Below are 115,343 nucleotides of genomic sequence, written 5' to 3'. Positions count from 1 at the left end.
TGGGCGTTTCCAATTAACGGATATTCCACCAGCACCAAGAGGAGTTCCTCAAATTGAAGTAACTTTTGATATTGATGCAAACGGAATTATTCACGTAACTGCTTCTGATAAAGCTACTGGAAAATCTCAAAACATTAAAATTGAAGCTTCTTCAGGATTATCTGATGCTGAAATTGAAAAAATGAAAGCGGATGCAGAAGCTAATGCAGATGCAGATAAGGCTGCAAAAGAAACTGCAGAGAAAATTAATGGTGCAGATTCTATGATTTTCCAAACTGAAAAGCAATTAAAAGAATTTGGAGATAAATTATCTGCAGATAAAAAAGGACCAATTGAAGCTGCTTTAGCTGAATTGAAAAAAGCACACGAATCTAAAGATCTTGCGCAAATTGATGCGGCAATGGAAAAGATTAACGAAGCTTGGAAAGTAGCAAGTGAAGAAATGTACAAAGCTCAACAAGAAGGTGAAGCTCAAGGAGCTCCTACAGGAGATGCTGGAGAGCAACCAAAAGGAGAAGGAGACAACGTAGAAGATGTTGACTTTGAAGAGGTAAAAGAAGAGTAATATTCTTTTAATATGTGAAAAAAAGGCTTCCATTTGGGAGCCTTTTTTTGTTTCATTAATTTTTTAGTGTTATGCACGCATAATAATTTATTATATTTGATAAAATCAAAAACATGGATTCACCAAAATTATCTGAACTTTTAAAAATAAACTATCCTATAATTCAAGCGCCAATGTTTTTAGTTTCAAATACCACAATGGTAATTGAAGCAATGAAAAGTGGAATTTCGGGTTGTATTCCTGCGCTAAATTATAGAACTTTAGATGAATTGAGAGTAGCAATTAGTGAGTTGAAAGCTGCTAAAGTTAAAGGAGGAGCTTTTGGATTTAATTTAATCGTAAACAAATCTAATATTAAATATAAAGAGCAGTTAAGAGTTATTTGTGAAGAGGGAGCTGACTTTATTATTACTTCTTTAGGTAGTCCGGAAGAAACAATTAATCAAGCACATAAAGTTGGAATAAAAGTTTTTTGTGATGTGGTAGATTTAAAATTTGCCAAGAAAGTTGAATCACTTGGAGCTGATGCAATTATAGCTGTTAATAACGAAGCCGGAGGTCATAGAGGTGCAATATCAGCAAAAGTTTTAATTGATGATTTAGTTAAAAATTGTGGCATTCCAATAATTTCAGCAGGAGGTGTTGGTTGTAAAGATGATATTGATAAAATGTTAAGTTTTGGTGCAGCAGGAGTTTCTATTGGAAGCCCATTTATTGCATCAATAGAAGCTGGAGTGACCGAAGAATATAAACAAGCCTGTGTAGATTATGGTGCGCAAGATATTGTTTTAACCGAACGTATTTCGGGAACTCCATGTACTGTAATTAATACACCTTATGTTCAAAAAATAGGAACAAAACAAACTTGGTTAGAGTCTTTTTTAAATAAAAATAGAAGTTTAAAAAAATGGGTTAAACTCATTAGGTTTATGATAGGTACAAATGCCGTAACAAATGCAGCAACAAAAGCTACTTATAAAACTGTTTGGGTTGCTGGACCAAGTATTGAGCATACAAAAGAAATATTACCAGTAAAAGATATCGTAACAAAGCTTGTAAATTAATATTTTTGTTAATATTATTAAAAACCAAGAAAAAACTTTGAGTAAGTATCATCAATTCAATTTTTTTAAACACACTTTCTGTGAATTTAAAAGTTTTCCAGAAGAATTTTTTAAAGAAAAATCTATTCATTTTAAAAGTAAATCAGGAAGTAAGTATTTTTATACTGAGCAAGGAGTTTATAGATATTCTAATCATTGGGGAAGAGTAGCAAATTGTCGCTGGAAAATTAAAGGAATTCAAAATTATAAAAATCAGAATTATTATTATGGTTATGCAAATTGGAAAGATTTTTACTCTTTAAATTCTTCTAAAAAAGAGTTTTATTTAGATGTAGATTATAGCCAAGAAAGGGTAACTATTTGTAAATCCGAATTAAATACGACTAAATTTTTAATGACCTTGAATTTTTCGCTTAAACGAATAAAAGAAATTAAAAACATTTTTAAAGAAAATAAATGGGCTTCATATATTAATGAAGACGTAGATGAGGTTAAAACTGTATTAATAAAAAAAATGGTAAGTTCGGATAGGCCGTTGCAAGAATTAAAACAAAGTTTAAGAGATATTTTTTAAAGATTTAGTTAATTAAACTATTCTATTTGTAAATTTGCTTTCTACTAAAAAAATATAATGAACATACCACAAACTAGTTTTAAAAGAGTTGTTATAATTGGAGGAGGTTTTGCCGGTTTAGCGGCGGCAAAAGGATTAGAAGATAAAGAATTACAAGTTGTTTTAATAGATAAACACAATTACCATACATTTCAACCATTATTATACCAAGTTGCCACCGGTGGCTTGGAGCCAGATAGTATTGCTTTTCCTTTAAGAAAACGGTTTAATGATATAGAGAATTTTTACTTTAGGCTTGCAGAAGTTAAAAATATAAATGCCAACAAAAATTGTATTGAGACAAATATTGGTAGTTTAAATTACGACGAATTAATTATTGCTACGGGTTCAAAAACAAATTTTTTTGGCAATAAAACTATAGAAAAATATGCTATGGAAATGAAATCTGTTCCGCAGGCATTAAATATTCGTAGTTTGGTTTTAGAAAATTTTGAGGAAGCTTTATTAGAACGAAATTTAGAAAAGCGTTTGGCACTTATGAATTTTGTAATTGTTGGTGGTGGACCAACAGGAGTCGAGTTAGCGGGAGCATTGGCTGAAATGAAAAAGGGGATTTTACCAAAAGATTATCCAGATTTAGATATTCGTCAAATGAAAATTAACCTTATTCAAAGTTCAGACGAACTTTTAAAAGGAATGAGCAATAAAGCTTCCGAAAAAGCAGAAGATTACCTTATAAAATTAAATGTTGATGTTTGGAAAAATTTAAGAGTTGTTAATTACGATGGCGAAACAGTAACAACAAATGGTGAAGATCATTTTAAAGCACAAACTTTAATTTGGGCAGCGGGAGTAAAAGGTGAATCTATTAATGGATTAGAGCAAGAATGCTTAGTTGAAAGAGCTAACCGTTTTAAGGTTAATGAGTATAATAAAGTTGATGGCTATAATAATGTTTATGCAATAGGAGATGTTGCTTGTATGCCATCAGAAAATTATAAATATGGCCATCCAATGATGGCGCAACCTGCCATTCAGCAAGGAAAACTGTTGGCTAAAAATATATTGGCTAAGTTAGAAGGTAAAAAACTGAAGCCATTTAAATATAACGATAAAGGTTCAATGGCAACTATAGGAAGAAACAAGGCTGTTGTAGATTTACCAAATTGGAAATTTCAAGGTGTTTTTGCTTGGTTTGTTTGGATGTTTGTTCACTTGTTTTCATTAATTGGATTTAGAAATAAAGCCGTTGTTTTTTTTAATTGGCTGTATAACTATATTCGATTTGATAGAGAAACAAGGTTAATAATTCGTCCGTATAAAAATAAAAATAGGCAATCTTTTTAATTAAAATAGTTGACTAAAAAAGCTATTTAGTGTTGAATGTTTAAATTTAAATCCTGTATTTTCTATTTTTCTACTGGATACACGGCTACCTTCAAGTAAGATTATAGAAAGTTCTCCTAATACTATTTTTAAAACAAAAGAAGGAATATTTGGTAACCATAATGGTTTTTTTACAAATTTTGCAATCGTTTTTGTAAAACCTTTATTTGTAATATGTTCTGGTGCAACTGCATTGTAAATGCCATTAATAGTTTTATTTTCAATTGCTTCTACATACATATTGCATAAATCTTCTATTGAAATCCAAGGCATAAATTGTTTTCCACTTCCAATCGCCGCCCCAACACCTAATTTTATTGGTTTCATTATTTTATCCAATGCACCGCCTTTTTTGGATAGCACAATACCAGTTCTCAAAATAACAGTTCTAATGTTTTCATTTTGAAACGATAATGATTCTTTTTCCCATAGTTTACAAATTGTTGCCAAAAAGTCATTTCCCGAGTTATCATTTTCTGAAAAAACTTTTTCTGAAGTTAATGATCCATAATAACCTATTCCTGAAGCGGCAATAAATCCTTTTAATGTTGGGTTTAGTTCTTTGACTTTCCTAAATAATAAATTTGTAGAATCAACTCTACTGTTGATAAGAATTTTTTTTCTAGCCGAAGTCCAGCGTTTATCCGCAATTCCTGCCCCAGCTAAATGAATAATATAATCAGTATTGGTAATAGCTTCATTATCAATATAATTTTCGTTAATATTCCAATAAAAGCTTAATGGGTTTTCTGTTCTGCTTCTGCTTAAAACAGTTACAAAATGTCCTCTATTTTTTAATAATTTACAAAGATGTTTACCTATTAAACCAGTTCCACCGGTTACCAAAATTTTAGCCATAAAAAAATCGATTATTTTGCAGATGAAGTTACTACAAAATAATCGATATTGAAATGGTTAACTATTGTTATTAATTTGAATATTCGTGTTTTTTAGAGATATAAGCTTTTGTAGCTTCCATTCCTTTAGTAATTGCTTCTTCATTTAAAGGAATTAAATGGTGGTAACGTTCAGGTAATGATTTTTTTAAACCTTCAATCACGTTTTTTAGATTTACAATAGGTTTAAGTTTTAAATAAGCTCCTAAAACTACCATATTAAAAATTTTTTTATTTCCCATTTCTGTGGAAATCTTGTTTCCTTCAATTTGATAAATATTTATATCAGTTCGTGTAGGATGTTTATGAATGCCATTAGGTTCATACAATAATAATCCTCCCGGTTTTACAGATTTTTCAAATTTATCCATGCTTTGTTGGTTTAGGATAATAGCAGTATCAAATAATTGTAAATAAGGAGAACTTATTCTTTCGTCGCTTAAAATTACGGTTACATTTGCAGTTCCACCTCTCATTTCTGGACCGTAAGAAGGCATCCAACTAACTTCTTGATCTTGCATAATTCCTGAGTACGCAAGTATTTTACCCATTGAAAGTACTCCTTGACCACCAAAACCAGCAATAATAATTTCTTCTGTCATAACTAATTATTTTAATTTTCCGTTTACTTTAATATCGCCAAGAGGGAAGTATGGGAACATATGTTCTTCCATCCAAATATTCGACTCGTTAGGATTCATTTTCCAACCAGAATTACAATTTGAAACAATTTCAATAAAAGAAAGTCCTTTTTTTAATCGGGTATTTTCAAATGCTTTTTTGATAGCTTTTTTTGCTTTTCTTGCATGCTTATGCGTATGTACAGATTGGCGCGTAGCATAATATACTCCTGGTAAATTGGCTACTAATTCAGTCATTTTTATGGGCATTCCCATTGTTTTGGCTTCTCTTCCGTATGGAGAGGTTGAAGACCGCATTCCTTCTAAAGTGGTTGGTGCCATTTGTCCCCCAGTCATTCCATAAATACCATTATTCACAAAAATAATAACAATATTTTCTCCTCTATTGCAAGTGTGAATAGTTTCTGCAGTTCCAATTGCAGCTAAATCTCCGTCACCTTGATAGGTAAAAACGTACTTTTCTGGCCAGCATCTTGCTATTGCGGTTGCAACTGCCGGAGCACGCCCATGTGCTGCTTGTGTCATATCAATATTCATAAAATCATATGCTAAAACAGAGCAACCTACAGGAGCAACACCTATGGTGTTTTCAACTATTCCCATTTCGTCAATTACTTCCATGGTAAGGTTGTGAGCCGTTCCATGACCACATCCTGGACAGTACGACAATGTGGTGTCTGTCATTAATTTTGACTTACAGAATACTTGATTCTCGGGTTTTATGATGTCTAATACTTCCATTTTTAATAATTTTTTGTTCTAAAGCCTCTAATACTTCTTCTGGTGTGTGAATAATTCCTCCTGTTCTTCCAAAATGTGCTACTGGAACTTTATGTTCAACTGAAAGAAGTACATCTTCAATCATTTGGCCAGCATTTAGTTCAACGCTTAAAATTCCTTTGACTTGATTGGCTAGTTTGAATAATACTTTTTTGGGATACGGAAATAAAGTAATTGGTCTAACAAGTCCAGCTTTTATTCCTTTTTTTCGTGCCAATTTAACGGCTTTTTGAGCAATTCGAGAACTGGAGCCATAAGCAACAAATAAATACTCGGCATCTTCGGTTTGAAATTCTTCATACCTTGTATCTTCAAGCTCCATTTGTTCGTATTTTTTCATTAATCTATGTACACGGGCTTCCATTTTTTCAGACTGTAAATCTAAAGATGTAATAATGTTTCGTTCTCTATTTGTTTTTCCTGTTGTAGCCCAACTATCATATTTTTTTATTACTTCTTCATCCGTAAGTCTTTCTTGTTGGTCTTTTAAAACAACTTTTTCCATCATTTGTCCAATTAAACCATCAGAAAGAATTAAAACTGGCGCTCTATATTTAAATGCTATATCAAATGCGTCTTCCACAAAATCAGACATTTCCTGAACAGAAGCCGGAGCTAAAACATATAATTTATAATCTCCATGTCCGCCACCTTTTACCGATTGAAAATAATCTGCTTGTGATGGCTGAATGGTTCCTAAACCAGGTCCTCCTCGTACAACATTTACAATAACTGCAGGCAATTCGGCACCCGCTATATAAGATATTCCTTCTAATTTTAATGAAATTCCCGGACTTGAAGAGGAAGTCATTACTTTTTTTCCAGTACTTGCAGCTCCATATACCATATTTATAGCTGCAATTTCACTTTCGGCTTGAAGAACAACCATTCCTGTACGTTTTTCGGGTTGTTCTGTCATTAGGTATTCTATAACTTCTGATTGTGGCGTTATGGGATAACCAAAATAAGCATCAACTCCAGCTCTTATCGCTGCTTCGGCCAATGCTTCATTTCCCTTCATTAATTTTAATTCTGACATATGTATAATTTTAAAGCATTATGCTGAAACTTTTACTCGATAAACTGAAATTGCCCTATCAGGACAAACAATTGCACAGTTTGTGCAACCAGTGCAGGCCTGAGGGTTTTTCATGTAGGCGTAGTGATACCCTTTCATATTAACTTCAGCTGTCATACCTATTACATCTTCTGGGCAAACAGGTATACAAACTTCACAACCTTTACAAACTTCTGTGTTTACTACAATTGCACCTTTTACTTTTGCCATTTTAATAATATTTATAGTGTTTATTAACTCGGAATTCTATTATTCATAAAGTTAAGGTGTTTTTATTGAATAAAATATGATATATATCAATTTATGACAATTATCATAATATTTTTGGATGTTTTGTAATAAAAAAAACGCCTGATAAGACGTTTTTGTTAGTGTTTAAGCGTTATGTAACATATGTTTTCTAATATAGTTTTTTATATTTAGAAGGGTTTGTTTCATGCATAACACTATAAATTGTTTCAAAAATATCTTCGGAGTTTGGTTTGGAGAAGTAATCACCATCAGTTCCATAAGCAGGTCTGTGTGCTTTTGCAGTTAAAGTAATAGGTTTACTATCTAAATATTGGTATGCATTCTGGTTTTCTAAAATTTCATTTAACAAATAAGCAGCTGCACCACCTGGAACATCTTCATCTATAATAATTAATCTATTTGTTTTTTGAATACTCTTTACAGTATCATGGTTAATATCAAACGGAAGTAAACATTGTACATCAATAATTTCAATATTAATATCAACCTGATTTAGCTCTTTTACCACGTCTTCAACAATTTTTAACGTAGATCCATATGAAACCACTGTTATATCTGTACCTGTTTTAATAGTTTCAACTACACCTATTGGCGTTCTAAATTCGCCCAAATTATTAGGTAGTTTTTCTTTTAATCGGTAACCATTTAGGTTTTCTATAATTAAAGCAGGCTCATCACTTTCTAAAAGGGTATTATAAAAACCGGCTGCCTTTGTCATGTTTCGTGGAACCAATATATTCATTCCTCTTAATAGATGAATTATTCCACCCATAGGTGAACCTGAATGCCAAATACCTTCTAAGCGATGCCCTCTTGTACGAACAATTAACGGTGCTTTTTGTGTACCAACGGTTCGGTAATATAGCGAAGCTAAATCATCGCTTAAAATTTGTAAGGCATACAATACATAATCTAAATATTGTATTTCAGCAATTGGACGAAGGCCTCTTAAAGCCATTCCAATTCCTTGTCCAATTATTGTGGCTTCTCTAATTCCAGTATCTGAAACACGTAGTTTGCCATATTTTTCTTGTAACCCTACTAAACCTTGATTAACGTCTCCAATATTTCCTGCATCTTCACCAAAAATAAATAGATTGTTATATTTTGAAAACAATGTATCAAAGTTGTCTTTTATAATTATTCGAGCATCAACTAGCTCAGCATCGTGATCGTATGTTGGTAATATTTCTTCTACATGTGATACTTTTTTATTTGTTTCACTGTATAAATGTGAACTAAATTTGGGTTGTTCGGATTGTAAATAGCTTTTTATCCAATTTTGTAATTGGATTTTTTCGGTAGAAGATTCATCTCTAACATATACCACTGCTTTTCTAGCTGTAGATAACAGATCTTTTCTTGAAGGTTCTCTTATAATATCAAGTTGAGCAGCTAAATTATTTATAAAAACTTTATTTGAGCTCTTGGTCGAAAGTTTATCTAAAATATTTTTTAACCTAATTTTTTGATCGTTTATAGGAGTTAAAAACGCATTCCAAGCTTCTCTTCTTGCAGCAGATACTAATTTTTTTGCTTCTTTTTCAATTTTAATTAATTCTGATTCAGACTCAACAAATTTTAATATATTATTGTTAGAATCTTCTAACTCAAATTCGAAAATCCAATCACGCATTTTTGAAATACAATCGTATTGTTTTTCCCAAACTAAACGTTCTTTAGTTTTGTATCTTTCATGCGACCCAGAGGTAGAATGTCCTTGAGGTTGCGTTAAATCTTTAACATGTATAAGAACAGGTATGTGTTTTTCTCGTGCAATTGTGGCAGCACGACTATAGGTGTCAATAAGTTTAGGATAATCCCAACCTTCAACAACTATAATTTCATAACCTTTTCCTTTTTCGTCTTGTTGAAATCCTTTTAAAATTTCTGAAATATTTTCTTTAGTAGTTTGAAATTTAGCAGGAACTGAAATACCATATTCATCATCCCAAACACTAATTATCATAGGAACTTGCAGAACACCTGCAGCATTTATGGTTTCGAAAAATACACCTTCAGATGTACTTGCATTTCCAATGGTTCCCCAGGATATTTCGTTTCCATTATTAGAAAATTTTGGATTCTTAATTTCGGGTAAAGCTCTAAATAGTTTTGATGCGTAGGCAACACCTAACATTCTTGGCATTTGAGCTGCTGTTGGCGAAATGTCACTAGTAGAATTGTACTGCTCGGTTAAATTTTTAAATTCACCATTTTTATCAAGACTATGAGTTAAAAAATGACCACCCATTTGTCTACCACCCGACATTGGATCGGCCTTTAAACTTGGATGCGCATATAATGCCGCAAAAAACTGCTGAGGTGTAAGCTCTCCTAAAGCCATCATAAAAGTTTGGTCTCTATAATAACCCGATCTAAAATCACCTTTTTTAAAGGCTTTAGCCATTGCAATTTGTGGAACCTCTTTTCCATCACCAAAAATACCAAATTTAGCTTTTCCAGTTAAAACTTCTCGCCTTCCTAATAAGCTACATTCTCTGCTAATTACAGCTAATTTATAATCGTTTAACACTTCCTGTTTGAATTCTGAAAACGACAAATTATTTTTTGTTGAAGCTGAAGTTTTTAATGTCATGGATTGATGTTTTTTGGCGCTGCAAATTACAAATTTTAAGTGGTTTTTAAAAATGTACCGTATTTATATGGATATAAGATTTTCTATAATGGATGTGTAAAGTAATTGATAGGTGTGGTTAATACTTTTAAAACAAAATATGTTTGCTTAAAAAGTATATCTATTCTTTAGAGTGAAAGTTGTATTAGGTTTTCTTTTTAAATCTAATAAAACCCTCTTTTTACAAAATTGTAAATTCGTTTGGGTTTTATAACTAATACAAATCTTATTTTGGAACTATATTGAGGAGCTGATACTTCCCAACCTAAATTTGAATAAAAAGGGAAATACACTTCTAAAATATCTTGAATAAAGTTTAGTCTTATGCCGTTTTCGTGAGCAAAATATACACTTTCATTCTTGTTTTTAACAAAACCAACATCATTGTAAACTTCTAACCATCTCCAAATACCAACACTTGTATTAAAAGTTGACAACCATTGATTAGCGTATGCAACAGGTAATTTAGATTTAAATCCTCCTTCGTTAATAATAACTTGTTGGCTAAAAAAACCTGATGTTTCCGACCTTCCTAAATAATCATATTGAAATAAATAATCAGTTGGTCTATCCAAAGCGAAATTAAAATAATTTGTTTCAGTTTTATTAGTTAAAAAGGCACCAGCAAAAAATCGAAAATCAAATTGCCTGTTTGTATTTGTTAATTTTCTATATCGAGCAGTTAATGATAGTTTGCTAAATTTATTAGATACTTCAAGACCTGTTGAAAATCTTACATCATCAATAATTGCAGGTTTTGAATATCCGTACCTCAAATTTAAAACATTATATTTATAAGTTTCTGGGTTTTCTGTGCTTGTAGGTGAAACTTCTTTGTTTACAGATGTAAATGTTGTCATTAATACTTTGCTGCTAACATCTCGTAAGCTTTTTCTTTTAAATTGAATCAATGCATATGGATTAATAGCCGTGTAAGATAGGTTAGGGGCGTAATGATAATTACTTGCAACAATTCCAATTCCAAATTTGTCAACTTTTTTGTTTTCTGGAAGATATTCATATTGAAATACTGCCGAACCAGATAATGTATTACTTTTTGTACTATAGGAAGGCGAAATTTTATAATTTATATTTTTATTTAAAATAGTTTTATTAGAAAAGGCCATTCCTAAAACTAAACCATCGTAATAATTAAATTTATAAATAGGTGTATAAAATAACTGATTATAGTAAGTGTCTTCAATGTCTTTAAAAAACTTTAATTGAAGTGGTCTATTAAAAAGAGGTTTGTCAATATCTTTCCAATTGTTTCTTAAGTTTATTTCGGGTAATTCCGAATTATAATTAAGAGATAATTTATCAAATCCATTTTTTGGAATTGTAATTTTAGTTATTGAATCTATTCCAGTTAACCATTTTGTAAATTTAATTTCCTTGTCTTTAACGCCAAATAGTTGTATTGGAGCGGTAAAATTCCTTCTATTTTGGACACTGATTTCTAACGAATCGTTTTTTTCGGTTATACGTTTAATTGTATAATCTATCTTTTTATTTGTTAAAAGGAAATCATTTTCAAACCAAGATAAATCTTTTGAAGTTTTTGATTTTAACTGATCTAAAAAATAACTGCTTTTTGTTTTTTTTCCTGAATATGAAAAACAATATTTGAAAATTTCCGACTGAACAGAGCAGTCTGTCAAATAACTTTCAAGATACTTTATTCCTAAACCAGCTTTATAATTACTGGCAATTTTTCTATTAAAATTAGATAATGAATCGGCTCTAGTGGTAAGTGCTTGATCTAAGTTTTTACGAGCTGCAAACTGATAAACAAAATGATATTTTTCATTGAAATCGATTTTTGCAATACTAAAGTTTTTAATACCCCATAGTTTTGAAATATTCCCAATTGCTTTTATTTCTGGATAGTATTTCTCTACATACTTAATCATTAAATAATTGTGTAAACCATTTGCCAACCAATAATCTTCTCTTTTATTTACTAAAAATAATTGATCTATATATTTTTTTGAAAGAACTTTAAATACTTTAATATCCCATTCAAAAGCATTATTATATGCGGCTAAAAAAGATGGAAGTTGATTAAAACCATAAACAGGATTTTTGTCATATTCAATTTGATTTAATAATATTTTATCATTTGAATATTTCCCTAAATATAATTGTATAAAATAAAACTCGCGTTTTAAAATACTCAATTGAACTTCTTGGCTTAAATCTGGTGAAATAATATTTGTACTAATTGTTTTTCCATCAAATTCAAAGTCATAAAAATCATTTATTTTAACAATATTTAATTCGATGTCAAATCGGTTTTCGCCTTTTAAACTATAGGTTTTAATATTATTATCAGTTTTATAAGAACTGCTTAAATCGGTATTTAATTGAAATTCATCTGGGATTTTAAGTTCGATAGAATAATTTGTATAATCCATGTGTAAATCATCCAGGTCTAAATTATTGTATACCTGCCATTTAGTGTCGAAAACAGCAGGAGTCATGTACCAATATCTTAAATTATAACCGAATAGATCACCTCCATATTTAGTAAATTTGTTACTAGGAATCTTTACCAAATAGGTCATCGATATTTTTACAGAATCATTGGGTTGTAATGGAAAACCAAGATCAACTTTTAAAATATCAGGATTTTCTTCAGTTATCTGATATGTAGAGGAATTGAAATTTACCGAAACCCCATTAATTATTGTACTTCCTCTAAGTTTTTCATTAGCAAAATGAAACGTTTTAGAATAATTTTCTACAAACCTTTTTGCTAAAGGAGTTTGCTTGTCTTTATATGCATTTGGCCAATTATGAAAATAAACTTCTTTTAAAATACTATCAGATTTGTTATAGAATGTAGTTTCTTGAAGAATTTTAATTTCATTAGTTTCAGAATTTAAGCTAGCGCGTATATCTATGTTATTTGTTTGACAGTAAATTTTGTTCAAACAAATAACAAATAAAATAAGGGTATTAAAAGCTAACTTATTCAAAAAAATAAAATTAAAAATTAGGGCTCAAGCTATATTTTTTGTAGAATTTATCAATTACTGCAACTACTTCTTCTTCATTATCTACTAATGAAATTAAGTCTAAATCTTCGGGGCTAATTGTTCCTTCAATAACCAAAGTGTTTTTTATCCATTCAAATAGTCCGTTCCAAAATTTTCTTCCAACTAAAATAATAGGGAATTTACCTATTTTTTTTGTTTGAATTAAGGTAATTGCTTCAAATAATTCATCCATAGTGCCAAATCCACCAGGCATAACAACAAAACCTTGAGAATATTTTATAAACATAACCTTTCTAACAAAAAAGTAATCAAAATCTAAACTTTTATCAGAATCAATATATGGATTGTCATGTTGCTCAAAAGGTAATTCAATATTTAAACCTACCGAAGTTCCTTTACCTCTGTGAGCTCCGCGATTCCCTGCTTCCATAATTCCAGGTCCACCACCAGTTACAACTCCGTAACCATGTGTAGTAAGTTTATATGCAATATTTTCTGCTAATTTATAATATGCGTGATCTTCTTTTGTTCTTGCAGAACCAAAAATACTAACACAAGGTCCTATTTTACTTAAACGTTCAAAACCTTCAACAAACTCGGCCATTATTTTAAAAATTGCCCAAGAATCGTTTGTTTTAACTTCGTTCCAAGTTTTTTGTTTAAATTTTTCTCTTATTTTTCTATCTTCGTTTGGAGACATAATGTATTATTTATCTTTTTATAACGTTAATTTACATATTATTGTGAGGCCTAATTTAATTCTTTTTTTAAGAATTTGGCAGTAAAGCTTTTTTTATGTTTTGAAACCTCCTCTGGTGTACCAAAACAAACTAATTTACCTCCGTTTTTACCACCTTCCATTCCAATATCTATAATATGATCGGCAAGTTTAATTACATCCATGTTATGCTCTATTACCAATATTGTATTTCCTTTATTTGCTAGTTTATTTAAAACTTCCATTAAGACCCTAATATCTTCAAAGTGAAGCCCAGTTGTGGGTTCGTCTAAAATATAAAAAGTATTACCAGTATCTCTTTTTGAAAGTTCTGCAGCTAATTTAATGCGTTGAGCTTCACCTCCCGAAAGAGTAGTGGATTGCTGTCCTAGTTTTATATAACCCAATCCAACATCATTTATTGTTTTTAATTTTCTATATATTTTTGGAATATTTTCGAAGAAAACCACTGCTTCTTCGATAGTCATATTTAATACATCAGAAATTGATTTTCCTTTGTATCTAATTTCTAAGGTTTCTCTATTAAATCGTTTGCCTTGACAAGATTCGCATTCAACATGTACATCGGGTAAAAAATTCATTTCAATAACACGTATTCCACCACCTTGGCAGGTTTCACATCTTCCGCCTTTTACATTAAATGAAAACCGTCCAGGCTTATAACCTCTTATTGAAGCTTCACTTGTTTTTGAGTATAAGCTCCTTATTTCTCCAAAAACTCCAGTGTATGTAGCCGGATTTGATCTAGGTGTTCTTCCAATTGGTGATTGATCAATATCAATTACTTTGTCAATATGTTCAAGACCTGAAATTGATTTAAATGGCATCGGTTTTTTAACACCACGATAAATGTGCTTATTTAAAATAGGATAAAGCGTTTCGTTAATTAAGGTGGATTTTCCACTTCCAGAAACTCCAGTAACACAAATTAATTTTCCTAATGGAAAATCGACAGAAATATTTTTTAAATTATTTCCTATAGCACCTTTTAATGTAATTTTTTTTCCATTTCCCTTTCTTCTTTTTTTAGGAATGGCAATTTCTTTAGTTCCATTTAAATAATCAGCAGTTAATGTACCATGGGTTTTAAGTTCGTTAAAAGTGCCTTCACTTACTATTTCTCCACCGTGTACACCCGCTCCGGGTCCAATATCCAAAACAAAATCGGCGTGTTCAATCATATCCTTGTCGTGTTCTACAACAATTACAGAATTTCCAACATCGCGTAAATTAATGAGCGATTTTATTAGTTTTTCATTATCTCTTTGATGTAAACCAATGCTTGGTTCGTCTAAAATATAAAGAACTCCTACAAGTTGAGATCCAATTTGTGTGGCAAGTCTAATACGTTGCGCTTCACCACCCGAAAGTGATTTTGATGTTCTATCAAGAGATAAGTAATCGAGTCCTACATCTAAAAGAAATTGAATTCTTGTTCGTATTTCTTTTAAAATTTCAGAAGCAATTTTTAGTTGTTTAGAGGAAAGTTGTTTTTCAATATTTGAAAACCAATTAGCAAGTTCCGAAACATCCAATTGCGCCAATTCTGAAATGTTTTTTTTATTTATTTTAAAGTAAAGGGCTTCTTTTCTTAATCTATTTCCGTGACAAGATTCACAGTCAATTTCATCCATAAAATCTTTAGCCCATCTTTTTATTGAAGTTGATTCGCTAGATTTGTATTGATTTTCAATAAATTTAATTATTCCCTCAAAATCAATTTCATAATTTCTAGTAACTCCAACTGTTTTCGATGTAATTTTAAATTTTTCATTGCCGCCATTTAAAATAATATCTAAAGCTTGTTCTGGTATTTTTGAAATAGGATCAGTTAATTCAAATTTATAACGATCAGCGATTAATTGAATTTGTTTAAAAATCCAACTACTTTTTTGCTCTCCTAAAGGAACAATTCCACCACTTTTTATTGATGTATTCTTATTTGGAATTATTTTCTGAATATTTACTTTATTGTTTTTTCCTAATCCGTTGCAAGTTGGGCAAGCTCCTTTTGGAGAATTAAAAGAAAATGTATTTGGCTCTGGATTTGGATATGAAATTCCAGTTTCAGGGCACATTAAATCTCTACTGAAATATCGTGGAATATTACTTTCATGCTCTAAAACCATTAATATATTTTCCCCAGAATACATTGCTGTGGTTATTGTTTCTTCTAATCTTTTTTCTGAAGATGCGTTTACAGCAATTCTGTCAATTACAATTTCAATGTCATGTGTTTTGTAGCGATCTAATCGCATTCCTTTTTCAATATCAATAATTTCACCATCTACACGAACTTTTACAAATCCTTGTTTGGCAATTTGCTCAAAAAGTTCTCTATAGTGTCCTTTTCGCGATTTTATTATTGGGGCTAAGACAACAATTTTTTTTCCGTCGAATTCTTTTAATATTAGTTCTTTTATTTGCTCATCGCTATAACTAACCATTTTTTTATTGGTGTTATAAGAATATGCATCAGCAGCTCTCGCATATAATAATCTTAAAAAATCATAAATTTCTGTTATTGTTCCAACAGTAGAACGTGGACTTTTGTTTGTTGTTTTTTGTTCAATAGAAATAACAGGTGAAAGCCCATCAATTTTGTCTACATCGGGACGTTCTAAACCACCCAAAAATTGACGTGCATATGCAGAAAATGTTTCAATATAACGTCTTTGACCTTCGGCATATATGGTGTCAAATGCCAATGATGATTTTCCACTTCCACTTAAGCCAGTGATAACTACAAGCTTTTCTCGTGGAATTTTAACGTCTATGTTTTTTAAGTTATGGACTCTAGCGCCTAAAACTTCAATATACTCTTGCTCTTTTAACATAAAATTATTTGAAAAAAGCAAATATAATTAAATGCAACTGAAATTTAGAGATGTAGTTAAACTTACTTACTTATTTGAATATTGAAATTGAGTTTGCAAAGGAACACCAAAATTAGATTCTAATTCTTCTTTAATTTTTTTGAAATATTTTGTTTCAGGAGGTAAATTAAAACTATTCCAAAATTCTTCGTGATATGGTATTTCAAGCAATGCCATATCATTGGTCTCTGCTTCGAAGTTATGACGAACTTTTGCTTTTTTCTTGTTTGTTTCAATATCTAAAATAAAAACTTCGTGTTTATAAGTTGCCGAAATTTTATTTGAATCTTTTCTTAATCGTTTTTGTAAACTTTCATCTATTGTTTCATCCGAAGTCCATTGTCTACTATGATAGCTCAAATAAAGTTTACCATCTTTATTCTTTTTGTAAATGTATAATGAGTTATTTGCGTAGTTTTCAATCTTGTATATAGAAAAAGTGTCAACACCAATATATAATTTAAATTTGGCTTGCCCTTTAGGTTTAGCTTCAATAATTACAACATCTTCGTTTTCGTAAGAAGAGTCTCCAATTTTTTTCCATTTAGTGTTTTTAATTGATATAGGATGCCTTACCGGATTTCTTATAGTCATAGGAATTACGGAATGACGAAATTCTTTTTTCTTGAAAAATCTGTAATCAGCTGATTTTCGGCTTTCAAGAATTTCAATACGGCTCATTCTAGTAACAGACGGGCCACGATCAAGAATTTTCATGTATTGTTCAATAAAAAAACGAGCTTTTCCTTCTTCACTTGACGCACGTCTATAAAGCAATGTTAATTGATGTTGGTCGCTAACAGTTGTTCGTTTTAAATTTTTAAGAGCATTAATAACATAGTACTCAGGCTTTACAATTTTAACTTCAGCTAATGAAATGGTACTTTCTTTTAAATTAATTATTTTCTCTTGTTTGTTTAAATAATCCTTTACCATTATTTTAAAAGGCTTAAATCCTAAGCTATTTACAACTAAAGTATCGGTTAAATCATTCTCTGAAACCATTAAAATGAACTCGCCATCTTCTGTACTCGAGGTTCCTTTTGCTTTTTTTTGTAAAACAATTGCAGCGTAAGGAATTGTTATTTTAGTGTCGTCAATAATTAAACCTTCCACAGTTATATTGGCTTGTTGAGAGTAACCAAAAAAACAAGTTACAATTAATGAGGTTAAAATAAAAAAGAACTTATTTTTTATAGCGTAAGCATTTATTTTTTGCATTTTATTATGAGGTTTGCATTAAAAGAGCAATTTAGTTAAAGTTTTGCAATATAAAAATGGATATTAAAGATAAGGAAAGAACCACTAAAAATGTTTGTAAAAAATAGATATCTAAAAAGTTAAAATTATTATCTTGCGTTAAAATACTAAAGTTTGAGTTGGATTGATTCTTTAAGACATTTTTTTGAAAAACACGGATTCGCCGTTTCATCTCGATTTGCAGATAGATTAGGAATAAACGTATCAAATGTACGTCTCTTTTTTATTTACATTTCATTTGTAACATTGGGGTTTTCATTTGGAATTTATTTAACATTAGCATTTTTGTTGCGTTTAAAGGATTTAATTTACACAAAAAGAAGTTCAGTTTTCGATTTATAAATGAAGTTAATTATACCCTCAAAGTTATATAAAGCAATTGCACTACTTTTTTTAGTGATTAGTATTGGGGTTTTTGGGTATGTTTTTATTTCTGGAGATACCGTAATTGATGCATTATATATGACAATAATTACCATGACCACCGTAGGTTTTGGTGAATTACATCCCTTAAATCAAACTGAAAAATTATTTACAATATTTCTAATTTTAATAAGCATTACAGCTTATGGTTATACAGTATCAATTTTAACAGAGTATTTAGCAAATGGTCGTTTTTTTGAAAAATTAAAAAGAAAAAAAGTGCAAGAACAAATTGGTTTATTAAAAAATCACACAATAGTATGTGGTTACGGTAGAAACGGAAAGCAAGCGGTTAATAAGCTTAAACAATTTAATCAACCGTGTGTAATTGTTGAAAAAAGACAAAATGAGTTGACCGATTTGGAAAGAGATGAGGTTTTATATATTGAAGGAGATGCAACAAATGATGATGATCTAATTCTCGCAGGAATAAAAAATGCCAGAAGTTTAATTACAGCATTGCCTTCGGACGCTGACAATTTATTTGTAGTGTTAACCGCAAGACAATACAATAAAGAATGCACTATTATAAGTAGAGCAAGTAATGAATCTTCTTATAGTAAATTAAAGTTTGCAGGAGCAACAAATGTTATAATGCCAGACAAATTGGGCGGAGCTCACATGGCTTCTTTAGTTGTTACACCAGATTTAGTTGAATTTGTTGATAGATTAACAATAGCTGGTCAAATAGAAGCGAATTTGGAGGAGATTTCAGTAAATGATTTGCCTACAGAGTTTATTTCAAAAACAATTTTAGATCTTGATTTACGGAAAAAGACAGGTTGTAATGTTATCGGATTTAAAACAGAAGATAATGAGTATATTATAAATCCTGAGGCTTCAACAATACTTAAAAGAGATACTTATCTAATTGTTTTAGGAAACAAAGGACAAATTAAACAATTAAGGGAAGTTTTCTAGTGATTTTTTTATTTTCATTTTTTTATTTAGAATGGTAACAGATTTCTGTATTATTTGTTAAAAACTTGTGGTAACATCATTTTTTTGCCATATTGCAGGGATTTTTAAAAATAAACAGCGATTATGAGAAATAAAATTTTCTTATTAATAACCTTAATTCTCCCATACTTAACTTTCGGACAAAAAATTGTAAAAAAAGGATTAGATGAACAAATTGATGAAGCCTTTGGAGATGCAACAGGTTGGTTTGTTAATTTTATTTTTTATCAAATACCTTTTTCAGAAAATATAAAGGTATTTTGGGTTCTTTTCCCTCTAATTTTGGGAGCGTTATATTTTACGATATATTTTAAATTTATTAATATAAGAGGTTTTTTTACATCTTTAAAAATTGTAGGAGGGCACTATGATGATTTAGAAGGTCGTACAGATCATAAAGTTGAAGTTTCTGATTCTGTTTTTACAGATGATGGAGATAATCCAGATACAATTAGAGTAGAAGGTCATGTAGGTGAGGTTTCTCATTTTCAAGCATTAACAGCCGCATTATCTGCAACAGTTGGTTTAGGTAATATTGCTGGAGTGGCAATTGCAGTATCTATTGGAGGTGCGGGTGCTACTTTTTGGATGATTATTGCAGGTTTTTTAGGAATGGCATCTAAATTTGTGGAATGTACACTGGGCGTAAAATATAGAGATATTGAATCAGACGGAACCGTATATGGTGGGCCAATGTATTATTTAACCAAAGGGCTTGATTCAAAAGGCTTAGGTAAATTAGGGAAAGTTTTAGCGGCTTTATTTGCGGTATTTGTAATTGGAGGTTCATTTGGAGGGGGAAATATGTTTCAAGCAAACCAAGCTTTTCAATTAGTTGAAAATATTACTGGAGGAGACGCTTCGTTTTTACATGAAAAAGGTTGGCTTTTTGGATTGGTTATGGCTATTTTGGTAGGTGTAGTAATTATTGGAGGTATTAAAAAAATAGCTAAAGTTACCGATAAGATTGTACCATTTATGGTAGTTATATATGTTGCTGCTTCAATTTTTGTGTTGATAGTAAAATATGATATGATTGGAGATGCATTTATTCAAATATTTAACGGGGCTTTTAGTCCACAAGGTGTTGCCGGTGGTTTTGTTGGTGTTTTAGTGCAAGGATTTAGAAGAGCAGCTTTTTCAAATGAAGCAGGTATTGGTTCAGCATCAATTGCACATGCTGCTGTAAAAACAGAATATGCAGCTTCAGAAGGAATGGTAGCGTTATTAGAGCCTTTTATAGATACGGTTGTTGTTTGCACCATGACAGCGCTGGTTTTGGTGATAACAGGAAATGTTGCTGCTGAAAATGCTAGTTTAAATGATGCTCAGGCAATTTTGTTAACGTCTGGGGCGTTTGCATCTGTAATTTCTTGGTTTCCTTACGTACTAACAGTTGCAGTTGTGCTATTTGCATTTTCTACCATGATTTCTTGGTCGTATTATGGTTTTCAAGGTTGGGCATATTTGTTTGGAAGATCTAAAAAAATGGAATATACTTATAAGTTACTATTTCTTGTATTTGTAGTGGTAGGTTCGGCAGCAAGCCTTGGATCGGTAATTGGTTTTTCTGATGCTATGATTTTTGCAATGATGGTACCAAATATGGTAGGTTTAGTAATTTTAGCGCCAAAGGTTAAAGAAGAATTAAACAAGTATTTGACGGCTATTAAAAATTTAAATAAAGAATAGAATTAGTAGAGAAAAAAGTGATATGATATGAATAATTTTAGATCCAATTTCGATTTAAATAAACGACAACGAAATGGGGTATTCTTTTTATTATTCATTATTTTAACTTTACAAATAGTATTTTGGTTTGTAGATTTTTCCTCAAAAGATGTTGCGGACGTTTCGGAATTTAAACGGCTAGCTTTTCAAAATGAAATGGATTCATTGGTGAAAATTCAATTAGAAGAATCTAAACCAAAATTATATCCATTTAATCCAAATTATATTACAGATTTTAAAGGTTATCAACTCGGAATGAGTATTGACGAAATCGATCGCTTATTAAATTATAGACAGTCGGGGAAGTTTGTTAATTCTGTAAATGAATTTCAATTGATAACTAAAATTAGTGATAGTTTATTAAATGCTATTAGTCCATTTTTTAAATTCCCCGAATGGGTCACTTCTAAAAAGAAAAATACCAAATTAAAAGCTGTAGAATCAACTAAAATTGTAATTAACGAAAAAGATATTAATAGAGTTAATGCTGAAGATTTAATAAAAATAAGAGGTATTGGGGATAAATTAGCAAAAAGAATTCTCGATTACAGAAAAAAGCTGCAAGGCTACTCATATAATAGCCAACTATATGAAGTTTGGAATTTAGATAAAAAAGTTGCTGATGAAGTTCTTAAATACTTTAAGGTTTTGGAGTTGCCAAGAATTAAAAAGCTTAATGTAAACACTGCTTCTTTTAAAGAGATATTATCTATTGTTTATGTAGACTATGAATTAACAAAAAAAATACTTGATTATAAAACCGAGGTTGCAGAAATTCAATCTATAAATGAGCTAAAAAAAATAGATGGATTTCCACTAGATAAATTTGAGAGAATAACCTTATATTTGATGGCTGAATAAATTTTCAAGAACTTAATAATTGTTAGCCATTAAAAATAGTATGTATTTTACTGAAGAGCACGAGGCGTTTCGTCAAAGTTTCCAAGATTTTTTAAAGAAAGAAATAATTCCCTTTGTAGATAAATGGGAGGAAAATGGATTTGTAGATAAAGAAGTTTTCAAAAAGTTTGGTGAAATGGGATATTTTGGTTTGAATTATCCTGAAAAATATGAAGGCTTAGAACTAGATTTATTTTATACTGTAATATTTTTAGAAGAGTTGCAAAAGATTAATTCAGGAGGAACCGCAGCTGCAATATGGGCTCATACATATTTAGCAATGACTCATTTGAATGCAGAGGGAAGTGAAGAAATTAAACAAAAATATTTAATTCCAAGCATAAGAGGAGAAAAAGTTGGGTGTTTATGTATATCCGAGCCTTTTGGCGGTTCAGATGTTGCAGGTATAAGAACTACCGCAATAAAAGATGGAGATGATTATATTATAAATGGCTCTAAAATTTTCATTACAAATGGTGTTTATTCAGATTATTTAGTAGTTGCAGTAAAGACAAATCCTAGTTTAAAACACAAGGGGATGAGTTTATTTGTGCTTGATAGAGAAATGGAAGGTATTTCAGCTACAGACCTTAAAAAGTTAGGGTGGAAGGCTTCAGATACAGCTGAGATAGGATTTAATAATGTGAGAGTACCTGCGAGTAACATGTTAGGTAAAGAAGGGAAAGGATTTTCGTATATTATGCAGCATTTTGCATCCGAAAGGGTAATTATGGCTGTTAATGCTCACGCAAGAGCGGAATATGCGTTAGATTATGCTATCAAATATATGTCTGAAAGACAGGCTTTTGGAAAGAAAATAGATCAATATCAAGCTTTGCGTCATAAAGTGGCAGATATGGCTAGTGAAATTGAAATGATTAAAGAATTTAACTATTCCGTAATTCATAGATTAGATAAAGGAGATTACGTGGTTAAAGAAGCAAGTATGTCTAAACTAATGGCAACAAAAATTGCCGATGAAGTAATTTATAATTGTTTACAGATGTTAGGCGGTTATGGATATATGGAAGAATACCCAATGGCGCGCTTATTAAGAGATAGTAGGTTAGGTCCAATAGGTGGTGGAACTTCAGAAATACTAAGGGAAATTATTTCCAAAATGATTATAGATAAGAAGGAATATAGGCCTGCAACATAGTTTTTTAATTATTTATTGTTTTAGTATTGCTTGTGTAATAATAAGTTGTATCTTTGCAATCCAAAAATTAAAAGAGAACGATTTGAAAGGAGGTGCCAAAATATGTTAATCATTCCAGTAAAAGACGGAGAAAATATCGATAGAGCGTTAAAACGTTACAAACGAAAATTTGATCGTACAAAGACTATGAAAAATTTACGTAATCGTAAACAATTCAATAAGCCTTCCGTAACAAAGCGTGCGCAAAATATAAAAGCTCAATATGTTCAAAGATTAAGAACGGCAGAAGAGCAAGGTTAATTATTAGCCAAATAAATTAAACCGTTAGTAAAAACAATTTACAATTTGTATGTTTGTTTTTACTAACGGTTTTTTTATGCATGTAAAATCTTTTATAAACTACTTGTTGATAGAGAAGAAATACTCTGTTCATACTTTAACCGCGTATAAGAAAGATTTGGACGATTTCATTAAATTTTGCAGTAATGAATATGATGTGGACTCTATAATAGATGTAAATTATTCTCAAATTAGAAGTTGGATTGTTTACTTGGTTAATTCAAATATTAGCAATAGATCAATAAATAGGAAAATTTCTTCCCTAAAGACATTTTATAAATTTCTGCAGAAAACAAAGCAAATTGAAATAAATCCGCTTTCAAAGCATAAGGCTCTTAAAACATCTAAAAGAATTCAAGTACCATTTTCTAAAAATGAAATCTCTCTAGTCTTAAATTCACCAGAGGAATTAAATTTTGAATATGTTAGAAATAAATTAATTGTTGAACTTTTTTATTCAACTGGTATTAGAAGAAGTGAGCTTATAAATATTAAAATTAATGATATTGATCTTAATAATGGGGTTGTTAAAGTTTTAGGTAAGAGAAATAAAGAGCGTTATATTCCGTTAATTAATACAGTTCAAAATTCAATAAAAAAATATATTGAATTTAGAAACGAAATAAATTCAAGTGAGAGCTCTTTTTTTATTACTAAAAAAGGCAAAAAAATATACGATACACTTGTTTATCGAATAATTAATAATTATTTTAGTACTGTGTCATCAAAAGAGAAAAAGAGCCCGCATATTTTAAGGCACTCATTTGCTACACACTTATTAAATGAAGGTGCGGACTTGAACTCCATAAAAGAATTATTGGGACATTCAAGTTTAGTGTCAACACAAGTATATACCCACAATAGTTTGGGTAAATTGAAAGAAGTTTATAACCAAGCTCATCCAAGGAGCGTAAAAAAACATGATTTATGAAAGTATATGTACAATCTGTAAATTTTAATGCAGACAAAGATTTAGTTAGTTTTATTGAGAAAAAAGTAACCGGATTAGAACGATATTACGATAAAATTGTAGATTCTGAAGTATTTTTAAAAGTTCAGCAAACAAGTGAAAAGGAAAATAAATCTGTTGATATTAAATTAAATATTCCGGGTGCTGATATTGTTGTAAAAAAACAATGCAAAACTTTTGAAGAAGGAACAAGTTTAGCTGTAGATTCCTTGAAAAGAAAACTTACTCAAAAGAAAGAAAAAGTTAGAGCTAAATAATTTATTAAAAATAATTTAAAAAAGTTTTGTTTAAGATTAAAACTTTAATACATTTGCAGTCCGTTAGAAATAACGGGCTTCTTTTATGGAGTAAAATGCCGATGTAGCTCAGCTGGCTAGAGCAGCTGATTTGTAATCAGCAGGTCGTGGGTTCGAGTCCCTCCATCGGCTCAAAATAAAAGAGAAAGTTCTTTAGATAACTTTAATGGTGAGATACTCAAGTGGCCAACGAGGGCAGACTGTAAATCTGCTGCGCAAGCTTCGAAGGTTCGAATCCTTCTCTCACCACTAAAAAAGGATGTAATAAGGAATTATTACTAAAATGATGATTTGAAAAAAAATTATTGCGAGAGTAGCTCAGTTGGTAGAGCTTCAGCCTTCCAAGCTGACTGTCGCCGGTTCGAGCCCGGTCTCTCGCTCAATTTTTTTTGGCCGGTGTAGCTCAGGGGTAGAGCGTTTCCTTGGTAAGGAAGAGGTCACGGGTTCAATTCCCGTCATTGGCTCAAATAAAAATATAAGAATAGAAATAAACACTATATATAACTAAGATTTAAAAATTAATAATTATGGCTAAAGAAACCTTCGATCGTTCAAAACCACATTTAAACATTGGTACTATTGGACACGTTGATCACGGTAAAACAACCTTAACAGCTGCTATTACTGTTGTATTAGCAGAGAAAGGACTTTCTGAAGTAAAAGATTTCGATCAAATCGATAACGCTCCTGAGGAAAAAGAGAGAGGTATTACAATTAATACTGCTCACGTTGAGTATCAAACTGCTAATCGTCACTACGCTCACGTTGACTGTCCAGGTCACGCGGATTATGTGAAGAATATGGTAACTGGTGCTGCGCAAATGGATGGTGCTATCATTGTTGTTGCGGCAACAGATGGACCAATGCCTCAAACAAGAGAGCATATCTTATTAGGTCGTCAGGTAGGTATTCCTAGATTAGTTGTATTCATGAATAAAGTGGATATGGTTGATGATGAAGAACTATTAGAATTGGTAGAGATGGAAATTAGAGATCTATTATCTTTCTACGAATATGATGGTGATAATACTCCAGTAATTGCAGGTTCTGCATTAGGAGGATTGAACAAGGAAGAGAAATGGATGGATAAGATTATGGAATTAATGGATGCTGTGGATACTTGGATTGAGTTACCAAAGCGTGATGTTGATAAAGATTTCTTAATGCCTGTAGAGGATGTATTCTCAATTACTGGTCGTGGAACTGTTGCAACAGGTCGTATCGAAACAGGAGTTGCTAATACAGGAGATGCTGTAGATATTATTGGTATGGGAGCTGAAAAATTAACTTCTACTATTACTGGAGTTGAGATGTTCCGTAAAATATTAGATAGAGGTGAAGCAGGGGATAATGTTGGTATCTTATTAAGAGGTATTGCTAAAGAAGATATTAAAAGAGGTATGGTAATCTGTAAACCAGGTTCTGTAACTCCTCACGATAAATTCAAAGCTGAGGTTTATATCCTTAAAAAAGAAGAAGGTGGTCGTCATACACCATTCCACAACAACTACCGTCCACAGTTTTACGTACGTACAACTGATGTAACAGGTACTATTAATTTACCTGATGGAGTTGAAATGGTAATGCCAGGTGATAACTTAACAATTACTGTAGATTTACACCAACCAATTGCAATGAATGTTGGTTTACGTTTTGCAATCCGTGAGGGAGGTAGAACTGTAGGTGCAGGTCAGGTAACTGAAATTCTTTAATAAAAAGAAAATCACACACAATAAAAATTTTCCGAGGTGCTTCGTTTTAAGTGGAGCACCTCGTATTTACGGGCGTAGCTCAGTTGGTAGAGCACTGGTCTCCAAAACCAGGTGTCGGGAGTTCGAGCCTCTCCGCCCGTGCAAAATTAAAAAAAATGAATTTAGTTAAATATATAAAAGACTCATTTGAAGAGTTACGTAATAAAGTTTCATGGATTTCTTGGGCTGAAGCTCAGAAGTCTACAGTTGTTGTTGCGATATTTACAGTTTTATTTGCGCTAGCAGTATTTCTAGTAGATAAATTCTTTCAAACAGGTTTAACTGAGTATTTTAAATTATTTTAATTAGTATGACTGATTCTGTAAAAAAATGGTACGTTGTTAGGGCTATTGGCGGTCAAGAGAATAAGGTAAAATCGTATATCGAAACTGAAATTGCACGTCTAGGGATGACTGATTATGTGGATAGAGTTTTAGTGCCTACAGAAAAAGTAATACAAGTGCGTAATGGGAAAAAAATTCAGAAAGAACGAGTGTATTTTCCTGGTTATGTTATGATTGAAGCTAACCTAAGTGGGGAGCTTCCTCATATTATTAAGTCAATAACTGGTGTTATTGGTTTTTTAGGAGAAGTTAAAGGAGGAGATCCTGTACCAATGCGTAAATCTGAAATTAACCGTATGTTAGGTAAAGTAGATGAATTATCAGTTCAAAGTGATAATATTGCTATACCTTATATTATTGGTGAAACAGTAAAAGTAATAGATGGACCTTTTAATGGTTTTGACGGAACTATTGAAAATATAAATGAAGAGAAAAGAAAACTTGAAGTTATGGTCAAAATTTTCGGAAGAAAAACACCATTAGAGTTGAGTTATATGCAAGTTGAAAAAATTTCATAATTGTTACATAAATAATACGGTTTTGCATAATGCTTCCAAAAAAGTGTAAAATCTAATTTAAGATTAAAAAATGGCAAAAGAAGTTAGTAAAGTAGTAAAATTACAAGTTCGAGGAGGTGCGGCAAACCCGTCACCACCAGTTGGACCAGCTTTAGGTGCTGCCGGAGTAAATATAATGGAGTTCTGTAAGCAATTTAATGCTAGAACTCAAGACAAACAAGGGAAGGTTTTACCAGTAGCAATTACTGTTTATAAGGATAAATCTTTTGAGTTTGTTGTGAAAACTCCACCAGCGGCAGTTCAAATACTTGAAGCATCAAAAGTTAAGAAAGGTTCAGCAGAACCTAATCGTATCAAGGTTGCAACTGTAACTTGGGATCAATTGAAAACTATTGCAGAAGACAAAATGGTAGATTTAAATGCATTTACTGTAGAATCTGCTATGTTAATGATGGCAGGAACTGCACGTTCAATGGGAATCAGAGTTAAAGGAGAAGCTCCAATTAAAAAATAAACAGTTAGAAAATGGCAAAATTAGCTAGAAAACAAAAAGAAGCGCAAGCAAAGGTTGATAATAATCAAACTTATTCTTTATCAGACGCTTCTGCATTAGTAAAAGAAATTACTAATGTGAATTTTGATGCTTCCGTAGATATAGCTGTTAGATTAGGAGTAGATCCTCGTAAAGCAAATCAAATGGTTAGAGGGGTTGTAACATTACCTCACGGAACAGGAAAAGATATTAAAGTTTTAGCATTAGTAACTCCAGATAAAGAAGCGGATGCTACGGCGGCTGGAGCAGACTATGTTGGATTGGATGAATATCTTCAGAAAATTAAAGATGGTTGGACTGATGTTGATGTAATAATCACTATGCCTAGTGTTATGGGTAAATTAGGTCCTTTAGGTCGTATTTTAGGACCAAGAGGTTTAATGCCGAATCCAAAAACAGGAACTGTTACTATGGATGTTGCGAAAGCAGTAACCGAGGTAAAAGCTGGTAAAATTGATTTTAAAGTTGAAAAAACTGGGATTGTTCATGCAGCAATAGGAAAAGTATCTTTTTCTGCTGAGAAAATTGCGGAGAATGCTGGTGAATTAATTCAAACTTTAGTTAAATTAAAACCAACAGCTTCTAAAGGAACATATGTTAAAAGTATTTATATGTCTAGTACAATGAGTCCTAGTATTAATATAGATACCAAATCTGTTAATAGTTAAACTTAGAAATTATGACGAGAGAAGAAAAATCACAAGTAATAGAGGCTTTAACAGATAAGTTAACTGAAGGAAACATAATTTATTTAGCTGATATATCTGGTTTAAATGCTTTAGATACATCTAATTTACGTAGAGCCTGTTTTAAAGCGAACATAAAACTTTCAGTAGTAAAAAACACATTACTTGAAAAAGCAATGGAAAAGTCTGATAAAGACTTTGGTGAATTACCTACAACATTAAAAGGTAATACATCTTTAATGATTTCTGATACGGGTAATGCACCTGCTAAGTTAATCAAAGATTTTCAAAAGAAATCAAAAACCAATAAACCTGTATTAAAAGGGGCATATGTTGAAGAGGCTATATTTGTTGGTGAGAACCAATTAGATGCCTTAGTAAGCATTAAGTCTAAAGAAGAGGTAATTGGAGAAATTATAACAATATTACAATCACCAGCTAAGAATGTTATATCAGCATTACAATCTGGAGGTAATAAGTTATCTGGTATTATCAAAACATTATCAGAAAAAGAATAAGCGCACTAATAAACTAATAAATAAAAATTAAACAAAGAGAAATGGCAGATTTAAAAGATTTCGCAGAACAACTTGTTAACTTAACAGTAAAAGAAGTAAACGAGTTAGCTAATATTTTAAAAGACGAATATGGTATTGAGCCAGCTGCAGCAGCAGTAGCAGTAGCAGGTCCAGCAGCAGCTGGAGAAGCAGCAGCAGAAGAGCAAACTGAATTCGACGTAATTTTAAAAGCGGCTGGAGGTTCTAAATTAGCAGTTGTAAAATTAGTTAAAGAATTAACTGGTTTAGGATTGAAAGAAGCTAAAGGTGTAGTAGATAGCGCACCAGCACCTGTAAAAGAAGGTGTTACAAAAGAAGAAGCTGAAGCATTAAAAGCATCTTTAGAAGAAGCTGGAGCTGAGGTTGAGCTTAAGTAAGCTTACAATAGCTAAAACAAATTAAGGTTTAGGTCTAGGAGTTCCCTTTGACCTAAACCATTTTTGCGTATATATTCGTTCTTATAATTAATAGTTTTTTAACTTAAAGTTTTTGTCCATTGGCATCAAAAAATTTCACCGAAAGAATAAACTTTGCATCAGCTAAATTGGTAACTGAATATCCAGATTTTTTAGATATTCAGGTTAAATCGTTTCAAGATTTTTTCCAATTAAAAACTAAAGCTGACGAACGAAGTACCGAAGGATTATACAAGACCTTCCTTGACAACTTCCCAATTACTGATACTCGTAACCAATTTGTGTTAGAGTTTATAGATTATTTTGTTGACCCTCCTAGATATTCAATTCAAGAATGTATTGAAAGAGGTTTAACTTATTGTGTTCCATTAAAAGCACGATTAAAATTATATTGTACAGATCCTGAACATGAAGATTTTGAAACAATTGTTCAAGATGTTTATTTAGGAACAATTCCATACATGACCAATAGTGGTACCTTTGTTATTAATGGTGCAGAACGTGTTGTGGTATCTCAGTTACATAGATCACCTGGTGTGTTCTTTGGACAGTCGTTCCATGCTAATGGAACAAAATTATATTCTGCTAGGGTAATTCCTTTTAAAGGTTCTTGGATTGAATTCGCAACAGATATCAATCAAGTAATGTATGCTTATATTGATAGAAAGAAAAAATTACCTGTAACTACATTGTTTAGAGCAATTGGTTATGAAAGAGATAAAGATATCTTAGAAATTTTTGATCTTGCTGAAGAAATTAAAGTATCAAAAAGTGGACTGAAAAAATATTTAGGTAGAAAATTAGCTGCGCGTGTTTTAAAAACTTGGTTTGAGGATTTCGTAGACGAAGATACAGGAGAGGTAGTTTCTATAGAAAGAAACGAGATAGTATTAGATAGGGATACAATTCTTGATAAAGATCAAATAGAAGAAATTGTAGAATCAGGAGCCAAAACCATTTTACTTCATAAAGAAGATAATGAAATGGCTGATTATGCAATTATTCATAATACTTTACAAAAAGACCCAACAAACTCAGAAAAAGAGGCTGTTGAACATATATATAGACAATTACGTAATGCTGAACCGCCAGATTTTGAAACGGCTAAAGGTATTATTGATAAATTATTCTTCTCTGAACAACGTTACAATTTAGGTGAAGTTGGTCGTTATAGAATGAATAAGAAACTTGGTTTAAACGAGGATATGGATCAAAAAGTATTAACGAAAGTTGATATTATTACCATTATAAAAAACTTGATTAAGCTTGTAAACTCAAAGGCTGAAGTAGATGATATTGACCATTTATCTAACCGTCGTGTTAGAACGGTTGGTGAGCAATTAGCAAGTCAATTTGGAGTGGGGTTATCTCGTATGGCACGTACAATTCGTGAACGTATGAATGTTCGTGATAACGAAGTATTTACACCAATTGATTTAATTAATGCTAAAACTTTATCTTCGGTAATTAACTCTTTCTTTGGAACAAACCAGCTATCTCAATTTATGGATCAAACAAATCCATTAGCAGAGATTACACATAAGCGTCGTTTATCGGCACTTGGACCTGGAGGTTTATCAAGAGAAAGAGCTGGATTCGAGGTTCGTGATGTTCACTACACACATTACGGTCGTTTATGTCCAATTGAAACTCCTGAGGGACCAAATATTGGTTTAATTTCTTCTTTAGCTGTATTTGCAAAAGTAAATAACCTTGGGTTTATTGAAACTCCGTACAGAGAAGTAAAAGAAGGTAATGTAAATATTACGGAAGAGCCTAGATATTTAAGTGCAGAAGAGGAGGAAGGAATGAAATTTGCTCAATCTAATCTTCCATTAACGGAAGAAGGTAAGTTTGTTGCAGAAAAAGTAATTGTTAGAGAAGAAGCTGATTATCCGGTAGTAGAACCTACAATGGTTAACTTTATGGATGTGGCACCAAATCAAATTGCTTCAATTTCTGCATCTTTAATTCCATTCTTGGAACATGATGATGCAAACCGTGCATTGATGGGATCTAATATGATGCGTCAAGCAGTGCCTTTATTAAAACCAGAATCTCCAATTGTTGGTACTGGTTTAGAATTTAGGGTTGCAAAAGATTCACGTATTTTAATGAATGCAGAAGGTGCAGGGGTTGTAGAATATGTGGATGCTAATAATATTGAAATTAAGTACGATAAAACTGATGAAGAGAGAATGGTAAGTTTTGATGGAGATTCAAAAACTTATAATTTAATTAAATTCAGAAAAACCAATCAAGGAACTTCAATAAATCTAAAACCTATTGTTAAAAAAGGTGATAGAGTTGAAGAAGGACAAGTACTTTGTGAGGGTTATGCAACACAGCAAGGTGAGTTGGCTTTAGGAAGAAATATGAAAGTAGCCTTTATGCCTTGGAAAGGGTATAACTTTGAGGATGCAATTGTAATTTCTGAAAAAGTTGTGAAAGAGGATATCTTTACTTCTATTCATATTGATGAATATTCAATGGATGTTAGGGATACAAAATTAGGAGCTGAAGAACTTACCAACGATATTCCTAATGTTTCTGAAGAAGCTACAAAAGATTTGGATGAAAATGGAATGATTCGTATTGGTGCAGAAGTAAAACCAGGAGATATTTTAATTGGTAAGATAACACCAAAAGGAGAATCTGATCCTACACCTGAAGAGAAATTACTAAGAGCAATTTTTGGTGATAAAGCGGGTGATGTTAAAGATGCATCATTAAAAGCTTCGCCTTCATTAAGAGGTGTTGTAATAGATAAAAAATTATTTGAACGTGCAGTTAAAGATAAATCTAAACGCGCACAAGATAAAGTAAGTATTGCAAATTTAGAGAGTAAATACACTGCTAAACTTGAGGATTTAAGAACTATTCTTGTTGATAAGTTATTTCATTTAATTAATGGTAAAACATCTCAAGGTGTTCAAAATGATTTAGGTGAAGAAATTCTTCAAAAAGGTAAGAAATTTACTTTGAAAATGTTAAATGCAGTACCGGACTTTGTTTATTTAACTAAGGGAGTTTGGACTACTGACTCTCATATTAATATGCTTGTTAATGAGTTAATACATAATTATAAAATTAAGGTTAACGATTTACAAGGTTCATTACGACGTGAGAAATTTACAGTTTCTGTTGGAGATGAATTGCCAGCTGGAATTTTAAAGCTAGCAAAGATTTATATAGCTAAAAAACGTAAATTAAAAGTAGGAGATAAAATGGCAGGACGTCACGGTAACAAAGGTATTGTTGCAAGAATCGTTCGTCAGGAAGATATGCCATTCTTAGAAGACGGAACTCCAGTAGATATTGTTTTAAATCCACTTGGTGTACCTTCTCGTATGAACATCGGACAGATTTATGAAACAGTTCTTGGATGGGCAGGTCAAAATTTAGGAACCAAATATGCAACTCCTATATTTGATGGAGCTTCAATCGATCAAATAAATAAAATTACAGAAGAAGCAGGCGTTCCTCAATATGGACATACATATTTATATGATGGAGGAACTGGAATGCGTTTTGATCAGCCAGCAACAGTAGGTGTTATTTATATGATTAAGTTAGGTCATATGATTGATGACAAAATGCACGCACGTTCTATAGGACCGTACTCTTTGATTACGCAACAACCTTTAGGTGGTAAAGCACAATTTGGGGGTCAGCGTTTTGGAGAGATGGAAGTTTGGGCACTTGAAGCATATGGTGCGTCAAGTACATTGCGAGAAATCTTAACAGTAAAATCGGATGATGTTTTAGGAAGAGCTAAAACATATGAAGCTATTGTTAAAGGAGATCCAATGCCTGAACCAGGTCTACCAGAATCATTTAACGTATTAATGCACGAGCTTAGAGGTCTTGGATTAGACGTTAGGTTAGAGGAATAACAACAAACGACAGTTAGAAGCATAATAACTTCTAACTGTTATATATTTTTACATTTTTAAAATTCGAATCCATCAATATTATTATGGCAAGAAAAAACGATAAATACACTGTAAAAAAATTTAATAAAATTTCAATTGGTTTATCATCTCCAGAAGCAATTCTTGAGAAATCAAACGGAGAAGTATTAAAGCCAGAAACTATAAATTACCGTACACATAAACCTGAAAGAGATGGATTGTTTTGTGAGCGTATTTTTGGACCAATAAAAGATTATGAATGTGCTTGTGGTAAATACAAGAGAATTCGTTATAAAGGAATTGTTTGTGACCGATGTGGTGTTGAAGTAACTGAGAAAAAAGTACGTAGGGATAGAGTAGGTCACATTAATTTGGTTGTACCAGTTGCTCATATTTGGTATTTTAAATCATTACCTAACAAAATGGGGTATCTTTTAGGTTTACCATCTAAAAAGTTAGATATGATTATTTACTACGAACGTTACGTAGTAATTCAGCCTGCTGGTGCTAAAAACACAGATGGAGATCCATTACAAAAAATGGATTTCTTAACAGAGGAAGAGTATTTAGATATTCTTGAAACATTCCCTGTAGAAAATCAATATTTAGATGATAATGATCCAGACAAGTTTATTGCTAAAATGGGAGCAGCTTGTTTAATTGATTTATTTAATCGAATAGATTTAGATGAATTGTCTTATGAATTACGTCATAAAGCAAATACAGAAACATCTAAACAACGTAAAACTGAAGCATTAAAGAGATTAAACGTAGTTGAATCTTTTAGAGATGCAAATAAGAATAGAGAAAATCGTCCCGAATGGATGATAATGAAGGTAATTCCAGTGACTCCACCAGAATTGCGTCCATTAGTACCATTAGATGGAGGTCGTTTCGCTACTTCAGATTTAAATGATTTATACCGAAGAGTAATTATTCGTAACAATCGTTTAAAGCGTTTGGTTGAAATTAAAGCACCTGAAGTTATTTTACGTAACGAAAAACGTATGTTGCAAGAATCTGTAGATTCATTATTTGATAACACGCGTAAATCTTCAGCTGTAAAAACAGAATCTAATCGTCCACTAAAATCATTATCAGATTCATTAAAAGGAAAACAAGGACGTTTTCGTCAAAACCTTTTAGGAAAACGTGTCGATTATTCTGCGCGTTCTGTAATTGTTGTAGGACCAGAATTAAAATTACACGAATGCGGACTGCCAAAAGATATGGCAGCTGAGCTATACAAGCCTTTTGTAATTAGAAAATTAATTGAAAGAGGAATTGTAAAAACAGTAAAATCTGCAAAAAAAATTATAGATAAAAGAGAGCCAGTTGTTTGGGATATTTTAGAGAATGTTTTAAAAGGACATCCTGTAATGTTAAACCGTGCCCCTACTTTGCACCGTTTGGGTATTCAAGCTTTTCAACCAAAATTAATTGAAGGAAAAGCTATACAGTTACACCCATTAGCGTGTACGGCATTTAATGCCGATTTTGATGGGGATCAAATGGCTGTACATTTACCATTGGGACCTGAAGCTATTTTAGAGTGTCAATTACTTTTATTAGGTTCACATAATATATTGAATCCAGCAAATGGAGCGCCAATTACTGTACCTTCTCAGGATATGGTTCTTGGATTATATTATATGACAAAAGAACGTAAATCTACACCTGATCATCCAATTAAGGGAGAAGGTTTAACTTTTTACTCGGCAGAGGAAGTTACTATTGCTTTTAATGAGAAAGCTGTAGACTTAAATGCGAGTATTAAAGTTAGAACAAAAGATTTTAATGAAGAAGGAGAATTAGTAAATCAAATTATATCTACAACTGTAGGTAGAGTTTTATTTAATGAAGTGGTTCCTGAAGCTGCTGGTTTTGTAAATGAAGTATTGAATAAAAAATCATTAAGAGATATTATTGGAAAAGTATTAAAACTTACCGATGTTCCTACTACAGGAAAATTCTTAGATGATATGAAAGGAATGGGATATATGTTCGCATTCCGTGGTGGTTTATCATTTAGTTTAGGTGATATTATTATTCCGCCAGAAAAACATACGATGATTGCTGATGCAAATTCTCAAGTTGACAATATTATGGCTAATTATAATATGGGTATGTTAACTAATAAAGAGCGTTACAATCAGGTAATTGATATTTGGGGTTCTACAAACAATCGTTTGACAGAACTTTCAATGAAACGTTTACGTGAAGATCAACAAGGATTTAACTCTGTATTTATGATGCTTGATTCTGGTGCAAGGGGTTCTAAGGAGCAAATTCGTCAGTTAACAGGTATGCGTGGATTAATGGCAAAACCTAAGAAATCTACAGCAGGTGGTGGTGAAATTATTGAAAATCCAATTCTGTCTAACTTTAAAGAAGGATTGTCTATTTTAGAATACTTTATTTCTACTCACGGTGCTCGTAAAGGTTTAGCGGATACGGCTTTAAAAACAGCAGATGCTGGTTATTTAACACGTCGTTTAGTTGATGTATCTCAAGATGTTATTGTAAACGAATTTGATTGTGGAACTTTAAGAGGATTAAATGTACAACCACTTAAAAAGAATGATGAGATAGTAGAATCTTTAAGTGAAAGAATTGCTGGACGTGTATCATTGCATGATGTTTTAGATCCAATAACTAACGAGTTATTAGTAAAATCGGGAGTGGAAATTTCTTCAGAAATAGCACAAGCAATTGAAAATTCGGCTATAGATGGTGTTGAAGTACGTTCTGCTTTAACTTGTGAGGCCAAAAAAGGTATTTGTTCACAATGTTATGGACGTAGTTTATCTACTAATAAAATGGTGCAAATTGGTGAAGCGGTTGGTGTTGTTGCAGCACAATCAATTGGAGAACCAGGTACACAGTTAACGTTAAGAACATTCCACGTTGGTGGGGTTGCAGGAAATATTTCAGAAAATAACTCTTTAACTACTAAACATCCAGGTAAAGCAATTATTGATGATTTAAGAACCGTAAAAGGAACTGACGGAGATGGTGAAGAAGTTGATATTGTAATTTCAAGAACATCTGAAATTAAAGTTATTGATGAAAAATCTGGGTTAACATTAAGTACAAACAATATTCCATATGGATCATATATATATGTTGCAGATGGTCAAAAGCTTAAAAAAGGAGATGTAGTTTGTAAATGGGATCCATTTAATGGAGTTATTGTTTCTGAATTTGGTGGAACTATTCATTTTGAAAATATTGAAAGAGGTATTAATTACTTAGTTGAAATTGATGAACAAACAGGTTTCCAAGAAAAAGTAATTATTGAATCTAAGAATAAAAAGACGATTCCAACATTATTATTGAAAGATGATAATGATAATGTAATTAGATCATATAACCTTCCGGTAGGTGCGCATTTAATAATTGAAGATGGAGATAAAATACCTTCAGGTATGACAATTGTTAAAATTCCTCGTAAATCTGGAAGATCTGGAGATATAACAGGAGGTTTACCACGTGTAACAGAGTTATTTGAGGCACGTAATCCTTCTAATCCAGCTGTGGTTTCTGAAATTGATGGAGTTGTTTCATTTGGAAAAATTAAACGTGGTAATAGAGAAATTATTGTTGAATCAAAATTAGGTGAAGTTAAAAAGTATTTAGTAAAACTTGCAAATCAAATTTTAGTTCAAGAAAATGACTTTATTAAAGCGGGTATGCCACTTTCTGAGGGAGCTGTAACGCCTAATGATATTTTAAATATTCAAGGACCTTCAGCTGTACAAGAGTACTTAGTAAATGAGATTCAAGAGGTATATCGTTTACAAGGGGTGAAAATTAATGACAAGCACTTTGAAGTTGTAGTTCGTCAAATGATGCGTAAAGTTAGGATTATTGATTCTGGAGATACATTGTTCCTAGAGAATCAATTGGTTCATAAAAATGACTTTATTGAGCAAAATGATAATATTTACGGAATGAAGGTAGTTGAAAATGCTGGAGATTCTGTTAATCTAAAAGAAGGACAAATTGTAACAGCACGTCAATTAAGAGATGAAAATTCTGTACTAAGACGAGAAGATAAATCATTAGTTGTAGCTAGAGAAGCTCAACCGGCAACGGCTGAACAAATACTTCAAGGTATTACAAGAGCTTCTTTACAAACTAAATCATTTATTTCTGCTGCATCTTTCCAAGAAACAACTAAAGTGTTGAATGAAGCTGCGGTTAGCGGTAAAGTTGATGATTTAGAAGGATTGAAAGAAAATGTAATTGTTGGTAAGAGAATTCCAGCCGGTACAGGTATGAGAATTTATGATAATATTATTGTAGGTTCTAAGGAAGAAATGGATTCAAGCTTTTAATTATGAGTGACGGAAAATCGAACAAAGAGGGGCAATTAAATATTGAATTAGATGATAAAACTGCTGAAGGAACATATTCTAATTTAGCAATTATTAATCATTCAGTTTCAGAGTTTATAGTTGATTTTATTAGCGTAATGCCTGGGCAACCAAAAGCTAAGGTTAAGTCGCGAATAATATTAACACCTCAACATGCAAAAAGACTTGTAAAGGCTTTAGCAGATAATGTGAATAGGTTTGAAAAAAGTCACGGAGAGATAAAAGATTATGAACAACCTCCAATACCAATGAATTTTGGTCCCACTGGAGAGGCATAGATTAAAATAAAAAAGTCGGACAATTGTCCGACTTTTTTATTTTAGAATTACTTTATTATAAGCTGTTTTTAATATTTTAATAACAGGTTTTATTTCGTCTTCATTTAGATGTCCAAATCCAAAACGAATTGCACAAATGTTTTTATTTTGATATAGAATTGTTTTTGGTAGGAATAAATTATTTTTTTCGGCTTCATTAGCAAGTTTTAATAACGATACTTTAGGATCGAACCGTAACCATATAGCTAATCCTCCAGAAGGGATTTCCCATTGAGCAAATTCTGAAAAATAGATTGTTAAAAGATTGCATATATAATCTCGTCTTTTTTTATAAATTACTATATTCTTTTTCATTAAGCGATAAATTTCACCTTCATTAATTAATTCTGAAAGCATTTGTTCTTGTATTAAATCACCTTGTTTATCAATTAATTCTAAATAATTTTTAGCCTCAGAAATTAAATTTTCTGGAGCAACTACAAATCCTGTTTGAAAACTTGGAAATAAGGACTGTCCAAGTTTTCCTAAATAAATAACCATACCATTTGCATCTGCGCTAGCCATAGGTAACATTGCAGAACCTTCATACTGAAAATCGTAATCATAATCATCCTCTATTATAGCGAAACCGTATTCTGTAGCTAGTTTTAATAGTTCTAATCTACGTTCAGCACTTAATGTAACAACTGTAGGATAATCTCTGTGAGCGCATATATAAACACATCTTATGCTGTTCTTTACAAAATGTTTTTTTATATACTGAATATCTAAACCATTACTATCACTAGGAATTGTTTTTATGTTTGCACCTATTTCTTGAAAAATCATATTAGATGCATAATTACTTAAGTGTCCTACTAATACAACATCGTTTTGTTTTAATAAAAGTTGCGAAACAATGTACAAACTCATTTCGGTACTACGCGTATTTATTAGATTTTTTGGACTAATATGGAAACCTCTGGTTGCATTTAAGTAATTACATAATTGAGTTTTAAATAAAGAATTGAAAAACTCGTCTGATTTGTTCCATTTATTTATTAATGTTTTTCGTTTCATTGCTGTACTGTACCATCTTGTAAATTGATGTACAGGATGTAAGCGCAAATCGGGTTTTCCATCGTTAATGATATATTTTGCATTTGTAAATTGAACTGTTGACGCTAAATGAAATGACTTTTGAAAAGGAAACCCTGTTGTTTTAGCGTAGGAATAGGCGTCATTTATTTTTTGAGAGGTTGCTTTTATTTTTGCTGTTTTTTTTTCTGGTTCTAAAACAAATGTGCCTTTATTTGGGATAATTTCTACCCAACCTTGTGAGGCTAATTCATCATATATTGCAACTGCAGTATTTCTGTGAATTTTTAATAATTTACTTAATATACGCGTACCGGGAAGAATTGTACCTTTGGTTAAATAATTACGTTGTATAGCATTTATAATTTGCCCTGAAGCTTGTATATATAAAGGTTGTGGTAAAGATTTGTCTAATCTTATTAATTGTTTAAAAAGAGTATTAACCGGACTATCTAACATTTTAAAACTGGACTATTTTAATCGTCCGGAAAGTTAGTACTTTTGCAGCGTTTTTAAATCACTATTTATGAAAATTAAAGTTTCGATAATAATTTTTGCGTTTTTTTATGTTATTCAGACTAATGCACAAGAGGAATCTAAGAAAAGAGACACCTTAAAAGAGATTACAATAACATCGAATAGGATAACAATGCCTTTTTCGAAAACATCTAGAACAATAACCTTATTAACTTCAGATGAAATAATTAAAAGTGCAGCGACAAATGTAGCTGATTTACTACAAAATATTGCTGGTATAGATATTAGAAAGAGAGGTACCGATGGAATGCAATCAGATTTATATATTAGAGGTGGAAATTTTGATCAAACATTGGTTTTAATTGATGGTGTTAAAATGGATGATGTACAAACAGGACATCATAGTATGAACGCCATTATTTCGTTAGATAATATTGAAAGAATTGAAGTTATAAAAGGTCCTGCAGCAAGAATTTATGGGCAAAATGCTTTTACTGGAGCAATTAATATTGTGACTAAAAATGTAATTGAAAATGGATTAAATATAAATGCTCATTATGGTTCTTATGAAAACATAAAAACAGAGGCAGCATTTAGTCAAAAATTTGATAATTCAAGTTTATTTGCCTCAATTGGTTATCAAGAGTCCGAAGGATATCGTTTTAATACCGATTTTGAAAATGTTTCGGCATTTTTTAAAGCAAATATTAAAAAATACAGCTTAGTATCTTCTTTTACACAAAGAAAATTTGGTGCAAATGGATTTTATGCAAGTCCGGATTATAAAGATCAATACGAAGAAACCCAAACAAGTTTAGTTTCTTTGGGTACTACTTTTAATGCAAATAGTGTCACCATAAAACCTCGTGTTTATTGGAGAAGAAATCAAGATATGTATTTGTTTTTAAGACACAATCCACCTGCATTTAGAAATTTACATATTTCAAATAAAATAGGTGCCGAAACCAACCTTGTCTTAAATTCAAAATTAGGGAAAACAGGAGTAGGTATTGATGTTGCACGGGTTTTCTTAGTTAGTAATAATTTGGGAGATCATAATAGAACGGCAATAACTGGATTTTTGGAACATCGTTTTGAATTACTAGACGAAAAACTAGATATTACTCCTGGAATTGCAATTAGTTATTATTCGGATTTTGATTCACAGGCATTTCCGGGAATTGATGCTGGTTATCGTTTTTCTGATTCGTTTAAATTATATGGAAATATTGGTTATACTTATAGAGTACCAACTTTTACTGATTTATATTATGTAGGCCCAACTACATTAGGAAATGCAGATTTACAACCAGAATCGGCATTGGCGGAAGAATTAGGAATTAAATTTACTAATAATGGCTTTAATATTGATATTGCATTTTTTAATAGAAAATCAGATGATTTAATTGATTGGACTAAAGATAATGAAGAAGATAAATGGCAAACTAGAAACTTTAGCAAAGTAATAACTCAAGGATTTGAAACAAATATTCAACACAACTTTAATGTTGGAGGTTTAAACCAATCATTTAAAATTGGATACAGTTTTATTGATGATGATATAAAAGATGAAAATGTTCAGTATACAAGATATTCACTTAATAGTATTAAGCATCAATTTACGTCAGGATTAAACGCTAAAATAAGTAAAACATTCAATCAAAATATATCTTATAGGTATGTTGAAAGAACAGATGGAACAAGTTACAATGTTGTAGATGCTAAATTATTAGCTACGTTAAACACAGGCTTACAATTATCATTAGCAGCCAACAATATTTTTAATGCAATTTATACTGAAACTAATTTAGTTCCTATGCCAAAAGGAAACATGATGCTTGGTTTAAAATATAGTGTCTATTAAATAAAAAATGTATATTTTAAAGAGCCAAATAATTTTATTTGGCTCTTTTTTATTCTAATAGTTTTTATTTATAGAGTAATAATTTTTTAAGATTAAGTTGTTAGTTAAATATCTTTTATTAGGGTGTAATTTTGCAGCCTAAATAAATGAAAAATGAAGATAGCAAAGAAAAACAAAAATCAGGATAATAGGAGAAAAGGAGTTGCAGTAGACTTCAGAAATTCAAAAGGTTCAGTTTGGAATAATAAAAGAAGATTTGGATTTTAATAACAATTAAAATTAATTAAAAAGCCGAACAAATTTGTTCGGCTTTTTTTATATCTCAATTTTAGTAACTTTTTTGTGAAAATCGTTTAGTAACATTAAAGCAGCAGAACCATACCATTCTTTTAACTCCATTGTTAGTGTTCCAGCTTTAATAGCCGGGTCTGTTTCTGTTAATTGTTTAGCCTCTTCTATTGTTGAAGTATTAAAAATGTAAATTCCTCTTAAGTCATCATTTCCAAAAAAAGGACCTGCTAATACAAGTTTTCCTTCTTTTGCCAATTTAGAAATATTATCCATGTGCGCCCTTTGTAAATTTGATGCGGTTGTGGAATCTTGACTTTTATTTGGACCTCTTTTTAAAAATGCGATTACATATTTTTTCATTCCATAGTCATCTGCACCAATTTCTTTGGCTAATTCTTCATCAAATGTATTACTATTAATATTTGTTTTTTTTAAATCATTGTTACAGGCCATCACTAGCACGCACGCTATCCAAAGAAATATTATTTTTTTCATTTTATATAATTTTATAATTACCAACTAAAATATTACAATTTTTGGAATTGTTATTTTAATTCAAAATAAATAAATCACTAATTATTAATTCACTATTTTAGTAACTGTGAAATTTATGTACTTTTGAACCTTTATAAAATTAATATTTATATTATATGAAACACTCAATCTATTATTTTTTGTTGTCTTTATTTATTTTTGTTGGTTGTAATCAGAAAAAAGAAAATTCAAACACAAACGTAATGAAACCTCAAGCTAAAATAATTCCAGAAAAATTAATAATTCACGATGATACTCGTATTGATAACTATTTTTGGATGCGCTTAAGTGACGAACAAAAGAAAGCAGAAAATCCAGATGAACAAACCCAAGATGTATTGAATTATTTAAATGAAGAAAATGCTTATTTAAAAAAAGTAATGTCTCATACAAATGAATTTCAAGAAAAATTGTTTAAAGAGATTGTTGGGAGAATAAAGAAAGATGACCAATCTGTACCAGTTAATGATAACGGTTATTCATATTATACCCGTTTTGAAGAAGGAGGCGACTATGCCCTTTATTGCAGAAAACAACTAAATGATGGTGCTTTGGAAGAGATTTTGTTAAACGGTCCAGAACTTGCTAAAGGATTTTCATATTATGGAATTGGTAGTCGCTCTGTAAGTCCGGATAATAAATTACTTGCTTATGGAATTGATACAGTTTCGAGACGACAATACACTATTTATTTTAAAAATTTAGAAACAGGTGAGTTATTACCCGATGTATTGAGTAATACCAGTGGTGGAACCACTTGGGCCAATAATAATAAGGTTGTTTATTATACAACAAAAGATCCAATTACCTTAAGGACTTACAGAATTTATAAACATGTTTTAGGTACCAAACAAGCAGATGATGAGTTGGTTTTTGAAGAAAAGGACGATACTTTTAGCTGTGGAGTTTACAAAACTAAATCTAAAAAGTATTTAATGATTTATAGTAGTCAAACACTTTCTACAGAATTTAGATATTTAGATGCAGATAACATTGATGGAGAGTGGAAGGTGATACAACCTCGAGAAAAGGATTTGTTGTATTACGTTGATCATTTTGAAAATAGCTTTTTTATAAGAACAAATTTAAATGCAACTAATTTTAAATTAGTTAAAACGCCAATTTCGAAAACTACAAAAGAAAATTGGATTGATGTTATTGCACATAGAAAAGATATTTTACTTCAAGGGTTTGATATTTTTAAGAATTACTTAGTAGTTTCTGAACGTATAGATGGATTATCGGCAATCAGAGTTAAAAAGTGGAATGGCGATGAGCATTATTTAAAATTTAATGATCCTGCATATTTGGCAAGTACAACATCTAATTTAGATTTTGATACAGAAATTTTGCGTTATAATTATTCATCTTTAACTACCCCGTCTAGTACTTTTGAATATAATATGAGCACAAAACAACAAGTGCTTTTAAAACAACAAGAAGTACTTAATAGTGATTTTTCACCAGAGAAATATGTTTCGGAGCGTTTGTTCGCAACAGCTAATGATGGTACAAAAGTTCCAATTTCATTAGTATATAAAAAAGGAACCATTAAAAGTTCAAAAACACCACTATTATTATATGCATATGGTTCTTATGGTAATAGTATTGAGCCAACTTTTAGTTCAACAAGATTAAGTCTTTTAGATAGAGGCTTTGTGTATGCTATTGCGCATATACGTGGAGGACAAGAAATGGGTAGAGAATGGTATGAAGATGGTAAACTATTAAAAAAGAAAAATACATTTACAGATTTTATTAATGTAGGAGAATTTTTAATAAATGAAGGATTTACTAGCTCAGATCATTTATACGCTTACGGAGGAAGTGCAGGAGGATTGTTGATGGGAGCAATATTAAATATGAAACCAGATTTATGGAATGGAGTAGTGGCAGCGGTTCCATTTGTTGATGTTGTATCCACAATGTTAGATGAAACAATACCGTTAACCACCTTTGAATTTGATGAATGGGGGAATCCTAAGGATAAAGAATATTATGATTATATGAAATCATATTCACCATATGATAACGTGGAAGCTAAGGATTATCCTAATATTTTAATTACAACAGGTTATTGGGATAGTCAAGTGCAATATTGGGAGCCAGCTAAATGGATTGCTAAATTAAGAGAGTTAAAAACAGACGATAATATTTTATTAATGGACTGCAATATGGAAACAGGTCACGGAGGTGCTTCAGGACGATTTGAACGCTATAAAAGAACAGCATTAACCTATGCCTTTTTGTTTGATCTTGAGAATATAAAAGAGTAATTATTAAAATTAATTAATTAAAAAAGAGGATATTATATCCTCTTTTTTTTATTTGAATTTATTACCTAGGTTAATAGGAACTAACAAAAAATAAAATGTAAAAAGCAAATATTTTGTTAAAACATAAGCATAGATAGTTTATTAAATTAATAGTTTTATCTTTGAAAAATTATAATAAAATCAATTTAAATAGAATGAAAAATATATACATATTATTACTAAGTACTTTAATTTTTAGTTGTTCAAAACCTCCGACAGACTATGCATCAATTCAAGGGAAACTGAAAACTTCAGGAGTGGAAAAATTAACAATTCTTGGAGCAAATGGTTATTCAAAAGAAATTAGTGTAGAAGCAGATGGAAGTTTTTCCGATACATTAAAAGTAACAAAAGGATTACACGTTTTAAGTAATGGAAACGAGAGATTATCTATATTTTTAGATAACGGATATGATTTGACAATGAACTTTAAAGGAGAATTACTCTCAAAAGGAGCTGATTTTGAGGGAGAAGGAAAAGAATCGAATAATTACTTCAACAGTTTACTTTCGTTTTTTTCAAGTGATAATGGAAACCCAAAGGAGTATTTTAAACTTGATGAAACTGCGTTTAAATCAAAACTAGAAGAGGCAAAAGGCACAATTAACAAGTTTAACAAAAAAAATGTAGATTCAACGGTGCTTCAAATGGCAGTTCAAAATAACGAACAATTTTTTAAGTATTTAGAAAACAGCTATGAAACAGAACATTCAAATTTAATGAAATTTGCTCCAGGTAAAAGTTCTCCAATATTTGAAAACTACGAGAATTTTAAAGGTGGAAAAACTTCGTTATCTGATTTGAAAGGGAAATATGTTTATATTGATATTTGGGCAACTTGGTGTGGTCCGTGTAAAAGAGAGATTCCATATTTAAAGAATTTGGAAGAAGAGTATCACGGAAAAGATATTCAATTTGTAAGTATTTCAGTAGACAATATTGATGGAAGAAGAGGAAGCTATGAAAGTTGGAAAAAGATGGTGGCAGATGAAAATTTAGGTGGAATACAGTTGTTTGCTGATAAAGATTTTAATTCCGATTTTATAAGAGAATATGGAATTAATAGTATTCCTCGTTTTATATTTTTAGATCCCGAAGGGAATATTGTAGACGCTAATGCGGAAAGACCATCAAATCCAAAACTAAAGGATTTATTTAACGAATTGGGAATTTAAGAATTAACATAGACTTAAAAAAAAGAGCTCCAATTGGAGCTCTTTTTTTTAATTTTCAGTTTCTTCTTTCTCATCTAAAACCTCTTCTTGAAATAAGTCAAGTATTGCATTGGGTAAATATTTTAATATTGAAGAAGCAATAAAGGTTTCATACCCTGTTTCTGGTGCTGCAATATTTGCTGTTACTCCATGTAAATAAACTCCAAAAATGGAAGCATTTAAAGGTGAGTATCCTTGCGCAATAAGACCAGTAATTAAACCTGTTAAAACATCTCCACTTCCGGCTGTGGCTAAAGCTACATTTCCAGTTGAATTAAAATATCTATTATTGCCATCAAAAATTGCAGTATGAGTGCCTTTTAAAACAACTATAACTTTATGTTTTATTGAAAAATTTGTTGTTTTTTCAAGCTTGTCAAAATCATTTTCCCATTTACCAATTAGTCGTTCTAATTCTTTTGGATGTGGAGTTAAAATTGAATTTCCCGGTACATATTTCAATAATTTTTTGTTTTGAGCTATTAGGTTAATTGCATCAGCATCAATAACTAAGGGAAGTTTGTTTTCTTTTAAAAAACGTTCAAAACCATTAGACGTTTTTTCCGAAATTCCCATTCCTGGGCCAATACCAATAGCAGTTGCTTTGGTTTTAATATTAAAAAATTCTAATAAATTATTATTATCAACCTCAACCATAGCTTCTGGAATTGCCACCTGTAAAATGGTATAGCCGCATTTAGGCACATATGCAGTTACTAATCCGCTTCCAATTTTTAAAGCTGCTTTAGTTGCTAAGTTAACTGCTCCAATTTTACCAAAACTTCCGCCTACAATTAATGAATGCCCATAGGTTCCTTTATGTCCCCATTTAGTTCTTGGTAAGTATAGTTGTTTAGCTTCATATTTTGTAATATAATGGTCGGTTGGTTTAAGACTTTCAATAAAATTTAAATCTAATCCTATGTCTATAACTTCCCAAGTATTTACAAAATCTTTATTGTCGGGTAACAGAAAAGCGAGTTTAGGTGTTTGGAATGTTAGTGTGTGCCCAGCTTTTATTACAGAATCTTTATCAACTACAGCTCTGTCATTAAAGACACCAGACGGGAAATCAATGGCAAGAGTAAAAACTTTTGTACTGTTGATATAGTTGATTAAATCTTTTGTAAAATCTTTAGGTTTTCGAGTTAATCCATTACCAAAAATAGCGTCAATTACAATGTCTTCAAAATTTATCTCTGGAAAATCACTTTCACCATTAATTACTGTGGGCCATTCTCCAAGTTCTTTAAGCCTGTTATAATTTATTAAAAAATCGGGAGATCTTTTTTCACTGAAATTAACAACATAACATTTAACATGATACCCATGTTGATGTAAATGACGGGCTATAACTAAACCATCACCACCATTATTACCAATTCCACAAAAAACATGAATTTTAATATTTTGACCTTGTAAACGAGTATGCAACCATTGAAAACAAAGAGTTGCAGCATTCTCCATTAAGTCTGAAGAAGTTATTTTATTAATTTCTATAGTAGCTTTGTCAGCTTCGGTTATTTGTTTTGAAGTAAGTATATACATTTGATAAATTTAATAAAAAAACCTCTCAATTTTGAGAGGTTTTTTTATTAAATTATCCTTTAAATTCACCCATATTTAGGTATTTGTCCATTCGTTGTTTAACGAGATCTTTATGACTTAAATCTTTTAACTCGTCAAAAGCTTTAAGAATTGTTTTTTCAACTTCTTTAAAAGCTTCTTCTCTATTAAAATGAGCTCCTCCGAGAGGTTCTTTTATAATATTATCAATTATTTTTTGTTTCTTCATATCAGAAGCTGTTAATTTTAAAGCTTCAGCAGCTTCTTCTTTATGTTCCCAACTTCTCCATAAAATTGAAGAACAAGATTCAGGAGAAATAACTGTATACCATGTGTTTTCCATCATATAAACTCTATCTCCAACACCAATTCCTAAGGCTCCACCAGAAGCTCCTTCACCAATTACAATTGTTATAATTGGAGTTTTTAAACGAGTCATTTCAAAAATATTTCGAGCAATTGCTTCTCCTTGTCCGCGTTCTTCTGCTTCTAAACCAGGATACGCACCAGGAGTATCTAATAAAGTAACAACAGGAATGCCAAATTTCTCAGCCATTTTCATTAGTCTAAGAGCTTTTCGGTATCCTTCAGGGTTAGACATACCAAAATTACGATATTGTCGTGTTTTAGTGTTGTAACCCTTTTGTTGACCAATAAACATAAATGATTGATCTCCAATTTTCCCTAATCCACCAATCATTGCTTTATCGTCTTTTACGGTTCTATCACCATGTAATTCCATAAAAGTTTCCCCAGCTAAATAATTAATATGATCTAGTGTATATGGTCGGTTTGGATGTCTAGACAATTGAACTCTTTGCCAAGCAGTTAAGTTTTTATATATATCTTTTTTAGTTTTAAGCAGTTTTTTTTCAATGTTTTTACAACTCTCAGTCATATCAACATCACTTTCTTTACCAATTAATTCGCACTTGTCTAATTGTTCCTCTAATTCTTTAATTGGTAATTCAAAATCTAAATATTCCATAATTTTTAAGTTTGGATGTAACTACAAATATAATAACTTCTGAATTTTTTAAGGTTAAGTTAGCCTCTTTTTTTTATTTTTAATTATTCCGTTGGCAATAACGGTTACTAATATTATAAGTGCTCCAATGTAAAATTGGGAGCTCATTTTTTCTTTTTCTCCAAATATAATTACGGCTAAAATTATACCATAAACGGGTTCTAAGTTAATAGTGAGCATAACTGTATAAGGAGTTAAATGTTTCATAATTTTAACTGAAGCAATAAAAGCATAAGCGGTACAAAAACTGCTTAATATTAATAAATACACAATATCAGATGTTGTAACACTAAACTTCTCGTATGTAAATCCATAGCTGAAATAAATGTAAATGGTTATAAATAAAACACCAAATAATAATTGATAAAATGAAATTGTATCTGCGCTATATTGTTTAATGAATAAACCATTTAAAACTGTAAATAGTGCGGACAAAAAGGATGCTATGAGTGCATAAATAATTCCTAAGGTATATTCGCTTTCAACATTGAATATTAAATACAGTCCAGAAATAACTATTAATCCGAAAATTAATTCAAGAAAAATAAGTCGCCTTTTAAAAAACAAAGGCTCTATTAAAGATGTAAATAATGCGCCTGTACTCATTGCAACTAAGGCAATAGACACATTCGATACTTTTATTGCCGAAAAAAAGGCAATCCAATGTAATGCAATTAAAATACCGCTAAAGACAAATTTAAGAAGCGCACTTGGAGTTAATTTAAAAGGCTTTTTAGTTATTAAAAAGTAAATAAAAACAAGTACAACTGCAAATAGCATTCTGTACCATACAAGTGGTATTGCATCAATTTTAATAAGCGCTCCAAGAATGGCTGTAAATCCCCATATAAATACAAGTAAATGTAAATGCAGATAATTATTTAACTTAATTTTTAGCATTTCTTAAATATAAATAGATGGCTAAAATTCCAAAAAATATGTTTGGTAACCAAACCATTACTAAAGCATTTGTTTCGGCTCCAGCTCCTAATACTTCAGCTATTTTTAAGAAGAATACATAAATAAACATTAAAGTAATTCCAATTGCCAAATTAATTCCCATTCCACCTCTACGTTTTTTTGCAGCCAAGCAAACAGCTATAAAAGTTAAAATATAAGTTGAAATTGGTAAACTTGTTCTTTTATAAAGTTCGACTAAATAGGTATTTAAATTGTTAATTCCTCTATTTTCAGCCTGAACTATATATTTCTTTAATTCAAAAGATGTCATCTCTTTAGCTAAATCATCCACATTAATTAAATCTTTTGGTCTAAAATTAAGCAATGTATCCAATTTTATTCCAACATTTATAGAGTCTCTATCCTCTAATAGAAAACGTTGTTTATATGTATTAAGTCTAAAAGTTGTGTCCTTTTCTACCCATCTAATATTTTCGGACATAAGTTTATATTTTAACTTAATTCCATCGAACTTTTCATAAGAAAATTTATAGCCTTGATTGGTGTTAGAATTGTAACTTTTAAGATAAATATATTCATCTGGCCCTAATTGTAAATTAACATTAGTAGTTACATTTTGGCTGTAATTTTTCTTTTTTAAATACGTTTTAATAAAGTGGTTATAAGTTTTATTACTTTTTGGTACCACAAAGTGATTCATTCCCAATGCAATAAAAGTGACAATGGTAGCTCCAATAAAATACGGTTTTAAAAAACGTGTAAATGATATTTTTGCTGAATGAATTGCAATAACTTCTGTGTTTCCTGCAATTTTGGAGGTAAAGAAAATTACTGCAATAAATAACGCCAAAGGCATAAAGGTATTTCCAAAAATAACTACAAAATGTACATAATAATCTTTTATAATATCACCAACAGTTAAATCAACATTTCGTAAAAATCGGTCAATTTTTTCTGAAACATCAATGGCAATTGCAATTGGAAGTAGTAAAACTAAAACCAATGCAAATGATGATAAAAACTTTTTAAGTATGTACTTATCTAAAATTCTCAATTTCTGAAAATTTGGGTTTTAAAAATTATATTATAGTCGATTATTCATTTGATTAACCATTTTGTTTTTCCATTCTGTAAAATCTCCGGCTAATATATGCTTTCTAGCTTCACGAACCAACCATAAATAAAAGCCCAAATTATGAATAGATGCAATTTGTTTCCCTAATAATTCATTAGCGGCAAAAAGATGTCTTAAATAAGCTTTGGAATACAAGGAATCTACAAAGGTAGTTCCCATTTCATCTATTGCTGAAAAATCATTTTCCCATTTTTTATTTTTGATATTTATTGTTCCGTAAGCTGTAAATAACATTCCATTTCTGGCATTGCGGGTTGGCATTACACAATCGAACATATCTATACCTAACGCAATATTTTCTAAAATATTTATAGGTGTTCCAACTCCCATTAAATATCGTGGTTTATCTTCTGGTAAAATTGCGGTAACAACCTCAGTCATTTCATACATTTCTTCTGCAGGTTCACCAACAGAAAGTCCACCAATAGCATTTCCTTCTGCACCAACTGAGGCAATAAATTCGGCCGATTGTTTTCTTAAATCTTTAAAAGTTGAACCTTGTACAATAGGAAAAAAAGTTTGACTATAATTATACTTAAAAGGAGTTTTATCTAAATGAGTAATACATCTTTTAAGCCATCTATGTGTCATGTGCATAGATCTTTTTGCATAGCTGTATTCACAAGGGTATGGAGTACACTCATCAAAAGCCATTATAATGTCTGCCCCAATACTTCTTTGGATTTCCATAACATTTTCAGGAGTAAAGGTGTGGTATGAGCCATCAATATGACTTTTAAATTTTACACCTTCTTCTTTTATTTTTCTTCTTCCCGAAAGAGAATAAACTTGATAACCACCACTATCCGTTAAAATATTTCGATCCCAGTTCATAAATTTATGCAAACCACCAGCCTGCTCTAAAATTTGAATTTTTGGACGTAAATATAAATGATATGTGTTTCCTAAAATAATATCAGGATTTATTTCTTCTTTCAATTCGGTTTGATGAACGCCTTTAACCGTACCAACAGTTCCAACGGGCATAAATATTGGCGTTTCAATTTTACCGTGATCGGTTGTAATAACACCTGCTCTTGCCTTGCTTTGAGCATCTTTAGATTTTAATTCAAATTGCATAGTCGGCAAAGATAGTTATATAACTTTTAATGTTAAAAGGTAAATGTAGAAAGTTGAAAGACATTATTTTCGTCTTTTTCTTTTTGGCTGAAAGTGAGATTTATTTTTGGAATAATAGGGTTTTTTCTTAGAGTAGTTCGATTTTTTTTTCTGAACATCTTTGGAAGCTTCCTCAGTTTTAGAACTCGATGAAATCATTGTATTAATTTCGTTCATTTCATCCTTGGTTAATTCGCGCCAAGAACCTTCGGCTAACTTTTCCAAATTAACGTTCATTATTCGGGTACGTTTTAGTTTTGTTACTTCAAAGTTCAAATATTCGCACATGCGTCTAATTTGCCTATTTAAACCTTGAGTAAGAATTATTTTAAAAGTGTTTTTGTTAATTTGCTCTACAAGACATTTTTTTGTAACGGTTCCTAAAATAGGTATTCCATTACTCATTTGTTTTATAAAATTGTTATTTATGGGTTTATTAACTGTAACACTATATTCTTTTTGATGATTATTTCCAGCGCGTAAAATCTTATTTACAATATCGCCATCATTTGTTAAGAAAATTAAACCCTGTGATGGTTTATCTAAACGGCCTATAGGAAAAAGACGTTCGGGATGTCCAATTGCTTTTACAATATTATTGCGTTCTTTTGAGTCTGTAGTACAAACAATTCCAACAGGCTTGTTATAGGCTATGTATAGAGTTGTAGTTTTAGATTCTATAAGCTTACCATTTAATTTAACCTTATCACCTTCAAATACTCTATTTCCTAGTTGTGCTTTTACGCCATTTATTGTTACCAATCCATTTACAATAAATTTTTCGGCTTCTCTTCTTGAACAAATACCAGTGCTACTTATGTATTTGTTAAGGTTAATTGAATTGTTATTATTTTTCTCCAAGATAAAAAATTGTTATGCGAAGATATAAATAAAAAAACTCGAAACATATGTTTCGAGTTTTTAGCGGAGAAAGAGGTAAGTGAACCATCTCTCAATGCCTTTATATATCAGTGTTTCAGTCCTGTACTATAATTGGGTCACCTAATAGGTAACCATTAAAACCTATTGTAAAGATAGAAAAATTACTTAATTAATAACTCTACTTTACTGATTTCAAACCCCATAAAGGCGCAAAACTCATCAATTGTAACTAACTGGTGCTTTTCTTTGTTAAGGTCTTCTTTAATCTTGTTAATGATTGTTCTACCATAACGTTCGCTTTTACCTGTTACAACTTGTACGTCTTTTGGGTAAATACAGATTCTCTTCATACACATTTAATTTAATTAATACTCTATTTATACTGTTACTATACTTATGACATATCTATGATTTGTCACTGACATACAAGATACGAAATATATCAATGTGAATAATGTTTTTATAATGGAAGTTATTGACAATTAGCGGTTAAAACGGAACTGACAATGTGATAAGGTATGGTGTTTGTCGTTATATTTATAGAACATTAATTAAATATTTTTATGGCAAAGTTAAATGGTATTATTAAATTAGAAGGTACATTAGATAACCTTACTTTTTACAAAGGAAAAGAAGGGTATTTAGTGCGTACAAAAGGAGGAGTTTCAAAAGAACGTATTCAGAATGATCCAGCTTTTGAAAGAACAAGAGAAAACGGAAGTGAATTTGGTCGTTCAGCAACTTCTGGGAAATTATTAAGAACGTCAGTTCGTAATTTAATGGTTAAAGCAAAAGATAATAGAGTTTCAAGTCGAGTAACTCAAGTTATGACTCAAATTAAAAATGCTGATTTAACATCAGTAAGAGGTGAAAGAAATGTATCTACAGGATTAGCAACTGCAGAAGGTAAAGATGCATTAAAGGGCTTTGATTTTAATAATAGAGCAAAGTTAAGTTCAGTATTATTTGCTCCTTATTCTTTAGATACTGCAACAGGTGAAATCGTAATTTCGGATATGGTTCCTGCAAATGATATTTCCTATCCAGGTGGGGCAACTCACGTAAATCTATCATCAGCATTTTTAAAGGTAGATTTTGATTCTGCAATTCATTCGATTGAGTATAGTCCAACAGTTAATTTAGCAATTGATACAACTTCGGCAACACAAACATTGACTCCTGCAGCTGCTCCAACTGGAAGTGGAAATGATATTTATGTGCTTTTAATTGAGTTTTTTCAAGAAATCAATGGAGTACAATATCCTTTAAAAAATGGTGCTTATAACGTCTTAAATATTATAGATGTAGCATAAAGTTTCATTTTGACCTTTGAAACCTGAAAATGCCCTGTGATATTATTTTACAGGGCTTTTCTTTTGCTTTAAAAATTGGAACGGATAAAAGCAACTTTTAGTTGGTTTATCAGTTTTAACTGCTCTTTTAAAATCTTCTCTTTTTCTTCAATAAATTTAACTTTATTCAAATTGTTATTAGACTTACTTCTATTATTTATATGCTTTAAATGTGCTGTTTTAAGCAACTTTAAGCAATCGTTTATAGTTATGAATAAAATTACACTACCCTTTAAAAAAGGCTTGAAATATCGTCCTAAATAAAGTGAATAACACAAGTAAAAAACTGTGTTTTTATCTTCTTCGGTTTGTGAAGTGATAACAAAACAATTAGGGCAAGGATTCTCAAGAGGTTTACCACTGTTTAAGCCTTTGTTTAGAATAAAAAAGTGCGGTTTCGTGTAGGTTCTTCCTACGTTGTGAGTTTTAATTTCAAAATTTGACATAGTAAGGCATTTAAAATTTATGCTTCGCTACGCTTCGCATATTAATTTTGAAACAAAAAGAAAAAAGAAAGCACGAGTGTTGGTTGTGTGGCAGATGCTGTCAAGGTTTTTGTAAAAAATACAACCTGTATAGAATGTTGAAATGAAACCGAATGTTTATGAGGTGGAGATTTTTTTCAAAACCCATAGGGCTTGACCTTGATTGCAATAGTGTGGCTGGTGAAGGAAACAACCGATATTTGCTATGTTTTTTATTTTTACTCTTAATCTAAAATTATATTAGTATGGAAAATTCTTTTGAAATTATTGTAGAAAAACTAACTGTTGTTGAAAAACGACTTGCATCAATTGAGTACAAATTAGGAGTTAAATATAATGATGATGGTTATAAAGAAATTATGAATGTAAAGCAGTTATGTGACTATTTAGAACTTTCAATAAGTCATATTTATAAGCTTACGAGTAATCAAGAAATCCCACATTATAAAAGAGGCGGTAAAAAATTGTATTTCAACAAATATGAAATTGATAAATGGGTGTTGAAAAATAGGGTTGATACTAATGAAGAAATTGAAACAATGGCTGCTAATTATATAATGAAAAGTAAGTTTAAATTTTAAGCAGGTAATCGCGAAGCATTAAAGCGAGCCGCCAGCGAGTTGAACGAGGGTGTTGGAGCAAGAGTACGTTGCCAACGGCATAAGTACGTGCTACGACTACGTGGTACACGCAAGGTTGGCGGAGTTTTTGAAGCGGTTGGAAAAACAAGGGCAATTTATGTAGTGAGGAATGTAGGAATGTTGTGTACTTTACTTTGGTTGCTTGTTGTTGGTTTTTAGTTGTTGGTTCGTTTGGAAGATAATTAAGGTTTAAAATCGGATTTATAAAGTACCATAATGACGAATGAGGAACGGAATACATTGCTCTTGTAAGCGTTTGCAATATGTAATAAATCCGTTGTGTGGTTATTAATCGGAATATGATTAAATTACTTAAACAACAAATTAACTTAATTAACTCTACTACTTGCAACGGTTTATTTTATATGCAAAATGGCTGCAATCAAAAACTGTGACAACCTGATTAGCCCGAAGTGAGCAGCAGGCGAGCGAAAATAGTGTAATAGCGGTTTACCCCTAATAAAAATGAATTTATACCTTATTGGGTTTTAGGGGTAAAAGATAGCTATGCGTGAGTAATGCGTGGAATGTGTGAAATAAAATAAATAAATTGTGCTAAATGAGGACTGTGGACGAATTAGTGCTATTTATGGTAACTACAAGTTTTATTTAGTAGTTGGTTGGTAGTTGTTGGTTTCTTGCTATTACTGAATGTATATTATAATGGCTAAAAAAAAACTTTTAGATATATTTTATGAAACAAAAAGGAGCGTATTGCGAACACCTTATTACCTGCACGAATGTTTGTATTTTGTTCTGATGTTTGTTTTGGAAACTGATTTAGCTTTTTAGATTAATGCAGGTTCTTCATTCCATTCTTTACCTAATAATATCCTACCATTTGCTTTTTTACTTCTTTTTACACCATCTTCTCCCCAAGTACCCCATTGTTTAAAGAAAAATGCAACATCTTGTTTATCACATTGGTTTTGAATATCAATTGCCCATTCTGGATTCATAGGTCTTGCTTTATGACCACTTTCTCCTCCAACAATAACCCAATGTATATTTGTTAAATCTAATTTACCTGTAGCTTCAATTAAAGGTTCTATTGATAGAAATCTAATTTTAGCTTTGATATTACGTAAAACATCAATTCTATTTTTTGTTTCGGCAGACTCAACGGTTACACCTAACCATACATTATTGGGAACTTTTCTTGTTTTAAAGTAATTTTCTAAAATTGTTTCTCTTTTAGTCAATATTTGATATTGATGACGTGGTGTTTCTTCAATTGTTTTAAAAACTTTATCTAAAAATTCAAAAGGCATTTTTTCGTGAAATAAATCACTCATTGAATTGACAAAAAACTTGGTAGGTTTTTTTATTTTTTTAGGAGCTTCTAATCTATCAGGCATTAGTGTAAACTCAAAACCGTTTTCGTAACCTGGTGTTCCCATAGCTTTTAAACGGTTAGCCATCACTTCTGCATAACAGTTTTTACAACCTGAACTCACTTTATTACAGCCTGTTGTAGGATTCCAAGTAGCTTCTGTCCATTCAATTTTTGTAGTTTTCATACCGCAAATATACTATAAGATAATTAATAAGAACTCCATTTAAACGATGTGTGTATTTTAATTTTTTCGGCAATATTCCATTGTAATTTACTATTGATTAATTCTCCTTTCTTATCAATAACAACAATTTTTTTATTATTATATAGTTCTGAAAGTATCTTTTTAGCTTGTTTAGGTAAGAAGCCTTCTTCAATGGTAAAGTCAACAATTTCCTTATTTGTTAAGGGTGTTAATTTTAGTTTTTCAATTAACCCTTTTTTATAACTAGATAAGAATGAAGATTCAATTTCTTCTCTACTTTCATCGAAAAGAGAAAGTAAATTTTGCTCTTTAACTTTAACGCTGTTACCATCTATTGTATTTTTTGTTGCTACTTTATTCATTAAAAGCATACCTGCTCTATGCTTTGTTAATAAAAATAAAGAGTTTTTACTTCCTCCACCTTCAATAAGTATTGGTCTAACATATTTCAAACCTATATCCTTTTTAAGTCTGTTTTTAACAGACAAAGTGAAGTCGTAAATGTTTTCATAGTTATTAACACCTTCAATTGTAAATTCTTCAACAAATTTGCGGGTTTTATGCTCTGATTTAAACTCTTTACTTGCAAAGCGATATGAATGAAAAATAGGTAAAAACAATAGAACCTCTGTTTTTGGGAGATTCATTAGATTAATTAAATCATTCATTCTTACATTGGAATATGTAAAAGGGTCAAGGAATATAAATTTAGGACTTTGATTGTTTTCCAATTTTTTCACCAAAGTATCTATATAATCCTCATAGGTTTCTTCTTTTAAAGTGATTTTAATTACATCTCTATCATATTTATAATTATTTAGTTCATATTCTAACTTACTAATATTAGACGTATTCTGATCATTAAATAAAATTTGAATTAAGATTTCTTTATTACCTTTTAAAGGAGTTGAATTGAGAATGTATTTAAGTTTATCTAAAAGAACTAAAGGACTTCCTTTATGTTTACCATTCTTACCACTTCCACAGAATAAATCAATAATTATACATCTACCGAAAGGCATTAATAGTTTGGGTAAATAGCCTTCTAAATAATCTTCGTAAATTTTAATTTTAGCTGAAGTTAAATCAGATTGAACCTCAAAAAAAGCATTCTTTTTCATATAATTTGAATATAAATACAATTACTATAGCAATTTAGTAGTAGTATTCAAATTTAGTGAATTGTTTTTTAAAATTCCAAAGCAATTTTATTTGAGTGTTTTACTATACTTTGGTGCATTACTCATATCATTGAACTTTGGGTATCTTCCGTTGTTTTCTATGTAGATTGCCCAACAGTCATATTCACATTTTGCTACTTCTCCCATTATTCTTAAATCATTAGGTATTGGGTTTTTAGTATTACACTTAAATGAACGTACTGCAACATATATATTGTCTTTAATTTCATCGTAATTTTGGTATTCATATAAGAATCTATCAGCACCACCGTGATTGGTTCTTTTCTTTTTAATAGTGTTATCAAATTGCATTAAACGACTTTTTAGACCTCCTTTAGAATTGGTCATTCCAATATATTCTAATTCTGGAATAAAACTGAATTTATTAAGTGGATTGTTTGAAACAGCAATACAATAAATACCTGGATATTTTAAGCCTTTTAATTGGTTTCTATCTTCCCATTTTACCCAATTCGTAAATTTATCTATCATAACTTTTTATTCTAATAGTGTTGCGTATTTACGTGTGTTTAAAAATTGACCAAATGCAAAAAAGGCTTCATCTAATTTTTTTAAATCTGAATAATTGATTGATGCAATAAACTGTAAATATCTGTTAAAGTAAAATAATTCTTTGTTTTTATCTGTTATAGAACTACTTGAAATGTTTGAATAATCTTCGTTATGAATAAATAAAAATGCTCTATGTATATGTTGGTCGTAAATTGGATATTTTTTTGGTTTTAAAGTATGCAATAAGAATATTTTCCAAACAGATGATACCGTTTTAAACTCTTTTTTAAAGGCTTCTATATCTATATTAGCACTCTTTTTAAAAGTATTAATTATAGATAGTTTAGCTTTAATTTTAGTGTCTAAAGATTTTTGTTTGGAAGCACTTAATTTCATTCCATTTTTCCAAATATATAAGTTTTGAATATCATTTAATTTAAATACTTTTTTGGTTATGGAATTGTAGTAGGTGTTTTCATTGGTATAAGCATATTGTTTAGACCAAAAATTTATAAACTCCTGTATGTTTGTGGAAGTTGGGGTTAGGATGTTTAAGTTCATAGCATTTAGAATTTTAATTTGCTTCTATTTCAATTGTTTTTTTATCTTCAATTAATTGAGTTTCTTTTAAATCTATGGAAACTGATAAAGATTTTATTTCTTTCTTATCTTTTTTAATTTCCTCATCAATGTTTACATATTTATTATAAGTGCGAACTTCAAGTTTCATCTTAATATCTTGAATAAATTTAGATAGGTTTGCAAAAGTACCAAAGGTTAAGAATGAAAAAATTGATATAACAATTAATGCTAATTCATTATAGTTTAAGAAATCATCTAATCCATTTATTAGATTAAAAAAGTAAAGAATAAAATTGTAACCAACATATAGAGATAAAAAACCAAGACGAACACCAAAATAAATTAATTTGAATCTTTTGTTTAGTTTTTTATTTAGAACTTCTTTTTTCTCTACAATCTCTTTTAGTTTATGATGTCTATTTTTAAGTTTAGATAAGTCTTTTTCTTTTTCCTTGATTTTCTCTTTTTCTGAAATTGTTATGTTACCTAATGAAGCAATATATATGATTGCAAAAATTATAATAACAAAAATTATAAAGAGTATATTAGAACCTCTTTCATTTTCTTCTTCCATAACATTATAATTTTAAAACACTTCCGATAATTTATTAGCTTTAATAAGTTTAGAAAAAGAAGTGTAGCGAGGTGCTTGTGGTGCTTGTCCTTTTTTCTTGGAATCTAATTTTATAGGATTCATTTTAATGGCTTTGTCTTTAAAATATAAAATGTATTTATTGGTGTTTTGGTACTTGTCTATACGTGAAATTTCTGCGTAGTGTGTTATTGCAGAAGTTGGTGCTGTTTGATAGGCTGCGATGTATTTTAAGCGGTCTAACATCGAAGCAGATATACGAATGGAATACCAACACTTATTATTTATAAACTCTTCTTTAAAGCCTTGTGATTGAGCAGGAACAACAATAGTATCTAATTCTGTTGCTTGTATTTTATTAGATTTAGATTCTTGAAAATCTCTTACTTCAACATTGAAAGGGTCAAACTTGTGAATGGTATTTTTTCCGTTTACAAATGTTTGAAATTGAATTATATCTGTATCCATTGTTAGTTGAGATAATACATTTTCTAACTCTGGTGTAGATTTATCAATTACCACTATTGATGCAACAGGTTTGTGGAATATTAGAGCTTCTAAATATTCATCTATATTTTGAAAATCTGAAGATTTAATTGCTTCCACCATTTTAAGTTGAAGAGGCTTATTTTCTTCTAAATGTTTTTTAATGAAGTTTTTAATTTCAAAACCACTGTCTTTATATGATATAGCGAATTTTAATAGCTGTGAGCCTATATGTTTGTATGGGTCGTGACTTGAAAGTTCATTTTCAATTATATATAAACGTGGATTGGTAGGGAAGGTGTAGTCTATTAAATAACCATCTGGTATTGTTAATATTCCTTTTCCAATACGTTTTTTTATGTCAATATATATAGAGTTGTTACCAAAAATAGCATCTGAATTTTCAACAATTACTTTTTCAAAATCATTTTCTAGTTGATATTCAAAATAAGTATATATTTTATTGTTTTGAATTATTCTTTCCATAGCTGTTATTTTTTACATATCATTTATTAGTTCTTTTGCTTTGTCTAACGTGTAAGAGCCTTTAACTTCTTTTTTGTCAAATACCATAAAGTAAGCAAAATTTTGACCTGCTTGTTTTTCCCATTCTGTTCCTAATCTACATTTAGCTTCACTATCAGAACCATCTAAATGGTCACCTTTTGTTTCTAATAAGATAGTTTTACCAGATTTAGTTTGTAAAATGAAATCAGGATAATGATTTGCTTTGAATCCATTTATATAAAACCCTTTTCCTTTTTCTAAATTTCTGTGCCAAAATACAATGTTTGAAGAAGTACCTAGTTCCATAATTACTCTTTCCTCAAAATTATTCATATAACCTTCTTTTTCATATAATGAATTACCAATTGAAGAGCCTAAATTACCTGGTACAATTTCAGTACTTAATTTCCAGTTTTGTTTTGTAATTATTTTTTTTGATTTTATTAAGTCTATAAAACGAGATTCAGCATACGTATCCGATAATTTTCTAATATGAGATTTAATTTTATCTGTGTAGCTCCATTTTCTTACTAAAATATCGCGTAGTTGTTCAGCGTTCATTGCGTCTAAAATCCTACCTACATATACTTTAATTTCTTGGTCTGGGATTGGGTACATATTCCCAATAATTTGCATTATTTGGTGTGTTATATCTTTTATTTGGGCATCTTTTGGTTTTGCTAAAATATATTCAGCAATAGGGTCTTTAACTTCGCTTTCTTCTATTTTTACCCAGTCAGGAGTGTAATTATCTTTTACAGTTTCTGTTAAATCAATTTTGTATAAATCAGAAGAAATCTTATCAAAATCAATCTTGGTATCCTCACTTGAAAGTTTAAAATCTTTTAATAAAGATTCTCTATTCAATAATTCTTCATCTGTTCCAAATATATCACTTGCAGTTACTTTTAAGAAGAATTGAGGAAAATCTATATTTTCAATAATTTCTTTATTTACCTCTTTTACACGGTATCTTTTTACTTTATCTCCCATTTCTTGAAAAATATTCTCATCTACAGGTTGTTTTTCTTGTTCCTGTATTTGATGTTCTAATTCTTTATTTTGTTCTTCTGCCATTGATTCTATTTCATCAATTACAGAGGTAGTTTCAATTTCTTCTTCACTTGCATTTGGGTTGAAAGAAATACGACCTTTGTCAATTTCTTCTTCTTTTTCTTCAGTTTGTTGTTCTGGAAATAGAAAAGATTCAACAGGGTTTGACTTTGGAGTTTCTTTTTCTTCTTCAGACATTACATCTGCAACACGGTGTTCATTTCCACTAAAACCAGATGCCTTTAAACCTTCAACAATTTTTTGTAATGTTTCATTAAATTTAGCCGATGCGGTTAAAACATAAGAAAGGTTCAATTGAAACGCTTTGTGTTTTTGAACGTAAGGCTGGCGCAATACACGACCTAATATTTGTTCAACATCTACTGCGCTAGATTTGTCTGCCAAAGAAGCTAAAATATATGCAAAAGGACAATCCCACCCTTCTTTTAAGGCGTTGATTGTTATTATATAACGAACTTCACAATCTTTACTTTGTAAATCTTCAATGCTTTTTAGTTCATCTATATTGGCCGTTTTTATTTTGATTTGATTCTCTGGGATTCCTAACCCTAATAATTGTTCTTTTAATTTTTCAAAAGTAGTATTGTCGTTTTTTGTTTTAGGTTGTGCTTGAAATAATACTATTGGTCTAATATACTTACCGCCTTCAGCTTCTTGTTTTTTAGCTAATATTTCTAATTTACGCTGTAAGTGTAAAGCATTGTTTATTACTTCTGTTTTATCGTGATTATTATAGACAATAACAGGAAGTTTAACCATATGCTCCTTCTTTAATTCTATTGCAGGAACCAAACTTACAATATTACTATTATCTTTAGGTGTAGCAGTTAAATCTAAAATAAAAGATGGATTTAAATTCTTTAGCATATCTACACTTAAATCACTTTCGGCATTGTGACTTTCATCAACAACTAAAACAGGGTGCAAACTTCTAATTACGTTAATTAAAGCTGTATCATCTACATCTGATAATAAGTGTTTTCTATCTGTGTATTGAGGTACAAAAGATTCTAATTGTCCGTTTTCTTGATATACTTTTCTATCTTCTTTATTTTTTGCTCTTAAACTAGCAAAACTCATTACAAAAATACTCAATTGTTCTTTTACAACAGTAGGGTTAAAATTTGAGCCTTGTAATAAATCTTCTTTCTGATATATTTCAACTTTATGGTTAAATAGTGCATTTAATTTTTGTCTATAAGGATGCTCTGGGTTTGAAAGAGCTTTAACCGTTTGTTGTAATAAATTACTCCAAGGTACTAACCAAATAACTGCTTTTGTTTTTGAAGTGTCATAAGCTGAAAAGATGGAGTGTAGTGCATTAACCGCTATGAAAGTTTTACCACCAGCGGTTGGAACTTTAATACAAACGTGTGCAGCATTTGGGATGTTATTTTTGTATGGTTGCATACCTGTATTATCTAAAGGGTTATATGCGCCTATTTTATCTTCCCAATATTGGTTAAATGCAGTTGAAACATTTTTATGTTCTTGAACATATTGTAAATATTCTTCAAGATTTTCTACTACTTTTTGTTGATAGCTTTTTAATTCCATAGTTGTGTGTTGTGCACGTTTTTAATATATGCACAAGAAAGTATGTTTTTTTGTGCACGTTTAAGAAACGTGTATAAGAAATGTCCTTTTTTTATATACGTAATTTTTTTATGGATACTCAAAGGCATTTTATTGTTCACGTTATCTTTCTTTTAATAATTTTAATAGGGGAGCATTTATGTAATAATTGCTTTTACCTATTTTAACTTTGGTAAGTAACCCCTCATCTGCTAAATTATTTAAATATGAAGCAGCCGTATTTCTGTGAATTTTTAATTCACGCTCTAAAAAATCTATTTTGGTGTATGGGTGCTTAAATAAGATGTTTATTAAATCGTGGCTATAAAAAGAAAACTTACTTTTAATTTCTATTTTATATTCGCCCATTAATTTCTTAATGTTATTAACAACTACAATAGTTTCTTTAGCAGTTTTTTCAACACCAATTAACATCCAAACAATCCATTCCTCCCAAGCATTTTTAGTTCTAACTTCTTGCAACAATCTATAATAATCACTTTTATTTTGAATAATATAACTACTTAAATAGAGCACAGGAATATCTAATAAGTTTTGCTGCACCAAATATAAAATGTTTAATAGCCTGCCAGTTCTACCATTACCATCATAAAAAGGATGAATACTTTCAAATTGATAATGAATAATAGGCATTTTAATTAAACTATCAATAGAATGAAAATCCGGGTCATTAACATAAGTTTCAAAATTAGAAAGTAACTCTAAAATGTTATTGTAATTTTGAGGAGGCGTATAAACTACTTCTTGCGTTCTTGGATTTTTTAAAACAGTACCTGGCACTTTCCTAATAGGGTGATTTGGTGAAATAATAGCTTGTATGGTTTTAATATCATTTACCGTAAGCAAGCCTTTATTTATAACAATATCTAACCCTAAACGAATACCTTTAGCATAGTTTACAGCTTCTTTGGCTGTTATTGACGCAATAGTTTCATCAATAGACGCTTGATACATTTCATCATCAGTAGTTACAATGTTTTCAATTTCATTACTATCCTTTGCTTCTTGTAGAATAAGTGTATCTATTAAAATTCTAGAATTAGGAATTTTAGAAATTTCCCCTTTTAATTGTCCTAAAGCTCTAGATGCTTTATTTAAGGCTTTTAAAATAGCAATAGTTTCACAATCTATGTTTGGCGGTAGTAATGGTACTTGAAATCCTTCCATAATTTAAAATCTTGTAATATCTCTTGGTATTTTTTTAAAAATGATATTGTTCTTTGCCATAAACTCTTTTGGTAGTAAACAGTTGTCGGCATACACAATGTATTGTTCACCTTTTGTTTTAATAAGCTCTAAAGCATCAAAATCTAATGTTGTTAATTTATCTTTTTCGTAAATGAAATAGTAAACAGATTCATCTTTTTTACCTAAAAAATAATGAGATTCCTCGACTGCGCTCGGAATGACAGCAGTAAAAGGTGTTCTTGTTTCTGAAAACCATATGTATTCACGTATTTTTTTAATACCTACTTCTTCATTTAAGTTTTGGCTGTCATTAAATAATGGTAAGCCTAATTCATAGTAATCAAATGCACCACCTGTACCTTCAACAGCTTTTCTGTCTTTTCCATAGCCTTTTGTAACTCTTTTTACTCTTTCGGCAGTAATCTCATTGGCATAATCTTCCATTTCTACTACAATAAATTTTCGGTTTCCACCATCTTCTTTATTAAGGTTTAAAACCGCGTGAGCTGTTGTGCCTGAACCAGCAAAGGAATCAAGAATTATAGAGTTTTTATCATTGAAAGAATTGATAAGAAGTTTCATTAAATTAACAGGTTTAGGGTAATCAAATTTACCTTTTTCGAAAATGCCTTCTAAATCTATACTTCCAGAGCTTTTCAAACTAATAATCGACCTTAATAAGAAGTCTTTAACTTCATTCAAATATTTAATTGAACTGGGTTGAGTCTTTTCATTTTTAGCAAACCATATTTTTCCACATTTAAATGAACCATCAGCTAATTCTTCAATGTTTTCATAATCTAAATATTCATCAAAAGTTTCTTTTTTCCATCTCCACCCTCTGTCTGGCACATTGCAAGGTTTTTTAGTTATTGGATGTAATATATCAAATCTAGGTCCATAAGTTTGACCATTTGGCCAACTTAAATTTATTTTCCCAAAAAGATTATAGTTTGAATCAAGATTGTTATAGAGAGTTATACCTCTGTCATAACCATTTTTTTTAAATAATTTATTTAGCTCATTCTTTGTTTCTAAAAGATCTGTTCTCTTTTTTTTATGTTTAGAAATTAATTCAAATACATCATCTAACCCTTCTTTTAATTGAGTGAATCTATGCGATTTAGAATTTTTTTTTGAGTAAAGTAAAATATATTCGTGGATATTACCAATGCCTTTATCATTTTTTGGAACTCTCTTATTCCAAATCAATTGTTCAATGAAATTATTAACTCCAAAAATTTCATCTAAAATTGACCTTAAGTTATGTACCTCGTTTTCATCAATTGAAATAAAAATAACTCCATCATCAGCTAAAAGTTTATGCAGTAATTGTAGTCTCGGATACATCATACACAACCATTTATCGTGTCTGGTTAAGTCGTCAACGCCTATAGATGCAACTTTATCTTGCTCCTTCGCTTTTAGAGTTTTATTAAGCCACTCTTTAATTTTGGGGTGGTTTACATTGTCATTATATGTCCAACTTTCTTTACCTGTGTTGTAAGGTGGGTCTATGTAAATACATTTTATTTTGCCTTCGTATTCTGGTAATAGGCTTTTTAGAGCTTCTAAATTGTCACCGTGAATTATTTTATTTCCGCTTTGTGTTGGGTTTTCTTGTTCTCCTTTTTCGGCGGTAAACCCATATTTATGATCTAATACTCTATATGGTACATCTTGGTGGTGACTTATAACTTTTTCTTTTCCTATCCAGTGGAGTGTTGGCATAAATGTAAATGTATAATTAAACTATAAAAGTACTAATCTTTTTTAGTGTGTAAAATGAAATATTATTAGAATTGATAGCAATTTCAAAAATCTAACTCAAATGTAAAGTTTAATGTGGGAAAAGACAATAATATTAAATGAATAATTTATTTTTTAGATTATATAAAAAACGCACTATACTTTGTAATTTGTATAGTGCGTATTAAAAAGGAAATTGAAATCTGTTGTTAAGCCAATACTTTTGCTTTTTCCTTTAAAGATTCTATATGATTTACTATATTACTTTTACACCAAATTTCAGGTTCTAATGATGGTGCGTGACCAATAGCTTTTGATAACTCGTCTTTCATTATTTCCTCAACTGCATCCACATACTCTTCGGTAGTTGATATACTATCGTGAATAGTATAGATAGGAGCATCTGGATATTCTTCTGATATACGTTTTGCTATTACATCTATAATTAAGTAACTCTCAATACTCTGCAATAATCTTGGGAGTAGTGATTTATCTTTACTCTTAATCTGTCTAAACACCTCATACACGTGGGGAAATATTTTTTTAAATACTTTCTTTGGTTTTGCATCCTCCTGCCCCAAAAATCTATTATCAGTAAATAGGACTTGAAATACTGCCGTTTTAACCTCTTTACGGTTAGCAAATGTTTCTCCTAAACGCTGACTAAATTGTTGTTCTAAAAACTCGTAAAGTGTACCGCTTACCACAAGATCTATATACTGGCTAAACTCATTATTCATAAGGGCTTTATCAATATCTCCTAACATAATGTAAGAATCCTTATCTTGAATTTTTATATGCGATATATTTAATCCTTTATCTATCTTTCTATTATTCTTGTATGGTTTGTTATTTATTTTTGAAAAAGATTGAAACGTTGGAATTTTCGGCTCATCAAACGAAATTGATAATGAGTTTTGTTTATTTGGCTCATTTTTTTGCTCAATCCAAAACGAGCGACTTAACAATATGGTGCTTAAATAAGGTTGACTATTTTTAATATCTATCGAAATTAATTTTTGACCATCATAAGTGACCGCATTTCTAATTACACTTCGCATATTAGTTAGATTGGAATGAAAACGATATACATTATCATCGTGCAATAAATAGTATTCTTCGCGACTTATTTTTTCAGCACTAATTTTTGCGTGGTTTAATTGTGATATAGGTTCTTTAAATTTTTTTCGACTTCGGTCATAATCCATTAACTGCTCGTTATTATTTTTAAGGATAAATTCTTCTTTTAAAAATTCATTAACATAATCTATATCTATTTCTAATTTATCATTAAACCATTTTGTTAAATAGTCAAGATGTTTTACAGAAAGACTTCTATTGTTTCTTTCTACTTTTAATTTTCTGTAGAACGTGAAATCTTTAACAGCTTTTGAAATAATAGGTTTGTTATATTCATCAATTAATCGGTATCCAATTGATTTAAATCCTGGAATATATTGACCATCAGTTTCAATAATTTTTAAATCGTATAACAGATAGTTTATGTATTCTTTATAATTAGATATTTTATCTTGTAGGAGTGTAGAATTTAAAGGCACAAACCCCTCAAATAATAAATCTTTGTTGTAAAGAGGTAATGCATTAATTAGGTGAATAATATAAAGCAACTTGTCTCTTTTACATTTGTATTTTTTAAAATTAGGCGGGTTATCATAGATAAGTTGGTCAATGTCTAAATTCTCTGGTATATATAATCTCATTAAGCACTTTTTTTATTTTCGGTTAATATTTTAGTTACATCACTGTATTCATAATACATTGTTTTACCCATTTTAGTGTAGGGTAGTGTTCCATTAACTCGAAGTGTTTGTAAAGTGCCATCTGAAATATTCAGCATTTCTTTTACATCCGAAGATCTTAACCATTTTTTAGGCTCGGTTTTGCCTTCTAATAATGTTGAGATTTCAGCAAGAATCTCCTTTTTGAATGACTGTAAGTCATCCATTGATACTAATTCTATATTCATAAAAATGTTGCTTTTTATTAAGTATATAATGTATTAACTAGCAATTGATTAACACCCTATAAAGATACGAAATAACTAAACCTATTTTATAGTAATAACTAATTAGTTATTAACGTTTTATTGTTGAAAAGAATCTTTTTAAATACAACTTTTAGTATTAATTAAGGCTAATAGGTGATATTAATTAGCCTTGTTTAAATTGTTGTTTTCTTCGGTTTTTTTCTGATTGAATTTTTGTTTTAATAAAGCCATATCATCACTAACTTTTCTATCTATGATTTTAGCATAGTGCTGTGTGGTTTTGATTGATTTATGACCTAACATTTTACTAACAGATTCTAAAGGAACTCCATTAGTTAAAGTGACTGTTGTAGCAAATGTATGACGTGCTAAATGTGTGGTTAGGTTTTTATTGATTTTACATAAATCTGCTATCTCTTTTAAATAAGCGTTTGATTTTTGATTGCTTAAAACTGGTAGTAAAACTTCCTTTGTAACAACTACAGGATTGTTCTCATATTTTTTAATGATTTCTAATGCTGTTGGAAGTAATGGAATGTTACTGCGTGTATCAGTTTTAGTACGTTTGGTTTTAATCCATTTCTCACCATCTATGCCAATTACCAAATTATTTTTAGTTAATTTTTTTACATCGCTATATGCTAAACCTGTAAAGCAACAAAATATAAATACATCTCTTACAAGTTCTAAACGTGGAGTGTATAATTCTTTACTTAACATTTCTTGTATTTCTTCTTCAGTTAAGAATTGACGTTCAACTTCTTTTAATTGTACTTTGTAGTTTAAAAAAGGGTCATTATTAATCCACTTATTTGCTAATGCAATTCTAACAATTTTTTTAAAGTTCTTAATGTATTTAATGGTACTATTATGACCGCAGTTACGTGTGGTTTTTAAGAAGTACTCAAAATCAGTAATAAATTGGTGGTCGATTTTTTTAATACCAATATCGCTAATTTTATATTCTTCTTTTAAGAATTGTTCTAAATGTTTTTTTACAGTTTTATAGCGTTCTAAAGTTCCAGCTGAAAAATCTTTGCCAACTAGTTTTTCAACTTTAGTATTATGATTTTTGAACATAGTAATTAATGTTCGCTCTTTTGCTTCAATACCTAATATTTTATTTTTGAGAATTTCTGCTGTTACATCTTTATCTTCTTCTAATAATTCTCTGTGATGTTGGTATGCTTTAGAAGTTAAAATATCTAAATAAGAATTAAGCTCTCTTACGGTTTCATTTCTTCCAATAGCTCTATTGGATTGGTTACTCCATTTCTCTATTTCAATGGAGCGTTTCGCACTAATTTCAGCACGTTTACCGTCAATTGTAATTCTTAAATAAATTGGGGCTTTTCCTTGTGTGTTTACTTTGCTCTTTTTCAAATAATACAGCAATCCGAAAGTTTTGTTCATTCTGGTGACCTTTAAAATTATACATTAATATACGAAATATATAAACACGTAAGTTGTTAATATACAATTACTTATTAACAAATAGGTGTCCTTTTTAAGGTTTTTGAAAGGTCACCTTTAGGGTCACCAATTGAATAGTATTTATTATAAATTTTGAGAAATTGGGGTATAAAAAAAGTCCCGTAAACTCAATATTTACAGGACTTTGGGTGATTTTGATTATAAATCAGCGGAGAAAGAGGTTCTTCCACCTACCTTGTAACACTAGTGTTTATAGTACTTCCCAGAGATTAACTTTTTAGGGTAACCGATAGGGTAACTCTCGTTGTTTTACTTCTAATTTCTTCAATGTTTAATTGAAATGCTAATATAGTGTAATTCTTAAAAATAATATCACAAGATGCTTAATTGAATAAGTAGGAACAGAACCCTCGAAGTTTTTTGGAACAGAACCCTAGAAGTAATTATTGCCAATAATTTCAATTATATAATAGAATCAATTTCATTTAGTTTTCAAAATTATTTATAGGGAATGCGAGGGAATCCCTCGCTATACCTAGAGATTTCTCAGATATTTGCAGTGTAAATAATTAGTAACAATTTAAAACAATAAATTATGATTGAAAACAAATTAAGATTCGAGTTAACAGAATTAAATGGTGATTATGGTATTATTTTTCAAGGTTCAGAACCAATTGCTTTTGCAATGTTCAATAAAGAAGATTTCTCGCTATCTGTTGCATTTAAAAAGGGAGAGCGTGATAAGTTTTCAAAAGGAGATGTACTTGCGTCAGTGTACGATAAAACCAATATTATGTATGGAGTAATTGATTACAGTGTAATTCAAAATAATAATATAGTTAACGAGCATTCTAAAAAGTATACTGAATTAAATAATTAATATTTCTTATGGTATGTATTGCTATAGAGTAACTGTAAATGAAATAACTTTAAATAACTAAATAGATAAATTATGAAAAAAATAAATAATATTGCACAGAACTTACAAGAAATAATAGAAGAGGTATATCCTAATTCTCTGGCTGGAGGATGCTATTTGTTGGGGCATTGTATGTCTGAAATACTTAATAGGCAAGGGTTTGTTTCAGAAAAAGTAACAGGTAGACTTGCTCTTCATATTAAAGATTCGAAAAATAAATATGCTCAGTATGGAAAATTTAAACTAAAAGGTCAATATATAGGGTATTACCATACATGGTGTGAAGTAAATGTTGATAACATTAATTATATTATAGACCCTAGTATAAAGTATAATAAACCAGCACTTAAAGATTACTTTGGTATTAAATTAAATCGGGAAATTCCAGAAATAATTTTTACAAACCAAACAAGTACATTTACTCATAAATATTTTAGAGATGATGAACTTGAAAGCCAATCTTTATCATTCCTAAATAAAATTGATTCAAATACTATAGAGTATATTATTACAAAAACTATTGAAAACCAAAATAATATTTAAATCTAAATTGGTACTAATTTTAATCCTCACATTTCTTATAAAGACGTTGAACTTGGATAGGGTTAAATTTCTTACCTTTTCTAGTAGTGTATTGTAGTTTGTTTAGTTTGTCAGCTATAGCTTGAAAGGTCATTCCTTCTTTGCGTGCTGAACAAATTACATCCATTGCTTGAATGTTATTCTTGTTATTAAGTGCGTTTTCTTTAATTTTTTGAACACCTAGTTTTTGGTAATTTCCAAAACCATTTGGATTCCCTAAACGTACTTGACCGTCAATAGGAGTCATTGTAGAGCCATCTTTATTAATGTAGATGCCTTTATCAATTTTATCTTTTTTTACTTGAAGAGCATCCTTAATACGTTTGGAAATAACGTCAGCTTCGTGTTCGGCAATAACTGAAAGTATTTGAATGGAAAGTTTGTTAGCGTTTGGATTATCACAACATATAAAGTCAACACTTCCATTAAAAAGGGCAGAGGTGAACTCTACATCACGAGCCAATCTATCTAATTTAGCAACTACAAGGATTGCTTTATTGGCTTTAGCTAATTCTATAGCTTTGTATATTTCAACACGTTTCTTTTTGCGTGTTCCTGTTTCTATTTCTGTAAACTCACCGACTAAGTTACCGTTATCACTAATATAATTGGCTACAGCATTTTTCTGAGCTTGTAAGCCAAGCCCAGAATTACCTTGTTTTTGTGTTGAAACTCTATAATATGCTACATATTTTTTCATTAGGCTACTTTTTTTCCTTCTATAAAATCAATAACATCAATTAACATATCACAATAAACTCCCTCAGAAGTTTTAACAACCTCACGTTTTTTATTTGTGAAAACTATAGTATAGGTATCTGACCAATCTAGCTTAATAGTTACCCAACCTTTATGAGTTAAGCCGTTTACTTGGAAGCTTAATCCTCCAAGAATAGATTTTGTTTCTGATAGAGCAACAAAGTTTTTTGCTCCCCATGCCATTAAGGCAGATTTATCTTGATATTTAATTTGGTTTAAAATTGTTCTTGCGATTTGTACAGGCGTATTTTCCATGACTAAGTTTTTAAGTTAATCAAAGATAATACATTTATAACAAACCGCAAACTAATGTTTGCAATTTGTTATAAACATATAATTATTTAATATAATTATTAAAAAGTAATTCTGTCTGGCTCATAAAACACAAATTCAATTCAAATAAAAATCACTAGCCTCTTTAAAGCTCAATTCTCCTTTTTTCCACTTTTCTTCAATTGAGACATAATTTTTCAAAGTATATTTATTTAAATCAACTTCTACTTTTGCCTTTTCCTTCAATTTAAAATTTAAATAAACAATAAGCTGTTCAAAACAATTAATTAATTCATTTAGACAAAGTATAACAGTTTTTGTAAATTTTAACTTTAGTAAAACCTGATAATAATCTGTTACTCCTTCATATTGAGTAATACTTCCCCAATCACAAATTATCTTTTCAAATTCTTTATCCCAATTCTTCAAATGAGCTAGATTTTTACCTGGGTCATCTATAGACATAAATTGACTCCCTAAATTATTAACTTTTGAAATTTTATTTTCAAATTGTTTATATCCACCTAATTCTTTTGGAAAATCAACAATTATACACTTGTTTAAAGGAATCCTTTCTTTTTTATAAATTATTTTATCCTTTTTTTTTGAAAACGGAGCATTATATATAATTGACTTCCTTTTAATCTTGCAATATTCATTATTTAGCATTTTTAATTCATAACCATAAAATTGAGACGAATCATTAGTATACCAACCAACAATTTCAAAAATAATTCTTCCGTACCTACAAAAATGACGAGACCACTCTGTAATTTCATTAAAGAAAATATTTCTTCCTCTATAATTATAGTTGTCTAAATACATTTTAACTGTTGCTAAATAATTTTCAGAACAATTCTCAATTTTAATTCCATCCTTGAATTCTTCGTGGTTATCAATAATCATATTAATCATACCACCAATGCTATCTAAATAATGATTTAATTTAACATTATCTAACATTTTTTGAGGTCGATATGGATTTTCGTGAAAGTTCATATCCCAAGATACTCTATCATGGAAACCATTTCCTTCATCTGGTTTATTAGACCCAATTAGAGGAAGCCCTTGGTTAAACAATATCTCTTTCCACAAATCTTTTGAGATTGGAGCCATAGTTTGTTTCTTTAATTTCTAAACTTTTTAATGCTATTCTTGAGCGTAAATAAAATTCTATAAAGAGTTCTGATAAATCATCTGATTTCAAACCACTCCCATAACCTGTACTTAATCTAGTTACAATTGACTTAATATAATAGTCATTAATATTTGATACGTATATTTTGCCCAATGGAAATCTTCCAGAACCATTTTGATTCTCTAATCTAACAAAATCACTTTCTTTTAAAAAATCCTCTAATCTTCTTTTTCTTGCTACTTCATTGACAAAAGATGATGAAGATAGAGAAAAAAATGTATGGTTAAAATAATTATAAATGCCCATTATGAACTTCCAGAAATTTAATTCTTCCACTTCATCATCTTTAAATATAATATCCCAATAATTAAAGATTTCTTCCTCTATATTTGAGAGATTATGGATACGAGCCATAATAAAAGAAATTGATGAAACTTCAAATAAATCAACAATTAATGGAAATAGTTTCGAAGATATATAATGTAAATTGTCGCCATTAATTTCTTCTTTTAGCTTAAAGATGTATAAAATATTAAATTTATAATACTTGTGTATATAGTTTTTTAAACTTTCACTATTATTAAAAAAGGCCTTATCAACAATATCTTTATTTATAATTTGATAATAAACACCGAACATATCAGGAATATCTTTATTATTCACTTCAAACGTTTCATTGCCAACTTCCCATATTTCATTGATACAATCAATTCTTGCATTATTACTTTCTTTTAATAACTTTTCTTGTTTTGAAAATTCAAAGTCGATTGCTTTTTTTAAATTAAAATTATTTAATGTTTTATCAATTTTTGATTTAACAATATTTGAGAAATAATCAATTTTATTAAAAGTATCAAGTGATTCATTTAAAAAAACAAATGCATTTAATTCCGCATATTGTGATTTAGTTTCTTTCAATAATTTTGAGAAATTAGGTATTCTATTAATTAGGTCTAGTGAAACCTCAAATAAATGCTCCTTAAAGATTAACTGGATATTTTTCGCCAGTTCATATTCAGTATAGAACAGAGGTGTCCTTACATTCCCTTCATTGTGAATTTCCTTTCTAAGTTTAACTTGATAATTATCAATCCACATTCTTAATTTATATGGATAATTAAACACATCATCAATATTTTTCAATGTATGTATTTTTATTGCTAGTTTTCTAATATTGTTTTCCGTAATTAATCTGTCAAAATTATAATTGAATCCAACTAGATATTGAATGAAAAGATTTGCATAAATAGTAATAGCCTGATATTCCAAAGCGTATTCATCAATATTTGTTTTATCAATAGTTTTTATAGTTGTTTTTTCCAGCCTATCAAATAACAATTTATATATCTCAAATTCACACTGAAATGCAATAGTTTGTATATAGCTTAGTTGATTGTAAATAAGTTCATTCTTTTGTGCTACTTTTTCAATATTCTCAAATATAAAAAACTGATTTTCAATAATTTGTTTTTCAATATTTATGTAATCTTCTACTGATTTTGGGATGAGAGAAGAGCCAGTACTATTAAAAATATTTAATTCAGTACTAGAAGCTTCTTCCCACTTTTTATGAACATTTATTTTTCTATGCCAGCTCTTATTGGATGGGAATTTATGTTTAATTGAATTATAGCTAATTGAAAAAGTTAACAAATCGTTTGATATTTTTCGAAAATTTGTATTTGAAAGTTGGGGTTTAGAACTTTCTTCAACAATAAGCCTTATTTTCTGAATATTCCTTCCAATAATCGTGAGAATCTCACCTCCCTTATTATTCTTTTTAAAGTATTCTTTATTATTGACGTACCTTCTTAAAGCTAAGTTGTTATTTTCAATTAAATCAACAACTAAGTTTCCCGCATTAAAATAAATTAGCGAATACCTCCCGAAAAAGATAAAAGAGGTTAATGTAATTAGAACTGAAAAAGTGAATAAGAGAACGCTAACCAATGTTGGGTTATATCCAATTATTAATAATAATTGAAAAATAATTGAACAAGAGACTAGATTTGCAAGTAACTTAAAATATCTGTTCAATATTTTTTGATTTAACAATTGATTTGTGATAACACTGTTTATATTTGAATACTTAGAAGTAATTATGTTTAAATATGATGTGAAAAATAAACCTAAAATAACACCCAGTACACCAGCAACAATTACAATTAAATCTTTAAAAAACTCAATAAATTTAACACCAATATGTTTGTTTATTAAATAGATATATTCAGAAATTGAATTTAAAAATGAGTATTCCGAAAATTTTAAACAAATAAAAACTTGTCTTGCAAAAAAATCTAGTAAAACTAGAATGCCAATAAAAGCACTGGAAAACAATAAGGCATTTTTACTAGTATTAAGAATTAATTTAAAAAAACCTTTTCTTTCTTTATATTTTTCTTTATTGTCAAAAAACTTTAATTTAAGTCTGTTCATTAGCAACTAATTAACTGAATTATTATTTTATTTTTCTATAATCAAAAAATTTTCAGCATCATACCTATAATTCACAATTTCACCACTAATTAATAAATCAATTGATTTATCAATTACTCCAAATGGAGCAACAAACCATTCTCGTGGTGTAATTCTAACTCCATTTTCAGTAAATACGTCAACATTCAGTTTTGCCGATGCTAAAAAACGATGAAGTAAATTTTCAAATTTTTGTGTATTTAAATTGTAGCATTTATACGATGCTACAATATGCACATCTGCCATTAAATAAGTGGCCTCTTTTGATGCATTTTTAATACGTTCTACAACTGGAGCAGTGGAGTAGCCAATTTTATATAAATTATTTATTGATGCTATTTTAGGATTTGAAGATTTGGATTTTAATATATATATCCACCCAGATTCTTGGTCGTCCTCATTTACTGCATTAGCATTATTTTGTAAAGCAGTTTCATCTGTATCTTTATTGTGAGTCACAATATTTCCGTTTTCAAGCAACTGCTTTCCAATAGACCTATAAAGCATATTGCTTTCAGTTCCATTTTCAAATATTATATGAGTTCTGCCGTCTTTTCTATTTTTATCACTTACTGGCTCATCCGTTAATGTCCTACTTAAATCAATTTCCTCTAAATAAAGTAAAACTCCATCAAGCACATAATATCCACCTTTAACCAAGTTTTTTTCTGGATTCTTAAATTTCTTTAAATGTCGCTTTCCTTCACGTAAATCTTTATGTACTTCTTTAAATAAATGCTCATACTCTCCAAAATCTTTTTCTTTCATTGCCTTTCTTCTAGCAACAAAATCAGAATCAGCTCTATCTTTTGAGCTTGGAACATTTTTTAATTTAAATATTTCCAATGTTTCATCAGTATCTAATATTCCTAAGTCATCATCATCTAAAATATCGGCTACAGATTTAACTTCAACTTTTGTATTCAATAAATTATACTCATCATAACCTTTTAAAATTTCAATCTTCTTTGGGTCTTGTCTTAAAGAGTTTAATCTCGCCTTCAATTTAAATTCTGTAACACTGGTTGACTCTGGTTCACGATTATTTTTTTCAAAAAAGGCATTAATCTCTTGAAACGACTCAATTAATCGTTCATCTTCAGTTTTAATGTTAGAATTTTTAGCTTTTGAATCCAATATCCCAAGTTCATCGTCATTAAAAATATCTTCTAATGTTTTCTTTTTACGCATTGGCCTTAGCTTTACGTTTTTGTTCTTTTAAAAACACAATAGCTTCGGCTAAACGTTTTTCTTTTGGGTCGAATGACTGAATACTTGGTTGTTCTCCAGTTTTGGCAATCCAATCTTTAATTTTTGGCCATAATATAATAGCTTCTTCTTCTGTCATTTCAATTCTAGTAGCATCAATAGTTTCTTGAATTGCTTTAAAAACGGAAGCAGTCACTGATTTAGATAGTATTTCAAAAGCTTTCTGGAATGGATTTATAGAATCAATTAAATCGATATTAATATCATCAATATTTACAAAACTATCTGCCATTCGTATAAATCGCTTATCACCAACATCTTCAATTGAACTATTTTTAATCACTGAATCGACCACTACATATTGGCGAACTTGTTCCAACTCTTCTTCATTTAAATCTGGATAAGTTTCTTTGATAATTTTAGGAATTAATACTGTATTGATGTATTCAGGGTCAACAGCACTTGGCATTGCTTTTTGCATTGTTTCATCCTGAAATATTTTAGCTTTTAAATCGGTTAAATCTGATTCAATAATATCTTTAGCTCTTTTGGATTTAGCTTTTTTAAAGCCATCAATTTTAATTGTATCATCCCCATCTTCAGAATCATCGTCATCTTCTTCAGGGAATTTTGGTTTAAATTTGAAATTTGGAGCTAAAACTTGCTCCATTAATAATGATGCGGTAATAGCTTTTAGCATATTGTTAACCGATAATTTTACCTCGTCATTTTCTGCATCTGGTTGTGCAATTAGATTTGTAAATTGTGCGTGACTTTTGTTATCACTATCTCTTGTTGCTCTACCAATAATTTGAATAATTTCAGTTAACGAACCTCTATATCCAATAGTTAAAACGTGTTCGCAATAAGGCCAGTCAAAACCTTCCTTTGCCATTCCTAAAGCAATAATAATATCGATATCATCAACTTTTTTTACTCTATACAAATAGCTTTGAATTCTATCCCTGTCTTTTTGGTTATCGTGAACTAAATCAGCAATTTTAAGCGTTTTTCCAGTTTTTTTACTTTTAACATATAAAACACCAGTATTAGGGTCTTGATAATCTAATTCTCCTAAACTATCAATAATTAAATTAACCTCTTCAGCTTTACCTTTTTTAGTTGATTCACCAGAATTTACACTTGGAATATGAATAATTGTTTTTTTATCTTCATCTAGCACTTCACTAATGGCAGATGTGTATCGACCTTGGTAGAAATGATATCCAATCCCTAGTGATTTTAAATATTCATAACCGTTTAACTGCTCGTAATAGTTATATGTTACTTTCGTAAATTTCCCTTCACTTTCAGGTAATAATATTGGCACGCTATCACCTCTAAAAAATGAACCAGTCATTGCGACAATATGAGCTGTAGAATTTTGCATAATATTACGTAAAACTTCACCTAATCGATTGCCACCATCAGCGGAGACGTGATGAAACTCATCAATTGCTACAAGTGTGTCGTTTAGGTCTTTTTCATCTATTGCTTCAAACGCAAAACGTAATGTAGCGTGTGTACAAATTAAAATTTGCTCTTTACTTTCTAGAAAACTTAAAAATGCTTTTACTTTACTTCCTTGTCCTCCAGGAGTGCAAAGATTGTATTTATTTTTTGGTGACCAATTTGCAAAGAATCCAAATTCCTTTAAGTAAGTTAAACCAAAAGAGCTACCAATTGATTTTTCTGGTACAGCAACAATAACTTTTTTAAGTCCTTGATTTACCAACTTATCTAAACCTATAAACATTAACGCTCTAGATTTACCAGAAGCTGGAGGAGCTTTAATTAATAAATATTGCGCAGTGCGTGCTTCAAATGCTCTTTCTTGCATTTCTCGCATTCCTAATTCGTTTGTGCTTTTGCTTTTCCCAGTCTGGTTATAAGTTACTTCAACTAAATTTGGCATAATCTATATTTTCTTTTTACGAGTTCTTTTAGGTTTTTCTAACAATGTATTTTTATTTATCATCTTTTCATATTCTTTGAAAAGATACTCTAAGCGCTCTGTATCACTTGTAAATGGTTTTAAACGGTAACAACGCTCAATAGCTAAATCTAATTGGTGGTGTACTTCCTTTAAACCTTTGGGCATTTTATCTGGGTCGTAGAGTTGCGCCAGCGTTTTTTCTGGATGTTTTTCTCTTTCTTCTAACACTTCAAAAACATGTAAGTTAATTTGTTCTTTCTGTTTTTTGTTTATTTCTGGGAATGGAAATGTATTATAGCAAAGCGTATTTGAATATTGAATACGTGTTTCTAAGCGACCAGCAACAGCCTGAATCCAAACATTATGTATTTTAGAAGATAATAAACCAAAAATCCAAGGCTCTGCATCAAATATAGCTCTTGCACCATTTGATATTATAAAATCAGGACTTAAATACCCAATAGGAATATACTCTCTTCTTTCAGATGTAGTTTGAGGTATAAGAATTGTGGAATTAATACTAAAAAAGAAATCTCTAAATTGGTGAGCTTTACTTGCCAAATTTTGTGCTCCGACATCTCTACTTTTTAGTCTAAACTCTTTCGTTTCCTTTATTCTATTAGATATATCATCTATTTTTTTTGCTTCTTTCAAATCTTCATCCTCAATCCATAAACAATATCTACATGTATTATTCAAAAATTCTGAAGCACCTATAAACTTCTTAATATAATTATAAGAGTTAGGATTATTAGAAATAAATTTATTTTTTTCATTTTCATTCAATATTAAATTACCTCCGTCAACTGGCTTGTTTCCAGATATCATTTTAGGTAATTTGGAAATAGGGTTGCTCTTTTTAGAAATAAAAAGATTTTCTCCTGCTTGTAAATATCCATTAATATTAGGTACTTTAGATTTTAGTCCTAGATTGAAAATTGGCTTTAAGTTATTAGATTTATTCTGTAATCCGATAATAACGACAGTTACTCCAGCATTTCCTTTTGCATTGTTAGTCCATTTAAAAGATTGATGAGCAAACCCTATTTCTATCCCTCCATTAAAAATATTAGGCCATAATAGTTCAACTTGGATACCTTGAGTAATAGAGTTTGTTGTTACAAAAGCCAATTTTGAATTGAATCCTTTTATATAGTTACTTCCTTTTATAAACCAACTTGTTATGTAATCTAAATTTTTGAACCTTTTATACCTCGCAAAAACGATTTCCATATCTTTTTTTTGTTCAGTATTCTGCATACTTGAACCTAAATATGGTGGATTTCCTAATATATATACTTCATCGGCTAAATCAATAGGGCAAACATTTTTCCATTCTATGCGTGTTGCATTATCTTGAGTGATATGGCCAGCTTCTTTTAATGGTAATATTGGTTTAGAACGACCAAAATCAAACAATTCATCTACAAATATTTTGTTCATTTGATGCTCAGCTAGCCAAAGTGATAATATAGCCATTTCGTGAGCAAAATCATCTAATTCGATTCCATAAAATTGGGATAATTTAATATTGGTATAAACCGTTTCTGTTTGATATGGTAGTTTGCTTGCTTTTCTATTGAAGTCAATTTGTTGCCAAATTTTAATTTCTAGCAAACGTAATTCCTTATATGCAATAATTAAAAAATTACCACTACCACAAGCTGGGTCAAATATTTTGAGTTGTCCTAACCGACTTATAAGTAATTTTAATTTTCTCTCGTTATCTTTATATTTTTCAAATTCATCGTACAACTCATTTAAAAATAAAGGTTCTATTACCTTCATAATATTTGGTACAGATGTATAATGCATTCCTAAACCACTTCTGTAAGCTGGGTTTACAACCGCCTGAATCATTGAACCAAATATATCTGGATTAATTTCGCTCCAGTCTAAATCTCCACAATTAATAATTATTTTTCGAGCTTCTTTATTAAATTTTGGAGATTTAATTGTATTACGAAACAAGCCACCATTTACAAATGGAAATTGTGAAAAATGAGATGCTTCTTTGCTGTTATCTTCAGTATTTAACACCTTAAACAAACGATTTAAAAACGTATGAATGTCACTTCCATCTGTTTGAGTATGTTGCTCTAATGTATCTGTAAACATTCCTTCAACAGGAAATATTGCAGTATCCTCGGCAAAGAAACAAAATAACAATCTTGACAGGAAAATGTTGAGGCTGTGACCGCCATCTTCATAGATACTTGGGTTTTCTTTAACCAATATATCATACAGTTTGGCCATTTCATAAGAAGCCTTTCTATCTGCATAATTTTCATTTGTGGATTGATATTTCTCTTGGCCATCCCAAGGTAAAAAGAAGCTAAAGTGTTTAGCTATTTCAAGAATTGGAGTATCAAGTGTTTGGCCAGTTCTAATATCTTTTGCTAATAATGTTTTATAATCAGTAACTATTACAAAACGTGGATTGTATTTTAAAGAGCTTGCATCTTTAGTAAGTTCATCTATTGTATGTAAAAGATTTCCAGTTTCGACCTCTTTAAACAGCATTTTACTTTTGTAAAGCACTTCACCTTCAACTTTAGATAAATTGAAATCTCCTCTTTTTAAACGAGTTATAGATGTTTTTGAAATGCCATAGGCCAACAATAAGTCGTAAATGAACTCTTCTTTGTTGAAATTTTCAACTAAAGCAATAATATTTTTTTCAATTTGGGATGCATTCATTTGATGTAGCTCTTTTTCTTAGAGTATCAAAAATAAGCATCTTTTTTGAGTTTAAAAGCTAATTTATAATTAAAACCTTCTTAGTAGATTCAGGATGTATTTTTACTACCTTTGTCGTTGACCTTAATTTAAGGTATAGATGTATAACGTAATAAATCATTTATTATGAAATTACCAGTAAACAGCCGAATTTGGGTTGGAAAAACAGGTGTTTACATTAAGCTAGGCGGTAATGGTCGTAAAGGTAAAACTTTAGCTTATTTTCCATCTAAGTAAATTTGAAAATAATTACAATCCATATAGCGGTTGAGTACTAAGCACCTTAATGAGAAGGTGCTTTTTTATTTGTGTTTTGTCGTCATCTGCTTAAACCAACTTTTAACATCAAACTGGGCTTGTATAATTTTACGAGCTGCTGATTGAGAAGTTGCATCACAATAAACTTTTACTGGGTGACCTCCACTTTTTAAACGAATTGAACCAGAATACTTTTTTAAATTTGTTAGTGAATGGTTTCTTTCGGTTAACTTTTCTCGGGCTTCTTCCATTTCCTTCCTAACGTTTAGGATTTTAATTTGATGTAAAATTTTATTTCTTTTGTCTTGGTCGTTCTCGTCATTAAGCTCCAGTTGCTTGGTAGCAATTTTAGAGTTTATGATATCTGTTTTATTTTCATCCATAATTTTTTATAATTTGTTTACGTGTGCGTTTGCTTTTTATGCTATCAATCTTTTTTATTGAGAAACCTCTTCTTTTATTTTATATCCTTATAGTTTAGACGTGTCGTACTCTTAAAAAAAAGCACCTCAAAAAAATTTTCAAAAATTTTCAAAAATTTCATGTAAAGGTTCGACTGGCTTCTAAGAGGCGGGTGCGGGGGGATATATAAGGCGGTGTACGGCATTAGCTAATCTCATAGTTGACTACCTCCCGCCAGGACCTTCATTAAAGCACTTAAAAACATTAAGTATATAATTAGTTGGAATATATAGAAGCGCCATCAAAAGGTCTTAAATCATTTATTTCCAATATGGATTTATTTCCTTTAGAACACAAGGAACATATTGATTTGATTGGTTAAAAGTTTCTTGTCTCCACCAGCAATCCTCTATGAAGATATCCTTACTAATTAATTTAATTTCTTCACCCCGAAACAGTTTTCCTAGCATTCCATGATGCTTTAATATTGTATAAGTTTTGTGTTCTAATTCAGGAATATAGCTCTTGTATATTTCGAAAGATGATACTTTTTTTGTTTTCATAATAATTGAAATTTTAATATTTGGTTATATATAAATAGTTGGTATTTGCATTTTAAGGTGTAAAAAATCATGATTTATTTTTAAAATCAATGTTAAGTTCTTTCACAAAAGTTTTAAAATGATGCCAATATCTTTTTATAGTTGACAGGCTTACTCCCATTAGGATTGCAACACTCTTTTGAGTGATTTTACCTTTCTCAGTGAAATCCCAATCCTCAATAATTTCATATATAATAGCTTTGGTTATTTCGCTTTTCATTTGACCGAGTTCTTTATTAACCAACGGCATTATTTCTTTATGACTTAATTTAATAGTAGGATTGAATAATATTCTGCGCTCTTGATTATAAATCATTTCAAGGTCGTTATTCTTCAATTTTTTGAATACACTATTAATAACACCATTGATTTCTTTTTCAGATAGTTTAGGTTTCATAATATGTATGTTAATACTATCACCTAAACTTTTCATATAGTTTTTTGATATTGTTGGATTTAATGCAACGATTTGACAGAAGTAGATAAATAATATTGAATTTCTTCTACCAGTTTTTACTTTTAAAGGTAAATACGGATTACATATCAATTCTTTTTTTTCTGGAAAGAAGATATATGGCTTTTCACTATCAATAAAATAATCATCAATATTATTGTATCTAACTTTAGTGTTTGTAGATGTTTCCAAAAAAGTACCATTTGTTTTTAACCTCTCCTTCCCTTTTTTAAAGTTATTAGGAGATGATACTTTTTCTTTATTAGTATAGTGATATGTTATTGAATCTGAATTGAAATATAAATCTGAATCATAACTTAATACTGTTTGTTGAGTAGCTTTTCTAGCATTCACATCTGTTGTTACACCTATTTTATCAGATATTTCATTGTAAACATATTTGAAATTATCCAATGTTAGATTATCAACTTTAACCAATAAGCCATAGCCAGTATTTGAAAGTGACCGCCATGAAGCATAGATTAATTCACTATCTGGAACAAAAAGATTATTATCGATATCAATATAAATAAGACCTGTTGGTTCTATAATATTTTTGTTAGAAGCATTCCCATCAAAAAGAAAATTAAAACGAAACGTAGGTATTAAATTTGTTTTAATTGAATCATAATCTTCTTCTTTTTTATTAAAACTTCTGGCATACTCAATATGCTTTAAAGCAGAGTCTCCATTTTTAATAACTCTAAGAACCTCTTCTACATCTTTTACAGCTTCAACCTTAGAACTTTTAGCGTTCTTATATTTAGTAACCTTAAACATGTCCTAACTTGCTTTATTTTGGAATAAATCCCAGTTAGAGTTTTTTTTAAGAACGTCATTCAATTGATTAATAGGGTAGAGGTATACGTCACCAAGCATGGTGAATGGAATTACACCTGATTCTCGATATTTTATTATCGTATTAGGTGATAGACCAAAATTTACTTTAAGGTCTTTGTTTCTGTAGTAGCCTACTTTATGTGTAGTTGTTTTTTTATTGAGATTTTTGTCAATATCATCCAGTCTGTTTAAAACTGGATTTAATAGACTTTCAAGTTTGTCTGTTGATAATAGAACTAGTTGTGAATTGTTGTTTTCCATAATATGCTGTATTTTAAATTACTATACAGCAAATTTCGGAGTTTTTGTCAGCAATGGCTAGGGATTCCCTAGCATTCCCAGTGAATTTTAAAATTCTTCGGAATCTATTTCCTTTATTCTTTCTGTTAATTTTTTGATTAAATCTTTTAGGAATTCTTTTTCCATATTTTGGTGCATTACTCTTTCTTCCATACCATAAACTTTAGAATATTCCTTTTTTATATCTTTAATTAGTTTTATTTCACCGTTGTGAGGAAAATACATATTAGCATTAGCAATATATTTTTTAAGTTGAGTATGTGGGTGCTTAAATCCTGTGTTATCAACATGAAAATATCCAAAATCGCTTAAATTTTTAAACAACATGGCAATTTCTTTCTTATTTATTTTAAATTCAAGTTTTAGATTGTTTGGGTTGTTATTATGAACTTCTTCAAATGTTAATTCTTCTCCATAATTTTCTACTTTTTTAACAAGAACAATTAAATACTCAATGTATTCAGCAATTCGTCCTAGCATATCCTTATTAGACTCTAAAAAAAGAGATAAATATGCATAGGAATAGTATCTCCCCAACAGACTTTCTTTTGCACTCAATCCATAATCCTCATCAAACTCACCATCTAGACCAAAATAATTTTCTAAACCAAATTCATCAACTGTTGGGGCAAGTTTTTCTAAATCTTCCTTTTTTGAGATATCAAGTAACATTTCATCAATTATATTTTTAGACTCCAAAAAATCACCATTATACATATCGAAATCTTCTAATTCAAAAAGTTTAGCCAACTTTTCTAATACAGCTTCGTACATATCATCTCTTGGGAAATCTATGTCACTAGTTTTTTGTTTAGCTTCTTCATAATCAACCGAAGCAATGTAAATTTTAGTAATAGATTTTAGATATTCTAAATCTGAAAAATTTAATTTAATTTGCTCCTTGTATTTATGTAATACATCTTGGTGAAATAATTTCAAGAAGTTAATTTTACCAGAGCTATCCAAATCAGCTATTAAATCAATCTTTTCCTTAATTCGTTCTTCATAATCATTAAAATAACTACTATCAATTTCATTGACCCAACTTTGGTTAACCGTAGTATTTCCACTTAGGTGATAGTATATAATATCTGGATTAAAAATATTTTCAATTTCTATATTTAATTCTATAATGTTTTTCATAAAAGTATTATATAATAAAAGCCCTCATAGTTGAGGGCTTCTAATTTATTAATTTTATTGTAACTAACAGAATTTACTACTTAGTTTATCCATGTCTTTTTTGACATTTGGGTCAAGAACCTTTGCGTAATGTTGAGTCATAGCAATTCTAGTATGCCCCATCATTGAAGAAACATTTTCTATAGCAACTCCATTACCTAGGGTTACGGTTGTAGCAAATGTATGTCTAGCAACATAATGTGTCAGTTTTTTATCAATTTTACATAAGTCAGCAATCTCTTTAAGGTATTCGTTAATCTTTTGGTTACTAATTGTTGGGAGTAATTTATCACCTTCTAAATGAGCATACTTATCTAGAATTCGTTTTACTGGAGGTAAAACAGGAACATTAGATTTTACATTAGTCTTTGCACGGTTTGTTTTAATCCAGTAAGAGTCATTACTATCTTTTATTAAATTTTTTTCAGTTAATTTTTCAACATCTACTGGAGCGTAACTTGTATAGCATGAGAACAGAAATATATCTTTTACTTTATTTAGTCTTTCGGTGCTAAATTCTTTGGATTCAATTCTTTCAAGTTCATCTTTGGTTAGGAATACTGCATCTTCAATTACCAACTTTTCTTCATAACATAAAAAAGGGTTTGTAGTACATAAATTATATTTAATCCCATATTTACAAATAGTTTTAAAACATTGAAAATACTTTACAACTGAATTATGACTTATACCAACTTTATTCTTAAAAGTAGATTCGTATTTAAGGAAGTTTTCTAAATTGTAAATAAATTGATTATCTATATCGGTAATGTTAAATGATGTTTTACGGTGTTTTATTCTAATATAATTGGATAATAAATCTTTAGCTCGATTATATTTTTGTAGTGACGCTTTGCTACGCTCTCCAGCTTCAAACTTTATCTTAAAGTAATCATTGTGTTTTTTGAATAGTTGTATAATGTCTATAACTCCAGATTCGGTTGATTTGCCGTTTAGTTTATTTTTAATATCTAATAATGTAACATCTGGATTGCTTCTAGAAAGGTCAAAATAATTAGATTCAATTTTATTTTCAATTAAATCAATAGCAATTTTACTGTTCTTTTCGGGGTTTAAGCGAAGCTTATTCCTTAGCTTATTAGTAAACATCCATCTTTCTTTACTGATAAACTTACCAGTACTTAAAGTTGTTGATTTGCCTTGTAGTTGAATTTTGGCATAAATAGGAGATTCACCTTCGTTGTTTTGCTTGTCTGTTTTCAGGTAGAAAAATGTTTTAATCATAGTTTTACGTTTTAAATTATTTGTAAATTTATCAGTAAAACAGGAGGTTAGCTAGGGATTCCCAGTCATTCCCTAAGAAAGTTAGTTACCCTAATTTAGACTATAACCTAAGGTAACCTATAAGGTAACTGAACTTTGATATATATAGTGTATTTTGAATATATACCAAAAAACAAAAAACCCTCTAAACGTAATGTTTAAAGGGTTTTGATGTTTAAAGTGTCATTTGACAACTTCATCAGCGGAGAAAGAGGGATTCGAACCCCCGGAGGTATGACCCTCAACAGTTTTCAAGACTGCCGCATTCGACCACTCTGCCATTTCTCCAATAGCGAGTGCAAATATAAAACGCTTTTTTGTTTCCCTCAAACTTTTTTGCGTTTTTTTTATATTTATTTTCATTTTTTTTTAAAGTACATTTGGCACTCAATAAATTAAATGAATCCAATAGTTGAAATTATTATATTATTAGTTGTGGGTTTTGTTGCAGGAGCTATAAATACCATGGCTGGTGGAGGCTCTTTATTATCATTACCAATTCTTATTTTTTTAGGACTTCCTCCAAATATTGCAAATGGCACAAACCGTATAGCAATAATCTTTCAAAATGTTTTTACAACAGCAGGTTTTAAAAGTAAAGGGGTTATTACGTTCCCATTTAGTATTTATGTAGGAATTTCGGCTCTATTTGGTTCTATTTTAGGAGCGCAAATTGCAGTTGATATTAAAGGAGAAACATTTAATAAAATACTTGCTTTTATAATGGTTTTGGTTGTTTTGTATATGGTTTTAAAATCAAAATCAAAAAACATACAAGCAATTGAAAGAACTTCAGGTAAGCATTTATGGTTGAGTATAGTTCTATTCTTTTTTGTTGGTGTTTATGGAGGTTTTATACAGGCCGGTGTTGGATTTATTATGTTATTGATATTGTCTTCAATAAATAATATTTCTTTGGTGAAAAGTAATGCCATTAAAGTAACTGTTGCCTTAATTTATACCATAGCTGCTGTAGTCGTTTTTGCTTATAATAATTCTATTAATTGGAAGGTTGGATTAATTTTGGCTTTAGGAAATGCAACAGGAGGATGGTTTGCCAGCAGATGGTCTGTTGATAAAGGAGATAGCCTAATAAAAAAGTTCTTAATTGTAATGGTTATTATAATGGCAATAAAACTTTGGTTTTTTTAAATTTATTTCAAGGAATAAATAAACCTTCTGTTAAATTCTTTTTTTAAATTTGTCACTTAAATTTTTGATATGTCTAATACGTTTGGAAAAATATTTACTTTAACAACATTTGGAGAATCGCACGGTGAAGCAATTGGCGGAGTAATTGATGGGTGTCCAGCAGGAATTGAGCTAGATTTGAAAGCTATTCAGATAGAAATGGATAGAAGAAAACCAGGTCAATCTAAAATAGTAACACAGCGAAAGGAACCAGATGAAGTAAGATTTTTATCTGGAATTTTTGAAGGTAAAACTACTGGTGCATCTATTGGGTTTATTATTGAAAATGTGCACCAGCGTTCAAATGATTATTCTCATATAAAAGATTCATTTCGACCTTCTCATGCGGATTATACATACGATAAAAAGTACGGGAATAGAGATTATAGAGGTGGAGGAAGAACATCGGCACGCGAAACAGCTAATTGGGTTGTAGGTGGGGCAGTAGCAAAACAAGCTATTCCTTCTATTAAAATTAATGCCTATACCTCTTCCGTAGGTGATCTTTTTTTAGAAAAACCATATCAAGATCTAGATTTTAGTAAAATTGAGGATAATATTGTTCGATGTCCCGATGCTGATGTAGCTGATCAAATGATTTCTAAAATTGATAAAATAAGAAAACAAGGTGATACAATAGGAGGGACTGTAACTTGTGTTATTCAAAATGTTCCAATTGGATTAGGTGAGCCAATATTTGATAAACTACATGCGCAATTAGGTAAGGCTATGCTTTCAATTAATGCCGTGAAAGGTTTTGAATATGGTAGTGGTTTTTGTGGAGCAAAAATGAAAGGAAGTGAGCATAATGATATATTTAATTCTGACGGATCAACAAAAACTAATCTTTCAGGAGGAATACAAGGAGGTATAAGCAATGGAATGGATATTTATTTTCGTGTGGCTTTTAAGCCAGTTGCTACAATTATGCAGGCTCAACATACTATAGATAAAGATGGTAATATTGTTGAAATGCACGGTAAAGGTCGTCACGATCCATGTGTTGTTCCAAGAGCTGTACCAATTGTTGAAGCTTTAGCAGCAATGGTACTAACCGATTTTATAATATTAAACAAATAGAAAAAGCCCTCAGTGAGGGCTTTTTTTTTAGATATATAGTATTAAAAATAGGATAGGAATTACAAAACCAAGAATGGTATAAATTCCTCCTCTTCCAAATATGCCCTTTTTTCCTTTAACCATAAAAAGAGATGTTATTGAAAATAAAATTAGTGCAACTGCAAAAGCATCAGAAAACCAAGTCCATATTCTATTAGGGTTGTAGTGTAAATAGTTTGTTTCAAAAAACAGAGGCCGTTTTTTTAAATATTCTACCGTACCTTTTCCATTTCGTATATTTACAACTATTGAAGAACCTCCTTTTAGGAAAATTTTTAATCTATTATTATTTGGATAGTAATGCTTTTTATAATTATTTCTATTATCAATATCATCTAATAGAAGTAAAATGGTTTCTTTAATATCCAACGAGTTGTTTAATTTTAAATTAGTATTAAAGTTTTTTAATTCTACCGAATAATTTGGATTCCAATCACTCATATGGTTTAAAGCAATACCTGAAATTGCATAAATTAAAGTTGTGCCAATAAAAAAATAGCCAATATCTCTATGGAGAATTCGGCTCCATTTTCTTAAGACTTTCATTTTCATAATAAATAGTATCAATTATTCTATTTCGGTATGAGAAACATATTTTAAAGAATAGTTAGAAATATGATTAATACCTTCAGCTTTCATTTTATTTCTATACTGTTGCAAGTGTTTCTTTTTGTTTTCAAATTGTTCTTTATTCGATTTTCCTTCAGAATGACTTTTAATATTATCTTCTTCCATTTTTAATAAGTAAGCTTCATCAATTCGGTCTTCTAGAACAATTCCTGTAACTATTATTTCACTTCCTTTTAAAGATTCTTCAAAGCGTTCATCCGAAAAAACATGAGCATCTCCTTCATCAGTAACCAATAATATTTTTTTACCTCCATGTTTACATACGTGATCTACAATTCCAGATACTTTTATTTCTTTTGAAATAAATTCACCTGCTTTTTTATCAAATTCAGCCAAATTTAATACAGGTATTTCTGTTACTTCTGAAATTTCGGTTTGTTTAACCTGTTCAGTTTTATTATCTGTTTTACATGAAAAAGTTAAAATACATAGTGCGAATAACCAAAGAAATACTCTCATCATATTGTTTTTTTTATGATTAAAAATTAAGTTTAAAAACTCTAAGTTAAAATTGTTATTACATAAAAATGATGATTAAAATCAGTTGGGTAAAATAAATTATGTTACTTTAGTTTCATTAAGTGTTTAATTAACAAGTATGTAGGGAGTTGTAATTTTTGATAATATTGGTTTAAAACAAAAAAAATCATCTTTGAATTAACAAAGATGATTTTAATATTCAAAAATTATTATATTTCGTTACAAAGGAGGTAAATCTCCATTTCCTTTTGTAGGTAAATAACTATACCCCATCAAATATTCATCAACTTGTTTAGCTGCCTCTCTACCTTCTGAAATTGCCCAAACAATTAGAGATTGGCCTCTTCTCATATCACCAGCTGTAAATATTTTTGGGTTTTTAGTTTGATAACCATTAGCTTTATAGTTACTTCTAGCATCTGTTTCTAATTCTAGTTGTTCACTTAATATTGACTCTGGGCCAGTGAATCCAAGTGCTAAAAGTGCTAAATCACAAGGCCAAGTTTTTTCTGTACCTTCAATTTCAATTAGTTCAGGTCGTTGTCCTGGAACCATTTTCCATTCAACATTAATAGTTTTTAAGGCAGTTAACTCTCCCTTTTCATTTGTAATAAACTCTTTGGTATTAATTAGCCAGTTTCTATCACAACCTTCTTTATGAGATGAAGATGTTTTTAACTGAAGAGGCCAATATGGCCAAGGAGTTGAAGGGCTTCTATGTCCAGGAGGTTTAGGCATAATTTCAAAATTAGTTACAGATTTTGCTCCTTGTCTGTTAGAAGTACCAACGCAATCCGATCCTGTGTCTCCACCACCAATAACAATAACATCTTTACCTGTAGCTAAAACTTGTGGCTTGTCCAATTCCTTATCAAAAACAACTTTAGTTGCTTGAGTTAAAAAGTCCATTGCTTGTACAACTCCTTTTGAATCAATTCCTTTTGTTGGAAGGCTTCTTCTAACAGTTGCTCCACCACACAATACTACCGCATCAAATTTCTTTAATTTTTTAATTGGATAATCTACACCAACATTTACATTAGTTTTAAATATGATTCCTTCTTTTTCAAGAATATTAACTCTTCTGTCAATTATCCCTTTTTCTAGTTTAAAATTTGGAATTCCATATCGTAATAACCCACCAACTTCATCGTCTCTTTCAAACACAGTTACTGTATGTCCAGCACGATTTAATTGCTGTGCTGCAGCCAATCCGGCAGGACCAGAACCAACAACTGCAATTTTCTTGCCTGTACGTTTATTTGGTATTTGTGGTACAATCCACCCCTCTTTAAACGCTTTTTCTACAATGTTTTTTTCAATATTTTCTATTGAAATAGGATCATCAATTAGTCCTAACACACATGCTTGTTCACAAGGAGCTGGGCATAATCTACCCGTAAATTCTGGAAAATTATTTGTAGAATGTAATATCCAAGAAGCTTTTTTCCATTCTCCTTGGTGTACCATGTGATTAAAATCTGGAATTAAATTACCAAGTGGGCAACCACTGTGGCAAAATGGAATTCCGCAATCCATACATCTGGATCCTTGTTCAGTAAGATCTTTTTTTTCTAAAGGAACGGTAAACTCTTTATAGTGTTGTACTCTTTCCTCTACTGATTTATATTCTTCGTCTTTTCTTTCGAATTCTTTAAAACCTGTTACTTTTCCCATTTCCTTAAACTGTTAATTCTTCTACCATTTGTTCTTCAGTCTCTAAACGTATCAATGCACGTTTATATTCAATAGGCATAACTTTCACAAAATTGCTTAAGCTGTTGTCCCAATCACTTAATAATTCTTTACCTCTATTACTGTTAGTGTAAAGAACATGTTTTTTAATTAAACCTTTTAATTCTTCAGCTTCTTCGGTTTCAATAGGTTCAAATTCAATTGTCTCAGTATTACACAATCCATTTTTAAATTTGTGTTCAGGGTCGTATACATAAGCTATACCACCACTCATACCTGCGGCAAAATTTCGGCCAGTGTTTCCAATAACTATAACTTTACCACCTGTCATATATTCACAGCAATGATCTCCAACACCTTCAACAACAGCAGTTGCTCCAGAGTTTCTAACAGCAAAACGTTCTCCAGCGATACCATTTATATATGCTTCACCTTGAACTGCTCCAAACAAACATACGTTTCCAACAATTATATTGTTTTCTGCTATAAAGGTTGCAGCTTTTGGTTTTTTTACAATTATTTTTGCCCCAGATAATCCTTTTCCTAAATAATCATTGGTATTTCCATCAACTATGAAAGTAAGGCCTGGAGCCCCAAATGCACCAAAACTTTGTCCTGCTGATCCAGTAAAGTTTATATTTAAGGTGTCTTCAGGTAATCCTAAATGTCCATAAATTTTAGAAATTTCATTACTAATAATGGCTCCTGTTGAACGATCAATATTTGTAATAGGGTAATCTAAAATCATTTTTTCTTTTCTGTAGATTGCTCTATGAGAATCTTTCAAAATTTTGAAGTCGATAACATTATCTAAGTCGTGATCTTGTTTTTCAGAATTTCTTAAAGGCATTTTTGTGTAACCTTCTGGTCTGTGTAAAATAGAAGTTAAGTCTAATCCTTTAGCTTTGTAATGTTTTATAGCTTTATTTGAATCAATTTTTTGTGTTTGTCCAACCATTTCATCCATTGTACGGAATCCAAGTTGCGCCATAATTCCTCTTAGTTCTTCAGCAACATAGTAGAAGAAGTTTATTACGTGTTCTGGTGTTCCTTTAAAGTTTTTACGCAATTCTTTATCTTGAGTTGCGATTCCAACCGGACAAGTATTTAAATGACACTTACGCATCATAATACATCCAGAAGCTACTAATGGAGCAGTTGCAAAACCAAATTCTTCGGCACCTAAGAGAGCTGCAATTGCAACATCACGACCAGTTTTTAATTGTCCGTCACATTCTACAACAATTCTTGAGCGCAAATCGTTCATAACTAAAGTTTGTTGGGCTTCTGCTAAACCAAGTTCCCAAGGTAAACCTGCATGTTTTAATGATGTTAAAGGAGAGGCTCCTGTACCACCATCGTAACCAGAAATTAATACAACATCTGCTTTTGCTTTTGATACACCAGCTGCAATTGTACCTACACCAACTTCTGAAACTAATTTTACATTAATTCGAGCTTCTCTATTGGCATTCTTTAAATCGAAAATTAGCTGAGCTAAATCTTCAATAGAATATATATCATGATGTGGAGGAGGTGATATTAATCCAACAAAAGGAGTTGAATTTCTGGCTTCAGCAATCCATGGCAATACTTTTTCGCCAGGCAATTGACCTCCTTCACCAGGTTTTGCACCTTGTGCCATTTTAATTTGAATTTCTTCGGCATTAGATAAATAATGAGAAGTAACGCCAAATCTACCTGAAGCTACTTGTTTAATAGCAGAGTTTCTGCTGTCTCCGTTTATATCTTTTTGAAAACGTCTTCTATCTTCACCACCTTCACCAGAGTTGCTTTTACCTCCAATACGGTTCATTGCTATTGCAAGGTTTTCATGTGCTTCTCTAGATATAGATCCATAAGACATTGCTCCCGTTTTAAAACGTTTAACTATGTCAGTCCAAGGTTCAACTTCTTCAATAGGAATTGGATCGAAGTTATTAAACTCAAACAATCCTCTAATGGTCATTAATCTTTCCGATTGCTCATTAATGGTTTTGGCGTAAACATTGTAACTGTCTTGATCGCTTAACCTAACAGCTTGTTGTAATTTTGCTACTGTAGTTGGGTTAAACATATGTCTTTCACCATTACGTCTCCATCTATAATGACCTCCAATATTAAGTCCTAATCTGTTTTTTATTAATGTTTTAGGATAGGCGTAATTGTAGCGAGCTGAAATTTCTTTTTCAATTTCGTATAGTCCAACACCTTCAATTCTTGAAGCTGTATATGGGAAATATTTTTCAACAAATTTAGAGTTGAAACCTACTATTTCAAAAATTTGAGAACCTCTATATGAATGAAGTGTTGAGATTCCAATTTTATTCATAATTTTTAGTAAACCAGTTCCAATAGCTTTATTAAAGTTATTAACTGCTTTTTCTTCATCCATTCCCGTAATAAATCCTTCTTTAACTTGTAAACGAATAATTTCATTTACCATATAAGGATTTATAGCGCTTGCACCATAACCAAATAAAGTGGCAAATTGATGCGGTTCACGAGGTTCGGCAGATTCTATTACAATATCAAAATAAGAACGTTTTCTTAAACGATTCATTTGATGGTTTACATATGAACACGCTAATAAAACTGGAATTGGAGCCATTTCTTCATTTGCTCCTCTGTCAGATAAAATAATAATGTTATTTCTTTTATCTACCGCTTTTGAAACCTGGCGAATAATATCTTCTAAGGCATCTTCTAGGCCATTAACACCCCTTTCTTTTTTATAAAGTATTTCAATTGTAATTGCTTTAAAATCTTTACCAATTGAAATATTTCTTATTTTTTCTAAATCGTTATTTGAAATAACAGGATTTTGAATTCTAAGTTTTTTGCATTGCCTTTGAGATATACTAAATATATTTCTGTCTTTACCTAATGCTAAACTAATATCAGTTACAATTTCTTCACGAATACCATCTAAAGGAGGGTTTGTTACTTGTGCAAATAATTGTTTAAAATAGTTTGAGATTAATTGAGGACGGTCTGATAATACAGCTAAAGGAGTATCAATACCCATTGAGCCTAAAGCTTCTTTACCGTTTTGAGCCATTGGTGTAATAACCTCTTGAATATCTTCAATTGTATAGTTATATAAACGTGAACGCGTTTTAATGTCTAAAGTTTCAATTGGACATTCTTCGTTATTGTTTTCAACATCTTTTAAATGAATCCTTGTTTCATCTAACCAAGCTTTATATGGTCTTTCGGAAACAATTTTGTTTTTAATTTCTTCATCATTAATTATGCGACCTTCATTCATGTCAACTAAAAACATTTTACCGGGCTCTAACCTTCCATGTTTTTCAACATCTTCAGGGGCAATATCAACTACACCTATTTCAGAAGACATTATTAATTTACCACTTTTGGTAACTGTATATCTTGATGGTCTTAAACCATTACGATCTAACAATGCACCAATATAATCTCCATCTGTAAATGGAACAGATGCTGGTCCATCCCAAGCCTCCATTAAACAAGCGTTGTACTCGTAGAATGCTTTTCTTTCTGGAGACATTGTTTTATGCTTTTCCCAAGCTTCAGGTATAAGCATCATCATTACTTCAGGTAAAGACCTATCGGTTAACGTAAGTAACTCAACAACCATATCCATTGATGCTGAATCTGATTTACCTGGTAAAATAATTGGGAATAATTTGTCAATATCACTACCAAAAAGATCACTTTTCATGATTTCTTCACGAACTCGCATTCTGCTAACATTACCACGTAAAGTATTAATTTCACCATTTTGACACATATATCTAAATGGCTGAGCTAATTCCCAAGAAGGCATTGTATTGGTTGAAAAACGTTGGTGAACTAAGGCTAATCTTGTAACTAAATCTGGTTGTTGTAAATCGGTATAATAAGGTCCAATATCTTCGGGCATAATAATACCTTTATATATTAGGGTTGTATGCGATAAACTTGAAACGTAAAAATATGGTGCTTCAGACATTTTTGAAGCAGCAATTGTGTGTTCAGTTATTTTACGAGCAGCGTATAGTTTGGCTTTAAAATTAACTTCTTTTTTAATTCTACCTTTACTAATAAACACTTGCTCAATTCGAGGTTCTGAAGCTAGCGCAATTTCACCAAGTTGAGTAGAATCTACTGGAACTTCTCTCCATCCTAAAATTTTAAGACCTTGATTGTTAATTTCCTGCTCAAATATATCTTTACAATAGGTATACTGATTTATATTTTTTGGGAAAAACACCATACCAACAGCATATTCTCTAGGAGCTGGTAATTCAAATTCACAAACTCTACTAAAATATTCATGCGGTATATCAATTAATAGTCCTGCTCCATCTCCCGTTTTACCATCTGAACTTACACCTCCTCGGTGTTCAAGTTTTACTAAAATTTCTAGTGCATCGTGAATAATCTGATTCGTTTTCTCCCCCTTCAGGTTGCAAATGAAACCTGCACCACAATTTTCATGTTCAAATTCTGGTAGGTAAAGACCTTGTTTAATCATATTAGGTTTAGTTTTAATCATAGCTACAAAAATAACCAAATTTTAATAAAACCTTTAATTGAATTGCGAAAACGTTGTAATTATGATAAAGGATTAAATGAAATGTTGAAAAGAATTAAATCAATAAAAAATTTGTTTGAATATTATGAAATTAATAAAAAGAAAAAGTTATTGATGTTGATTTTTTTTTGGAATCGTTATAATTTTCGTGATTTTAATCTCTTAATTTTTAATTATTATGCTAAATTGGTATATTTATGCAAAATAAATATATATGAAAATTGATTGTTGTCCAAATTGTGGTTCGAATAAATACGTTAAAAGCGGTGTTATTAATAAAAGACAACGTTATAAATGTAAAGAATGCGTCTACTATTTTACGGTTAATAAAGTTGGTAAACAAATTGATTCCTATTATGTTAATAAGGCATTACAGCTTTATTTAGAGGGGTTGAGTTACAGAGAAATTGAACGAATATTAGGAGTTTCGCATGTTAGTATAATAAACTGGGTTAAAAAATACAATATTAAGCGCCCTTATAGTTTTGAATATCATTCAACTTACAAAATATTAAATGCGGAAGAGCTTGCAAAATATTTCTCAGATAATAAAAATTTAATAGGTGCAGGTGTTATAGTAACTGAACTTGGAGATAAATATATGTTAATAAAATGGGAGCGTTTTAAAGAATAACTATATATATTACCAATTATATATACTCAATTTAGATTGAGTCATATTTCTTATCATATTGTGAAGGTTAAAAAAAGTTTTTTTAAATCAACAAATCAAAATAATTCACATTATGAAACAAATTAAAATACTACTTTTTAGTGTATTTATTTTATCAATTCATGCTTCTTTTTCACAAGGATCACCAGATTATAATGGAGGCTTTAAAATTAAGTTTAATGACGATGGAAGTAAGTACTTAAGAGTTATCTCATGGGGACAGTTTCAAGCTGTTTATAATGATAATGTCCCTGATAATACAAGTAAAATGAGCTTTAATGTAAGACGAGCTCGTGTATTATTATTATCTCAAATCACAAAAAAGTTTTTATTAGTTACTCATTTTGGGTTAAATGGGTTGAATAGTGCCAACCTTCATCCAGTGGGTAAAGGAGATGGTAATCAGATATTTATGCACGGAATCTGGGGACAATGGAATTTAAACGATAACCATACTGTTGGTGGCGGATTACATTATTGGAATGGTATTTCAAGATTAAACAACCAAAGCACGTTAAACGGTTTAACTTTAGATAATAATCGTCAATCATGGGCTACTATAGGGTTGTCCGATCAATTCGCCCGTCATTTAGGATTCTTTATAAAGGGGAAGTTTGATAAGTTTAAGTATCAATTAGCTATAAATGATGCTATACCAAATGGATTGGATATGCGTACACCAGAAAATGGTGGAGCAGCTGTATATGGAGGGAAAAGAATTTTAGGCTCTAAAGATGCTGGTTTTGCTTACGCTGGGTATTTTGAATATAATTTTTTAGATCAAGAATCTAATACATTACCATATAAAGTAGGGACCTATTTAGGAACAAAAAAGGTTTTTAATATTGGTGCAGGTTTTTTTACGCATCCTAAAGGTGCTGTTTCAGCATCTTCTTCAGGGGAAATGGAAGGTGAGAATGTTTCTATTTTGGCTGTGGATGCCTATTATGACGCTCCTTTGAGTAATGATGGAAGTGCTATTTCGGCTTATGCAACTTACCAATCAAATAATTATGGTAAAAATTATTTGTATAGCGCTTATGGAACAGGGAGTATGCTTTACTCACATGTTGGGTATCTTTTTGCGGGTGATGTAAACAAGGCTAGATTTCAGCCTTATATATCATATGGAACAAATAGCTATGATGCAGTAGATGACAATAGAAATGTATTTGGTTTAGGTACTAATATGTTTTTAAGTGGTCACAATTCAAAATTTACATTAGAATACAAGAATCAAAAGTTTGGAACAAACACTGGTACTGTTACGCTTCAAGCAATGATTTATCTATAATAATTAAAACCAAACTATTATGTCAAAAAAAGATATGAAAGCATATTGGAAAGAGAATCTAGGATATTTAGCAATTTTGTTAAGTATATGGTTTTTAGTTTCCTATGTCTTCGGAATTTTATTAGTAGACCAATTGAATACAGTTAAACTTGGAGGGTTTAAACTGGGATTTTGGTTTGCGCAACAAGGATCAATGTATGTATTTGTAATCCTAATATTTGTCTATGTAAAAATGATGAATAAGCTGGATAAGAAATATGGGGTTGATGAATAATTAATTTAAAAGAAAATTATATCATGGGAATATTAACATGGACATGGATACTTGTTGGAATCACTTTTGCGCTTTATATAGGAATTGCAATTTGGGCTAGAGCAGGATCTTCAAAAGAATTTTACGTAGCTGGTGGAGGTGTGCCTCCAATTATGAATGGTATGGCTACAGCAGCAGATTGGATGTCAGCTGCATCATTTATTTCATTGGCAGGTATTGTATCGTTTACAGGATATGATGGGTCAGTATATTTAATGGGATGGACTGGTGGTTATGTACTTCTAGCACTACTTTTAGCACCATATTTAAGAAAGTTCGGGAAATTTACAGTACCCGATTTTATTGGAGATAGATATTATTCGAACACAGCGAGAGTTGTAGCGGTAATTGCAGCTTTAATTGTTTCATTTACATATGTTGCAGGACAAATGCGTGGTGTTGGAATTGTATTTTCGCGTTACTTAGAAGTTGACATCAATACAGGTGTATATATTGGTATGGCTATCGTGTTATTTTACGCCGTATTAGGAGGTATGAAAGGTATAACCTATACTCAGGTTGCTCAGTATTGTGTATTAATATTTGCATTTATGGTGCCTGCAATATTTATTTCGTTTCAAATGACGGGTAATCCAATTCCTCAATTAGGATTTGGAGGAGCAGGTGAAGACGGTATTTACTTATTAGATAAATTAGATGGATTATCTCGAGAACTAGGCTTTCATGAATATACTTCTGGAAGTAAATCTATGATCGATGTTTTTGCTATAACAGTGGCTTTAATGGTTGGTACGGCAGGTTTACCGCACGTAATTGTGCGTTTCTTTACAGTGCCAAAAGTAAAAGATGCTCGTGTATCGGCTGGTTGGGCATTATTGTTTATAGCCATCCTTTATACAACGGTACCTGCAGTAGCAGTTTTTGCAAGAACAAAACTAATTGAAACTGTAAGTAATGCAGAATATGCCGAACTTCCAGAATGGTTTGGAAATTGGGAAAAAACAGGTTTATTAAAATTTGATGATAAAAATGGTGATGGCGTTGTTCAATATGTAGCGGATAATTCGGTAAATGAATTAACCATTGATAGAGATATTATGGTATTAGCAAATCCTGAAATTGCTCAATTACCAAATTGGGTAATTGCATTGGTTGGAGCTGGTGGATTAGCGGCTGCATTATCAACTGCTGCCGGTTTGTTACTGGTTATTGCTTCATCCATTTCTCATGATTTATTTAAGAAAATAATAAAACCAGATATCTCTGAAAAAGGAGAATTGTTAGCAGCGCGTTTTAGTGCGTTCGTTGCTGTTTGTATTGCAGGATATTTTGGTATCAATCCACCTGGATTTGTCGCCGCCGTTGTTGCGTTAGCATTTGGCTTGGCTGCAGCATCATTCTTTCCCGCAATTTTGCTAGGTATTTTTGATAAGAGAATGAACAAAGAAGGTGCTATTTCAGGGATGATTGTTGGATTGACATTAATGTTCTTTTATATGGCAAAATTTAAATTGGGATGGTTAGGTGATAAACCACCTGCAAGTGAATGGTGGTTTGGAATTTCACCTGAAGGATTTGGAACTGTTGCTATGATTGTAAATTTTGTGGTATCGTTAGTTGTGTCAAGAATGACACCTGCACCACCTGAAAACATTCAAGAATTAGTTGAACATATTAGAATTCCATCTGGAGCTGGTGAAGCAAGTGACCATTAGTTTTAATAGTTAGTATATGCAGCACTATAATAAAATTATAGTGCTGTTTTTAAATTAATAATGTAAATAAGTCATTTTGAAAAAAAGACATCAACAAAAGTTAGTTGTAATTTCAGTTATATTACTGTGTTTATTTAACATTCCTATAATATTATTATTTAATAACAGTGCGTCTTTTTTAGGCTTTCCAATCATATATTTTTACATTTTTAGTATTTGGGTGTTAAGTATTGTGGCGTCTTATATTGTTTTAAAAAGGTTTTATGAGTAGTTTTTTAGTTATACTTGTAATAATAATTTACTTAGCTGTTGTTTTTTATGTGGCTTTTTGGGCTGAAAAAAATTCAAAAAGTAAATGGGTAAATAATCCATATGTTTATACACTGTCGTTGGCAGTTTACTGCACTGCTTGGACTTATTACGGAAGCGTTGGGTTAGCTGCTACTTCAGGACTAAAATTCTTAACAATTTATTTAGGTCCGGTAATAATTATTCCTGCCTGGATATTGTTAATGAGAAAAATCCTTAGGATTTCAAAAGCAAATAAAATTTCATCATTAGCTGATTTTATTTCTTTAAGGTATGGTAATAATCGGTTTTTGGGAGCTTTAGTTACTGTAATTTGCGTGTTGGCAATTGTACCTTATATTTCTTTACAATTGAAGGCAATATCGGAAACTTTTAATGTGATTACAAAACATAACATTATTGCAAATACTGTAATTAACGATACTACATTTTATATAGCAATTTTATTAGCAATTTTTGCGGCATTTTTTGGAACTCAACATACCGATGCTTCTGAAAGACATAAAGGGATTATAACAGCAGTTGCATTAGAGTCTTTAATTAAATTAGTGTTTTTTTTAGTTATTGGAGTGTATGTAACTTTTTACTTGTTTAATGGCCCGTCCGATATTTATAAACAAGCCTCAATATTACCAAATTTTAACTTACAACAATCAATAAATGGTTTAGAAGGAGGTTTTAATTGGTTCTTTTTAAGTATGTTGTCAATGATAGCTATAATGCTTTTACCACGTCAGTTTCAGGTTACAGTTGTAGAAAACGATAGAGAAAAGTACTTAAAAAAAGTAATATGGATGTTTCCCTTATACTTGTTGCTTTTTAACATTTTTGTGCTATTTATTGCATGGGGAGGAAATATAATATTTCAACATCAAAATGTGGATGCCGATTTATTTACATTAATGTTACCGTTAGTTAATGGTCATGAAATTTTGGCGTTAATAGTTTTTTTAGGTGGTTTTTCCGCTGCAATTTCAATGGTAGTTATTTCAACATTGGCACTTTCAACAATGTTAAGTAACAATCTAATAATACCATATGGATTTTTAAATAAATATAGTAAAAGCGAATCTAGTGAAAATACTGAGTCAATTAAAAATATTAGACGTGTAGCAATTTTTTCATTAATCATACTCGCTTATTTTTTCTACAGAATTTTTACTTTAAATAGATCTTTGGTTTCAATAGGCTTAATTTCATTTGTAATAATAGCACAACTAGCTCCATCTTTTTTTGGAGGTTTATTTTGGAGAAGAGCTTCATCAAGAGGGGCAAAGTATGGAATAATTGTAGGTTTTATAGTGACCTTTTATACCTTAATTGTACCATTTACAATTGATTCGCAAATGTTGTCAACTTCCTTTGTAATTGAAGGTTTATTTGGGACAGGATTTTTAAAGCCTTATGAGCTTTTTGGATTGCAATTATTTGAGCCTGTACCGCACGCATTTTTTTGGAGTATGTTTTTTAATATTTTGGTATATGCAATTGTTTCAGTAAGTATTGTAGGAAATTACAGAGAACGAAATTTTGCTGAAATGTTTGTAGATAGTACTAAATATGCAGAATTGCACGAAGGTGCATATGTGTGGAAGGGAGAAGCTTATGTTAGCGATATAAAAGAAGTTTTAATAAGGTTTTTAGGTGAAAAACGAACAGAAAGAGCATTAAATTTATTTTATATGAAAAACGGAATAAGTGATACATCTATATATGCAGACGCACGTTTGGTAAATTTTTCAGAAAAATTATTAACGGGTAGTATTGGTAGTGCTTCTTCAAGAATTTTAATAGCATCGGTTGTAAAGGAAGAAGAAATTAGTTTGCCAGAAGTGTTAAGTATTTTGGATGAAACTCAAAAAACGAAAGAGTCGAATAAAGAACTGAAAGAAAGAGATAAACAAAAAGATGAGTTTTTAGATACTGTAGCACACGAATTAAAAACTCCAATAACCTCAATTAGAGCACTATCTGAAATTTTACTCGATGATGAAGAGATAGAAAGTAATACAAAAAAACAATTTTTAAGTAGTATTCTAAGTGAAAGCGAACGTGTTAGTCGTTTAATAAATAACATTTTAGATCTAGAAAAACTTGCAACAGGAAAGGAAAAATTGGATTTAAAGGAAAATTCTATAAAAAACACTATTGAGAAGTCCATTGATGTTGTTTATCAAATTGCTGCAAACAAAGGTGTTACATTAAGTTTTGATGAAGCAACTGCGGCTAAATTACTGTATGACGAAGATAGAATTCAGCAGGTAATAATAAATCTATTGTCAAATGCTATTAAATTTTCAGCAGAAAATAAGGGGGAAGTTTTTATTAAGACCAGCTTCAACAAAAATAGACTAAAGATTTCTGTAGAAGATAACGGAAAAGGAATTGAACCTAACGATTTAGTTTCAATTTTTAATAAGTTTTATCAATCAAAAAATCAAACAATATTAAAACCTGTAGGAAGTGGTTTAGGTTTGGCCATAAGTAAACAAATTATTGAGAGTCATAAAGGTGAAATTTGGGCCGAAAATAACGAAAACGGTGGAGCGAGAGTAACATTTACATTACCATATAAAAAGCAATAGTATGAAAAAGTTATTAATTGTGGACGATGAACCTAACATTGTAATGTCGTTAGAATATACTTTTAAAAAAGAAGATTTCAACGTTTTTATTGCCAGAGACGGTGCTGAAGCAATTGAAATTGTAAATAATGATAATCCTGACATCATAATTTTAGATATTATGATGCCAAATGTTGATGGATTTCAAGTCTTAAAATATTTGAAAGAAAATAAAGAATTAAAAAACATAAAAGTGATTTTTTTATCTGCAAAAAACAAGACCTCAGACATTGAGTTAGGGTTAAAACTAGGAGCAGATAAATATATGTCAAAACCATTTTCAGTTAAAAAGCTAGTAAATGAAGTAAAAGAGTTATTAAAGTAAAATATACACCCAATTATTATTGGGCAGATTAACAATTAAAATTTTATAATATGAGTTACCAAAAACATTATAATAATAGTATTGAAAATCCAGAGCAATTTTGGAAGGAACAATCCAATAACATTAAATGGTATAATAAACCAACAACTATATTGTCTAAGGACGAAAATGGATTTGATCGTTGGTTTGCCGATGGAAAATTGAATGTTTGTTATTTGGCTGTAGATAAGCATATTGAAGATGGTTTTGGTGAGCAGACAGCAATTATTTATGATTCTCCAGTTACTCAAAGAAAATTAAAATATACCTATAATGAAGTTAAGCATGAAGTTGAACGTTTAGCAGGTGGACTTCGCGATTTAGGAGTAAAAAAAGGAGATACCGTTATAATTTATATGCCAATGATTCCACATGCAGCATTTAGTATGTTAGCTTGTGCTAGGATTGGAGCCATTCATTCTGTAGTTTTTGGAGGGTTTGCACCTCACGAATTAGCTATAAGAATTGATGATTGTAAACCTAAAGTTATTATAACAGCAACAGCAGGTATTGAAGTAGATCGACTAATTCCGTACAAACCATTAGTAGATGAAGCCATTGAAAAGGCAACTCACAAACCAGATAAAGTAATTGTTTTTCAAAGAAGATTAGGAACAATTCTAACTAAAACACATCGTTTTGTTGCGTATAGAGATTTAGTTGACAGTTCAAAGCCAGCAGAATGTGTTCCTATGACTTCAACCGATCCTCTTTATATATTATATACTTCTGGTACAACGGGTAAACCAAAAGGGATTTTGAGAGATAGCGGAGGATATGCAACAGCATTAAAATACTCAATGAGAAATGTTTATGGAGTTGAGGAAGGTGATGTATATTGGGCAGCTTCTGATGTAGGTTGGGTTGTTGGACATAGTTACATTGTTTACGGTCCTTTATTAAACAGAAATACAACAATTATTTTTGAAGGAAAACCTATTAAAACTCCTGATGCTAGTACTTTTTGGAGGATAATTTCAGAAAATAACGTAAAGGTTATGTTCACTGCTCCAACTGCAATTAGAGCTATTAAAAAAGAAGATCCGGATGGTGAGTTGATGAAGCAATATGATTTGAGCTGTTTAAAATATCAGTTTTTAGCAGGTGAAAGATGCGATGTTGCTACCTTAAAATGGTTAGAAGAAAAATTAAATATTCCTGTAATCGATCATTGGTGGCAAACCGAGTCCGGTTGGCCAATGTTATCTAATATGATGGGTGTAGAAGCATTACCTGTAAAACCGGGTTCTGCAACTAAGCCTGTGAGCGGTTATGACATTCAAATTTTAAATAGTGAAGGACAGCAATTAGGACCAAACGAAGAAGGATTTGTGGCCGTTAAACTGCCGATGCCTCCTGGTAATATGCTTAATATTTGGGGAAATACAGATCGTTTTAAAGATGGTTACTTAAAAAAATTCCCAGGATTTTATTTTTCTGGAGATGGAGGATATACAGATGAAGAAGGTTATGTATTTATAACCGGCCGTGTTGATGATGTAATTAATGTTGCAGGCCATAGATTATCTACTGCCGAGATGGAAGAAATTGTTTCGTCTAATCCTTCTGTTGCCGAATGTGCAGTATTTGGAATAGAAGATCAATTAAAAGGTCAGGTTCCGTTGGCTTTGGTTGTTCTAAAATCAGGAGATTATGTTTCAAGTTTTGAGTTGGAGTATAATATTGTTCAGGAAGTAAGAAAACAAATTGGAGCTGTAGCTGCCTTAAAAAAAGTATTATTAGTTCAAAGGTTACCAAAAACACGTTCAGGAAAAATTCTTCGAAAATTATTAAGAAATATTGCCGATGGTGTTGAATATACAATTCCATCGACAATTGATGATCCTGAAATTATTAATGAAATTACGCACGAATTCAAATTAAACAATATTGGAATATTTGAACATGCAACAGAAGAAGAAAAAGAAACATTAGATGATTTAAAAGTAGATTCTTTTATAAAGTATTATAAATCATATCAACATAGCGTTAATGATCCAGAAGGGTTTTGGTCTCAAATTGCTGAAACTTTTACTTGGCGCAAAAAGTGGGATAAGGTAGTTGAGTTCGACTGGGATAAACCAAAATTCGAATGGTTTAAAGGTGCTAAACTAAATATTACCGAAAACTGTTTGGATCGTCACCTGAAAAAACGCGGAGACGATATAGCAATAATCTGGGAGCCAAACGATCCAAATGAAGCGAATAGAACGTTTACTTATAGAGAATTACATGCTGAGGTATGTAAGTTTTCTAACGTATTAAAAAATAATGGAGTAATTAAAGGTGATAAAGTTTGTATTTATATGCCAATGGTTCCGGAGTTAGCTATTGCTGTTTTAGCATGTGCGCGAATTGGAGCGGTTCATTCGGTAGTTTTTGCAGGGTTTTCAGCTGTTGCGCTCTCTACCAGAATTAATGATGCTGAATGTAAAATGTTACTTACGTCTGACGGTGTTTCTAGAGGAAGTAAAGCAGTTGATTTTAAAACTATTGTAGATGAAGCATTGGAAACTTGCCCAACTATCGAAACTTCAATTGTTTTGAACAGAGTTAATGGGAATATTAACATGAAAGCTGGACGTGACGTTTGGTGGCACGAAGAATTGTTAAAGGTAGACGCAGTTTGTGAGGCCGAGGAAATGGATGCGGAAGATATGTTATTTATTTTATATACTTCTGGCTCTACAGGAAAACCAAAAGGAATGGTACATACATGTGCTGGTTATATGGTGCATACAGCTTACAGTTTTAAAAATGTATTCCAATATTCTCATGGTGATGTTTATTTTTGCACAGCAGATATTGGTTGGATAACAGGACATTCATATATTGTTTATGGGCCTTTAGCTGCTGGTGCCACAACGTTAATGTTTGAAGGAGTTCCTTCTTATCCAGATTATAGTAGATTTTGGCAAATTGTTGAGAAATATAAGGTTAATCAATTCTATACAGCACCAACTGCAATTAGAGCATTGGCTGCACAAGGAAATGAATTAACAGAGCAAAACGATTTAAGTTCTATTAAGGTATTAGGAACTGTTGGAGAGCCTATTAATGAAGAGGCATGGCATTGGTATAATGAAAAAATTGGTAAACAAAAATCTCCAATTGTTGATACTTGGTGGCAAACGGAAACAGGTGGAATTATGATATCACCATTAGCAGGAGTTACGCCAACAAAACCTACATTTGCAACTCGTCCACTTCCTGGTATTCAACCTTGTTTATTAGATGAAAACGGTGAGGAGGTAAACACAAACCCTGCAGAGGGAAGACTTTGTGTTAAGTACCCTTGGCCTTCTATTGCAAGAACTATATATGGAAATCATCAACGATATAAAGAAACCTATTTTTCAACTTTTAAGGACAAGTATTTTACAGGTGATGGAGCTTTTAGAGACTTAGAAGGGAATTATAGAATTACTGGTAGAGTAGATGATGTTGTAATAGTATCCGGACATAATTTAGGAACCGCTCCAATTGAGAATGTAATTAATGAACATAGTAATGTTGTGGAGTCAGCAGTTGTTGGTTATCCACATGATATTAAAGGAAATGCTTTATATGCGTATGTTATTGTTTATGATACTCCTGAGAATGAAGACTTTTTAAGAAAAGAAATTAATGGTTTAATTGGACGAACCATTGGTCCAATTGCAAAGTTAGATAAAATTCAATTTGTTAAGGGGTTACCAAAAACAAGATCGGGTAAAATTATGAGAAGAATATTGAGGAAAATTGCTGAAAATGAAACTTCAAACTTAGGAGATATTTCAACACTTTTAAATCCAGATGTTGTTGCTTCTATAATGGATGGGTCTTTAGTAAAATAATTTTAATATCCACAAGTAATAAGCCGCAGTCATTATTTTGATAGCGGCTTTTTTTAAATTAATCCTTTATTATTTGTAGTCCTGAACAAGTCAGAATAATAAACGGTGCGTTCCTTTTTAAGTTTTGAAATTATTTTTAAAAAGAGAAGGGCCGTAATAAAGGCATCTCCAGAAGCTGTATGCCTGTCGTGTTTTGGTATGTTAAATTCTTTGCATAGCGCATCAAGATTAAAATGATTACCGGTTTTACCATCTAATTTCTTATAAAGGATACCAGTGTCAATACTTTTATTTTTTAATTTAGGTAAATTCATTCTTGTTAATGCGGCGTTAATCATTTTAACATCAAATGCAGCATGGTGTGCTATTAAAACAGCATTTTGTAAATAATTAATGAAGTATTCAATTGCTTTTTCTTCTGAAAACTTTTCAATATTACCTTCTTTTAAAATTCCGTGAATTTCAACGGTATCAGTATTAAATTCATCTTGTTTTAAATAAATTTCAAAATTATCGGCAACATCAATAATTCCATTTGTAATTGCAATTGCTCCAATTGACAAAATTCTATCTTTTACAGTATCTAAACCTGTGGTTTCTGTATCAAAAACTATAAAACGAGTTTTTTCAATAGATTTTGGTTGTTTTATTTTAAAAGTCTTTAAGTATTCTTTCCAAAAATCTGGATAATTTTTATGTTTAAACCAGTTCCACATTACATCATTTGAGATAAATTATATCTTATATTTAATAATTCTTGAATATCTTTAATAGGTTTAAAGGCTCCTTTTAATTTTAATTTTTCCGATTTACTTAGATTTTTTAAATCAATATACCTACCAGAATCGTTATGTTTTAACCCTTGCTCGGTTCTAAAGCGTAATAAAATTTTAAACGCATCTATGCAAGATAAATATAAGTCTTTATTTTGCGGTTCAATATCAATAAGGTTCACATATCTTTTAATTGTATTATTTTCATTCTTCAAATTATGAGAAAGACATAATAATCTTGCAGCATCAATTAACGGCATTAAAGCTTTACTTTTTATATCGAATTGATCTTTATGTGCTCCATCGTTTTCTACCAAAAATTGTCTAAAAAAACCTAGAGGTGGAGGGTTAATTAAAGCATTTCTTCCTAAAAAATTAAGAAAAATTTCATAAGATTTTATAGATTTAAATATGCTTTTAGAAATTTTATCTACTAATTTTTTGTTTCCATAAACTAAATCGTAATCAAAAAATATGGTACACATCATAATTGATTTTTCTGAAGGTTGAGTGATCCATTTATTAAATTTATTTTTCCATTCGTTTACAGAAAGACAAAATTTCGGATTACTCGCCATCATATTTGCTGGGCAATACTCAAAACCAATTGTATTTAATTTATTAGTAATTTTTTTTGATAAACTTATAAAGTAATCTTTTGTTGTTTTGTAATCTTCATCAAAAACGTTTTCAAAAACCAATGCATTATCCTGATCTGTAATTAAGAGTTGTTCTTTTCTTCCTTGACTTCCCAATGCTAACCAACCAAATTTTACAGGTGGTTTAGTTTCCATTTCTAGAATTGAAAGTTCAATTGCTTTTATTGTTAATGCGCTTGTAATTTCTGAAATAATATTTGAAATAAAAATAATTGGAATCTTTTGCTCAATATAACCTTTAAGTAATTTTGATGTTTTTTGACGAATATACCTTAATGTTTCAATATTTTTTGCGCGTTTTAGTTCTTTAATTAAAACAGATGGATTGTTTCCCTGTAAAACTACAATATCGTGTTCACTCATAATGCCGCACAACTCAGAGTTTGGCGTTCCGTCTTTAGTTATACACAGATGCGTAATTTTATGTTTAAGCATTGCTATTTGTGCTTCGGATGTTGTAATTTTATCTGAAACGGTAATTACGGGAGACGACATTATTTGATCAACTTTTTCATCAATGGAAACTAATCCGGTTGCAATTTTTAACCGTAAATCTTTGTCGGTGATTATGCCAATAGGGTTTTTATTTTCAACTATTAAAATAGAGCCAACCCTGTTTGAACTCATTATTAATGCGGCCTCTTTTATAGATGTTTTTTTATTACAAGTAATTGGATTTTTACTGTATTCTGCAGTTTGAAAATCAGATAAATTGGTATTGTTACCTTCTAAAGTATCAACATTTGCAAATAGTTGTCCGTAATTGTTATTTGCGTAAGGAGTTTTAATGTTTGTGGAAAAACTAGCTATTAAAAATTTACTTACTTTATCATTACTTTGAATTATTTCTTTTAAAATTTCAACAGATATAGCGTAGAGAATACTTTCTTCATTTGCTTTTGCACTCATAAGGTAGTGGTCATTTTGAACCAATGGTCTTAACCCAAAAATATCACCTTCATCACAAATATCAACTAAAATTGAATCTAAATCCAAAGTTCTATATAAACCAATTGCGCCATCTTTTACTATATAAAAGTTTTCATGAGGAAGTTCTTTTTGTTTAAAAACAACCCTGTCTTTTTCAACATAAACTACCTTGACATTAGCAGCAATTAAAAATAGTTGTTCTTTAGTTAAAATATCAAAAGGAGGGAAATCTTTTAAAAAATCAAAAATGCGTTCTGCAATAGTGTTTTTCATACTTTTTAATGAATGATAAACACTAAAGTTACAAAATTTAGAAGAGTAATTAAAAGCTTATTTATTTAAATTGTAGTTTGTGTTTACTAAATCAAATATATTTAGAGCGTTGTTTTTTTTATATTGATTTGTCAATTTTAAAAATACTAAAGCAGTTAATAGGGCATCACCAGAGGCTGTATGTCTATCATGCATTGTCACTCCATATTCGTTACATAAATTATCTAAACTAAATACTTTATTATGTCTATTTTTGGGAGAAAGCTTTTTATAAATATAATTTGTGTCTAATTGCTTCGAAATAAGTGGTCCAAGATTAATGCGTCTTAGAGCTGTATTTATCATGTTTAAATCGAAAGCGGTATGATGAGCGATAATTACAGCGTCGTCTAAATATTCAATAAATGCTATAAGAGCTTCTTCTTCGCTCATTTTTGTTTCGGTACCATTTTTTCTAATACCATGAATTTTTACTGTTTCTTTATTGAATACATCTTGTTTTATATAAACTTCGAAGGAGTCTGTTACTAATATTTTGTTGTTTTTTATCGCAACTGCTCCAATACATAACATTCTGTCATTTTCATAGTCAAATCCTGTGGTTTCTGTATCTAAAACAACAAATCGAATGGATTCGTAATTGTAATATTTTTCACAAGTAGAAACTTTTTCAACATAATCTAACCAATATTTAGGATAACTTTTTCTTTTAAATATTCGACTAAACATATTTAACCTATTTGAGTTGTTTTAAATCTAATTTTTAAAGCTTCTTGTACATTTTTTATGGGGTTAAAGCAGCTTTTTAATTTTAATCGGTCTGCTTTACTTAAGCTATTTATATCTACAAATTTTCCACTATCATTATTTGCTAAGCCCTGAGAAGTTCTAAACGTTAACAATATTTTAAATGCATTTGAACAAGATTCAAATAAATCTTTATTTTGAGGTTCAACCTCCATTAGTTTTTTATAACGTGCAATAGTATTATTTATTTGTAAACCGTGATATAAAGAAAATATTCTTGCAGCATCAACTAACGGTCGTATAGCTCTAGATTTTATATCAAAATTGTCTTTGTTTTCACCATCCTGTTCTACTAAAAATTGTTTAAAGAAACCAAGAGGGGGTGGGTTATCTAAAGTTACTTTTCCTAAAAAGCTTAAAAATATTTGATTTTTTTTAATATACTTTAATACACTTGTAGCCATTTTATTGTACAATTCTTTATTTCCGTATATCAATTCAAAATCATAAAAAATTATACTAAGTAGTATTTTTTCTGGAATAGGATCTTTTATCCATTCTTTAAATTGTTGTTTCCATTCGTCAATTGATAAACACCATTTAGGATTGCTAGCCATAATATTTGCTGGACAATAGTCAAAACCAACAATATTTAATTTTTCAGTTACTTTTGTAGCTAATTTTAAAAAATAGGCTTTTACATTTTCGTATTCTGATTCTGTTACATTTTCAAATACTAAAGCATTATCCTGATCGGTCATCAATAACTGCTCTTTTCTACCTTGACTTCCTACAGCAAACCAAGAATAATTAACGGGTGGTTTTGTGCCAATTTCTTGAATTGATAATTCAATTGCACTTTTTGTAATTGCTGTATTTATTTCTGAAATAACTTTTGTTACAAAATAAATAGGAATTTCTTGTTCGATATAGCCTTTAGTAAGTTCTGCAGCTTTGGATCTAATATATTTTAAAGTTTCTGCGTCTTTTGCTTGTTTAATTTCTTTTATAAGTAGTAGAGGATTGTTTCCTTGAATTAAATTAAGATCATGCTCAGATAAAATTCCAACTAATTCTGAAGTATTTGTACCGTCTTTTGTAATACACAAATGCGATACTTTATGTTTTAAGCGTGCAATTTGGGCTTCAGCGACGGTTATGTTTTCTGGAAAAGTAACTACCGGACTAGCCATTATAGTTTCAACAGTATCCGTAATTTTAAACAGGCCAGTACCAATTTTGGTTCTAATATCTTTGTCTGTTATAATTCCAATTGGTATATTATTGTTGGCAATAACAATTGAATTAATTACATTTTTAGTCATAATTATTGCCGCTTCCTGAATAGTAATATTAGCTGAACAAGTAATTGGGTTTTTTGTGTATTTCGCTGACTGGGTTTCAATAAAACTATTTTCTACTTTTTTAATAGCCTTAATATTTGCAAACAATTTACCCTTATGTTTTTCAGAAAAAGGGTCTCTAGTATTTGTAGCAAAACTGGCAATTAAAAATTGACTTACCTTAGGGAAGTTTAAAATAATATCATTAAAAAGATGAATAGGAATGGCGTAAATTATTGATTCTTCATTTGCTGCAGCTCCCATTAAATAGTTTTCCTTCATTATAAGTGGTCGTAGTCCAAATAAATCTCCTTCGTCACAAATGTCTACAATATGTTTTTTACCCTCAGCAAATCTATACAATCTTATAACTCCTTCATTTACAATGTAAAAATGTTCGTGCGGAGTGTCATTTTGACTAAATATTATTTGATCTTTTTCAAAATAATGAATTTCTACTTTCTTTGCTATTTCAAGTAATGTATCTTTCTGAATTAAATTAAAAGGAGGATAATCCTTTAAAAAATCCAATATTCTTTCTGCAATTGTATTTTTCATTGTAATAATATATCAGCTTGTATAATTTTTAATTTTTTCTAAAACTAATTTGTAATAATCTTCCCCGTGCGGAACAAACTCTTTATTGTTTAATTTTAGCCTTTTTATTAAATTGTCAATTGTAATTATTTTTATTTCTGAAACTTCTTCTTCTTGTATTTTTAGAGTGCTAAAATCAAAATTTACACTACATATATATATATGGTGTATTTCATTGTCAATTAAATTGGTATTATGGTGAATTTTCTTTTTGTAAATTCCAATATAATTTAACTGATTATGTAATACACGTATTCCTATTTCTTCTTCCAGTTCTCTAACTGCCGATATTATTGGTTTTTCTCCAGCAGAAATATGTCCAGCAGCTGAAACATCCCAAAGATTTGGAAAGGTATCTTTGTTAGCTGCCCTTTTTTGAATAATTATATTTTTTTGATTATTAAACACCCAAATATGGGTACTTCCATGTAAAAGTCCTTTTTTATGAGCTTCGGATTTCAAGCAGGATTTACCTGTTAAATTTCCTTCATTGTCTAGTAAATCTATATATTCATCCATAATTTAAATAAAAAAGACAGCAAAAGCTGTCTTTTACTATTATTTGAAATAACTAAAATTTTCTCCTTCTTTAATATTTAAAAGTGTTTCATAAATTAAACGTATTACATTTTCTACATCATCTTTATGAACCATTTCAACAGTTGTATGCATATAACGTAATGCAAGTGAAATTAAAGCAGATGGAACACCACCATTACTATAAGCAAATGCATCGGTATCTGTACCTGTTGCCCTTGATGATGCTAATCTTTGAAAAGGAATTTTTTTGGCCTCAGCTGTTTCAACAATTAAATCTCGAAGATTATTTTGAACAGCAGGAGCATAGCTAATAACTGGTCCGTCACCACTTTTTGTTTCACCTTCCTTCTTTTTTTCAATCATTGGAGTGGTAGTATCATGGCAAACGTCAGTAATAATAGCAATATTTGGTTTAATAGTGTGTGTTATCATTTCAGCACCTCTTAAACCAATTTCTTCTTGAACCGAATTTGTAATATATAAACCAAAAGGAAGTTTAACTTTATTTTCCTTTAATAAGCGAGCGACTTCGGCAATCATAAATCCTCCAACTCTATTGTCAATAGCTCTACAAACAAAATTATTTTTATTTAAAATAAAAAATTCATCTGGATAAGTAATAACACATCCAACATGAACTCCTAACTTCTCAACTTCTTCTTTTGATTTACAACCAACATCAATAAATATGTTGTCTAATTTTGGAGCTTCTTCTTTACCGCCAATTCTTGTGTGTATCGCAGGCCAACCAAACACACCTTTTACAATTCCTTTTTTTGTATGGATATTAACAACTTTTGAAGGTGCAATTTGATGATCACTTCCACCATTTCTAATTACATAAATCAAACCTTCAGGTGTAATATAATTTACGTACCACGAAATTTCATCTGCATGTCCTTCAATTACTACTTTAAATTTTGCGTCTGGATTAATAACGCCAACAGCAGTTCCATAACTGTCAGTTATAAATGTATCAACATATGGTTTTAAATAATTCATCCATATTTTCTGACCTTCACTTTCATAACCCGTTGGTGAAGCATTATTTAAGTACTTTTCTAAGAACGAAATAGAACTCTTATTCAATATTTTTTTACTCATAATTATATTTCTTATTAAAAAACGAAGATACTAAATTGTTAAATAAACTATTTAAATAAACAATCATTTTAAATTTACATACTAAAAAGTATAATCGAAAGTTGTAATTTTGGAAACGTTTTGATTAATAAAAAGTATTTATGAAGGCCAAGTTTAGTACCTTATTATATATATGTACAATATTATTTTGTAATAATCTTTTTTCTCAAGTAGAAAAAATGGACTCTATCCCATTGTCAGAGCAGTACATTATTTTTGAAGGAGACACTTTATTAATAAAATTGGATGAAGTTTTGTTGTTAAAAAAACTAAAATTCAAAACTAGTTACGATAGAAGATATTATTATTGGTTTAGAAGAAAAACTTTAAAAGCTTATCCCTATGCGAAATTAGCTGCAGATAGGTTAGAAGTATTAAATGAAAGAATCGAGAATATTAAATCAGGTAGAAAGAAACGAATTTATACAAAACGAATCCAAAAATATTTAGAAGGCGAGTTCACAGATCAATTAAAAAAATTAACTCGCACCGAAGGAAGAATATTAATAAAGCTTATTCATCGCCAAACTGGAAGCACTGCATTTGATTTGGTAAAAGATTTACGTAGCGGATGGAAAGCTTTTTGGTATAATACTACGGCTAAAATGTTCAAACTTTCTTTGAAGAACGAGTATGACCCAGTTAATGTTGAAGAAGATTATCTAATTGAAGATATACTTCAAAGAGCTTTCGTAGACGGTGTTTTAGAAGAACAACCGTCAAAATTAGATTTTAATTTCATTGAATTAAGTACTAAAGAAGTTATACTGCCAAAACCAGAGCCCAAAAAAAAGTAATTTTTTAAAAAAATACACTTGTGAGATTAAAATATTTACATTATTTTAGCTATCCGGCTTTTTTTTAAAGTAATTTAATAAAATAATTCAGGGTATTTGTTAGTTTTAATTAACGGGTTTTCAGAAGTATAAGGATTTAAGTTAAAAATTA

At 30.4% G+C, this 115,343-nt stretch carries 94 protein-coding genes and 6 tRNA genes (1 of these 100 running past the window's edge); 44 read left to right on the top strand and 56 right to left on the bottom strand.

The genetic code is table 11. The features are described from left to right. The 4 genes from dnaK to Q0776_RS10050 all read left to right on the top strand — a co-directional run. Window positions 1–565 carry the end of a molecular chaperone DnaK gene (gene dnaK / locus Q0776_RS10065; protein WP_298367698.1) on the top strand. It extends 1,343 nt beyond the left edge of the window, so 565 of the gene's 1,908 nt are visible here — the last part of the coding sequence; its start codon lies beyond the left edge, outside the window; its stop codon occupies window positions 563–565. A 113-nt stretch (window positions 566–678) separates the two neighbouring features. Beyond that, entirely contained in the window at window positions 679–1,629 is a 951-nt protein-coding gene (locus Q0776_RS10060) for a nitronate monooxygenase (protein WP_298367696.1), read from the top strand. A gap of 37 nt (window positions 1,630–1,666) precedes the next feature. Next, complete coding sequence (locus Q0776_RS10055) at window positions 1,667–2,203, top strand: hypothetical protein (RefSeq protein WP_298367693.1); 537 nt, start codon at window positions 1,667–1,669, stop codon at window positions 2,201–2,203. Between the two features lie 57 nt (window positions 2,204–2,260). Then, window positions 2,261–3,550, top strand: coding sequence for an NAD(P)/FAD-dependent oxidoreductase (locus tag Q0776_RS10050; RefSeq protein ID WP_298367691.1), 1,290 nt, complete (start codon window positions 2,261–2,263; stop codon window positions 3,548–3,550). Here Q0776_RS10050 and Q0776_RS10045 read toward each other — a convergent pair whose 3' ends face one another. The 10 genes from Q0776_RS10045 to Q0776_RS10000 form a co-directional block, all read right to left on the bottom strand. Further along, window positions 3,551–4,447 carry a TIGR01777 family oxidoreductase gene (locus Q0776_RS10045; protein WP_298367689.1) on the bottom strand — a complete coding sequence of 299 codons (897 nt, stop codon included), beginning with the start codon at window positions 4,445–4,447 and terminating at the stop codon, window positions 3,551–3,553. It lies immediately after the preceding gene. Window positions 4,448–4,517: 70 nt separating this feature from the next. Then, window positions 4,518–5,087: a 2-oxoacid:acceptor oxidoreductase family protein gene (locus Q0776_RS10040; RefSeq protein WP_298367686.1), complete on the bottom strand. Its 570-nt coding sequence runs from the start codon at window positions 5,085–5,087 to the stop codon at window positions 4,518–4,520. Window positions 5,088–5,093: 6 nt separating this feature from the next. Beyond that, window positions 5,094–5,810, bottom strand: coding sequence for a thiamine pyrophosphate-dependent enzyme (locus tag Q0776_RS10035; protein ID WP_298367684.1), 717 nt, complete (start codon window positions 5,808–5,810; stop codon window positions 5,094–5,096). A gap of 10 nt (window positions 5,811–5,820) precedes the next feature. Further along, the gene (locus Q0776_RS10030; protein ID WP_298367682.1) at window positions 5,821–6,945 is read right to left on the bottom strand and encodes a 3-methyl-2-oxobutanoate dehydrogenase subunit VorB; all 1,125 of its coding nucleotides are present in this window, start codon (window positions 6,943–6,945) and stop codon (window positions 5,821–5,823) included. Between the two features lie 18 nt (window positions 6,946–6,963). Continuing rightward, window positions 6,964–7,194, bottom strand: a complete 231-nt coding sequence (locus Q0776_RS10025; RefSeq protein WP_298367679.1) for a 4Fe-4S binding protein — start codon at window positions 7,192–7,194, stop codon at window positions 6,964–6,966. Window positions 7,195–7,384: 190 nt separating this feature from the next. Then, window positions 7,385–9,835: an alpha-ketoacid dehydrogenase subunit alpha/beta gene (locus Q0776_RS10020; protein ID WP_298367676.1), complete on the bottom strand. Its 2,451-nt coding sequence runs from the start codon at window positions 9,833–9,835 to the stop codon at window positions 7,385–7,387. A gap of 203 nt (window positions 9,836–10,038) precedes the next feature. Continuing rightward, the gene (locus tag Q0776_RS10015; RefSeq protein WP_298367674.1) at window positions 10,039–12,810 is read right to left on the bottom strand and encodes an aminopeptidase; all 2,772 of its coding nucleotides are present in this window, start codon (window positions 12,808–12,810) and stop codon (window positions 10,039–10,041) included. Window positions 12,811–12,865: 55 nt separating this feature from the next. Then, window positions 12,866–13,576 carry a TIGR00730 family Rossman fold protein gene (locus Q0776_RS10010; RefSeq protein ID WP_298367672.1) on the bottom strand — a complete coding sequence of 237 codons (711 nt, stop codon included), beginning with the start codon at window positions 13,574–13,576 and terminating at the stop codon, window positions 12,866–12,868. A 50-nt stretch (window positions 13,577–13,626) separates the two neighbouring features. Then, a complete protein-coding gene (uvrA, locus tag Q0776_RS10005) occupies window positions 13,627–16,452 on the bottom strand; it encodes an excinuclease ABC subunit UvrA (protein WP_298367671.1) in 2,826 nt (941 codons plus the stop codon). A 66-nt stretch (window positions 16,453–16,518) separates the two neighbouring features. After that, entirely contained in the window at window positions 16,519–17,712 is a 1,194-nt protein-coding gene (locus Q0776_RS10000; protein ID WP_298367668.1) for a carboxypeptidase-like regulatory domain-containing protein, read from the bottom strand. 153 nt (window positions 17,713–17,865) lie between these two features. Between Q0776_RS10000 and Q0776_RS09995 the strand changes: the two genes are divergently transcribed. From Q0776_RS09995 to Q0776_RS09885, 23 genes are all read left to right on the top strand, one after another. Continuing rightward, window positions 17,866–18,093 carry a PspC domain-containing protein gene (locus Q0776_RS09995; RefSeq protein ID WP_298367666.1) on the top strand — a complete coding sequence of 76 codons (228 nt, stop codon included), beginning with the start codon at window positions 17,866–17,868 and terminating at the stop codon, window positions 18,091–18,093. Then, complete coding sequence (locus Q0776_RS09990; protein WP_298367663.1) at window positions 18,094–19,095, top strand: potassium channel protein; 1,002 nt, start codon at window positions 18,094–18,096, stop codon at window positions 19,093–19,095. Between the two features lie 123 nt (window positions 19,096–19,218). Next, the gene (locus tag Q0776_RS09985) at window positions 19,219–20,826 is read left to right on the top strand and encodes an alanine/glycine:cation symporter family protein (protein WP_298367661.1); all 1,608 of its coding nucleotides are present in this window, start codon (window positions 19,219–19,221) and stop codon (window positions 20,824–20,826) included. Between the two features lie 27 nt (window positions 20,827–20,853). Continuing rightward, the gene (locus Q0776_RS09980) at window positions 20,854–21,726 is read left to right on the top strand and encodes a helix-hairpin-helix domain-containing protein (protein WP_298367658.1); all 873 of its coding nucleotides are present in this window, start codon (window positions 20,854–20,856) and stop codon (window positions 21,724–21,726) included. A gap of 40 nt (window positions 21,727–21,766) precedes the next feature. Beyond that, complete coding sequence (locus Q0776_RS09975; protein ID WP_298367656.1) at window positions 21,767–22,924, top strand: acyl-CoA dehydrogenase family protein; 1,158 nt, start codon at window positions 21,767–21,769, stop codon at window positions 22,922–22,924. A 102-nt stretch (window positions 22,925–23,026) separates the two neighbouring features. Beyond that, complete coding sequence (gene rpsU / locus Q0776_RS09970) at window positions 23,027–23,224, top strand: 30S ribosomal protein S21 (RefSeq protein WP_111708009.1); 198 nt, start codon at window positions 23,027–23,029, stop codon at window positions 23,222–23,224. A 76-nt stretch (window positions 23,225–23,300) separates the two neighbouring features. Then, window positions 23,301–24,194, top strand: coding sequence for a tyrosine-type recombinase/integrase (locus tag Q0776_RS09965; RefSeq protein WP_298367651.1), 894 nt, complete (start codon window positions 23,301–23,303; stop codon window positions 24,192–24,194). Beyond that, complete coding sequence (raiA, locus tag Q0776_RS09960; protein WP_298367650.1) at window positions 24,191–24,490, top strand: ribosome-associated translation inhibitor RaiA; 300 nt, start codon at window positions 24,191–24,193, stop codon at window positions 24,488–24,490. Before Q0776_RS09965 ends, raiA begins: the two co-directional genes overlap by 4 nt. A gap of 97 nt (window positions 24,491–24,587) precedes the next feature. Beyond that, a tRNA-Thr gene (locus tag Q0776_RS09955) sits at window positions 24,588–24,661 on the top strand. 36 nt (window positions 24,662–24,697) lie between these two features. Then, window positions 24,698–24,778, top strand: a tRNA-Tyr gene (locus Q0776_RS09950). 58 nt (window positions 24,779–24,836) lie between these two features. Continuing rightward, a tRNA-Gly gene (locus tag Q0776_RS09945) sits at window positions 24,837–24,909 on the top strand. Between the two features lie 12 nt (window positions 24,910–24,921). Continuing rightward, a tRNA-Thr gene (locus tag Q0776_RS09940) sits at window positions 24,922–24,993 on the top strand. Window positions 24,994–25,056: 63 nt separating this feature from the next. After that, on the top strand, window positions 25,057–26,241 hold the full coding sequence (gene tuf / locus Q0776_RS09935) for an elongation factor Tu (RefSeq protein ID WP_298367648.1): 1,185 nt from the start codon (window positions 25,057–25,059) through the stop codon (window positions 26,239–26,241). 68 nt (window positions 26,242–26,309) lie between these two features. Continuing rightward, window positions 26,310–26,382 (top strand) — tRNA-Trp (locus Q0776_RS09930). A gap of 14 nt (window positions 26,383–26,396) precedes the next feature. Then, window positions 26,397–26,585 (top strand): preprotein translocase subunit SecE, encoded by a 189-nt coding sequence (gene secE, locus Q0776_RS09925; protein WP_298367647.1) that lies wholly within the window; start codon window positions 26,397–26,399, stop codon window positions 26,583–26,585. 5 nt (window positions 26,586–26,590) lie between these two features. Next, on the top strand, window positions 26,591–27,142 hold the full coding sequence (nusG, locus tag Q0776_RS09920) for a transcription termination/antitermination protein NusG (RefSeq protein ID WP_298367646.1): 552 nt from the start codon (window positions 26,591–26,593) through the stop codon (window positions 27,140–27,142). Window positions 27,143–27,212: 70 nt separating this feature from the next. After that, window positions 27,213–27,656, top strand: a complete 444-nt coding sequence (gene rplK / locus Q0776_RS09915) for a 50S ribosomal protein L11 (protein ID WP_298367645.1) — start codon at window positions 27,213–27,215, stop codon at window positions 27,654–27,656. A gap of 11 nt (window positions 27,657–27,667) precedes the next feature. Next, window positions 27,668–28,363, top strand: a complete 696-nt coding sequence (rplA, locus tag Q0776_RS09910; protein ID WP_298367643.1) for a 50S ribosomal protein L1 — start codon at window positions 27,668–27,670, stop codon at window positions 28,361–28,363. An 11-nt stretch (window positions 28,364–28,374) separates the two neighbouring features. Next, window positions 28,375–28,899 (top strand): 50S ribosomal protein L10, encoded by a 525-nt coding sequence (gene rplJ, locus Q0776_RS09905; RefSeq protein ID WP_298367640.1) that lies wholly within the window; start codon window positions 28,375–28,377, stop codon window positions 28,897–28,899. Between the two features lie 41 nt (window positions 28,900–28,940). Next, window positions 28,941–29,315, top strand: coding sequence for a 50S ribosomal protein L7/L12 (gene rplL, locus Q0776_RS09900; RefSeq protein WP_298367638.1), 375 nt, complete (start codon window positions 28,941–28,943; stop codon window positions 29,313–29,315). A gap of 119 nt (window positions 29,316–29,434) precedes the next feature. Then, complete coding sequence (gene rpoB / locus Q0776_RS09895; RefSeq protein WP_298367636.1) at window positions 29,435–33,250, top strand: DNA-directed RNA polymerase subunit beta; 3,816 nt, start codon at window positions 29,435–29,437, stop codon at window positions 33,248–33,250. Between the two features lie 83 nt (window positions 33,251–33,333). Next, entirely contained in the window at window positions 33,334–37,608 is a 4,275-nt protein-coding gene (gene rpoC / locus Q0776_RS09890) for a DNA-directed RNA polymerase subunit beta' (RefSeq protein ID WP_298367633.1), read from the top strand. Window positions 37,609–37,610: 2 nt separating this feature from the next. Further along, window positions 37,611–37,925, top strand: a complete 315-nt coding sequence (locus Q0776_RS09885; RefSeq protein WP_298367631.1) for a DUF3467 domain-containing protein — start codon at window positions 37,611–37,613, stop codon at window positions 37,923–37,925. A 36-nt stretch (window positions 37,926–37,961) separates the two neighbouring features. Here Q0776_RS09885 and Q0776_RS09880 read toward each other — a convergent pair whose 3' ends face one another. Further along, on the bottom strand, window positions 37,962–39,461 hold the full coding sequence (locus tag Q0776_RS09880; RefSeq protein WP_298367629.1) for a PLP-dependent aminotransferase family protein: 1,500 nt from the start codon (window positions 39,459–39,461) through the stop codon (window positions 37,962–37,964). A gap of 67 nt (window positions 39,462–39,528) precedes the next feature. On the opposite strand from Q0776_RS09880, the gene Q0776_RS09875 reads away from it, so the two are divergent. After that, window positions 39,529–41,343 (top strand): TonB-dependent receptor, encoded by a 1,815-nt coding sequence (locus Q0776_RS09875; RefSeq protein ID WP_298367626.1) that lies wholly within the window; start codon window positions 39,529–39,531, stop codon window positions 41,341–41,343. A gap of 315 nt (window positions 41,344–41,658) precedes the next feature. Here the strand turns inward: Q0776_RS09875 and Q0776_RS09870 are convergent, their stop codons facing one another. Next, window positions 41,659–42,129: a YciI family protein gene (locus tag Q0776_RS09870; RefSeq protein WP_298367624.1), complete on the bottom strand. Its 471-nt coding sequence runs from the start codon at window positions 42,127–42,129 to the stop codon at window positions 41,659–41,661. 242 nt (window positions 42,130–42,371) lie between these two features. Between Q0776_RS09870 and Q0776_RS09865 the strand changes: the two genes are divergently transcribed. Continuing rightward, window positions 42,372–44,444, top strand: coding sequence for a S9 family peptidase (locus Q0776_RS09865; protein WP_298367622.1), 2,073 nt, complete (start codon window positions 42,372–42,374; stop codon window positions 44,442–44,444). Between the two features lie 194 nt (window positions 44,445–44,638). Continuing rightward, entirely contained in the window at window positions 44,639–45,658 is a 1,020-nt protein-coding gene (locus tag Q0776_RS09860; RefSeq protein ID WP_298367619.1) for a TlpA disulfide reductase family protein, read from the top strand. Between the two features lie 48 nt (window positions 45,659–45,706). Here Q0776_RS09860 and Q0776_RS09855 read toward each other — a convergent pair whose 3' ends face one another. The 7 genes from Q0776_RS09855 to Q0776_RS09825 all read right to left on the bottom strand — a co-directional run bounded on the left by Q0776_RS09855 (window position 45,707) and on the right by Q0776_RS09825 (window position 52,697). Then, entirely contained in the window at window positions 45,707–47,245 is a 1,539-nt protein-coding gene (locus Q0776_RS09855) for an NAD(P)H-hydrate dehydratase (protein WP_298367618.1), read from the bottom strand. A gap of 52 nt (window positions 47,246–47,297) precedes the next feature. Next, window positions 47,298–48,251, bottom strand: coding sequence for an acetyl-CoA carboxylase carboxyltransferase subunit alpha (locus tag Q0776_RS09850; RefSeq protein ID WP_298367617.1), 954 nt, complete (start codon window positions 48,249–48,251; stop codon window positions 47,298–47,300). Between the two features lie 54 nt (window positions 48,252–48,305). Then, entirely contained in the window at window positions 48,306–49,190 is an 885-nt protein-coding gene (locus Q0776_RS09845; protein WP_298367616.1) for an EamA family transporter, read from the bottom strand. Further along, the gene (locus tag Q0776_RS09840) at window positions 49,177–50,265 is read right to left on the bottom strand and encodes an LptF/LptG family permease (RefSeq protein ID WP_298367614.1); all 1,089 of its coding nucleotides are present in this window, start codon (window positions 50,263–50,265) and stop codon (window positions 49,177–49,179) included. The genes Q0776_RS09845 and Q0776_RS09840 overlap by 14 nt, the downstream gene beginning before the upstream one ends. 30 nt (window positions 50,266–50,295) lie before the next feature. After that, entirely contained in the window at window positions 50,296–51,426 is a 1,131-nt protein-coding gene (gene tgt, locus Q0776_RS09835) for a tRNA guanosine(34) transglycosylase Tgt (protein WP_298367612.1), read from the bottom strand. A 63-nt stretch (window positions 51,427–51,489) separates the two neighbouring features. After that, window positions 51,490–52,326, bottom strand: a complete 837-nt coding sequence (rluF, locus tag Q0776_RS09830) for a 23S rRNA pseudouridine(2604) synthase RluF (protein WP_298367608.1) — start codon at window positions 52,324–52,326, stop codon at window positions 51,490–51,492. 182 nt (window positions 52,327–52,508) lie between these two features. Continuing rightward, window positions 52,509–52,697 (bottom strand): hypothetical protein, encoded by a 189-nt coding sequence (locus Q0776_RS09825; protein ID WP_366139171.1) that lies wholly within the window; start codon window positions 52,695–52,697, stop codon window positions 52,509–52,511. 213 nt (window positions 52,698–52,910) lie between these two features. Between Q0776_RS09825 and Q0776_RS09820 the strand changes: the two genes are divergently transcribed. After that, window positions 52,911–53,660, top strand: coding sequence for a hypothetical protein (locus tag Q0776_RS09820; protein ID WP_298367603.1), 750 nt, complete (start codon window positions 52,911–52,913; stop codon window positions 53,658–53,660). A 68-nt stretch (window positions 53,661–53,728) separates the two neighbouring features. Here the strand turns inward: Q0776_RS09820 and Q0776_RS09815 are convergent, their stop codons facing one another. Further along, window positions 53,729–54,145, bottom strand: coding sequence for a hypothetical protein (locus Q0776_RS09815; RefSeq protein WP_298367601.1), 417 nt, complete (start codon window positions 54,143–54,145; stop codon window positions 53,729–53,731). Between the two features lie 284 nt (window positions 54,146–54,429). Between Q0776_RS09815 and Q0776_RS09810 the strand changes: the two genes are divergently transcribed. Next, window positions 54,430–54,765 carry a helix-turn-helix domain-containing protein gene (locus Q0776_RS09810; protein ID WP_298367600.1) on the top strand — a complete coding sequence of 112 codons (336 nt, stop codon included), beginning with the start codon at window positions 54,430–54,432 and terminating at the stop codon, window positions 54,763–54,765. Between the two features lie 848 nt (window positions 54,766–55,613). Here the strand turns inward: Q0776_RS09810 and Q0776_RS09805 are convergent. The 12 genes from Q0776_RS09805 to Q0776_RS09750 form a co-directional block, all read right to left on the bottom strand. Then, window positions 55,614–56,345, bottom strand: a complete 732-nt coding sequence (locus tag Q0776_RS09805; RefSeq protein ID WP_298367599.1) for a phage Gp37/Gp68 family protein — start codon at window positions 56,343–56,345, stop codon at window positions 55,614–55,616. A 23-nt stretch (window positions 56,346–56,368) separates the two neighbouring features. Beyond that, window positions 56,369–57,487, bottom strand: coding sequence for a three-Cys-motif partner protein TcmP (tcmP, locus tag Q0776_RS09800; protein WP_298367597.1), 1,119 nt, complete (start codon window positions 57,485–57,487; stop codon window positions 56,369–56,371). Between the two features lie 87 nt (window positions 57,488–57,574). Beyond that, on the bottom strand, window positions 57,575–58,039 hold the full coding sequence (locus Q0776_RS09795) for a hypothetical protein (protein WP_298367596.1): 465 nt from the start codon (window positions 58,037–58,039) through the stop codon (window positions 57,575–57,577). Window positions 58,040–58,045: 6 nt separating this feature from the next. Next, complete coding sequence (locus Q0776_RS09790; RefSeq protein ID WP_298367594.1) at window positions 58,046–58,621, bottom strand: hypothetical protein; 576 nt, start codon at window positions 58,619–58,621, stop codon at window positions 58,046–58,048. Between the two features lie 13 nt (window positions 58,622–58,634). After that, window positions 58,635–59,216 (bottom strand): hypothetical protein, encoded by a 582-nt coding sequence (locus Q0776_RS09785; protein ID WP_298367592.1) that lies wholly within the window; start codon window positions 59,214–59,216, stop codon window positions 58,635–58,637. 12 nt (window positions 59,217–59,228) lie between these two features. Continuing rightward, window positions 59,229–60,206 (bottom strand): hypothetical protein, encoded by a 978-nt coding sequence (locus tag Q0776_RS09780; protein ID WP_298367590.1) that lies wholly within the window; start codon window positions 60,204–60,206, stop codon window positions 59,229–59,231. 12 nt (window positions 60,207–60,218) lie between these two features. Beyond that, complete coding sequence (locus tag Q0776_RS09775; protein WP_298367587.1) at window positions 60,219–62,858, bottom strand: DEAD/DEAH box helicase family protein; 2,640 nt, start codon at window positions 62,856–62,858, stop codon at window positions 60,219–60,221. A 141-nt stretch (window positions 62,859–62,999) separates the two neighbouring features. After that, window positions 63,000–64,064, bottom strand: coding sequence for a Fic family protein (locus Q0776_RS09770; protein ID WP_298367585.1), 1,065 nt, complete (start codon window positions 64,062–64,064; stop codon window positions 63,000–63,002). Between the two features lie 3 nt (window positions 64,065–64,067). Then, window positions 64,068–65,816 (bottom strand): site-specific DNA-methyltransferase, encoded by a 1,749-nt coding sequence (locus tag Q0776_RS09765; protein WP_298367583.1) that lies wholly within the window; start codon window positions 65,814–65,816, stop codon window positions 64,068–64,070. Window positions 65,817–66,043: 227 nt separating this feature from the next. Continuing rightward, on the bottom strand, window positions 66,044–67,555 hold the full coding sequence (locus Q0776_RS09760) for a hypothetical protein (protein WP_298367580.1): 1,512 nt from the start codon (window positions 67,553–67,555) through the stop codon (window positions 66,044–66,046). Further along, window positions 67,555–67,821 (bottom strand): helix-turn-helix domain-containing protein, encoded by a 267-nt coding sequence (locus Q0776_RS09755; RefSeq protein ID WP_298367578.1) that lies wholly within the window; start codon window positions 67,819–67,821, stop codon window positions 67,555–67,557. The genes Q0776_RS09760 and Q0776_RS09755 overlap by 1 nt, the downstream gene beginning before the upstream one ends. Before the next feature lie 180 nt (window positions 67,822–68,001). Continuing rightward, a complete protein-coding gene (locus Q0776_RS09750; protein WP_298367575.1) occupies window positions 68,002–69,255 on the bottom strand; it encodes a site-specific integrase in 1,254 nt (417 codons plus the stop codon). A gap of 616 nt (window positions 69,256–69,871) precedes the next feature. Between Q0776_RS09750 and Q0776_RS09745 the strand changes: the two genes are divergently transcribed. Both Q0776_RS09745 and Q0776_RS09740 read left to right on the top strand, forming a co-directional pair. Then, entirely contained in the window at window positions 69,872–70,156 is a 285-nt protein-coding gene (locus tag Q0776_RS09745) for a hypothetical protein (protein ID WP_298367573.1), read from the top strand. Window positions 70,157–70,228: 72 nt separating this feature from the next. After that, window positions 70,229–70,738 carry a hypothetical protein gene (locus Q0776_RS09740; protein WP_298367571.1) on the top strand — a complete coding sequence of 170 codons (510 nt, stop codon included), beginning with the start codon at window positions 70,229–70,231 and terminating at the stop codon, window positions 70,736–70,738. A gap of 19 nt (window positions 70,739–70,757) precedes the next feature. On the opposite strand, the gene Q0776_RS09735 is transcribed toward Q0776_RS09740, so the two are convergent. From Q0776_RS09735 to Q0776_RS09670, 14 genes are all read right to left on the bottom strand, one after another. Beyond that, window positions 70,758–71,477, bottom strand: a complete 720-nt coding sequence (locus Q0776_RS09735; RefSeq protein WP_298367569.1) for a recombinase family protein — start codon at window positions 71,475–71,477, stop codon at window positions 70,758–70,760. Continuing rightward, window positions 71,477–71,791 carry a hypothetical protein gene (locus Q0776_RS09730; RefSeq protein WP_298367566.1) on the bottom strand — a complete coding sequence of 105 codons (315 nt, stop codon included), beginning with the start codon at window positions 71,789–71,791 and terminating at the stop codon, window positions 71,477–71,479. Before Q0776_RS09730 ends, Q0776_RS09735 begins: the two co-directional genes overlap by 1 nt. A 135-nt stretch (window positions 71,792–71,926) precedes the next feature. Beyond that, a complete protein-coding gene (locus tag Q0776_RS09725; RefSeq protein WP_298367565.1) occupies window positions 71,927–72,925 on the bottom strand; it encodes a hypothetical protein in 999 nt (332 codons plus the stop codon). After that, window positions 72,882–74,984, bottom strand: a complete 2,103-nt coding sequence (locus tag Q0776_RS09720; protein ID WP_298367564.1) for a hypothetical protein — start codon at window positions 74,982–74,984, stop codon at window positions 72,882–72,884. Before Q0776_RS09720 ends, Q0776_RS09725 begins: the two co-directional genes overlap by 44 nt. Window positions 74,985–75,410: 426 nt before the next feature. After that, window positions 75,411–76,613, bottom strand: coding sequence for a GIY-YIG nuclease family protein (locus Q0776_RS09715; protein WP_298367562.1), 1,203 nt, complete (start codon window positions 76,611–76,613; stop codon window positions 75,411–75,413). Continuing rightward, window positions 76,606–78,546: a DEAD/DEAH box helicase gene (locus tag Q0776_RS09710; RefSeq protein WP_298367560.1), complete on the bottom strand. Its 1,941-nt coding sequence runs from the start codon at window positions 78,544–78,546 to the stop codon at window positions 76,606–76,608. The genes Q0776_RS09715 and Q0776_RS09710 overlap by 8 nt, the downstream gene beginning before the upstream one ends. Window positions 78,547–78,549: 3 nt before the next feature. Further along, window positions 78,550–81,267, bottom strand: a complete 2,718-nt coding sequence (locus Q0776_RS09705; RefSeq protein ID WP_298367558.1) for a DNA methyltransferase — start codon at window positions 81,265–81,267, stop codon at window positions 78,550–78,552. A gap of 341 nt (window positions 81,268–81,608) precedes the next feature. Further along, window positions 81,609–81,947, bottom strand: a complete 339-nt coding sequence (locus Q0776_RS09700; protein WP_298367555.1) for a hypothetical protein — start codon at window positions 81,945–81,947, stop codon at window positions 81,609–81,611. Window positions 81,948–82,286: 339 nt separating this feature from the next. Beyond that, complete coding sequence (locus tag Q0776_RS09695; RefSeq protein WP_298367553.1) at window positions 82,287–82,529, bottom strand: hypothetical protein; 243 nt, start codon at window positions 82,527–82,529, stop codon at window positions 82,287–82,289. A 67-nt stretch (window positions 82,530–82,596) separates the two neighbouring features. Next, window positions 82,597–83,802: a hypothetical protein gene (locus tag Q0776_RS09690; protein WP_298367551.1), complete on the bottom strand. Its 1,206-nt coding sequence runs from the start codon at window positions 83,800–83,802 to the stop codon at window positions 82,597–82,599. A gap of 3 nt (window positions 83,803–83,805) precedes the next feature. Beyond that, window positions 83,806–84,123: a DNA-binding protein gene (locus Q0776_RS09685; RefSeq protein WP_298367550.1), complete on the bottom strand. Its 318-nt coding sequence runs from the start codon at window positions 84,121–84,123 to the stop codon at window positions 83,806–83,808. Window positions 84,124–84,210: 87 nt separating this feature from the next. Further along, a complete protein-coding gene (locus Q0776_RS09680) occupies window positions 84,211–85,305 on the bottom strand; it encodes a hypothetical protein (RefSeq protein ID WP_298367548.1) in 1,095 nt (364 codons plus the stop codon). 63 nt (window positions 85,306–85,368) lie between these two features. Beyond that, window positions 85,369–86,589, bottom strand: a complete 1,221-nt coding sequence (locus Q0776_RS09675; protein WP_298367546.1) for a site-specific integrase — start codon at window positions 86,587–86,589, stop codon at window positions 85,369–85,371. Between the two features lie 242 nt (window positions 86,590–86,831). Beyond that, window positions 86,832–86,916: transfer RNA gene (locus Q0776_RS09670), tRNA-Ser, on the bottom strand. A 111-nt stretch (window positions 86,917–87,027) separates the two neighbouring features. On the opposite strand from Q0776_RS09670, the gene Q0776_RS09665 reads away from it, so the two are divergent. Both Q0776_RS09665 and aroC read left to right on the top strand, forming a co-directional pair. Beyond that, complete coding sequence (locus Q0776_RS09665; protein WP_298367545.1) at window positions 87,028–87,780, top strand: sulfite exporter TauE/SafE family protein; 753 nt, start codon at window positions 87,028–87,030, stop codon at window positions 87,778–87,780. A gap of 69 nt (window positions 87,781–87,849) precedes the next feature. Further along, window positions 87,850–88,899 (top strand): chorismate synthase, encoded by a 1,050-nt coding sequence (aroC, locus tag Q0776_RS09660; protein WP_298367544.1) that lies wholly within the window; start codon window positions 87,850–87,852, stop codon window positions 88,897–88,899. 27 nt (window positions 88,900–88,926) lie between these two features. Here aroC and Q0776_RS09655 read toward each other — a convergent pair whose 3' ends face one another. The 4 genes from Q0776_RS09655 to gltB form a co-directional block, all read right to left on the bottom strand. Further along, window positions 88,927–89,484 carry a PepSY-associated TM helix domain-containing protein gene (locus tag Q0776_RS09655; RefSeq protein ID WP_298367543.1) on the bottom strand — a complete coding sequence of 186 codons (558 nt, stop codon included), beginning with the start codon at window positions 89,482–89,484 and terminating at the stop codon, window positions 88,927–88,929. Window positions 89,485–89,505: 21 nt separating this feature from the next. Beyond that, window positions 89,506–90,030 (bottom strand): hypothetical protein, encoded by a 525-nt coding sequence (locus tag Q0776_RS09650; protein WP_298367533.1) that lies wholly within the window; start codon window positions 90,028–90,030, stop codon window positions 89,506–89,508. A gap of 237 nt (window positions 90,031–90,267) precedes the next feature. Next, a complete protein-coding gene (locus tag Q0776_RS09645; RefSeq protein ID WP_298367532.1) occupies window positions 90,268–91,725 on the bottom strand; it encodes a glutamate synthase subunit beta in 1,458 nt (485 codons plus the stop codon). 4 nt (window positions 91,726–91,729) lie between these two features. Next, complete coding sequence (gene gltB, locus Q0776_RS09640) at window positions 91,730–96,241, bottom strand: glutamate synthase large subunit (RefSeq protein WP_298368535.1); 4,512 nt, start codon at window positions 96,239–96,241, stop codon at window positions 91,730–91,732. A gap of 274 nt (window positions 96,242–96,515) precedes the next feature. Here gltB and Q0776_RS09635 point away from each other — a divergent pair, with 274 nt between their 5' ends. From Q0776_RS09635 to acs, 7 genes are all read left to right on the top strand, one after another. Then, the gene (locus Q0776_RS09635) at window positions 96,516–96,935 is read left to right on the top strand and encodes a helix-turn-helix domain-containing protein (RefSeq protein ID WP_298367531.1); all 420 of its coding nucleotides are present in this window, start codon (window positions 96,516–96,518) and stop codon (window positions 96,933–96,935) included. 112 nt (window positions 96,936–97,047) lie between these two features. Beyond that, window positions 97,048–98,268 (top strand): hypothetical protein, encoded by a 1,221-nt coding sequence (locus Q0776_RS09630; protein ID WP_298367530.1) that lies wholly within the window; start codon window positions 97,048–97,050, stop codon window positions 98,266–98,268. A 19-nt stretch (window positions 98,269–98,287) separates the two neighbouring features. Continuing rightward, window positions 98,288–98,542: a DUF4212 domain-containing protein gene (locus Q0776_RS09625; protein WP_298367529.1), complete on the top strand. Its 255-nt coding sequence runs from the start codon at window positions 98,288–98,290 to the stop codon at window positions 98,540–98,542. A 23-nt stretch (window positions 98,543–98,565) separates the two neighbouring features. Then, complete coding sequence (locus tag Q0776_RS09620; RefSeq protein ID WP_298367528.1) at window positions 98,566–100,257, top strand: sodium:solute symporter family protein; 1,692 nt, start codon at window positions 98,566–98,568, stop codon at window positions 100,255–100,257. A 263-nt stretch (window positions 100,258–100,520) separates the two neighbouring features. Then, window positions 100,521–103,151 carry a sensor histidine kinase gene (locus tag Q0776_RS09615; protein WP_298367527.1) on the top strand — a complete coding sequence of 877 codons (2,631 nt, stop codon included), beginning with the start codon at window positions 100,521–100,523 and terminating at the stop codon, window positions 103,149–103,151. A 1-nt stretch (window position 103,152) separates the two neighbouring features. Then, window positions 103,153–103,515, top strand: a complete 363-nt coding sequence (locus Q0776_RS09610) for a response regulator (protein WP_298367526.1) — start codon at window positions 103,153–103,155, stop codon at window positions 103,513–103,515. Window positions 103,516–103,565: 50 nt separating this feature from the next. Beyond that, window positions 103,566–107,390, top strand: coding sequence for an acetate--CoA ligase (gene acs, locus Q0776_RS09605; protein WP_298367525.1), 3,825 nt, complete (start codon window positions 103,566–103,568; stop codon window positions 107,388–107,390). 53 nt (window positions 107,391–107,443) lie between these two features. Here acs and Q0776_RS09600 read toward each other — a convergent pair whose 3' ends face one another. Genes Q0776_RS09600 through Q0776_RS09575 form a run of 6 tightly spaced genes read right to left on the bottom strand, consistent with a single transcriptional unit; the run spans window position 107,444 to window position 114,359 of the window. Continuing rightward, complete coding sequence (locus Q0776_RS09600; protein ID WP_298367520.1) at window positions 107,444–108,106, bottom strand: 3'-5' exonuclease; 663 nt, start codon at window positions 108,104–108,106, stop codon at window positions 107,444–107,446. After that, entirely contained in the window at window positions 108,106–110,025 is a 1,920-nt protein-coding gene (locus Q0776_RS09595) for a DUF294 nucleotidyltransferase-like domain-containing protein (protein ID WP_298367517.1), read from the bottom strand. Before Q0776_RS09595 ends, Q0776_RS09600 begins: the two co-directional genes overlap by 1 nt. Window positions 110,026–110,082: 57 nt before the next feature. Then, window positions 110,083–110,754: a 3'-5' exonuclease gene (locus Q0776_RS09590; RefSeq protein ID WP_298367515.1), complete on the bottom strand. Its 672-nt coding sequence runs from the start codon at window positions 110,752–110,754 to the stop codon at window positions 110,083–110,085. 2 nt (window positions 110,755–110,756) lie between these two features. After that, entirely contained in the window at window positions 110,757–112,673 is a 1,917-nt protein-coding gene (locus Q0776_RS09585) for a DUF294 nucleotidyltransferase-like domain-containing protein (RefSeq protein WP_298367513.1), read from the bottom strand. Between the two features lie 12 nt (window positions 112,674–112,685). Then, window positions 112,686–113,231, bottom strand: coding sequence for an NUDIX domain-containing protein (locus Q0776_RS09580; RefSeq protein WP_298367511.1), 546 nt, complete (start codon window positions 113,229–113,231; stop codon window positions 112,686–112,688). 39 nt (window positions 113,232–113,270) lie between these two features. Next, a complete protein-coding gene (locus Q0776_RS09575; protein WP_298368531.1) occupies window positions 113,271–114,359 on the bottom strand; it encodes a M42 family metallopeptidase in 1,089 nt (362 codons plus the stop codon). Window positions 114,360–114,574: 215 nt separating this feature from the next. Here Q0776_RS09575 and Q0776_RS09570 point away from each other — a divergent pair, with 215 nt between their 5' ends. Beyond that, complete coding sequence (locus tag Q0776_RS09570) at window positions 114,575–115,192, top strand: DUF4294 domain-containing protein (RefSeq protein ID WP_298367508.1); 618 nt, start codon at window positions 114,575–114,577, stop codon at window positions 115,190–115,192. Window positions 115,193–115,343 lie beyond the last annotated feature (151 nt).

Source organism: uncultured Lutibacter sp., assembly GCF_947495725.1.
In the GTDB taxonomy this organism is placed as follows: Bacteria; Bacteroidota; Bacteroidia; order Flavobacteriales; family Flavobacteriaceae; genus Lutibacter.
This window is presented reverse-complemented; position numbering and strand designations above follow the sequence as displayed.

Excerpts from the sequence above, each read along its gene's own strand:
- Q0776_RS09855 (WP_298367618.1), bottom strand. The coding sequence starts at position 47,245 with ATGTATATACTTACTTCAAAACAAATAACCGAAGCTGACAAAGCTACT.
- Q0776_RS09750 (WP_298367575.1), bottom strand. The coding sequence starts at position 69,255 with ATGAACAAAACTTTCGGATTGCTGTATTATTTGAAAAAGAGCAAAGTA.
- uvrA (WP_298367671.1), bottom strand. The coding sequence starts at position 16,452 with ATGTTAAAAGAGCAAGAGTATATTGAAGTTTTAGGCGCTAGAGTCCAT.
- Q0776_RS09630 (WP_298367530.1), top strand. The coding sequence starts at position 97,048 with ATGAAACAAATTAAAATACTACTTTTTAGTGTATTTATTTTATCAATT.
- Q0776_RS09615 (WP_298367527.1), top strand. The coding sequence starts at position 100,521 with ATGAGTAGTTTTTTAGTTATACTTGTAATAATAATTTACTTAGCTGTT.
- Q0776_RS09980 (WP_298367658.1), top strand. The coding sequence starts at position 20,854 with ATGAATAATTTTAGATCCAATTTCGATTTAAATAAACGACAACGAAAT.
- Q0776_RS09715 (WP_298367562.1), bottom strand. The coding sequence starts at position 76,613 with ATGCGTAAAAAGAAAACATTAGAAGATATTTTTAATGACGATGAACTT.
- Q0776_RS09735 (WP_298367569.1), bottom strand. The coding sequence starts at position 71,477 with ATGAAAAAATATGTAGCATATTATAGAGTTTCAACACAAAAACAAGGT.
- Q0776_RS10045 (WP_298367689.1), bottom strand. The coding sequence starts at position 4,447 with ATGGCTAAAATTTTGGTAACCGGTGGAACTGGTTTAATAGGTAAACAT.
- Q0776_RS09725 (WP_298367565.1), bottom strand. The coding sequence starts at position 72,925 with ATGGCTCCAATCTCAAAAGATTTGTGGAAAGAGATATTGTTTAACCAA.
- Q0776_RS09845 (WP_298367616.1), bottom strand. The coding sequence starts at position 49,190 with ATGCTAAAAATTAAGTTAAATAATTATCTGCATTTACATTTACTTGTA.
- rplJ (WP_298367640.1), top strand. The coding sequence starts at position 28,375 with ATGACGAGAGAAGAAAAATCACAAGTAATAGAGGCTTTAACAGATAAG.
- gltB (WP_298368535.1), bottom strand. The coding sequence starts at position 96,241 with ATGATTAAACAAGGTCTTTACCTACCAGAATTTGAACATGAAAATTGT.
- Q0776_RS09860 (WP_298367619.1), top strand. The coding sequence starts at position 44,639 with ATGAAAAATATATACATATTATTACTAAGTACTTTAATTTTTAGTTGT.
- Q0776_RS10000 (WP_298367668.1), bottom strand. The coding sequence starts at position 17,712 with ATGCAAAAAATAAATGCTTACGCTATAAAAAATAAGTTCTTTTTTATT.
- Q0776_RS10025 (WP_298367679.1), bottom strand. The coding sequence starts at position 7,194 with ATGGCAAAAGTAAAAGGTGCAATTGTAGTAAACACAGAAGTTTGTAAA.
- Q0776_RS09655 (WP_298367543.1), bottom strand. The coding sequence starts at position 89,484 with ATGAAAGTCTTAAGAAAATGGAGCCGAATTCTCCATAGAGATATTGGC.
- Q0776_RS10035 (WP_298367684.1), bottom strand. The coding sequence starts at position 5,810 with ATGACAGACACCACATTGTCGTACTGTCCAGGATGTGGTCATGGAACG.
- Q0776_RS09690 (WP_298367551.1), bottom strand. The coding sequence starts at position 83,802 with ATGTTTAAGGTTACTAAATATAAGAACGCTAAAAGTTCTAAGGTTGAA.
- Q0776_RS09590 (WP_298367515.1), bottom strand. The coding sequence starts at position 110,754 with ATGTTTAGTCGAATATTTAAAAGAAAAAGTTATCCTAAATATTGGTTA.
- Q0776_RS09685 (WP_298367550.1), bottom strand. The coding sequence starts at position 84,123 with ATGGAAAACAACAATTCACAACTAGTTCTATTATCAACAGACAAACTT.
- Q0776_RS09885 (WP_298367631.1), top strand. The coding sequence starts at position 37,611 with ATGAGTGACGGAAAATCGAACAAAGAGGGGCAATTAAATATTGAATTA.
- tgt (WP_298367612.1), bottom strand. The coding sequence starts at position 51,426 with ATGCAATTTGAATTAAAATCTAAAGATGCTCAAAGCAAGGCAAGAGCA.
- acs (WP_298367525.1), top strand. The coding sequence starts at position 103,566 with ATGAGTTACCAAAAACATTATAATAATAGTATTGAAAATCCAGAGCAA.
- rpoC (WP_298367633.1), top strand. The coding sequence starts at position 33,334 with ATGGCAAGAAAAAACGATAAATACACTGTAAAAAAATTTAATAAAATT.
- Q0776_RS09990 (WP_298367663.1), top strand. The coding sequence starts at position 18,094 with ATGAAGTTAATTATACCCTCAAAGTTATATAAAGCAATTGCACTACTT.
- Q0776_RS09650 (WP_298367533.1), bottom strand. The coding sequence starts at position 90,030 with ATGATGAGAGTATTTCTTTGGTTATTCGCACTATGTATTTTAACTTTT.
- Q0776_RS09600 (WP_298367520.1), bottom strand. The coding sequence starts at position 108,106 with ATGTGGAACTGGTTTAAACATAAAAATTATCCAGATTTTTGGAAAGAA.
- Q0776_RS09785 (WP_298367592.1), bottom strand. The coding sequence starts at position 59,216 with ATGGAAGAAGAAAATGAAAGAGGTTCTAATATACTCTTTATAATTTTT.
- Q0776_RS09815 (WP_298367601.1), bottom strand. The coding sequence starts at position 54,145 with ATGTCAAATTTTGAAATTAAAACTCACAACGTAGGAAGAACCTACACG.
- Q0776_RS09700 (WP_298367555.1), bottom strand. The coding sequence starts at position 81,947 with ATGGATGAAAATAAAACAGATATCATAAACTCTAAAATTGCTACCAAG.
- nusG (WP_298367646.1), top strand. The coding sequence starts at position 26,591 with ATGACTGATTCTGTAAAAAAATGGTACGTTGTTAGGGCTATTGGCGGT.
- Q0776_RS09820 (WP_298367603.1), top strand. The coding sequence starts at position 52,911 with ATGGCAAAGTTAAATGGTATTATTAAATTAGAAGGTACATTAGATAAC.
- Q0776_RS09645 (WP_298367532.1), bottom strand. The coding sequence starts at position 91,725 with ATGGGAAAAGTAACAGGTTTTAAAGAATTCGAAAGAAAAGACGAAGAA.
- Q0776_RS09965 (WP_298367651.1), top strand. The coding sequence starts at position 23,301 with ATGCATGTAAAATCTTTTATAAACTACTTGTTGATAGAGAAGAAATAC.
- Q0776_RS09730 (WP_298367566.1), bottom strand. The coding sequence starts at position 71,791 with ATGGAAAATACGCCTGTACAAATCGCAAGAACAATTTTAAACCAAATT.
- Q0776_RS09585 (WP_298367513.1), bottom strand. The coding sequence starts at position 112,673 with ATGAAAAATACAATTGCAGAAAGAATATTGGATTTTTTAAAGGATTAT.
- Q0776_RS09595 (WP_298367517.1), bottom strand. The coding sequence starts at position 110,025 with ATGAAAAACACTATTGCAGAACGCATTTTTGATTTTTTAAAAGATTTC.
- Q0776_RS09705 (WP_298367558.1), bottom strand. The coding sequence starts at position 81,267 with ATGAATGCATCCCAAATTGAAAAAAATATTATTGCTTTAGTTGAAAAT.
- Q0776_RS09775 (WP_298367587.1), bottom strand. The coding sequence starts at position 62,858 with ATGGAATTAAAAAGCTATCAACAAAAAGTAGTAGAAAATCTTGAAGAA.
- tuf (WP_298367648.1), top strand. The coding sequence starts at position 25,057 with ATGGCTAAAGAAACCTTCGATCGTTCAAAACCACATTTAAACATTGGT.
- Q0776_RS09805 (WP_298367599.1), bottom strand. The coding sequence starts at position 56,345 with ATGAAAACTACAAAAATTGAATGGACAGAAGCTACTTGGAATCCTACA.
- Q0776_RS09755 (WP_298367578.1), bottom strand. The coding sequence starts at position 67,821 with ATGAATATAGAATTAGTATCAATGGATGACTTACAGTCATTCAAAAAG.
- rplK (WP_298367645.1), top strand. The coding sequence starts at position 27,213 with ATGGCAAAAGAAGTTAGTAAAGTAGTAAAATTACAAGTTCGAGGAGGT.
- Q0776_RS09570 (WP_298367508.1), top strand. The coding sequence starts at position 114,575 with ATGGACTCTATCCCATTGTCAGAGCAGTACATTATTTTTGAAGGAGAC.
- Q0776_RS10050 (WP_298367691.1), top strand. The coding sequence starts at position 2,261 with ATGAACATACCACAAACTAGTTTTAAAAGAGTTGTTATAATTGGAGGA.
- Q0776_RS09875 (WP_298367626.1), top strand. The coding sequence starts at position 39,529 with ATGAAAATTAAAGTTTCGATAATAATTTTTGCGTTTTTTTATGTTATT.
- raiA (WP_298367650.1), top strand. The coding sequence starts at position 24,191 with ATGAAAGTATATGTACAATCTGTAAATTTTAATGCAGACAAAGATTTA.
- Q0776_RS10040 (WP_298367686.1), bottom strand. The coding sequence starts at position 5,087 with ATGACAGAAGAAATTATTATTGCTGGTTTTGGTGGTCAAGGAGTACTT.
- Q0776_RS10030 (WP_298367682.1), bottom strand. The coding sequence starts at position 6,945 with ATGTCAGAATTAAAATTAATGAAGGGAAATGAAGCATTGGCCGAAGCA.
- Q0776_RS09680 (WP_298367548.1), bottom strand. The coding sequence starts at position 85,305 with ATGAAAAACATTATAGAATTAAATATAGAAATTGAAAATATTTTTAAT.
- Q0776_RS09825 (WP_366139171.1), bottom strand. The coding sequence starts at position 52,697 with ATGAAGAGAATCTGTATTTACCCAAAAGACGTACAAGTTGTAACAGGT.
- Q0776_RS09610 (WP_298367526.1), top strand. The coding sequence starts at position 103,153 with ATGAAAAAGTTATTAATTGTGGACGATGAACCTAACATTGTAATGTCG.
- Q0776_RS09865 (WP_298367622.1), top strand. The coding sequence starts at position 42,372 with ATGAAACCTCAAGCTAAAATAATTCCAGAAAAATTAATAATTCACGAT.
- Q0776_RS09710 (WP_298367560.1), bottom strand. The coding sequence starts at position 78,546 with ATGCCAAATTTAGTTGAAGTAACTTATAACCAGACTGGGAAAAGCAAA.
- Q0776_RS09770 (WP_298367585.1), bottom strand. The coding sequence starts at position 64,064 with ATGGAAGGATTTCAAGTACCATTACTACCGCCAAACATAGATTGTGAA.
- Q0776_RS09635 (WP_298367531.1), top strand. The coding sequence starts at position 96,516 with ATGAAAATTGATTGTTGTCCAAATTGTGGTTCGAATAAATACGTTAAA.
- rpsU (WP_111708009.1), top strand. The coding sequence starts at position 23,027 with ATGTTAATCATTCCAGTAAAAGACGGAGAAAATATCGATAGAGCGTTA.
- Q0776_RS09780 (WP_298367590.1), bottom strand. The coding sequence starts at position 60,206 with ATGGAAAGAATAATTCAAAACAATAAAATATATACTTATTTTGAATAT.
- secE (WP_298367647.1), top strand. The coding sequence starts at position 26,397 with ATGAATTTAGTTAAATATATAAAAGACTCATTTGAAGAGTTACGTAAT.
- rplL (WP_298367638.1), top strand. The coding sequence starts at position 28,941 with ATGGCAGATTTAAAAGATTTCGCAGAACAACTTGTTAACTTAACAGTA.
- Q0776_RS09580 (WP_298367511.1), bottom strand. The coding sequence starts at position 113,231 with ATGGATGAATATATAGATTTACTAGACAATGAAGGAAATTTAACAGGT.
- tcmP (WP_298367597.1), bottom strand. The coding sequence starts at position 57,487 with ATGAAAAAGAATGCTTTTTTTGAGGTTCAATCTGATTTAACTTCAGCT.
- Q0776_RS09765 (WP_298367583.1), bottom strand. The coding sequence starts at position 65,816 with ATGCCAACACTCCACTGGATAGGAAAAGAAAAAGTTATAAGTCACCAC.
- Q0776_RS09850 (WP_298367617.1), bottom strand. The coding sequence starts at position 48,251 with ATGGAATATTTAGATTTTGAATTACCAATTAAAGAATTAGAGGAACAA.
- Q0776_RS10020 (WP_298367676.1), bottom strand. The coding sequence starts at position 9,835 with ATGACATTAAAAACTTCAGCTTCAACAAAAAATAATTTGTCGTTTTCA.
- Q0776_RS09985 (WP_298367661.1), top strand. The coding sequence starts at position 19,219 with ATGAGAAATAAAATTTTCTTATTAATAACCTTAATTCTCCCATACTTA.
- aroC (WP_298367544.1), top strand. The coding sequence starts at position 87,850 with ATGTCTAATACGTTTGGAAAAATATTTACTTTAACAACATTTGGAGAA.
- Q0776_RS09665 (WP_298367545.1), top strand. The coding sequence starts at position 87,028 with ATGAATCCAATAGTTGAAATTATTATATTATTAGTTGTGGGTTTTGTT.
- Q0776_RS09740 (WP_298367571.1), top strand. The coding sequence starts at position 70,229 with ATGAAAAAAATAAATAATATTGCACAGAACTTACAAGAAATAATAGAA.
- Q0776_RS09745 (WP_298367573.1), top strand. The coding sequence starts at position 69,872 with ATGATTGAAAACAAATTAAGATTCGAGTTAACAGAATTAAATGGTGAT.
- Q0776_RS09695 (WP_298367553.1), bottom strand. The coding sequence starts at position 82,529 with ATGAAAACAAAAAAAGTATCATCTTTCGAAATATACAAGAGCTATATT.
- Q0776_RS09880 (WP_298367629.1), bottom strand. The coding sequence starts at position 39,461 with ATGTTAGATAGTCCGGTTAATACTCTTTTTAAACAATTAATAAGATTA.
- Q0776_RS09620 (WP_298367528.1), top strand. The coding sequence starts at position 98,566 with ATGGGAATATTAACATGGACATGGATACTTGTTGGAATCACTTTTGCG.
- Q0776_RS09975 (WP_298367656.1), top strand. The coding sequence starts at position 21,767 with ATGTATTTTACTGAAGAGCACGAGGCGTTTCGTCAAAGTTTCCAAGAT.
- rplA (WP_298367643.1), top strand. The coding sequence starts at position 27,668 with ATGGCAAAATTAGCTAGAAAACAAAAAGAAGCGCAAGCAAAGGTTGAT.
- Q0776_RS09760 (WP_298367580.1), bottom strand. The coding sequence starts at position 67,555 with ATGAGATTATATATACCAGAGAATTTAGACATTGACCAACTTATCTAT.
- Q0776_RS09625 (WP_298367529.1), top strand. The coding sequence starts at position 98,288 with ATGTCAAAAAAAGATATGAAAGCATATTGGAAAGAGAATCTAGGATAT.
- Q0776_RS09675 (WP_298367546.1), bottom strand. The coding sequence starts at position 86,589 with ATGATTAAAACATTTTTCTACCTGAAAACAGACAAGCAAAACAACGAA.
- Q0776_RS09810 (WP_298367600.1), top strand. The coding sequence starts at position 54,430 with ATGGAAAATTCTTTTGAAATTATTGTAGAAAAACTAACTGTTGTTGAA.
- Q0776_RS09795 (WP_298367596.1), bottom strand. The coding sequence starts at position 58,039 with ATGATAGATAAATTTACGAATTGGGTAAAATGGGAAGATAGAAACCAA.
- Q0776_RS09870 (WP_298367624.1), bottom strand. The coding sequence starts at position 42,129 with ATGAAAAAAATAATATTTCTTTGGATAGCGTGCGTGCTAGTGATGGCC.
- Q0776_RS10060 (WP_298367696.1), top strand. The coding sequence starts at position 679 with ATGGATTCACCAAAATTATCTGAACTTTTAAAAATAAACTATCCTATA.
- Q0776_RS09790 (WP_298367594.1), bottom strand. The coding sequence starts at position 58,621 with ATGAACTTAAACATCCTAACCCCAACTTCCACAAACATACAGGAGTTT.
- Q0776_RS10010 (WP_298367672.1), bottom strand. The coding sequence starts at position 13,576 with ATGTCTCCAAACGAAGATAGAAAAATAAGAGAAAAATTTAAACAAAAA.